Genomic DNA, 114,369 nt, shown 5'->3' with positions numbered 1-114,369 from the left:
ATGGCGACTGGCGCGCATTCGACGGCTATCGTCACACCGTCGAACATTCGATCTACATCCACCAGAATGCGCGCGGCGGCGGCGTTGGCGAGGCGCTCATGCGTGCCCTGATCGAGCGCGCGCGTGCCGCAAACATCCACGTGATGATCGCGAGCATCGAAGCGCAAAATGCGCCGTCGATTCGCTTGCACGAGAAACTCGGTTTTCGCACGGTCGGTGTTTTCAGCGAAGTGGGCACGAAGTTCGGCCGCTGGCTCGATCTCACGTGCATGGAATTGCGCATCGTCTGAGCGCGGCGCGCGCAGTTGCCGGAACGCGTCGGCACTTGTCGGACGCAGCCGGAGAAAAACGATAAAAATCAGCGCACTGCACAAAATAATTTGCCGTGCCCGCCGATATCGGGATGGCGCCGTATTCCAGTGGATATAGCGCCATTTCCGATCAAGCATAAGCAACATCATCCGCGCCGAATATCGCCCGCTCTTGCCCGCCGCACGGTGCGCAATGCGCGCAAAGCCGCGCCAGTTCTCACGCAGCGCGTCATCCGTCACCTTGTCATTCACATAGGCGGCGTGTAGCCTTCAGGTGTCCGGTGTCACTCATGAAGCGTGGTCCTATAAGACTTCACGACGACATCACGGCAGATGAATGTCGCGCACTGCGCACAAGCATCGTGGGTCATGACTTTGCCCCAGGCGTCGTGATCGTAATCGTGCTGTTTTGCGTGCCGTTTTCCGTTTCGTGTTGGTGATACGTCCCCCCAAACAAGAAGGCCGTACCCCCGGCCGACGGACGGAACGCTTATGCCGCGCCTGCCAAGAAAACACTGTCCGCCAGCGGCAATGTCGAGCGATGATGCTCGCTCATCTGCTGCTTCCGATACCCCCCAGACCCCCGATACCTCAAGTCCGTCAGGCTTCGCCCTGTCGCGGCGCGGCTTTCTCAAAGCCTCGGTGATCGCGGGCATTTCGGTCTACATCGCCCCGCTCGGCAGCCGCGCATTTGCCGCGCTGTTCGAAGACAAGAACCTCACCCCGGTCGCGTGGGATGCCGCCACGGGCCAAGCCAAATTCCGTATCGACGGCACGGCCAAAGTCACCGGCGCGAAGATTTTCGCGCGCGACGTGCGTGCCGCCGATATGCCCGGCTGGCCGAAGCAGCAGGCGCATGCGTTCGTGCTGCGCGCGACGCAGGCCGACCGGCCCTATCTCGGCTTCGATCTCGCGCGGCTCGACGACGGGCTGAAGCCCGATCGCGTGGTGACAGCCGATGATCTGGCGCGCGACGGTGTCGCATTCCCAGAGTTTTATGGCGACGACATGCTGTTGCCTGCGGGCAAGACGCCGGCCTATCTCGGCCATGCCGTGGCGATTCTGATCTATCACGACTTCGCGCGTTTTCGCTTCGCCAAGGACAAGCTCAAGTTCCACGACGAAATCATTCGCTACGGCGAAGTGAGCGGCCCGCTGGAACGCGATCCGTGGGGCACCTTCCGCTTCGTGCGCGTGGGCGGAAAGACGGCCTACGACGACGATATCTATTCGAGCCTGAAAGATGCACCGATCTTCCCGAGCATGATGCGCAAGCATCTGCCGGTGTGGCCCGACGGTAACGATCACGGCAAGCTCGACGAGCAGGGCATGGCCTACGCGGGCAAGATCGGCGAGTCGCTGACGCACCCGCCGGGCGACTGGCTTGTGATGTCGCGCGAGTACCGCACGCAGTCGGTCGACACGGCGGCGCTCGAACCCGATAACGCCAACTGCTGGTACGACGCCAGCACGCAGACGCTGCACATGGTCGTGCCGACACAGTCGCCGTCCGAAGTGGCCGAGAATGCGGCCGCGATGGTGGCCAAGGGGCACTTTCCGGTCAAGCGCCTGATCGTCTACCCGTGCTACACGGTCGGCTACGGTTCGAAAGACCACTACAACATGCCGTTCTACGGGCTGGCCGCTGCGATGTACGGCGACGGACTGCCCGTGCGGCTCGCTAACGACCGCTACGAACAGTTTCAAACCTCGCTCAAGCGCCACGCCTTCACGATGCGCTATCGCATCGGTGTCGACAAGACGAGCGGTCTGTTGCAGGCGTTTGCTGCCGACATGGAGTGCAACGGCGGCGGGCGCATGAACTTCTCGCCGTCGGTGGCCATGGTGGGCGCCACGGCAGCGCAGTCGATCTACTACTTCCCGCAGAGCGATCTGGCGAGCGTGGCGATTGCCTCGCGCGCCATCGACGCGGGCTCGGCACGCGGCTACGGCACGTTGCAGTCGATGGCGGCCACCGAAATGATGATCGACGAAATGGCCGCGCAACTGGGGCTGGACGCGATCGATTTCCGCATGAAGAACGCACTTCGTTCGGGCATGAAGAACACGCAGGGCGCGATTCCTGCGGGTGCCGTGCGCGTCGATGAAGTGCTCGCGAAAGCCAAGGCGCATCCGCTCTGGACGCAGCGCGACAAGAAGAAGGCCGAGTACGAAGCGGCGCATCCGGGCCGCCGCTACGGCGTGGGCTTCGCGTGCGTGCAGAAGGACTTCGGCACCGGCGCAGAGACCTCGTTCGCACGGGTGGAGATCGACGATCAGGGCAAGATCAGCCTGCATCACACGGCGGCCGAAATCGGCACGGGGACATCGACGTCTCAGGCCGTGGCCGTCGCGAAGTGGCTCGGCATGCCGGCTACCGACGTGCACATCGCCATCACCGACTGGCCGGAGTTGCCCGTTGTCACGAGTGGTGACCCGTACCTGATGTCGCAGGCCGATCAGGACAAATTGGCGGCGAACCCGCGCTGGTCGCCGGGTTACGCGTCGCCGTCGAGCGCGACGAATTCGGCGTTCTATTTCACGCACAGCACGCGCGAAGCGGCGAGATTGCTGTTTATGCAAGGGCTTTGGCCGGCGGCGCTGTCGATCTGGCGCCGGGGGCTTGGCGGTGGTCAGGCGGCACCGCTCGTGGTGCGTGTGGAAGATGCGCGCTGGGTCGAGGGCAAGCTCTCGGCCGCTGGCATGGAAGCGTTGCCGCTGGCCATGATCGCGAAGACGGCCCACGAAATGGGGCTGGTGACGGGCGCGACCGTTCACGTATTCAACCGCTGGCAGTGGGCAGAAGCCGACTGGGATCTGGGCGACGGCACGACGCAGCGCCTGCCGGTCGACGGCATTGCGTTGCGCTTCGGCAAGGGCGGTGCCAATGCACCGGCTGCGGCTCCGGCGTCCACACCCGCAGCCGCACCGGTGCAAGCGCCGGCGGGCAAGGGCAGTCATCGCAACAGCAGCAATGCGTCGGCGAAATCGGCCGCCGCAGCGCGTGCGGCGAACGCTTCTGCCACGCAGGTCGCAGCGCCCGTGCCGGCCACCGGCTATCGCGTGATCGACCGCAAGCGGGTGTTCTACCCGCCGGTGCAGCGCAACAACGCGGCGGTGACGTATTACAGCGCCGTCGGCACGCTGGTCGAACTCTCGGTGCATGAGGCGACGGGCAAGGTCGAGTTGCTGACGCACCACTCCATCATGGAGTGCGGCAATCAGATTTCGCCGCAGTTGGTGTCCGGTCAGTTGCAGGGAGGTCTCGCCATGGGTATCGGCCACGCGTTGCACGAGTACCTGCCGCTCTATGAAGACGGCCCGGGCAACGGCACGTGGAACTTCAACCGCTATCACCTGCCGCGCGCAACCGATGTTGCCGTGTGGACGCAGACCGGTGAAGTGCTGCCACCGATTTCCGAATCCGATGTGCCCAAGGGCATCGCCGAAGTGGTGATGATTCCCGTGGTGGGCGCGATTGTGAACGGCCTCGCGCATGCGATCGGCCATCGTTTTACTGACTTGCCGGTGACACCGGAGAAGATCCAGGAGGTACTGGCATGACGGACACGACAAACGCCCCTCAAGCGGCGTCGAACGCTGCGGGCAGCGCGGCAGCGGGTGCAGGACAATCGATCGCTGGCACCTCGGCACCGGCTGCGGCAAGTGGCGCTAGCTTGGACAATGGCGGCGCGTCGGCGCAGGCAACACCCGCTACTACCGGCAACGGCAAAGCGCCGTGGGATGTCTTGCCGGTGACGGTAAAGGTCAACGGCGTTTCGCATGGGCCAACCGATGTGCCGGCGGGTCTGATGATGATCGACTACCTGCACGAGACGCTCGGGCTGACCGGCTCGCGTCTGGGCTGCGGACAAGGCATTTGCCACGCCTGCGTGGTGATCGTCGATCATGCCGACGGCAGCAGCGAAACGGTGCGCACCTGCATCACCGGCGCGAACTACTTCGACGGCAAGACGGTGAGAACGGTCGAAGGCCATGCGACCCACGATGCCGACGGCAAAGTGACGCTGGCACCGATTCAGCAAGCGTTTCTCGATCACTTCAGTTTCCAGTGCGGCTACTGCACGCCCGGTTTCGTGAACGCGGCGACGGTGCTCATCGAAAAACTGAAACGCAAACCGGTGGCGCGCGCCGATCTCGAGGCTGCCATTACCGAAGGGCTCAACGATCATATTTGCCGTTGCACCGGGTATGTGCGCTATTACGAGGCCGTGCGCGACGTCGTTCTGAAGACGCCCGGCTGTCTGACCGACGCGAAGTGAGAGGACACGCCATGAACCTGAATCGTGTCACCTCTTCGTCCTTGCCGTCCTCACTGCATCAGTTGAGCCGGCTGAGCCGCTTGGGCGCGAGTGCGGTTTGCGTCGCGGCGGCGCTGCTGCTCGCGGCGTGCAACGACTCGACGTCGCCCAAGCCCCCCGACCCTTCGCAGCCGCCGCAACCCAAGACGTCGATGATGCCGTCGCTCGTCACGAGTGCGATGGCGGCCGATGCGCCGGCGTCCGGTGCTTCGGCGGCTGCCAGTGCTGCGGGAACCGGCAACGCAACGGCCGTCGTCATGACGCCGGGTAACCCGGCGCCGCCGGAACTGGTTGCACGCGGCAAATACCTCGCGCGCGCGGCCGATTGCGCGGCGTGCCACACGAGCGCCGACGGTGCGCCGTTTGCCGGTGGCGTGCCGCTCAAGTCGCCGTTCGGCACGTTCTACGGCACCAACATCACGCCGGACAAGGCCAACGGTATCGGCAACTGGACGGCCGACGATTTCTATCGTGCGCTGCACGATGGCAAAGCGCCTGACAAGGTGCTGTATCCGGCCATGCCGTACACGTCGTACCGGCAGATGACGCGTGCCGACAGCGATGCGATCTACGCCTATCTGATGTCGGTGAAGCCGGTCGCCGTGGCCAATCGGAAGCACGATCTCTCGTTCCCGTACAACATGCGTTTCGGCATGCGTTTCTGGGACTGGATCTTCCTCAAGGACACGTTGCCCGATGCATCGAAGGGCCAGTCTGCCGACTGGTTGCGCGGACGCTACCTTGCCAATGCGCTCGGTCACTGTGCGGAGTGCCATACGCCGCGCGGCACCTTCGGGCAACTCGATGGCGCGAAGCCGCTCGGCGGTGCTGCGCTCGCCCGTATCGCCGCACCGGATCTGACGCCCGAAGCGCTCGCTGCGCGTGGCTGGACGTTGAAGGACTTGCAGACGTTCTTCGGCACGGGTGTTGCGCCGCAAGGCTCGGCCTTTGGCGAGATGTATCCGGTCGTGCACTTGAGCTCGCAGTATCTGACGCCGGATGACTTGCGCTCGTTGAGCACCTACCTGCTGGGCGATGCACCGCCTGCACCGAAGCCGTTACCGGCGAGTCCGGATACCAGCAAGCTCGTCGCGGGCCGCAATATGTACCTCGCGGTATGTGCCGGTTGTCACGCGGCGGACGGCACGGGCAAGCCGCACGTTGCCGTGCCGATGCTGGGCAATTCGACGGTGCGTCAGAAGGATCCGCGCAATCTGATCGTGGCGATTCTCGACGGTATCGAGCCGCAGAAATTCCCGGGGCTCGAAGCCATGCAGGACATGCCCGGTTTCGACAAGCGGCTGACGGATGCGCAAATTTCCGAGCTGACCAACTACCTGCGCGTGGCCTACGGCGCTCAGGCAGGCGACGTGAACTCGGAGATCGTCAAGCAATTGCGGCAGAAGTAATCCGCGACAAGTGCAACGAGGGTCAGGGCTACGGCCGTGACCTTTGATGGGGAAAGCGCACGTTTCGACCGAACGGTTGAACGTGCGCTTTTTTCGTTCTGATCGGGCGCATAATGCGCGCCATGTCCCGTACACAACGTCTTTTCTCTCTGATGCAACTGCTGCGCCGTCACCGTTATCCGGTGGCGGGGGCGTCGCTCGCCGAATCGCTGGGCGTGAGCCTGCGCACCCTTTATCGCGACATTGCGACCTTGCAGGCGCAGGGCGCACACATCGAGGGTGCGCCGGGGCTGGGCTACGTGCTCAAGCCCGGGTTCATGCTGCCACCGCTGATGTTTTCCGAAGAGGAGATCGAAGCCATCGTGCTGGGTTCGCGCTGGGTGGCCAATCGCACGGATGGCGCATTGGCCGATGCGGCGGGCAACGCGCTCGCGAAGATCGCCGCCGTGCTGCCGGCCGATCTGCGCGCGTCGCTCGAAGCTTCGACACTGCTCATCGGGCCGGGCGATCCGCTGCCGCCGATGACCGTCGATCTGACCGTCATTCGCGAGGCGATTCGCACCGAGCGCAAGTTGCATCTGGCGTATCGCGACGAAGCCGGAAAAACGTCGGAGCGCGTGATCTGGCCGTTCGCGCTGGGCTTTTTCGAGCGCGTGCGCATGGTCGTCGCGTGGTGTGAGTTGCGCGACGGCTTCCGGCACTTTCGCGCCGACCGCATCGAGACGATGACCGTGTCGGCGGCGCGTTATCCGCGCGGCCGCCGCTCACTGCTCAAGGCGTGGCGGGAGACGACGGGGCGACGTGAAGAGTGACAGGGAATGACGGTAAGTTGTCTGTCGACTACTGACAAAAACTGACAGCATGTCCTTCTACGATACGTGCAATGACGACGCACACCGAGGCGCCCGGTGCGTGAGAAACGTCAGTTGACACGTGAGTTAGTACGTCAGTAATCCAAATCGACAGGAGCTTGTCATGCTGCATCCGAATATGGTCATTCTGTATGTTGCCAATACCGCAGTGAGCGCTGCGTTTTACGCCGATCTGTTCGACCGTCAACCGGTCGACACGTCGCCGGGTTTCGCGTTGTTCGTGTTTCCGTCGGGATTGAAGCTGGGGTTGTGGGCAAAGCACACGGTGGTACCGACCGTGATTGCGCCGCCGGGGGGCAGCGAAGTGGTGCTGCCGGTGGCGTCCAACGAGCAGGTGGACGCCACTCACGTGGACTGGAGCGCTCGCGGAATCACGATTTTGCAAGCGCCCACCACGATGGATTTCGGCCGCACGTTCGTGGCGTCCGATCCCGACGGTCACCGTCTGCGCGTGTACAAGCTGGCGGATGATCCGAAGTAAGGGGGCTTAGGACGCCGACGCCGTCTTCACCAGCACCGGCGTATCGCGATACTGCGTGGGGAACATCCGCTTGAGGTCTTTCACCTTGGGCAGATCGTTGATCACGATGTACGGATACGTCGGGTGCTCGGTCAGAAAGTCCTGATGGTAGCCCTCGGCCGCATAGAAGCCGGTGTACTTCTCGACCTTCGTCGCAATCGGTTTCGTGAACGCGTGCGAGGCGTCGAGTTGCACGATATAGGCTTCGGCCACGCGGCGCTGCGCGTCATTCATCGGGAACACGGCCGAGCGATATTGCGTGCCGCTATCCGGGCCCTGACGATTGAGTTCGGTCGGGTTGTGGGCGACCGAGAAGTAGATTTGCAGCAGCTTGCCGTATGACACCTTCTGCGGATCGAACGTGACTTCGACCGACTCGGCGTGGCCGGTGCTGCCGCTGCTCACGGTTTCGTAGTCGGCCGTTTTCGCCGTGCCGCCTGCGTAACCGGAGACGGCTTTCGTCACGCCTTGCACGTGCTGGAAGACCCCTTGCACGCCCCAGAAGCAGCCGCCCGCGAAGACCGCAGTTTCGGTGCGTGCGCCGGTGGCCGGCTCGTCCAGTTTGGGGGCCGCGATCGACACGGCCGGCTCGGCACCGCCGAAGGCGTAAGCGCCAACCTGCCATGTGAAGACCCCGGCGGCGACGGCTGCGGCCGCCAGCAGCGACCGGCGCAGGCCCGAGGCCAGTGCGGCAGCGCGCTTGGTAGCAGGCTTGGCGGGCTTGGCGGGCGTGGCAGAGGTAGCCGAGGTGGCCGGTGCAGTGTGTTGCGGATGATGCTTGTTCATCTGAAGACTCCCGATTCGATTAACCGAACGTGAAGGCATAAGCCGACACACCCGGGTCAAGAAACTCGATGCTGAAGGTGCGGTCGCTCACATCGCCGGACTGGCGCACGAGCTGATACAACCGCTGCGAGGTCACGGTGCCGGTGCCGTCTGCGGCGACGTCAGTACCGTGGGCATCACCGGGTGCCTGACCATCGACCGTCACGCGAAAACGCACCGGTTTGCCGTTGGCGTCCGGGCCCAGTACCAGATGCAGGTCGCGGGCATGGAAGCGGTAGACGATGCGGGCACCGGCGTGCGTGGCCGTTGCCTGTTCGGCACCCACCTTCCACGAGCCGCCAAGGCCCCACGCGTTGAGCGACGGTGTCGTCGGCGCGCGGTAGTCGTTTGCCTGATTGCGCAATGCACCGCCCGGCGACGCGAAGTTTTCGGCCCGCTCGTAGCCGACATAAGTCTCGGGCGAGCGCACGTCGCGCATATCGGCCGCCTGTTGAATGCCGTTGGCCTGCACGTCCGAGAGGCTGCTGGCCACCTGCGTGGCGCCGGCTTCGCGCAGCAGTTGCTGGATCACGCGCTCCGACTCGGCATAGTTGCCTTCGCCGAAGTGGTGATAACGCACGCGTCCCTGCGCGTCGATGAAGTAATGCGCGGGCCAGTACTGGTTGTTGAAGCCGCGCCAGATCGCATAGTTGTTATCGATGGCGACCGGATAGTCGACGCCGAGGTCATGAACGGCTTTCTTGACGTTGCCGATATCGCGCTCGAAGGCGAATTCCGGGGCATGCACGCCGATGACGACGAGGCCCTGATCGCGATACTTCTGCGCCCATGCCTTCACGTACGGAAGCGTGCGCAGGCAGTTGATGCAGGAGTATGTCCAGAAGTCGACGAGCACGACCTTGCCACGCAGCGACTCTGCGGTCAGCGGCGGCGAATTGAGCCACTGCACGGCACCGTCGAGCGACGGCAACTGACCTTCGACTGGCAACGGCGCCGGCTCGGTCGCGGCGGTGCGCGTCATGGCGTTGCCCGCGTTGCCAGTGTTGCCAGTGTTGCCAGTGTTATTGGCGCTTTGGCTGCCAGCGCCCGTCTCAGCGGCGGCGGCATCGCCTGCACCGGCACCATTGCCTGCACTATTCCCAGCACCACGGCGGGCACCCAACTGGTCGACCAGCTTCTGTTCGATGCCACCCGTCGAGGCGGTCGAGAGTTGGGCCAGCACGCCGGTATCGAGACCGAGCGCAATCGCGGCAACACCTGCGAGCATGAGGCCGCCGAGCGCGCGGCGAATCCATTCACCGGCACCGAGCGAGCGTTTCATGGCGGCGAACACACGGCCACCCACGAGCAATGCCAAAGCGAGCGACGTGGCGGCACCGGCGGCGTACGCGATCAGCAGCAGCGTCGTGCCGACACTGGCGCCTTGCAGTGCCGCGCCGGTGAGCAGCAGCCCGAGAATCGGACCGGCGCACGGGGCCCACAGCAGGCCGGTGGCAATGCCCAGCAGGAACGATGCCCCCGGACGCGTCCCCGCCGTGGCGGCGTCGCTGGCTTGCCCATCACCTTGGGCCGATTGCGACAGCCGGTCGCCCAGCGAGACGAGCGGATGCGTCAGGCGTTCGGACAACTTCGGGAACAACAATGTGGCACCGAACAGCGCGACCAGCGCGAGGGCGAGCCAGCGGCCGTACTGGTTGGCCTGCACGACCCAACTGCCACCCACGGCGGCGAGCGTGGCGACGAGCGCAAACATCAGCACCATACCGGCGAGCATCGGCAGCACGCTGCGCGAGAACGACTGTCCGGCGCGCGAGAAGACGAACGGCAGCACCGGCAGAATGCATGGACTGACGATGGTCAGGATCCCGCCGAGATAGGCGAGGATGAGCAAGGTCATGAAAGCGCTCCTTTAGCGTGTTTAGCGTGGTCCGGCGGGGCCGGAGGATTAGCGTGTCGTTAGGTTGTTGTCCGCTGGTTGTCCGCGTGTTGCCAGCGGGTTGCCGACTCGTTGCCGGCTTGTTTCCCGTGCGCTATCAAGCGGGCTGCGGGCGGAACGTCATGGCCAGACCGTTCATGCAGTAGCGCAGGCCCGTCGGCTTCGGGCCGTCGTCGAAGACATGCCCCAGATGGCCGCCACAGCGCCGGCAGTGCACTTCCGTGCGGGTCATGCCGAAGCTCGTGTCGGTATGGGTGGCCACGGCGTTGTCGAGCGGCGTCCAAAAGCTCGGCCAGCCGGTATGGCTGTCGAACTTGGTGCGCGACGAGAACACCGGCAGGGCACAACCGGCGCAGAAGAACGTGCCGGTACGGTGTTCGTCGTTGAGCGGGCTCGAATACGGGCGCTCGGTGCCTTCCTGACGCAGAATCTCGTACTGGCCGGGTGTCAGGCGTTTGCGCCATTCGGCGTCGCTGTAAGCCACTTCGAAGTGTTCGGGGGCGCTGGCGCGCCGGGCATCGTCGGCACGGGCCGGGCGCACGAGGCGCGGCACGAGTCCGACGGCCACGGCGGCGGCCGCTGCCGTGGTGCTGAGCAGGAATAGGCGGCGCGACGTCGCTGGGCGAGTCGCAGCAGCAGTGCTGGCAGCGCTGCCAGCGGTAGCGACGGGCTGGGCGGCCTTCTGGGACGGCGTCTGGTCGGACAACTTCATGGCATCCTCCGGTGAGTGGGGCCGATCCGGCGCCGGGGCTGACGTGCCCGGCCCTCGCAAGACCTGGGGGGCGCGGAGGGCCGGGCGCATCAGCGGTACGGCGTTGCAGCGTATTACCTTGGTAGCGCGGGTGCTGGCGCCGGATCGATGACTGAAGGGTAGTGCGTCCGTGATGGCAAAGTCCTCACGTAAGATTAAACAATTCGTGATACCTCAAAGGGCCTGAACTGCGCACAATGAGGTCACCCAGACCCACCTTTCCCGGGAGTTCCCCCTACGATGGATTCGCCGCGCCGTGTCCTGCTCGTCGAAGACGACGTGCATATCGCCGATCTGCTCACGCTGCACCTGCGCGACGAACGCTTTGACGTCGTGCATTGCGCCGATGGCGACGAGGGCTTGCGGCGCCTGTCAGAAGGCGGTTGGGACGCCCTGATTCTCGACCTGATGCTGCCCGGCGTCGATGGCCTCGAAATCTGCCGCCGCGCGCGGGAAATGACCCGCTACACGCCGATCATCATCACCAGTGCCCGGGCAAGCGAAGTGCACCGCATTCTCGGGCTGGAACTGGGGGCGGACGACTATCTGGCCAAGCCGTTTTCGGTGCTGGAACTGGTCGCACGGGTCAAGGCGCTGATGCGGCGGGTCGATGCGCTCGCCCGAAACGCTCGCATGGAAGCGGGCAGTCTGGCGGTGGCGGGCCTGTTCATCGATCCGATCGCCCGCGAGGCGACGCTGGGCGGCAAGCTGCTCGACCTGACGCCGCGCGAATTCGACCTGTTGTACTTCTTCGCCCGCCAGCCGGGCAAAGTGTTCTCGCGCATGGACCTGCTCAATGCCGTCTGGGGCTACCAGCACGAAGGCTACGAGCACACCGTCAATACCCACATCAACCGCCTGCGCGCGAAGATCGAAGCCGATCCCGCGCAGCCGGCCCGCATTCTCACGGTCTGGGGGCGTGGCTACAAATTCGCCAGCGATGCGACGCCCGAAGGCAATCCGACCGACGCAGGGGCCGCATGATGACGCGCAAATGGAATCTCACACTCACGCAGCGGTTGTCGCTGGTTTTCGCGGCGCTGTTGCTGGTGTGCTGCGGCACGTCGGCCTGGTTGCAGGTGCGGGCAAACCGCATGCACGAGGCCGAAGTGATTCAGGGCCTCTCGCGTGGGCTGGCCGAGCACATCGCCGCCAACGCGCAACTGATGGACGCGAACGGCATGAAGCCGGACGCCGTGCGAAACCTGTTCGGGCAACTGATGGTGGTCAACCCGAGTGTCGAGGTGTATCTGCTCGACGAACAGGGGCGTATTACCGGACATGCGGCCCCGGAAGGACATCTGCGGCGCACACAGATCGATCTGGCGCCGGTGCATCGGCTGATCGATGGCGAAGCGCTGCCGATTTATGGTGACGACCCGCGCAACACCGATGTGCGCAAGGTCTTCAGTGCCGCGCCGTTACGGGTGAACGGGCAGGAAGTGGGCTACATCTACGTGGTGCTGTTGGGCGAAGCGCATGACCGCTTTGCGGCGCGAGGCGCGACCAGTGCCGCGCTCAGTACCGCGCTGTGGTCGATCGGACTGGTCGCGGCGTTGTGCCTGATTGCCGGTCTGGCGGCGTTTGCGTGGATTACGCGCCCGCTGCGCCGGCTGACCGATACCGTGCGCGAGTTCGATATCGACGCGGCACCGGCAGCGCTGCCTGCCGTGTCAGCGGATGAACTGGCGTCGCAACAGGCGCGGCCGAACGACGAAATCGTGGTGCTTGAGCGCGCGTTCCGGCAGATGGTGGACCGGCTGGGCGAGCAATGGCGCACGCTGACACGTCAGGATCAGGAGCGTCGCGAACTGATCGCCAATATCTCGCACGATCTGCGCACGCCGCTCTCGTCGCTGCATGGTTATCTGGAAACGTTGTCGCTCAAGGACGCTACGCTGGCACCGGCCGACCGTCGGCGTTATCTGGGCATCGCACTGGATCAGAGCCGCAAGGTGGGGGCACTGGCGCAGTCGCTGTTCGAGCTCGCGCGTCTTGAGCACGGTTTCGTGCAGCCGGAAGCCGAGCCGTTCTCGGTGACCGATCTGATTCAGGATGTGTTCCAGAAATTCGAGTTGAGCGCCGAGTCGCGCGGTGTCGCATTACGGGCGCAACTCGCACCGCAAGTGCCAACCGCGCGCGCCGATCTCGGGTTGATCGAGCGCGTGTTCACCAATCTGCTGGAGAACGCGTTGCGTTACACGCCGTCGGGCGGGGAGATCGTCGTGGCCGTGGCCCCGGCCGGGGCGGATATCGAAGTGCGGGTGAGCGACACGGGGCCGGGCATTCCGGAGAGTGCGCGCGAAGGCCTCTTCGAGCGGCCCTTTACGGTGGGCGGGGCCCGCCGCGAGGGCGGTCTGGGCCTGCGCATCGTGCATCGTATCCTGCAACTGCATGGCCGCCGCATCACGCTGGTGGAAACCAATGTTCAGCCGGGGCAGCCCGGTCATGCAGGGCAGGGCGCGACGTTCCGCTTTACTCTGCCGACGTAAGCGGCACCGGTGCTGCCGACGGGGCGGGTTCTGCGGTGGGCGCAGGTGCCGTCGCGCTTTCTTTGGCGGCACCCGGTGCCGCCGGCTTGTCGGTAGCGACCGGCGTGGCCGGTTCGAAATAGGTCAGTTTGCGCACGAAGACGTTCGCAAACGGGTCGACCTTCTCGCCTGCGCCGGACGGCGAGGTAATCACCACGCGCACGACGTTGCCGCGTTTGTCGTGGCGATAGTGATATTCCGAGACGTGACGCTCACCGGTTGCGGCGTCGGTGCGCGTGACGCGCATGAGTTCGTGACGCGGCGAGTATTCCGAGACTTCGTTATCCCACGCGAGCGGCAGCCACTGGCCGTCGATGAAGGCGGCAGCGCCTGTATCGCGCACGATCCGGCTGCCGTCGGGCTTGCGTTCCACGTTGGCAAACGTGCGATACGAGACGATTTTGGGGGCCGGACGGACCTTGCCGTCGGCGGTGACGATCTGGCGGGCTTCGTTGGGCGCTTCCCATTGCCGGGAGAGCACGAAGCACTCGTCGTCGAACAGACGCGCCTGCAAGCTGCCCTGACGGCGATGATGGGTGCCGTTGGCGCCGACGATGATGCGGCGGGTCCACTCGACGCGCTCGCCTTCCTGACGGACTTGCTCCTTCCACGTGCCGCGTCGTGCGGCGCCGTTCACGATCCATTCGTCCGCACCTTGCCATGCCACTGACGCGCCATCGACGCTCAGCAACCGGCCATCGGCGGCATACGTGTAGCGCCCGCGATCGGTGCTGGTGAGCAGATGCCCCTGCGGATCGAATTCCATCACGAAGCGATTGCCGTTATCGAGCGGGCCGACCTTGCCGGTCGTGCGGTCGTAGCTGGCAATGAAGCGGGTTTCTTCGATACGGCGCACGCCGGCGGGAATGCCGCCGAAGTTGCGCATCAGGTCGTCTTCTTCGCGCAACGACGTCTGAACGCACCACGGCAGTGCAGCGGGCGCGGCGCTGGCGGCGTCGGTCGCGGCGGGTGAAGGCGTTGCAGGGGAGGTGCTGGCGGCGTTTGCCGGCTGGGCGGCGGGTGCCGTCAGGCGCGGCGGGCTGGCGGCGCAACCGGCCAGCAGGAGGACCAGTGCGAGAGAACCCAGGACAGGACGCGCGGAGAACACGGATCGGACAGGTCGGACAGATAAAGCGGACGTCATCACGAAAGGTTGCCGGAGAAATTTTTCCCCGATTGTACCGGCTCCGCGTGACACGTTCCCGGCTTCGCCCGGGCAGGGAGGGGCAAATGGGGAGAAAGCGGGGGAAAGTGATGGGATCAAGCGCGCCCGGCAGAAATTTGTTTTTGCCACCGTTGGGCCTTATGATTGCCCGGACGTTTCGACCTCATAGCGATGTTTTTCGGACGTAAGGGGAGTGGGCATGGGTGACCGGATGAGAAAGCCAGCGCAGTCTCTGGAAGCGACACACGTCGTACAGGCCCGCTCGGCCGTGGCGGGTGGTGGCCATTCCGACTTCGCGGACAACCGGCCCGAGGCCGAGGGGCTGCGCCAGTTGCAGGCCATGGCCGATAACAGCCCGCGCATGGTCGCGCAGCGTCAGGCGCAGGCGCCGATCAACCGCACGGGACTCCCCGATTCACTGAAATCCGGCGTCGAGTCGTTGTCCGGCATGAACATGGATCATGTGCGGGTGCACTATAACTCGTCGGCCCCGGCGCAGCTCAATGCCCACGCTTACGCGCAGGGCAGCGACATTCACCTCGGACCCGGTCAGGAGCAGCACCTGCCGCATGAAGCCTGGCACGTGGTGCAACAGGCACAGAACCGGGTGCGGCCAACAATGCAGTTGAAGGCCGGCGTGCCCGTCAATGACGACGAAGGGCTGGAGCGCGAAGCCGATGAAATGGGCACGAAAGCGCTGGCGTCCGGCAACCCGGCGACAGCCTAGCCGGCCCTCGTCGCCACGCGAACCAGCACCACCGTCGCACCGTTCTCCCGCAGCAACGCCATCGTGCCGCCCAGACGCTGCGCACGCCTGCGCATACTATGCAGGCCGGCGCCTGCGTGTTGGGTATCACTGCCGCCGCCAACGCTACTGCTGCTGCCAACTTCAAACCCCACGCCGTTATCTTCCACCCGCAAGGTGATCGCTTCGCCCTCGTCTCGCAAGTCGATGCGAACCCGGCTCGCGCGGCTGTGCTTGAGCACGTTCGTGAGCGCTTCCTGAAGAATGCGCAGCAACTCCAGCGACTGGGCGGCGCTCAGCTCGCACTGCCCGATGCCTTCGAGCCGCCAATCGCATTCGATCTTCTGACTCTCGAACAGCACGGTGATCCGGTGCCGCAACGGTGCAATCTGTTCGGCCAGCGTCAGCCCGCCGTTCTGATGCGTGGCGGCCGTATCGATGACCATGCGCAACTCGTCGCGCAACTCCTTCAGCAAGCCGAGAAATCGCTCCGGCGGCAGCGTATGCGGTGCGTGTTCGATGGCGGCGATGCTCGATACCAGCGCACCGCCCAGACCGTCATGCAGGTCATGCGCGAGGTTCAACCGTTCAGCCAGACGGGCGTTCGCGACTTCGAGTTCGTGCTGACGATTGAGCGTCAGCGCCAGTTCGTCGCGGGCGTCGTCCACCCGCACGCGCAACTCGTCGTTGAATTGGGCGATGCGACGCGCGTTCTCTGCGAAGCGCCGCGCCAGCACCACCGCCATGCCGATCATCAACACCTGCGACGTCTGCGCGGTGTAGTAGACATTGGACGCGAGCACGCCGAAGAACACCAGAAAGTCGTGCGTGCCGGCGATGACGAACGTCAGCGCACAAAGCGAGACCACACGCTGTTCAAGCTGCCGCTCGCGCCACGTGAGGGCGAAGAGCAGGATGCAACTCGCCAGATACGTCACGCCGGGGACGACCGCCCAGATGGCGCGTGTGCTCGCGATACTCTGGTGCGGCATGACCATTAGCCAGACCGCACCGGCGCCGAATATCGTCCACATGGCCGTTTCGATTCGCGGCATCCTGCGCCCGCAGAAGCGCAGCACGAACATCGTAAAACAGCCGCAATACGCCAGAAAGGCGATCGAGACGAACACTTCCCACGCGTCGTTCGTGACCCAAGGCCAAGGGCGAGTGGCGACCTGATTGACCGCGTAAAGCCACCACGTGAACGACATTGCGCTGAACCAGCCGTAGGCGGTTTCTTCGCGCCGGTATAGCCACAGCGTGAGCACGAAGATGCCGAGCGTGATGGTGATGGCCAGACTGAAGAGTTGCAGGTCGCGCCGCACCCATCGTTCTTTTTCGTAGCGCGCGTGAATCTCGGCCGGCGCACCACGTACGACCGGGCCGAGCCCAGGGCTGTAGGCGGAAAGCCCGGACACGCGCAAGAGCAACGTGTTGACGCCGGGTCGCAGTGCTGGCGCTTCCACCACCCAATAACGCGGGGTATTCCACGCGCGGGTGAGCGGTTCGACCAGCGAGTCTTCGCGAGAGAGGAGGCTGCCGTTCAGATAGACGGCCCCGGCCATGTTCAGATACTCCAGCAGCAAGCCGCGCGCCTGCGCGGGCGACGTCTCCTGCCACGTGAGCCGGTACCAGACCACGCCGTCGTAGTGCGGCCAGCGGGTACTCCAGACATCCGGCAGCGTGACGCTCTCCCAGCCGGTATCGGGTGGCTGCGTAGCATGCCAGTCGGCACCGGCCCGCACGGCTTCGATGCGCTCGAACGTCAGGGGACGAAGATCGATGTCCGCGCCCGGCAACTGCGCATGGGCGGCACCGGCAAGCAGACCGAAGATGGCAAAGAGATGGCGTAGCCGGAATTGGCGAAGTCGCAGGAAGTGCCGGAGCGCAGCAATCAGCGTCAGGGCAGCAAGCCGAACGTGCGGGCTTCGAACACGGCTTGCGTGCGTGAGTTGACCGCCAACTTCTTGTAGATGTTCTTGATGTGGCATGCGACCGTGAGACTTGAGATGGAGAGCAAGGCTGCAATCTCGCGGTTTGTCATGCCTTTGGCGACGAGCCCGAGAATCTCGATTTCTCGCGGGCTCAATGCCGGTGGCGCGTCGGCCGTTTGTGTCTGGCTTTGACCTTGAGCGGCCCCACTGGCCACACCGGCCACACCGGCCGCCGGCAGCGGCACGGCGGCCTGCGATGGCCGGGTGACGCCGACAAGGCTGAGGATGTGTCTGGCCACAAACGGATCGATCGGCGCGCCCCCGCGTAACGCGCTGCGAATCGATAGCGCGATCTCCGTATCGTCGCGCTCCTTGAGCAGATAGCCGGTGGCGCCCGTGCGCAACGCGCCCACGATGATCTGCTCGGTACTCCACGCGGAGATTACCAGAATCGGTAACGCCGGATCTCGGGCGTGAAGCTCGCCAATCAGGTCGATGCCACTGCCGTCGGGCAGGCCCACGTCGATGAGCGTGAGCGCGAACGGTTGATCGGCCAGAATCGCGCGCGCCTGCGCCAGACTGCCGGCCACGTGCACGGCGTCGTCCGTATAGCCGAGGGACGTGAGGATGCTGCGCATCCGCGTCTGGGTGGCGGGATCGTCTTCCACAAGCAACAGCGGGCCGGGCAGAACCGGCTCGGCAACGGCGGGCGTGCTGGCAGACATGGCGGTGTGGGGTAGCGGCAAAAGGGGACTGACTGGTTAGGCAAATTAGCACACCGGCGTAACGGGCGCCCATCCCCGAAACAGGGGAGGCGCCCCCCCGGCTTCCCTTTGCTCCCCTTACTCAATTCGGGGGATAGTGCACAAGGGCTGCGCAGTGCTAAGTTTCTCCGGAAATTACCGCGCCTTTCCAACCGCACCAAAAACGATCAAAAGCGATCAGCAGAGCGGCGCGCATCCTGTCAGTCGGCACATGATTCGGAGTACGGGGGCAAGCGTGCGAGGCAAATCATCTCAGGTGGCGGTACCGCTTCGCTTGAAGGCGCTTTGCAGCGTCGCAGGCGTCATGCTCGCCGGTCCGGCGTTCTCTCAAACCTCGGGGCCGTTGTTTCTCGACTATCGCGGTGCCGCGGGCGGGTGCTGCCATAACCACAACGGCTATGACGGTGCGCCCGGACAAATCGACGTCGAGCGCACGATCACCGGCCTGAACATTCGTTCGACCAACGGCGCCACCGGGGTGGCCGTCGATGTGAGCGGCGGCAACGGCGGCAACGGCGACACCAACGACGACGACAACGGTCGCGATCACTGGGGTGGCAACGGCGGCTTCGGCCGTATCGTCGACTTTGGGCTGGTCAACAGCACGGTCATCAGCAACGGCGCCGGCGTGTCGGTGATCTCGAAGGGCGGCGATGGCGGCCTTTGGGGCAACCGCGGGAACGGCAATGGCAACGGCAGCAACGGCAATTTCGCACGGCTGACGATCGACGGCGGCGCGGTGACAGCCATGGGATACGGCCTGTCGGCGCAGGCGATTGGCGGCAATGGTCAGGCGAGCGCGATTCCGTCGTTTGGCGGGGCGGCGGCCGGCTTGAACGCCGGGGTGGGCGGCAACGCCGGAGACGCCAGCGTGGTGGTGCGCGGCGGGGCCAGCATCACGGCGACGGGCGTTGGCAACAACGGCGGTGCGGCGATTCGCGCTGAGTCGCTGGGCGGACAAGGCGGCCTTGGCGTGGACGATTCGGAGAGCGGTTACGTGCTCTCCGGATGGGGCGGCAACGCGGGCAACGTCACGGTCTCGATCGCAGACGGCACGGTGGCGGCCCACGGCAATGGCGAGGTGGGCGTGCTGGCGCGCTCGATCGGCGGCAGCGGCCCGGCGGGCGTGAGCACAGACGTGAAGGGCTCGAATGGCGGCAACTCGGGGCAGGTGACGGTGACCAATGGCGCCGCCATCACGACCGACGGTGCCAATGCGCCGGGCATTGCCGTGTACAGCCTTGGGGGGCGTGGCGGCGATGGCGGGGGCGGTGTGACGGGGAGCGGCTTCACCGGCGGCGATGGCGGCACGCCGGGCGGGGCCTCGGTGACCAACACCGGCAGCATTACCACGCTGGGCCTGGGCTCGATGGGCATTCGCGTATCCGTGGTTGGCGGCGCGGGCGGCAACGGTGGGGCAGCGGGCCCGTGGTCGGGCCACGGCGGCAACGGCGGCGGGGGCGGCAACACCGGACAATTGGCCGTCACGATCCATAACGACGGCAACATTTCGACCGCAGGCAAAGACGCGCTCGGCATTCTCGCGCACGCCGTGGGCGGGGGCGCAGGCTCGGCCGACGTGAGTCAGGGCCTGATGAATATCGGCGGTGGCGCGGGCGGCAACGGCGGGCTGGGCGGCAATATTCAGGCCGACAGCAATGGCACGATCTTCACCACCGGCGATCAGAGTGCCGGAGCCCTGATTCAGAGCATTGGCGGTGGGGGCGGACACGGTGGCGACGCCGATACGACCGGCATCATCGTGGGCATCGCCACTGGCGGACACGGTGGCGCCGGCGGCGCGGGGGGCACGGCCACGATGGATCTGGGCGGCGCGATCTCGACAGCGGGCGCCGGTTCTGCGGGCCTCATTCTGCAAAGCATCGGCGGCGGCGGCGGCGCTGGCGGGTCTGCCAGTGCGATCACCGTGGGTGTCGGGCTCGGCGTGGCGGTCAGCCATGGCGGCAGCGCCGGTGGCGGTGGTGAAGGGGGCACGTCCCGCCTGACGTTGGAGAACGGCAGCAGCATTACCACGCAAGGCGCGGCCAGCGATGGTGCGGTGGTGCAGAGCATCGGCGGTGGCGGTGGCTACGGCGGTCTGGCCAGCTCGGCAGCCATTACCATCGCCCCCGATCTCGGGCCGGAAATCCCGACGGGCACGTTAAGCCCGCACTACACCGCAGGCGGCAGTGGCGGCGACGGCGGCAACGGCGGTTTCGCTCAAGTCGACAACGCGGGCGGCGTCTGGACGCAAGGCGACAAGAGCATCGGCATTCTGGCGCAGAGCATCGGCGGTGGCGGCGGGGGCGGCGGCAGTGCGGCGGCGGCGTTGCGCACGTCGACGATCGCGGCGGCGGGCAGCCGGCTCAACATCAGCGTGGGCGCGACCATCGGCGGATCGGGTGGGCAAGGCGGTTTCGGTGGCGTGGCAACGGTGACCAACGAGGTCTCCGGCAGCGTCGCCACCGCAGGCGATCACGCGCCGGGCATCGTTGCGCAGAGTGTCGGTGGCGGTGGCGGCAGCGGCGGTATCGTCCAGCAGGAGACTGCGCAGTCGTTCTCGGCAACGCTTGGCGGACCCAGCGCGGCGCTCGGGAGTCTGAAGTCGCTGGTCAAATGGCTGGAGAACGGCAGCCAGCCGCCCTCGATCTCGTTCGGATCGCTGACGGCGGGCGTGGATGTTCGCGTAGGCGGCACCGGGGGGGAGCGGTGGCGACGGCGTGGGTGCCAGCGTCTTCAACAAGGGGCGGGTGACAACGGCCGGCGACGGCGCGGCGGCCATCGTCGCGCAAAGTATCGGCGGCGGGGGCGGTCAGGGCGGGACGGCGGCCTCGACGAGCGTATCGAGCCTGATGTCCAGCATCGACAATCTGCTTGGCGTGGTCGCGGGCAAAGCCAGCGCGTACTTCGATGTCTCGCCGAATGTCGGTACGAACGTCGCGGTCGGCGGTTCCGGCGGCAGCGGCGGCAATGGCGGTCCGGTGAGCATCGCCAACAGTGGCCTGCTGGCGACGAAAGGCTTTTCGTCGCCAGCGATCGTGGCGCAAAGCGTCGGCGGCGGTGGCGGCGCAGGCGTGGCCACCGCGCAGAATCTCGAAGCGTTCGTCGCGAACTGGGCACCCGACAGCGCGCCGGAAATCATCGGCGAAGTGACGCGCATCATCGATCTGCTCGGCTCCAATCTCGCGAGCGCGCAGCACAACGTCAACGTCAGTGTCGGCTCGCAAGGCGGCAGTGCGGGCGTGGCCGGACAGGTGAACGTGGATGCCAGCGACCCCGCCAGCAATATTCAGACAAGCGGCGACAGCTCGCCGGGCATTCTCGCGCAAGGCGTTTCGGGCGGTGGCGGGATGGCGGGCGCCACCAGCTATACGTTCGGGGCGAGCAGCTTCGGCACCGCCGCCGGCGCATCGACACCGGCGCTGTCGCTCTCGCTCGGCGCGGCTTACGCGGGCAATCTGGGCAGCGTCAATACCGCCCCGTATCCCGTGGTGGTCAAGAGTGGCGGCGTGATCGCCACGCAAGGGGCCGATGCAAGCGGCATCGTTGCGCAGAGCATCATGGGCGGTGGCGGGGCGGCATCGGTTGGCCTCGCGGGTAACGCGAGTACGCATCTGGCCGATGGTCAGCAAGCCAGTGCGCCGACCATCACGCTGGGCAGCACGTTGAGCGGTTCGATGTCGCCTGCGTTGATGACCGGCAGCAGCGTCAACGTGCTCAGCGCCGGCAGCATCTACACCAGCGGCACGCTCTCGCACGGCATTCTCGCGCAGTCGGTCTCGGGCGGTGGCGGGGTTGCCGGGCTGACGTCGGGTGCGTCAATGTCGGCGTTGCTCGCGGGGTCTGTCATCGCGCTGGGTGCATCGGAATCCGGCGGCAACAGCCTGCTTGCCAATGCCGGGAGCGTGCTTGTCGATCTGTCGAGCGCCACCGGGAGTGCGAATTCGCCCTCGGTGATTGCAACGCAGGGCGCGCTCTCGTTCGGCGTGCTCGCACAAAGCATTGGCGGTGGCGGCGGCTATGCGGCACTGACGAGCGGTGGCGCACCGTCGACGCTGCCGGTCACGAGTCTGGCGCTCGGCGCGAAGGACCACACCGGGGGTGCCGGGTCGGATGTTGCGGTGACGGTGGGCAATAACGTCGTGGTGCAAACACAGGGACAGAACGCGCATGGCGTCGTCGCACAGAGCGTGGGCGGTGGCGGCGGTATCGCCGGTCTGACGACGGCGCCGGGGCTTGTCACGCTGGCGTCGGTGAACAACACGTTCAGCAACGCGGGGATCAATGACGGCGGCACGGTCGAAGTGACAGTCGCCGGTGGCATCCGCACGCAGGGCGATGGCGCGGCGGGCGTGCTTGCGCAAAGCGTTGGCGGCGGGGGCGGTATCGCGGGCGATGCGGCTGCCGTGACTTATGGTCTGGACATGGTCCGGTTGGCAAACGTGTCCGGTGCTGTGGGCGGGGGCAACACGGTGCGGGTGAGCGCGTCGGGCAGCATCGTGACGTACGGCGTGAACGCCCCCGCCATTCTTGCGATGAGTCTGGGCGGTGGCGCGGTGTTCACCGAGGGTGGCGTGCTGCTGAAGAACCCGCCGAACTGGAGCGGCAATGCCGGTGGCGAGATCGATGTGAGCGTGCAACCCGGCGCGACAGTGGCGGCCATGGGCGCTGGCTCACCCGCCATTGCCGCGATCAGCATGGGCAACGCGGGCGCGACCGGCAACAACGTTATCGAGGGCAAGCCGGTCAGCGTGACGGTGGGCAAGGGTGCGACGGTCATGGCAAATGCGACCTCGGGCATCGGCATTCTGGCGATCAACACCGATGGCGTGACCATCGACAATGCGGGCACCGTCTCGGCGGCCACGGCCATCGAGTCGTTGGGCAAGGCGAGCGTCAACAACAGCGGCATCGTGCAGGGCAACGTGCAACTCACGACCGACAGCACGTTCGTGAATCAGGCCGGTGGTGAATTGCGAGCGGGCCAAAGCGTGACGGTGGGACAACTTCAGAATTTCGGCACGTTCAGCCCCGGCGGTCCGGGCGTCTTTCAGGTGTCGCACGTGTACGGTGCGTTTTCGCAGACAGGCACCGGCGTGTATGCACCCGATCTCGATTTCACGCATCACAACAGCGACTTTCTGGTGGTGTCCGGTGCGCTGACGTTCGGCGGCAGCGTGGTGCCGGTGCTTCACAACCCGGTGAAGAACATCTGGCTCGGGATCGGCCACTTCGATCAGGCGCCGACAGGCGAGACGGCTGTCGCGAAGAGCACGGCCATCGTATTCAACTACCAGATGAAAAACAATGGCGGCGGCTCGCAAGATCCGCTGATCTCCGTCGACGCCAATTTCCGGCCGCCGGGTGTCGCCCTGAACGCCAACCAGACGTCGTTCGCCAACTTTCTGCAAACGCATTGGGACATGGGTGTCGTGGATACCGGGCCGCTGTTCCAGCCGTTTGCGAATGTGGGCGACGCCGCGTCGTACCGCAAGGCGCTGGATGTGCTCTCGGGCGCGGCAACGCTCATGCGCGCCGGTTCGCGCGGACACGAAAATTACGACTTCCTGAATCGGCTGATGAGTTGTCCGCAGTTCGACGGCGTGGGCACGCGGCTGTCCGAGGGCAGTTGTGTGTGGGGGCGCGTGATCGGCACGCGCGCCGATCGCTTCGATACGGCGGATGACGTCGGTTTCCGCAGCCAGCAGGTGACGTATCAGTTCGGTGCGCAAAAGGAGATTGCGCCGGATTGGTTCTTCGGCGGCTCGGCGAGTTATGTGGTGACGCATGCGCGCTCGTCGGATCGCTCGCTCGATGTGTCGAGCGACGGGTTCCGTGGCGGCGTGACGTTGAAGCGGCAGATGGGGCCGTGGCAAATCGCGCTGGCGGTGCTGGGCGGTTACGAGAGCGGTACGCAGAACCGGACGATCGACTATCCGGAGGCTGTCGCACGGGCGACGAGCAAGCCCGATGCGTTCTTCGTCGGGGCACGGTCGCGACTGTCGTATCAGGTGAATTTCGCCGACTGGTATGTGAAGCCGTACGCGGATCTCGATGTCGTGTACGACCGCAGTGGTGCGTACAGCGAAAGCGGTGCGGGGGTGCTCGATCTTGCGGTGCAAAGTCAGGGGCGCACGACGGCCGTGTTGAGTCCCACGGTCGAGGTGGGTGGCCGATTCGACTATCGCGGGGTGACGCTGCGTCCTTACCTGTCGCTCGGGATGAGCTTTGCGTCGAAAGGCGATGTGAGTACCGAAGTGTCGCTGGTGCAGTTTCCGAGCGCGCCGTTCGTGATTTCGTCGTCGCAACCCCGCGCCTACGGCAACTTCGCCGTGGGAGTGGAACTGCTCTCGGGCAAGGGGCTGGAAATGCGTGCCGAATATAGTTTGCGCACCGCGCCTTCGCAGACGGTGCAGAGTGCGGCGTTACGGTTGGCCAAACACTTCTGACGCGTTGCTGATGTGACGTAATGACAAAGGCCTGCCCGCTTGGATCGCGGGGCAGGCCTTTGTTCTGATGCAGATCGCAGTCGTTTCGCAGGTCAGGCGGCGGCTTTGGCGGCCGCCTTGAGGACGTCGCTGGCGGCGGCGATGAACTCGCCGGTGCGCTCGACGCTCGTCTTGCCGTCGAGCCAGTTGGACGTGAAGCAGAACGTCACGGGCGTCTTGCCCACGAGCATCTCGCCCGCGAAGCACAGCGCGTGGAAGTTCTCCCAATCGAGACTGCCGCCCTTGCCATACGCGAGCAGCCCATCGGGAACGGCCATCCACACGGCGTCGGCCATGGCGGAAATACGCTTGAACTCGGTCAGCGAAGACGGCTTCGCGAACAGCTTCTCGCGCAGCACCTGCCGATACCACTTGACCAGATCGGCGGCGGAACTCGTCATCGTTTCGTGATCGTTGATGACGTCGGTGCGCGGCTTCAGTCCGAGGTCTTCGTTGCGTTCCATCTTCTGCATGCCGGCCCAGCCGAGATCGACGCCCGGTGCCGCGCCTGCGAGATACGAGAAGAGCTTGCGCGTTGAATCCGGGATGCGCGCCGTGGGCAGGCCCACGCGCTTGAGCAGTTCGCGAACGCGGTCGGGGCCGACGGCAGCGAGCGAAATGTCGGTGCCCAAGTTGTCGCTATGCGAAATCATCGCTTCGAGCGCGGTGCGGTACTGGGTCTGTCCGGTGAGCCCGATCAGCACCGGGCTGCCCGGCGTGCGCACGGCGTCGTTGACGTCGCAGAGCTGGGACTCGGAGCGCTGGTTGTAGCCCGTTTCCACGTCGAGCAGAAACTGCCCGAGGATGTACGTCTTGACCGCGCTGCCGACGAACAGCATCCGGTCCGGCGCGTAGGCCGATTGCCAGCCACCGGACGGAATGTCGGCGAGGACGAGGCAACCCGTCGTTTGTGGCGCGAGGGCGCCGAAGCGGCGCACGGCGGCGTCGAGATCTGCACGGCCGGCTGCGATGGCGCTGGCGGCTGGGGTGAGCAACGCCGGTGTGGCGAGTGAGGCGGCGGCAAATTGCAGGGCTTGCCGGCGGGTGGGACGAAAATCGGTCATCGCGAGAGGTCTCCGAAGCGTGAGCAGGGGGCGGAACATGAGGCTTGGATGCCGCAGGTTCTTGCCTGTGTTGCTTTGCGGCGAGGCCGGGGCTGACGTTAGCACGCAGTTTTTACGATGACGATCCCCTCTTTTGAGTAGTCGCCTATGCGCGGCCGGGCCAAGCTATGATGGCGACGTGCGCGGGCTGCCCGGGATGGTCAGGATCGTCGGAATCGTGGGGCAGCATCAGTCGTGAGCGCGGACGTGACGAGCAACATCGTATCCCCGTAGTGCCACCGATTGGACGACATGACGGAAGACATGACGAACGACATGACTGGTACCGTGACCGACACCGCACGCCATAACCCCGACAGCCCCGGCAACCGCGGCAACCGAGATATCCCCGGCAACCCCGGCGGCCCCGGCAATCCTGAGGCGCCTGTGCCGGCGCGGCCCCGCTCGGCGACACACGGCGCGGTTGGCGCCGCCGGTTTCGTGGCCTTTCTCCTGTCGCTGATCCTGCTGCGCGCCTACCGCCCCTTCGGGGACGACGTGGTGGCGAGTGCACTGTTCATGGTCGGCATGACCTCGGCGACGGTGCTGCTGGTGGACCTGTTGTGGCAGAAGACGTATCGGCGCGCGTCGACGGGATTGAGTTTCGAGCGCGACGATCCGTCGTGGTCTCGCACGCTCGTCAAATTCACCGGACTGTTGGGCAGCTTAGGGTTCGTCGCGCTGTTGTACTGGCTGTTCCCGGAGTATCACGGCGACTTCTACGATCGCTACTACCGGATGCTGACGCTGATAATGCCGCCCTTGCTGGTGCTGGCGCTGCCGTATCTTTACTTCGTCGATCGCAGGATGCCGCAGCCGTTGGACGGCTATTGGCACGTTGGCCAGCTCGTGACGTTGCAGTGGGCCAACGTGGACCGCCGCATCGTCGGGCAGCATCTGCTTGGCTGGCTGGTGAAGGGGTTCTTTCTGCCGTTGATGTTCGGCTATCTGTGCAACGACCTCGCCCGATTCCTGAGCGCCGATGTCAGTCAGCTCTCAGGCTTCAAACCCTGGTTCGATCTGTTGTACGGCCTGTGCTATTTCGTCGACGTAGGCCTGACGGTGATGGGCTACCTGCTGACGTTGCGGCTTGCCGATACGCATCTGCGCTCGGCCGAGCCGACCATGCTGGGCTGGGCGGTGGCGCTGGCGTGCTACGAGCCGTTCTGGTCGTTGATCGGCCGCCAGTATCTGCACTACGACACCGGGTTCGCATGGGGCGAGTGGCTGTGGGGGTCTCCGCTGCTTTACGGCATCTGGGGCAGCGCGATCCTGCTGCTGACCATGATTTACGTCTGGGCCACCGTGAGCTTTGGCGGGCGCTTCTCCAACCTCACCCATCGCGGCATCATCACCAACGGCCCGTACCGCTGGACCAAGCATCCGGCGTATGTGGCGAAGAATCTGTCGTGGTGGCTGATCTTCATTCCGTTCGTGGCGCGCGGGCCAGTGGATGAGGCGCTGCGCCACTGCCTGCTGCTGCTCGGGGTCAACGGTCTCTACGCGATGCGGGCGTGGACCGAAGAGCGCCATCTGTCTCGCGATCCGGTCTATGTGGCCTACGCGCGCTGGATCGACGCGCATGGGCTGTTTCGGTTTCTGCCGAATTTGTCATGGTTCGGCGGGCGCTGGCGGACCGAACGCGCCAGCTAGGCGGGGGAACCTCGCCGGTCAGGCATCGTCAAAAACGGGACAATCGACCGCTGAAGTGGCGTCGATCCCGTCGACGCCGAGCCTTCGCATCCAAGAATATTCACCTCCGGGAAAACCCCGCGTCTTGAAATCGTAAAACCCCGTCCCTATAATTAGCACTCGTTGGTGTAGAGTGCTAACGTCATGAATTCATCTTATATGCAATATCTTGCATATATCGTTTTGACAATCTCACTGAGAGAAAAGAGGAGCTTGTAATGAACCTTCGTCCCTTGCATGACCGCGTTATTGTCAAGCGCCTGGACAACGAAACGAAGACCGCATCGGGCATCGTGATCCCTGAAGCCGCCGCTGAAAAGCCGGATCAGGGCGAGATCCTGGCGGTTGGCCCGGGCAAGAAAGACGATCAAGGCAAGTCGATCGTGCTCGACGTGAAGGTGGGCGACCGTGTCCTGTTCGGCAAGTACGCCGGCCAGACCGTGAAGGTCGATGGCCAGGAACTCCTGGTCATGCGCGAAGAAGACATCATGGCCGTTCTGGTCAAGTAAGACTGTCCCCCCAGACATCTACGTAAAGAATTCAAGGAGTTATTGCAATGGCAGCTAAAGAAGTCGTTTTCGGCGATTCCGCTCGTGCCAAGATGGTCGAGGGCGTCAACATCCTCGCCAATGCCGTCAAGGTGACCCTGGGCCCGAAGGGCCGTAACGTGGTGCTCGAGCGCAGCTTCGGCGGCCCGACGGTGACCAAGGACGGTGTGTCGGTCGCCAAGGAAATCGAACTGAAGGACAAGCTCCAGAACATGGGCGCGCAAATGGTCAAGGAAGTGGCTTCCAAGACCAGCGACAACGCCGGCGACGGTACCACCACCGCTACGGTGCTGGCTCAGTCGATCGTTCGCGAAGGCATGAAGTACGTTGCCTCGGGCATGAACCCGATGGATCTGAAGCGCGGTATCGACAAGGCTGTCGCCGCTGCGATCGAAGAACTGCGCAAGATCAGCAAGCCGTGCACGACCAACAAGGAAATCGCGCAAGTCGGCTCGATCTCGGCCAACAGCGATTCGTCGATCGGTGACCGTATCGCCGAAGCAATGGACAAGGTTGGCAAGGAAGGCGTGATCACCGTCGAAGACGGCAAGTCGCTGCAAGACGAGCTGGACGTTGTCGAAGGTATGCAATTCGACCGCGGCTACCTCTCGCCGTACTTCATCAACACCCCGGAAAAGCAAGTCGCCATCCTGGACAACCCGTTTGTCCTGCTGTTCGACAAGAAGGTCTCGAACATTCGTGACCTGCTGCCGGTGCTCGAGCAAGTCGCCAAGGCTGGCCGTCCGCTGCTGATCATCGCCGAAGACGTCGAAGGCGAAGCCCTCGCAACGCTGGTGGTCAACAACATCCGTGGCATCCTGAAGACCTGCGCCGTCAAGGCTCCGGGCTTCGGCGACCGCCGCAAGGCCATGCTCGAAGACATCGCCATCCTGACGGGCGGCCAAGTCATCGCTGAAGAAATCGGCCTGACGCTGGAAAAGGCAACGCTCAACGAACTGGGCCAAGCCAAGCGCATCGAAATCGGCAAGGAAAACACCATCATCATCGATGGTGCTGGCGAAGCCGTGAACATCGAAGCACGCGTCAAGCAAATCCGCGCCCAGATCGAAGAAGCCACCAGCGACTACGATCGTGAAAAGCTGCAAGAGCGCGTGGCCAAGCTGGCCGGCGGTGTTGCCGTGATCAAGGTCGGTGCTGCGACCGAAGTCGAAATGAAGGAAAAGAAGGCACGCGTCGAAGATGCGCTGCACGCTACCCGCGCTGCCGTGGAAGAAGGCATCGTCCCGGGCGGCGGTGTTGCACTGCTGCGCGCTCGCGTGGCCGTTGCCGACATCAAGGGCGCCAACGCTGACCAAGACGCCGGTATCAAGATCGTGCTGCGCGCGATGGAAGAGCCGCTGCGTCAGATCGTCGCGAACGGTGGCGAAGAAGCCAGCGTCGTGGTGGCCAACGTGATTGCCGGCAAGGGCAACTACGGCTACAACGCCTCGACGGGTGAGTACGGCGACCTGGTGGAAATGGGCGTTGTCGATCCGACCAAGGTCACGCGCACCGCGCTGCAAAACGCCGCTTCGGTGTCGGGCCTGCTGCTGACGACCGACTGCGCTGTTGCCGAACTGCCGAAGGAAGATGCCCCGATGGGCGGCGGTATGGGCGACATGGGCGGTATGGGCGGCATGGGCATGGGCATGTAAGTCTCGCAAGAGACGGCATGTCCGGGGTGCCTCCATGGTTCGGGGTGCCCCGATTGCCCGGTCGTCGGACTTCAACGGTTGGCATTGATTTACCGTCGAAGTCCGCGCCAAAGAAAAGCGGCAACGAGTTCTCACGAATTCGTTGCCGTTTTTTTATGGGCGCGCGGTTTTGCCCCCGCGTGCGATGCCCTTGCCGAGTGGCACTGTCGCGGCAATCTCATCCTGCATCCACTGCCAGAACGCATGGATGGCGCGCTCGCGCGGATGATGCTCGCGCCAGCTCACGTAGTACTCAAGACTCGGTGGGATGCAGACGTCGCCCACTTGCACCAGTTCGCCCGCCGCAATGGCGTCGCGCACCAGCAGGCTGCGCGTGGTCGCTAGCCCTTGTCCGGCGACGGCGGCGCGTAGCAGCAACCCCGCATCGTCGAAAATTGGCCCGCGCGTGGGCTCGTGTGGCGGCAGACCCGCCGCGACCAGCCAGTCGCGCCAAGACCGGTGCGCAAAACGCAGCATCGGCAGCGTCGGCGTATCGTCGATCGTGAAGTTCGGGAGCCGATCGATCAACTCGGGGCGGCAAACGGCGATGACGTAGTCAGTCAGTAGTTTGCGAGACACGAAGCCGGTTGCCTCCACGCGCTGATGCCAGATGCCGACGTCGACCGAATACGGGTCTGGGGCGGCCACATCTGTGTGGAGCCGGATCATCAGATCGATGCCGGCGTGTTGTGCGCTGAAGCGATCGAGCCTTGGGATCAGCCATTGCGCCGCCAGATCGGTCATCACGCTGACTTCCAGCCGTACGGTGGCAGCCGATGCCCCCGCCGCAGTGCCCGCCCGGGCTTCGGTGAAAGCTTCGTCCAGTTCCGACATGCCGATGCGGATGCGCTCGGCCAGACGCGCCCCGACACTGGTCGGAATCATGCGGGCACCGACCCGCCGGAAGAGGGGCGTGCCGAGTTGCTGCTCGAGCGAGCGCATGTGATGGCTGACAGCACTGTGCGTCAAATTCAATTCGTCGGCCGCCCGCGTAAAACTCCGGTGACGGGCAGCCGCTTCAAGTGCACGCAGCGATTGGAGGGGAGGAAGGTGTCGAAACATGATGTCAAATTCTACTCACAATGCGCGCTCAAAGGTTTCGTTGGCTTGGGATCGACGTTCCCCGGACAATGGATACCCAAGTAAATTACTAAGGTATGGCTTCATGTCGAAAGCACTACGCATCTTTGTGCTGTTCGCCTGCGGGTACTTCGTCTCCTACGTGTACCGCGGTGTGAATATCGGGTTTGCGCCGTTCATGACGCGCGAACTCGGACTCTCCTCGGCCGATCTCGGCTTGCTTACGAGTCTCTACTTTCTGGGCTTCGCCGGTGCACAGTTGCCAGCGGGTGTGCTGCTCGACAAGTTCGGTCCGCGCCGCGTGGCGTCGATCGTATTGTTGCTGGCGGCGGCGGGTGCAGCGCTGTTCGGTCTCGCACAAGGACTGGGCGCGCTGATGGTGGGACGTCTGCTCATCGGTGTGGGCGTGTCGGTGTGTTTGGGCAGCGCGTTCAAAGCGCTGGCGCAATGGTTTCCGGTGGCGCGTCTGCCATTGCTCAACGGGCTCGTGATGGCCGTTGGCGGCTTGGGCGGCGTGGTGGTCGGCACGCCACTCAACTGGCTGCTCGGCATGACCGACTGGCGCGTGGTGTCGTTCGGCTTGGCCGGGCTGACCGTTTTCATGTCGGTGGCGTTGTGGTTTGGCGCACCGGAGAAGTCGGGGGCGCATGCGCAGGGTGGATTGTCGGAGGCGCTGCAAGGCGTGCGCCAAGTGCTCGGCAGCGCCATGTTCTGGAAGGTGACGTCGCTCTCGGGGATCACGCAGGGCGTGTTCTATGCGATGCAGTCGCTTTGGATGGCGCCCTTCATGCGTGACTTCGAAGGCTTGTCGGCAGCGCAAGCGGCGTCGCTCGTGTCGGTGGTCGGTCTCGCGATGATGGCCGGCAGTGTGGTGTTCGGCGCAGCGGCACGTTCGCTCGAGCGTCGCGGGGTCAGCGTGTTTGCGTTCTCCGGCGTCGGGATGGTCATCTTCGTCGCGGTGCAGTTGCTGTTGATGCTGGGCGCGCCGATTCCGCCGGTCTGGCTGTGGACGGCTTACGGCATATTCGGCGGCACGGGCATTCTGTCGTACGCCGTGCTGGCCGAGTATTTCCACGGCACGCTGATCGGACGCGTGAACACGTCGCTCACGCTCGTCATCTTTGTGTTGATCTTCTTGTGTCAGGTGGGCATCGGGGCAGTGCTCGGCGCTTATCCGGCACATAGCCCGAATGCGCATTTCACCGCTTGGGCGGCGCTGATCGTGCTTCAGGTGCTGGGTGCCGTGTGGTACTTCTGGCCGCAGCGCCAGCGTGTGGGGAATGCCGCGGCGGCTTAACGAACGGACTAGTTCAGGCTAGCGCTCGCTTTCCAGCAGCTTGAGCCAGGCGATCAGCCCGGCGTCGATCTGCGCGAGCGCTTCGGCCGATAGGGGAGCGAGCATGCGATGCTCGTTCGCCACGTGCGCGTCGACGGCGCGCTCGATCTGTGCGAACCCGGTGTCGGTCAACTGGACGAGCGTGCTGCGCGCGTCCTCCGGGTTCGGCACCCGCGTGACCCAACCTCGCGTTTCCAGACGTTGCAGGCGATGCGTCATCGTGCCGGACGTCACCATCAACGTGGAAAACAACGCCGTCGGCGCCAGTCGATACGGCGCCCCTGCGCGACGCAACGTCGCCAGCATGTCGAATTCCCAACCACTCATGTCGAACTCGGCGAACGTTGCGTCGAGTTGCTGCTGAACCAGCGCTGCACAGCGCTTCAACCGGCCGATGATCGCCATCGGCGCGACGTCGAGATCGGGGCGCTCGCGATTCCACTGCGCGAGGATCGCGTCGACTGCGTCGCCCGTACTATCTGCGCCCTTGCGCGTTTGTCGGCTCACCATGTGTGACCTCACTTATCTTGACATCAAGACAAAATGATACCAAACTGCAATTTATCTTGAATTGAAGATAAATAATCATGACGACTTCGACGTTGGTTTCGCCCGCGCGATTGAACTGGATCGACGTGTTGCTGACGGCCTTGGCCCCGATGATCTGGGGATCGACCTACATCGTGACGACGCAGCTTTTGCCGCCGGACCGGCCGTTCACGGCGGCACTGATTCGTGTGTTGCCATCAGGGCTGCTGTTGCTGATCTACGCGCGCCGATGGCCGGTAACGCGTGATTGGGGGCGGTTGCTGGTGCTCTCGGCGTTGAACATCGGCGCGTTTCAGGCGTTGTTGTTCGTGGCGGCGTATCGGTTGCCGGGCGGTTTGGCTGCGGTGGTCGGTGCGATTCAGCCGTTGCTGGTGATGGGGCTGGCGTGGGGCGTGGAGCGTCATCGTCCGTTGGCTCCCACGGTGTGGGCGGCGGTGGCGGGTGTAGTCGGTATGGCGATTCTGCTGCTGTCGCCGACGACGGTATTCGAGCCGGTGGGGATTCTGGCGGCGCTTGCCGGGGCCGCGAGCATGGCGACCGGGACTTATCTGACGCGTCGCTGGCGCGTGGACATGCCGGTGCTTGCGCTGACGGGCTGGCAGTTGGTGCTGGGTGGGTTGATGCTGGCGCCGCTGGCGTTGTTCGTCGACGCGCCGCTGCCGTCGCTCACGACGTTACAGACGCTGGGATATCTGTATTTGTCGGTGGCGGGGGCGTTGCTGGCTTACGCGTTGTGGTTTCGCGGGATTGCGCGTCTCGCGCCGGTCGCGGTGTCGTCGCTCGGGTTGTTGAGTCCGCTGACGGCTGTGGTGCTGGGATGGGTGTTGCTGGGGCAGGCGATTACGGGGTTGGCGTTCGTCGGGCTCGCGATGGTGTTCGCAAGCATTCTCGCCGTGCAGTGGACGGCGTCGCGGGGGAAGTGATGTCCCCCCGGACGCTCGCGACAGTCGCCGGTTATGCCGCGACCCAGTCGCCCGACTTGCCGCCGTGCTTCTCCAGCACGCGCACGTCGGTGATGGTCATGCCGCGATCGACCGCTTTGCACATGTCGTAGATCGTCAGCAGGCCGACTTGCACGGCCGTGAGGGCTTCCATTTCAACGCCCGTGCGGCCGATGGTTTCCACTTGCGTGCGGCAATGCACGGCATTCGCGCCGTCGTCGACGAGAAACTCGACCGTCACGCGCGTGAGCGCCAGCGGATGGCAAAGGGGAATCAGATCTGCTGTGCGCTTGGCGCCTTGAATGGCGGCAATGCGCGCAATGCCCAGCACGTCGCCTTTCTTCGCGGTACCCGTGCGAATCAGGGCGAGCGTTTCGGGCTTCATCAGGATGGTGCCGCGTGCTACGGCGATGCGGTGCGTGCTGTCCTTACCGCCGACGTCGACCATATGGGCCTGACCAGCGGTGTCGAAATGGGTGAGTTCTGCCATGGATAGGTGCCAAATGTGATGTGCGGAGCCCGTCGGGAAACACGCCGGGAACGTCCACACTTGGCTGCTATCATAGCAGCAGCCTCGAATGACCTGCGCCATGCCGCGCCCATTTCCATGACGCGTTCATCACATTCGTTCCGCGCTTTGTCACGCATTTCCCGCTGGCGGCGGGCCGTCGCCTGGGCGTTGCTGCCGGTGATGAGCGCGATGACGTTCGCGGCGGCCGTGGTGCCCACACAAGCGGCGGCGCAGTCGCTGCCGACCCTCGGACAAAGTTCGGCTTCCGACTTATCTCCCGCGATGGAACGCAAGCTCGGCGAGCGGGTGATGCGCGAGATTCGCGCCGACCCCGACTATCTCTCCGATCTGCTGCTCTCCGATTACATTAATACGCTTGGCGGCAAGCTGGTCGCGGCCACGCGCAAGGTGGGGCTCGATGCTAGCCAGAGCTTCGAGTTCTTCGTGGTGCGCGACGCCGCCATCAATGCGTTTTCGCTGCCCGGCGGGTTCATCGGCATCAATACCGGCCTGATCGTCACGACACGTACCGAGTCGGAGCTCGCGTCGGTGGTCGGTCACGAGACGGGACACGTCTTGCAGCACCACATCGCGCGAATGCTCGGACAGCAGGCGCAGAACTCGTGGATTGCGCTTGGCGGCATGCTGCTTGGCTTGCTCGCCGGGATTGGCGCGCGCAGCTCCGATCTGGGGATGGGCATCGCCATGGGCGGGCAGGGGTTGGCAGTGGATCGGCAACTGCGTTTCTCGCGCGACGCCGAACGTGAGGCGGATCGTGTCGGCTTTCAGTTGCTGCAAGCGGCGGGCTTCGATACGTATGCGATGCCGACGTTCTTCGAGCGCCTGCAACGTGCGGATGCGATCAACGAAGCGGGCGTGCCCGAGTATGTCCGCACTCACCCGCTGACGACCGAGCGCATTGCCGACATGCTCAACCGTTCGCGCAACGCCGGCTATCGTCAGCCGGAGCAGTCGCCGGAATATGCGTTCGCGCGGGCGCGCTCACTCGTGTTGCAGCAGAAGTCGGCGAGCGATTTCGCGACGATTGCCGAAGCACAACGCACGGCCATTCGCTCGCAGACGGCACCGAGTGTCGCGGGGGCATGGTACGCAGTGGCGTTGGCGGAGTACAAGCAACATCGGTGGGAGCCGGCGCGCGAGGCGCTGGAGAAGTCGCGTGCAGCGTTTGGCGGTACGGGCGTGGGCACGCCGAGTCTGGCGGTGCTGGCGTCTGACATCGCGCGCATGCAGGGCAAACCGGCCGAAGCGCTGCGCATCGCCACGGATGCGCGTGCGGCGTTCCCGCTGTCACAGGCGTCCGACATGGCGTATGCGGATGCGCTGGTGGCCAGTCAACGAATTCCCGAAGCCACCAAATTTCTGAAGGATCAGGTCGAGCGCTATCGCAGTGAGCCGATCTGGTGGCGCGCGCTGGCAGGCGCGTGGGCGGCGGGTGGCAAGCGTGCCAAGCAGCATGAAGCGCTGGCTGAGCAGTACGCGCTACAAGGCCAATGGATGGCCGCCGTCAGCCAGTTGAAACTCGCCCGCGACGCCGGCGACGCCGACTTCTACGAAATGTCGACCATCGACGCACGACTGCACGAATTCCAACGTCGCTATAAAGAAGACAAGGAAGACGAGAAGGACTTCAAGCAGTTCGGGTGAAGGGCGCGCATTGATTGATGGATGCGATTTCGAACAGCGACCCGCGTCTTCGGATATTCCCCATCGAGTAATCAGACAATCGCCATTGCGCGTCGCCGGACATGGGGCCAGCATGCATTGACCTTGTTTGCTGCGCGCCTCGTACGTGAAACCCTTCGTCGCCTACCTCACCCTCGACCTGCTGCTCGCGTGCTACCTCGGCATGTGGAATGCGACGGTACCCGTGCTGTTGCTCACACGCTTTGGCACCGCGAGCGTCGTCGCGTACGAGATCGCGCTGGCCGCGTGTGCGCTTGTTGCGCTGCCGGTGGCAGCGGCGTGGGCTGAGCGTCTGCCGCGTGGCCACGTGATGCGTCTGGCTTGCGTGATGATCGCGGTGTCGGGCATTTCACGGCTCGCCGTCATGAGCGTGACGAGTGGCGTCGTATTCTGGGTCGTCAACGATGCCGTCGCGGTGGTTGCTTTTGCGCTGGCACAACCGCTGCTGAGCGTTTATCCCGCCGAAACCGTTTCGCAAGCTCGCGTGATGGCCGCTTTTCGGCAGCGCCGTGTCGTGGTCAGTCTCGGGCGCATCAGCGGCCCGATGCTCGTGGCCGCTGTATTGACGTTCTGGTCACCGGCACATGCCCTTTGGGGGATCGCAATTCTCGGGTGTGCGACGCCGCTCCTTGTCACTCGGTTGCCGTCGTTGTCCATGCAAGATGACGTTGCACGGGAAACCGTCTCAACGCACGCCCGATTGCGCAACGTATTCTCGGGTTTTGTTCTGAAAGTCCAACTACCCGCGGAGCGATTCTTCACGCTATGCGATACGTTGCTCGGTGTCGCAACGGCCAGCATCGTTCCGATGCTTATCCCTCAATTGACGCGATGGGCATCGCTTCCGGAATCACAAGTTGGCTGGTTGATTGCCGCCTTCGTCATCGGATCCATTGCGGGGGTGGCGATCCTTCACCCGCGCATATCGAGACTGTTGAACCATCGGTTCGGTTATGTCTTGACGTGGCTGGGGCTAGGCGTCTGCCTTGCGGTGACGTGCGCGGCGCGGAGTGCCATTGGACTTGCCGCCGGGTTGGCGCTTGCAGGAGCCGTGGGGCGTGCCTTGCAATGACGGGTGTCGATCGACGCATGATTGCCATGCCACCGTCAGTGCGCATTCGTGTTGCCGGAGCAACCCTGCTCAGCGCGCAATTGGCCAGCATGTTGTCGTTCGCGCTCTATGGCGCCGCGTTCGCCGGCGATCAGGTGAGCGAGTCGCTCTCGTGGCTGTGGTGTTTGTATGCGAGTGTTGTCGCCATTGCGGCCATGGTGGCTTTCGTTATGCGCGAGCCGTGGGCGTTGCTCAAAGAAGAGACCGCAGAAGGCCGCGCGGCGCTGTTCTACACGGACAAATATCCCGAGGTGTTCGCCGAGGGGGCATCGGTATCGCGCGACGCTACCGGGTAACGTTCAGTTGCCTGCGCCGTCGGCCTGCGGATCTCGCTCGAAACCATACGTCTGCGGCAAAGTGCCCGCATGCACGGTGGCGAACGGTAACGATTCGCCGTTCTGCCAATGCAGTCGAACTGCCGCTTCGGCGTCTGCCGTGTCGTCAGCGGTTTGCGCAATTTCGGCGGCCTGCGCCAGATCGGAGACACGCGTCAGCAGATCGATGTCGTGATCATGCAGCAAGGCCAGCGGCGCAACAGGGCGAATGCGATCACCCGCGTCGGCATCGCCATTCCCACCGTTCCCACGCGCAACCGGCGTTTCTCCAACAAACGCCACGTTGCCATCCTCATCGAGCAGACAAGCCTGCGGCACGAACGCATGCCCCAACTGATCGGTCAGCACCGGTGCACCATTACCGTCGTTCGCCGCGGCATCCCACGACAGGCGCACGACGAACGGCGCATACGCCAGCCCGACATACACGCGCTGCGGGCCGTTCTGGAAATACCATCGTCCGGCCTCGTCGCTGTCGTAATTACGCGCGATGAACGCCAGCAATGCCGTGTGGCGAATCGGATCGCCCGCAGTGCCCGCCGCCTGCGCCGCTTCGTCGCGCATGCGCCATTGCCCGCGTCGGTCGAGCGAGAGCCAGCCGTAGCAGTGCGGCACGTTGGGCCACTTGGCCATGGCCTGTCGAACGATCTCATCCATGGGGCGGTCGGGGAAGGAATTGGCGGAAATAATCGACGACGGTACGCGGCATCCACGTCATCCCGCCCGGAAACGGTCCGCTCATGAAGCCGACATGCCCGCCATTGGCCGGTTGCAGCAAATGCACGAAGCGCCCCACGTCGGCCTCGCCGGGCAACGCGCTGGCCGGCTGGAACGGATCGTTGCGTGCGTTGAGCACCAGTGTCGGCACTTCAATGGCCGGCAAGATCGGCTTGCTCGACGCCCGCGTGTAGTAATCGAACGCGCTGTGATAACCATGCAACGGCGCCGTCACCACATGATCGAACTCGCCGAGATCGCGCGCCGACATCATCAGGTCGCGGTCGTACAGTCCCGGGTACTGCTCGAGCTTGGCCAGCGCCTTCTTCTTGAGCGTGCCCAGAAAGTTGCGCGTGTACACCATGTTGAAGCCGTGCGAGAGCGCCAGCCCACCCGCACGAAGATCGAGCGGTGCCGACACGGCACTCGCAGCGGTCACGATTTGTGCCGCGTCGCCTTCGCGCTCGCCGAGCCAGCGCAACAACACGTTGCCGCCCAGCGACACGCCTGCCGCAAACATCGGCCCCGACACATGCGTGCGCAAGCGCCGCAGTATCCAGTCGATCTCGGTACTGTCGCCGGAATGGTAAAAGCGCGGCGCACGGTTCATGCGGCCGCTGCAACTGCGAAAGTGGGGAATGACGCCACGCCAGCCGAGCGCTTCGACTTCGCGCATCAACGTGCGCGCGTAATGGCTGTCGGAGCTGCCTTCCAACCCGTGGAACAACACGACGAGTGGCGTTTCGACAAGACCGGCCGGCGCGGGCGGTGCCTTGTCCGATGCCGGTGGGGCGACCAGCCAGTCGACGTCGACGAAATCGCCGTCGGGCGTGTCCCACGTCTCCCGCCGGAATTCGACCGGCGGGCGTCTGCCCAGCAGCGCCGGGTAAATCGTCTGGCTGTGCCCGTCGGGCAGCCACCGGGGCGACCGGTAATCTGAGGGGAAGAATGTCGCGGGCCGGGCCGTCATGTTGACCTCATGACCTTGTGGCGATCAGTGCAGCCCGTCCGGACGGGCGTGCATCATCAAACTGAATTGCTCGACGGCGTGCTGCGGCAACGGGCTCGAATGGATGTGCGCGAAGCGCCAGTCCCCTTGCTCGTGCACCAGCACGTACGTCGTGTGAATGAGCTGGGCGGTCGTCTGCCCGGCGTCTTCCTTGCCCACGCGCATCGCTTCGGTGGCGGTGTGCACGACCGTGCCGACGGTGTCGTACTCGGTCGTATCGAGCGAATCGATCAGCACCACACTTTGCGAGAACTGCGCGACCAGCCCGCTGCGAATCTGCTCCAGACCGTCCCAGCGCGTGCCGTCGGGGCGGATGTAGCTCACGAAGTCTTCGTTCGCCCACAGCGACATCGCACGATCCGTCTGGCCCCTGCGCAGCGCGTCATAAAAGGCCGTGATGGTTTCACTGGCGGCATCGAACAGGCGGACAAAACGTGGCATGAGGATTTACCGTTGGGTTTAACCGTTAGGACTAACCGGGGGCGAAACTTACCGCTGCGTGAGCAGAATGTTGCGCAGATTGGCGAACACATGCTCCGGCATCAGCTCGTTCAGGCAGCGCGTATGGCCCAGCGGACACTCGCGCGCGAAACACGGGCTGCATTCCAATTGTAGCCACAGGATGTGGGCTTGATCGGACAGCGGCGGGGTGTGGCGCGGATCGGACGATCCGAACAGCGCGATCTGCGGGCGGCGCAGGGCAGCCGTCACGTGCATGAGCCCGGAATCGTTGCTCACCACGGCGTTGGCGCGTGCCAGCAACGCACAGGCTTCCGCCAGCGACGTCTGACCGCACAAGTTGCGCACGAACGGGGCGTCGGCAGCGATCTGCTGGGCCAGCGCACCATCCTTGCCCGAACCGAGCGCGATGATCTGCGCATACGGGAACGAGCGGCGCACCAGTTGCGCCAACTGCGCGAAGTGGCCCGGCGGCCAGCGCTTGGCCGGCCCGAACTCGGCGCCCGGGCAGAACACCACGAGCGGCACACGCAGATCGAGACCGAAGCGCGCAAACACGCGCGCCGACTCGTTCAGGTCGGCTTCGATACGCGGCGTCGGCAGCGTTTCGGGCAGCTTGGCACCGGGCGCAAACGCCAGCGCAGCGTAATGCCGCACCATCGGCGGGCGCTCGTCCTTGCGCGGGTTGGCGTGGCGCACGTTGAGCAGGCCGTAGCGCTGCTCGCCCTTGTAGCCGATGCGCAACGGAATGCGCGCCAGCCACGGAATCAGCGCCGACTTGAAGGAATTCGGCAGCACATAGGCGGCGTCGTAACCCTCGTCGGCGAGCACGCTCGCGAGCTGATAACGCGCGAGCGGCTGCAACTTGCCGTGCGCGAGGTCGGTCGAGACCACGCGCGAAATCTCCGGCATGCGCTCCAGAACCGGGGCGACCCAGCTCGGTGCGATCGCGTCGATGGTCAGACGCGGATGCAGACGCTTGAGCAGGGTAAACAACGGCTGCGCCATCAGCGCGTCCCCAATCCAGTTGGGGGCGATCACCAAGGCTTTATGCATCGTGGCGGAGACTCTAAACGTTAAGCGTAGCGATGAAACTCGCAGGTGACCGGCATGGCGACTGCGCCCGCTCGGTCAGGACTTGCACGACCTGTCAGGCAGCTTAGTGGTGACCCTTGAGTACCACACCGGCCTTCAGGCGATAGCGCGTGCCGCAGTACGGGCAGGCGGCTTCGCCATGGGTCACATCGATGAACACGCGGGGATGGGCGCTCCAGGCTTCCATCTTCGGGTTCGGGCAATGCACCGGCAGATCTTCAGCGCCGACTTCGACGATCGGCATTTGTTTGACTTCGCTCATGGGGTTCAGACCGTGATGGGTGTTCGGGTATTCGGAATTTCGGGGCCGGCACGGCTCGCCATACAAGCCAGCGTGCTCACCAAAAGTCGCTATTGTAAAGCAGCCGACCCCTTTGCGGACGGCTCGCGGCGCGCACCGGCGCGCGTCGCACGGGCGAATGCCGCGGCAACGTGGCGCATATGCGACACCTCAAGCGTTGTACCTGCAAAAACCGGCAGTAACTGCCTCACAGCGTACTAAGCAACTATTTACCGTGACTATAATGGCCTGTCGTCCGCCATAGATGATGAATATATTCAGGAGACAATCCGGCAACGCCAGGCGGGCGAACGGGCGTGCCGGGCGCCGTCGGGACCGCTTTGCCCCGCAATGCCATCCAGTGCGCCGCTTGCCACGGCGCTCGCCCCCAGACCATGCCAACGCTTCGTTTGCCAGCCGCTGAACGTGAAGGGTTCGCGGCCGGTTTTCGCATTATTTCGCCGCTGTTGCCTGCCATCTTCTCGTGGGGCCTCGTGACCGGGGTGGCCATGAGCAAATCAGTGCTCACCGTGCCACAAGCCATCGGCATGAGCCTGATGCTCTACGCCGGCTCGGCGCAGCTCGCCACGCTGCCCCTGTTCGCCGCCGGCATGCCGCTTTGGACGATTCTGCTCACGGTCGCCATCGTCAATCTGCGTTTCGTGATCTTCAGCGCGGCGCTGCAACCCCATTTCTCCTACTTGTCGCTGCCCCGGCGCATTGTGCTGGGCTACGTGAACGGCGATCTGGGCTTCGTGATGTTCATGAACCAGAACTTCGCCAATGGGTACGTGCCGGGCAAGGAGGGCACGTACTTCGGCATCACGATCAGCAACTGGGCGGTGTGGCACGTGTCGTCGATCCTCGGCATCATGCTCGGCGCCCTCGTGCCCGACAGCTGGGGGCTGGGCTTCGCGGGCACGCTGGCGCTCATTCCGATGATGGTGCACACGATTACCACCCGCTCGATGCTGCTGGCGGTGACGCTGGCGTCGGTCATCGGGTTGCTCGCGTTCGATCTGCCCTATCGGCTGAACCTCGTGCTGGGCGTCGTCGGCGCCCTCGCGGCGGGCATGGTGTGCGACGAACTGAGCGCGCGCCACGCGCGCAAGCTGAGCGGGGGGCAGCGCTGATGAGCACGCTCGAAATCTGGTTTGCCTTCGTGGCCATGACCGCCGTGACCGTGCTCACGCGCACCTTCTTCCTGCTCGCCGGTGAGCGGGTCGCGCTGCCGCAGCGCCTGCAACGCGCGCTGCGCTACGCTCCGGCGGCGGCGCTGGCGGTCATCGTGGTGCCTGAGGTGCTGCTGCTCGACCATCAGTTCGCGCTGCACATCGGCAATCACAAGCTGGCCGCTGCGGTGGCGGCCACCGGCTGGTTCGTCTGGCGGCGCAACATGATCGAGATGATCGTCATCGGTATGGCGGTCTACACCCTCGGGCGGTTGTTCCTCTAAGCAAAACCCCGGGGGTACCCAAAATGGTCAATCGGAGGGTGGGATCAGTTAAAATGCATGTTTTTCCCACTATTTATTCCGGATTCTCATGGCTTCCGTCGTACGTCTTTCCGATTTGATCGCTCAGGGCCGCCTCGCCGGCAAACGTGTCTTCATCCGCGCCGATCTGAACGTGCCGCAGGACGATGAGGGCCGTATCACGGAAGACACGCGTATCCGCGCTTCGGTGCCGGCGATCCAGATGGCGCTCGACGCCGGTGCTTCCGTGATGGTCACGTCACATCTGGGCCGTCCCACGGAAGGCGAATTCAAGCCGGCCGACTCGCTGGCCCCGGTGGCACAGCGCCTGTCGGAACTGCTCGGCCGTGACGTGAAGCTCATCGCTAATTGGGTCGACGGCGGTTTTGAAGTCGCGCCGGGCGCGGTCGTGCTGCTGGAGAACTGCCGCGTCAACAAGGGCGAGAAGAAGGACAACGACGAACTGGCCCAGAAGATGGCCAAGCTGTGCGATGTCTACGTGAACGACGCGTTCGGCACGGCGCACCGCGCCGAAGCCACGACGCACGGTATCGCCAAGTACGCCCCGGCCGCCTGCGCCGGCCCGCTGCTGGCCGCCGAACTCGAAGCACTGGGCAAGGCGCTGAACGCGCCGGCCCGCCCGCTGGTGGCGATCGTCGCCGGCTCGAAGGTCTCGACCAAACTCACCATTCTCAAGACGCTGGCCGACAAGGTCGACCAACTGATCGTGGGCGGCGGCATCGCCAACACGTTCATGCTGGCCGCCGGCCTGCCGATCGGCAAGTCGCTCGCCGAGGCCGATCTGATCGAAGAAGCCAAGGCGATCATCGACGCCATGGCCGCACGCGGCGCATCGGTGCCGATCCCGACCGACGTGGTCTGCGCCAAGGAATTCAGCCCGACGGCTGAGGCGACCGTGAAGGCCGCTGCCGATGTGGCCGCCGACGACATGATTCTCGACATCGGCCCGCAAACGGCCGCCAAGCTGGCCGAACAACTGGGCAGCGCGGGCACCATCGTCTGGAACGGTCCGGTCGGCGTGTTCGAATTCGACCAGTTTGGTCATGGCACCGAGACGCTGGCGCGCGCGATTGCCGCCGCCAAGGGCTTCTCGATCGCCGGTGGCGGCGACACGCTGGCCGCCATCGCCAAATACGGCATTGCCGATCAGGTGAGCTATATCTCGACGGGCGGCGGCGCTTTCCTCGAATTCCTGGAAGGCAAGACGCTGCCGGCCGTGGATGTGCTGCAACAACGCGCAGCCCAAGCCAACTAATTGGACTGAAGGAGATCTAAGTGGGGCGGGGCTGGAGGACCAGTTCGTCAGTCCGGAAATGGAGCGTGCACGGCCGTTTTGCACGCTTTATTGCGAACGTTTGAGTTCGAATCGAACGATTTCGTACGGACAATACGAACTTTTTGGTTAACCTCTGGCCGCGTAAATAAAGTACAACCATCGAAGCGCCAGCATTGTCGAACGCGCTGCTACCAAAAGAGGATGAAGAGATGGATGTAATGAACCGCTCCACCAAGATCGTCGCCACCATCGGCCCGGCATCGAGCACGCCGGAAGTGCTCTCGCGCATGATCGCTGCCGGCGTGGACGTCGTGCGGCTGAACTTCTCGCATGGCAAGGCGCAAGACCATATCGAGCGCGCGCAGATGGTGCGCGACGCCGCCAAGGCCGCTGGCCGCGAAGTGGCCATCATGGCCGACCTGCAAGGCCCGAAGATTCGCGTCGGCAAGTTCGAGAACGGCAAGACGACGCTCGAAACCGGCGCCCCGTTCATTCTGGACGCTGATTGCGAAGTCGGTAACGACGAACGCGTGGGTCTGGACTACAAGGAACTGCCCCGCGACGTGCGTCCGGGCGACGTGCTGCTCCTGAACGACGGCCTGATCGTGCTGACCGTCGACCGTGTGTTCGGTAACGAGATCCATACGACCGTGAAGGTCGGCGGCGATCTCTCGAACAACAAGGGGATCAACCGCCAGGGCGGCGGGCTGACGGCACCGGCGCTGACCGCGAAGGACATGGAAGACATCAAGACCGCGATGGCGCTCGGCGCCGACTACGTCGCGGTCTCGTTCCCGAAGAACGCCACCGACATGGAAATGGCGCGCCGTCTGGCCAATGTGGCCGGCGAGCCGTACGGCATCAAGCCGCGCATGATCGCCAAGATCGAGCGCGCGGAAGCCATTCCGGCGCTGGAAGAAATTCTGGCGGCCTCCGACGCCATCATGGTCGCCCGTGGCGATCTGGCCATCGAAGTGGGTAACGCTGCCGTCCCGGCGCTGCAAAAGCGGATGATCCGCCTGGCGCGCGAGATGAACAAAGTGACCATCACGGCCACGCAGATGATGGAATCGATGATCCACAACCCGGTGCCGACGCGCGCCGAGGTCTCGGACGTCGCCAACGCCGTGCTCGACGGCACCGACGCCGTGATGCTGTCGGCCGAGAGCGCTGCGGGCAAGTACCCGGTGGAAACCATCGCGACGATGGCAACCATCTGCGTCGAGGCCGAGCGCTTCGAGACGGTGGAACTCGACCGCGATTGGCTGGACCAAACTTTTACGCGCATCGACCAAACGATTGCCGCCGGCGCTCTGTTTACCGCGTATCATCTTGGCGCGAAAGCGATCGTGGCGCTGACCGAATCGGGCGCGACCGCGCTCTGGCTGTCCCGGCACAAGATCCACGTCCCGATTTTTGCGCTGACGTCGCAGCTCTCGAGCCTGCGCAAAATGTCGCTTTATCGCAACGTTTTCGCGATGGGTGTCGAGTCCACGCATGACCGCGATCAGGCGTTGAAGCAGGCCGAGCAATTGCTGCTCGCGCGCGGTGTGGTCAAGCGCGGCGACACGATCGTGTTGACGGTCGGTGAGCCGATGGGGCAACCCGGTGGTACCAATACGTTGAAAATCGTCCAGGTGGGGCACGCGTGATTGAATGGGCCGCGCGCGTGAGGCGAGGCGCAAAAGCGCATCGTCCCGTGCGAGCCGTCGTCATGAAGGGCACCCCTGGGTCGACGAAAGATTTGCTTAATTTGTGATTCCAAGGAGAACATCATGCCCCTAGTCTCTATGCGACAGCTGCTCGATCATGCCGCCGAAAACGGCTATGGTCTGCCGGCCTTCAACGTCAACAATCTGGAACAGGTGTCCGCAATCATGGCCGCTGCCGACGAAGTCGGCGCGCCCGTGATCATGCAGGCTTCGGCAGGTGCACGTAAGTACGCCGGTGAGGCGTTCCTGCGTCACCTGATTTCCGCCGCTGTGGAAGCCTATCCGCACATTCCGGTGGTGATGCACCAGGATCACGGCCAGTCGCCGGCGGTGTGTATGGCCGCCATCAAGAGCGGCTTCTCGAGCGTGATGATGGACGGTTCGCTCGAAGCCGACGGCAAGTCGGTCGCCAGCTACGAATACAACGTCGAAGTGTCGAAGAAGGTCGTTGAGTTCTCGCACTACATCGGCGTGACGGTGGAAGCCGAGCTGGGCGTGCTGGGTTCGCTCGAGACGATGAAGGGCGACAAGGAAGACGGCCACGGCGCCGACGGCACGATGACGCGCGAGCAACTGCTGACCGATCCGGATCAGGCCGCCGACTTCGTGAACCAGACGCAGTGTGACGCGCTCGCGATCGCCATCGGTACCTCGCACGGTGCCTACAAGTTCAGCCGCAAGCCGACGGGCGACATTCTCGCCATCGACCGCATCAAGGAAATTCACCGCCGCATTCCGAACACCCACCTGGTGATGCACGGTTCGTCGTCGGTGCCGCAAGAGCTGCTCGCCGAGATCCGTGAATTCGGCGGCGACATGAAGGAAACCTACGGCGTGCCGGTCGAAGAAATCGTCGAAGGCATCAAGCACGGCGTGCGCAAGATCAACATCGATACCGACATCCGTCTGGCCATGACCGGCGCGATCCGTCGCTATCTGTTCGAAAACCCGAGCAAGTTCGACCCGCGCGACTACCTGAAGCCGGCGCGCGAAGCCGCCATGCAGGTTTGCAAGGCACGCTATCTGTCGTTCGGTTGCGAAGGTCAGGCCGCCAAGATCAAGACGGTGTCGCTCGACAAGATGGCCGAGAAGTACAAGAGCGGCGCGCTGTCGCAGATCGTGAAGTAAGTCGAGAAGTCAGTATCAGACTTGGGGTCTTCGGACCTCAGGTGGCAGGCCCGGCCTTCGCCAGCACACGCTGGAACAGAAGCCGGGCTTTTTCTTTGGGCATCTGTAACTGGAATTTGCCGCCCAGCTCGGAGCGGATGGTCGCGGTGAGCATCTCCACGCCATCGACGATCAGTGTCATCGGCTCGTTCATGTGCTGACGCGAGAAGTCGCGCATGCGCGTCGTCGCCCCTTCGCGCAGGCTCAGCGTGATCACCACGTCGCCATCGGGCGCGATGCCCTCGACCTGCATCGGGAACTGCAATCCCATCGTTTCGATATCTCGCGCCGCGTAGAGCGCGAAGCGCGGAATGGCGTCGTCGGGCTCCGGCGTGGCGATGGCGATCAGGCGCGGCAGCACGGGGCGGTCGTCGGCGGTCGCTGCCGTTGCCGCTGTTGCCCCCGAGGCGGCATGCGCTGGGGCCGGGCGGTGTACCGGGGCGTGGATATGCGGTGACGCCGACGATGAGGCAGCGGGGGCGGACGACTGGCCGGGCGGCGCGGCGGATGACGTCTGCGCCCCGGCGATTGGGCTGGCGAGTGCCATGACGGCCGCGATCACAACGGTGACGTTCGACGTGGTTGACATGGCAGCCCCTCTCCCGGGTGGACGTTTCCATTGTAGGCGGCACAATCGCCGCGCCAAGCAACGCAAACCCGACCCGTGGCTGGGGTTCCGGTTTCCCGTTCCTCGTTCCTCGTTACTCGTTCCTATTCCCCCGCTCGTATTTCCCACCAAGGCCGCAATTCCGTAGCCGGCTCCCGAATGCCAAAGCCCAGCCCTTGCGGACGTGAAAGTCTCTCGGCCCGGATCACCTGGTCTGATTCCGATCCCGGCAGGCCCGCTTTGGAGTTTTCGATGCCCCGTATTTTCTCGTCCCTCTTCCGCTCCCGCGCCACGGCAGTCGCGGTCGAGCCGCCGCAGCGGCAAGTGGCGGCACAGCCTGACGCACTGTCGAGCGCGCTGACCGGTGTCGCGAAACGCGCCCCGGATCGCGCACCGGATCTTCACTTCGACCGGGTAAAGCCGCCGCGCCTAGACGTGCCGATGATCACACTCGGTCAACTGGACCGATTCCAGCAAGACGCGTTGCTCTCGAATTCGGACAAAACTGCGTGGATCGAGTCATATGGCGTGAATCCGAAAACCCTCATTTGCGTGGATGGGAAATGCACTCGCTACGGATTGCTCGAATTCGGCGAGCACCGATTCATCGTCGGGCCGGCGGCCACGCCCACTGAAGGCGTGGCGTTGACCCGAATGCTCAAGGCGCATCCGGAGATCGGCGCCATCTTTTGTGTCGAGCCGGGGGCGATGCAGAAGGCAGGCGAGACCAATCGGTATCTGCCGCGACCGGCGGCCCGGTATCTCGCGAGGGTGGCGGCTCTGGGCGGGGACACCCCGCAGTCACGGCTTGCCGTACGTTCGGCCGCCGATGTTTCGAAATTCGAGGGAAGTCTCGCGCACGTGAAGTTCATGGAATTCAGCGGGATGGAACATGGCGGCGCCGCCATTTCCGGCGCGACCCTCTGGAAGGCCGGGCAGGGGGTGGCCGATTTCCTTCGCCAGCATCCGGGCAAGATCGCACTCGTGTGTTCCGAGCAAGGCATCTCGCGTCCCTGCGCCGTCATCGCCAGTGCACTGCTGCAACTGCAACAACAACCGGCTGATGGCGAACCACTGACCTTGGACGCTATCGTCGATCAGGTCGAGACACAGCGTGCCCGGCAGAGCGCATACCATATCGGCCGGGCGCACGTGAGTTTCGGGCAAATTGCCGAGTGTGCCGAACTGATCAACACGCTGAGAAGCCCCGACGGCTGGTGCATGGCTGCGAACCGCATTTTGCCCAGAGCGATTGATCGCCTCAGAGACTTCGATGGGCTTCACGTCTCGGTCATCGCACGGTGCGATCCGCCGGAGGGTTATCGCGGCCCCGTCATGCCGCCTGCGACGCTTGGATCGAATGAACTCGCGGTCTTTGTTTCAAACGGCCTGTATTTCCCGACGTACGATCAGCACATGCCCACCGCCATGCGCCCGTCAGATCCGACCGAGCTCCTGTCGGCACTGTATCGATGCCTGCAACGGATGAGTGAGAGTGACGCACGAGGGCGCACACCACCGATCAACCTGAGTGCTGAAGCCCAATGCATCGCGCGTTGGCGACACCAGATGGCCAATTATCTCGAAGCGGACTTCGACCGGACCGTCTCCCTGCTGGCGTCGACCACGTTACCGCCGAAGACCGAGCTGATCTGGCTGCCGGGGCAAACCGATTTCTTCACGGGCTTCCAGCGCACCAGCGAGCATTATCTTGGCCCGCACACCGACCGGATCTCGCTGGAGGATATCGACCCGGCCAGCCCCGACGCCGTGCGCCTGATCACCCGCACCGACGACGCCACGCTCATGTGCGACAACAAGTACTACGCGGCGTCCTCGGTCGAGCAGTGGCATCAACAATGCCAGCGGTCCCGCAAGCCCATGTCGCATCCCACCTCGCGTGCGCCGGTCGTGGCGTTGCTGGTGGGCGAGGGCCATGCGGCGCGAATTGGCGCACTGTTGCACGAGTTGGCGGTGTAAGTCCCGAAGGCCGCCGAGGGGCGCGCAAGGCGCGTATAATTACGCCTTTGCCCTTCTGACATCGGGTCCCGCCGTGACTACCCCCGCCTTGAACGCCCTGTACGAATCCTCCCTCAAGAGCCTGCCGCTGCTCTCCCGCGGCAAAGTGCGCGATAACTATGCCGTCGGCGACGACAAGCTGCTGATCGTGACGACCGACCGCCTCTCGGCGTTCGACGTCATCATGGGCGAGCCGATTCCGGGCAAGGGCCGTGTGCTCAACCAGATGGCCAATTTCTGGTTCGACAAGCTCGCGCACGTCGTGCCGAATCACCTGACCGGCGTCACGCCGGAATCGGTGGTGTCGGCCGACGAAGCCGCCCAAGTGGCCGGCCGCGCCGTCGTGGTCAAGCGCCTGAAGCCGATTCTGGTGGAAGCCGTGGTGCGGGGTTATCTGGCCGGCAGCGGCTGGAAAGACTATCAGGCCACCGGCGCCGTGTGCGGCGTGAAGCTGCCCGCAGGCTTGCAAAACGCACAGCAACTGCCGGAGCCGATCTTCACGCCGGCCGCCAAGGCCGAGCTGGGCGAGCACGACGAGAACATCAGCTTCGACGACATGGTGAGCCGCATCGGCCGCGAGTTGGCCGAGCAGATCCGCGAGATCTCGATTCGCCTGTACAAGGAAGCCGCCGCCTACGCCGCCACGCGCGGCATCATCATCGCCGACACGAAGTTCGAATTCGGTCTCGATGACGACGGCAAGCTGCATCTGATGGACGAGGCCCTGACGGCCGATTCGTCGCGCTTCTGGCCGGCCGATTCGTACGCCGTGGGCAGCAACCCGCCGTCGTTCGACAAGCAGTTCGTGCGCGACTGGCTCGAGACGCAAGTGTGGGGCAAGACCCCGCCCGCGCCGAAGCTGCCGGATGAAGTCGTCGAGAAAACCGCTGCGAAGTACCGCGAGGCGCTTGAGCGCCTGACCGGCCAGCAACTGGCCTGAGCGGGACGAAAACGACAATGACTGCAACGAGCGATAAACAAGCCGTAGCGCCCCGCGTGGGCGTGGTGATGGGGTCCAACTCGGACTGGGAAGTGATGAAGAACGCGGCCGCCATTCTGGCCGAGTTCGGCGTGCCGTACGAAGCGCAAGTGGTCTCGGCGCACCGCATGCCGGACGACATGTTCCGCTATGCCGAAGCCGCTCGCGAGCGCGGGCTGGTGGCGATCATCGCCGGTGCCGGCGGTGCCGCGCACCTGCCCGGCATGATTGCCGCGAAGACGACCGTGCCGGTGCTGGGTGTTCCGGTGCCGAGCAAGTACCTGCGTGGCGAAGACTCGCTGCTCTCGATCGTGCAGATGCCCAAGGGCGTGCCGGTCGCGACCTTCGCGATTGGCGAAGCCGGGGCGGCCAACGCGGCGTTGTTTGCCGTGGCCATGCTCGCTGCCGACGACAAGACGCTGGCCGACAAGCTCGACGCCTTCCGCGCCAAGCAAACCGAAGCGGCGCGCGGCATGACGCTGCCGGCACTGTAAAAAAACAAGCCCGTCCCCGCACGCTTTCTCGCCTCAACGAAGATGAATCCTGCCTCCGCTGCGCCCATCCTCCCCGGTCAATGGCTGGGTATGCTGGGCGGCGGCCAACTCGGCCGCATGTTCTGTTTCGCCGCCCAATCGATGGGTTACAAGGTCTGCGTTCTCGACCCGGACCCGCGCTGCCCGGCGGGTGCCGTGGCCGACCGTCTGATCGTGGCCGATTATCGCGACGAAACCGCACTCGCCGAGCTGGCAGCGTTGTGTCCGGCCGTGTCGACCGAGTTCGAGAACGTGCCGGCGCAGTCGCTCGACTTCCTCGCGCAAAGCACCACGGTGAGCCCGGCGGGCCGCTGCGTTGCGATTGCGCAGGACCGAGTGGCGGAGAAGCGATTCATTGAAAGCTGCGGCGTGCCCGTGGCCCCCCATCTGGTGATCGAGTCGACCGACGCGCTGCACGCCATTGGCGACGCAGCGATCGAGACCGTGCTGCCGGGCATTCTGAAAACCGCCCGCATGGGCTACGACGGCAAGGGGCAGGTGCGCGTCAATACGGCCGCTGAAGCGCGTGCTGCGTATGCCGAAATGGGCGGCGTGGCGTGCGTGCTGGAGAAGCGTCTGGCGCTGGCCTATGAAGTGTCGGTGCTGAGCGCGCGTGGCGCCGACGGCACCGTCGCGACGTATCCGCTCGCGCAGAACGTCCATATCGACGGCATTCTGGCCACCACCACCGTCCCGGCGCCCGATGCGGCCCCGGCGCTCGCCGATGCTGCGCGCGCGGCAGCAGCGGCCATTGCGTCGCAAATGGACTACGTGGGCGTGCTGTGCGTCGAGTTCTTCATCCTCAAGGATGGCTCGCTGATCGCAAATGAGATGGCACCGCGTCCGCACAACAGCGGTCACTACACGATCGACGCATGTGCCGCGAGCCAGTTTGAACAACAGGTGCGCGCCATGGCCGGCCTGCCGCTGGGCGAGACGCGTCAGCATTCGCCCGCCGTGATGCTCAACGTGCTGGGCGACGTGTGGTTCGAAGGCGACGCTAAGGATCAACCCCGCGCACCGGCGTGGGACGACGTCGTGGCACTGCCGTCGGCGCGTCTGCATCTGTACGGCAAGGAAGAAGCGCGCGTGGGCCGCAAGATGGGTCACATCACGTTTGCAGGCGCCACGCTCGACGAGGCGCGCGATGCGTGCGTCACGGCGGCGGCCAGCCTCAATATCGCGCTGGAAGACTGAGCGATGACGTCGTCGCAGGCCTCTCGCATCGTCATGCCGTCTGCGGAAGCGATCACGCAGGCCGCCGGGCAACTGGCAGCCGGCGAACTGGTCGCGTTCCCGACCGAGACCGTCTACGGCCTCGGGGGTGACGCCGAGAACCCGCAGGCCGTCGCGGCCATCTATGCGGCCAAGGGCCGGCCGGCGAATCATCCGGTCATCGTGCATTTCTCGCCCGAGGGCGACCCCGGTTACTGGAGCGACGACGTGACGCCTGCCGCGCGCAAGCTCATGGACGCCTTCTGGCCCGGCCCCCTCACGCTGATCGTCAAACGTGCGCCGCACATTCCGGCGGCCGTGTCAGGCGGTCAGGATTCCGTTGGACTGCGTGTGCCGTCGCATCCCGTTGCGCAGGCGCTGTTGCGCGAGTTCGCCCGTGTGAAAGGCGGTGCCAGCGGGCAGGGTGGCGTGGCGGGGCCGTCGGCCAATCGATTTGGTCAGGTGAGCCCGACCGCTGCACAGCACGTGCGCGACGAGTTCGCCGGTCTGCCGGGCGTGACCGTGCATGTGCTCGACGGCGGCGAAGCGGCCGTGGGTATCGAATCGACCATTGTGGATTTGTCGCGGGGTTTCCCGGCGCTGCTGCGTCCCGGGCATATCACGCCGGAACAGATCGCCGAAGTGCTGGGCGAGATGCCGCGCCTGCCGGGACAGGACACCAATGCGCCGCGTGCGTCGGGCACGCTCAAGGCACATTACGCACCGCGCACGCCGCTCTATCTCTGCGACGCGGCGCAGTTCGCGCCCGCGCTGGCGGTGCATCCGAAAGGCGAGCGCGTGGCCGTGGTGGCCTTCGCCGGCACGCTGGCGGCGCTGCCGTCACTGTCGGGTGCCGGCACATTGGTGGAATTAGGCGACGACGTGGTGAAGTTCACGCTGCCGCCCACGCCCGACGCGCTGGCGACCGATCTCTACGCGCTGCTGCGCCGTCTGGATCGGGCAAACGTCACGCGTATCCTCTTCGAGCGCTTACCGGATACGCCCGCCTGGGCTGCCGTCAACGACCGCCTCGGCCGCGCTGCGGCGGCTTTCGAGCAAGCCTGACGACCATTCGGGCGGCCCGAACAGGGCCATCCACTTGTTACGCCAGCCGGGCAGCGTGATCGCATCGCGCGCCATCGACCCCCACTCGTGAAACGTCAGCGTGATCGGGTTGTGGGTGTGAATCTGATTCACGATGCCGTACTCGCATGGCTCCGCGTCGCTTTCTTCCACATACGAACCGAACAGGCGATCCCAGATCACCAGCACGCCCGCGTAATTGCGGTCGATGTAACGCGGGTTGCGTGCATGATGCGCGCGGTGAATCGAAGGCGTATTCAGCACATACTCCAGCCAGCCGAGTTTCGGAATGGCCTGCGTGTGCACAAAGAACTGAAACGCGAGATTGAGCAGCACCACGCCGACGATCTGAATCGGGGTGAAGCCGATGAGTGCCATCGGCGTCCAGAACAACCACATGCCCGCGACGGGATACATCAGGCTCTGGCGGAACGCCGTCGACAGGTTGAGCCGCTCCGACGAGTGATGCACGACGTGCGCGGCCCACAGCCAGCGAATGCGATGGCTGGCGCGATGGAACACGTAGTAGAGGAAGTCCTGCACAACGAAGAGCAGCAGGAAACCGACCCAGCCCGCCGGCATCGTGTAGATGCGGTGGTGGTCGTAGAGCCACGCGTAGAACGGCACGATGAGCAGCCAGGCGAGCTTGTCGGCGCCTTGATGCATGAGCGCGAGCGTGGCGTTGCTCACGGTGTCTTTCAGGCTGTACATGCCGGGGCGGCGGCGTCGCCAGTACCACGCTTCGATACCGATACACAGCACGAACACGGGCGCGAGCGCCAGCAGAATCAACTCGACGTTCATGACCTCGCGTCTCCTCACGATAGGGTCATCTGACCGGCGTCTTTCCGTCTGAGCGGAAATGACGCCGATGAAGCGTCTATTCTGAGGCCAATGTCACGCCTTGGCGCAGCGGCTAGAGTGAATCCTCGAAAGCCGCTTTTGCACTCGATGAGTGTTCAGGGCGCGTTCAGGGCGCGTTCTCGTACACCCACGAAATCAGCGCATCGTTGAAGGCGCGCGTGTTGTTGGCCTTCGCGTCGTTCACGAGGGAAACCACCACGTAGATGTCGCCGTTGCGCGTGCCGACATAGCCTGCCACGGCGCGAACATCGTCGAGTGTGCCGGTCTTGATGTGCGCATTGCCCGCCACCGGGCTGCCGGTCAGGCGATTGCGCATGGTGCCGTCCACGCCGACCGTCGGCATGGATTCGACCAGCACCTGCGCCGTCGGGCTGTTGATCGCGTGCTGCAAGAGCCCGGTCAATTCGGCGGCACTGATGCGTTCGCGGCGCGACAGGCCGGAGCCGTTTTCCACCACCAGACCCGGCATCGACAGATCGTGCTTGTCGAGCCAGCGATCGAGGGCTGCGCGCGAGCGCGTGACGCTGGCCGGTGTCTTGCCATCAGGCGGCAGGCCCAGTGTCAGGAACAACTGACGCGCCATCACGTTGTTGCTGAACTTGTTCATGTCGTGCACGACTTCGGCGAGCGTCTGGCCACGGTGCGTGACGAGCAGCTTCGCCCCGGGGGGAACCATGCCGGTGCGCACGTTGCCGTTGAACTGACCGCCCGACGCTTGCCACAGTGCCCGGAAACCGCCGAGGAAGAAGCGGTCGCGATCGGGCGCGGCAACGTTCCAGTCCTTGTCTTCGCAGGCGGTCGGGTACGTGCCCGAGAAGCGCGCGACGTACATGCCGTCGGCGCCCTGATTGAGCGTCGGATGAATGCGGGTGAGCCAGTCGCCGCAATTACCGGCATCCGTCGACGACAACTCGTTGGACACTTGCAGATTCGCCAGCGGCGGCAGCACGTTCACGTTGACGGTGCCGTTCGGGTTGCCCGAGAAGCTGAACGAGACGGCCTTGAACGAATACAGCAGCGCGTCGGGTGCGACGTTGTACGGGCGGTCGCCACCGCCATCGATCGCTTCGATCGCGCCGATGTCCGAGCTATAAGCGGAGCGGTCGAGCACGATGTCGCCGTTGATGTTGGTGACACCAGCGTTGTGCAACTCGGCGACGAACTTCTCCATTTCTTCCGGCACGAGCTTCGGATCGCCGGTGCCCTTGAAATACAGATTGCCGTTGAGTGTGCGGCCGTCGAACTGGCCGTCGGTGAACGCCTGCGTGCGCCAGCGATAGTCGGGGCCGAGCGTGTCGAGTGCGGCAATCGTCGTCACGAGTTTCATCGTCGACGCGGGATTGCGCGGCACCTTCGCGTTCATGGAGATGAGCGGTGCAGCAAGACGGCCGCGCGTTTGCAGCGGATTGTCGACCTTCGCCACGATCACGCTCACGTGGCCCGCGGGCACCTTGCTGGCAGCGAGCAAACGGGCAAGCGGCGCGGGCAGCGGCGTGGCGCTCGGGGCGGCGGCCGGCACCTTCGGCATCTTGTGCTTGGCAGGTTTCGCTTGTGCGGGCGCGCTCATCGCGACGGCGACGGCAAACGCGGCACAACCTGCGGCACGCGCGACGGCGACAGCCGCCGAACGTGTGGTTGCATGCGAGGACGTGCCGCAAGGTGCGTGCGCAGACAACGACGTGGTGGAAAGGGAGCGAGCGGACAAAAGCATGTGGCGGGAGCGGCGGAAGACGCGCATGGCGGGCGGTGTTCTCCAGTGTTACGCGCAGCGAAACCGCACGGACACCTTGGCAGGTGCGGGGGCGTGCGGCGGGCTGCGGGCGAAGCGGTCGTGTGTTCGGCGTGCGGTGGCGAGCGTCTGACGCGCACCGCACAATGTCCGCCATTGTAAGTCGGGCATGCAACGAACTGTCGCTACAATGGGTCGAAAATCGACGGAATGTCACTCAGAGGCAACATCGCCGATGGCGCGGGTGACGTCGCAATTGCGCACGGCAACGCGGACTACCGCGTGATGATGTCGCGCCGTTGGGGGCCAAATACATGCGAATTCTATTGGTGGAAGACGACGCGATGATCGCTGCGGCAGTGACGAAAGGCCTGCGGCAGGACGGCTGGACGGTCGATCACGTCGACGATGGTCAGCGCGCGCTCGATGCCCTGTCGCTCGAGACGTACGACGCGCTGCTGCTCGACCTCGGGCTGCCACGTCGCGACGGTATCGACGTGTTACGTACGTTACGAGCACGTGGTCAAACACTGCCGGTCATCATCGCCACCGCACGCGATGCGGTGGCCGATCGCGTCAAAGGACTCGATGCCGGTGCCGACGACTATCTCGTCAAACCGTTCGATCTGGATGAGCTGGCGGCGCGTTTGCGGGCGCTGGTGCGGCGCCAAGCCGGGCGCAGCGAACCGTTGCTGAGACACGGCGGCATCGTGCTTGACCCTGCCACACGGCAAGTGAGTTGCGATGGCACACCGGTGACGCTGTCAGCGCGCGAATATGCGGTGCTCGAAGCGTTGCTCAACCGGCCCGGGGCGGTGCTGTCCAAATCGCAACTCGAAGAGCGCATTTACGGCTGGGGCGAGGAAATTGCGAGCAACACCGTCGAGGTGCATATCCACGGGCTGCGTAAGAAACTCGGTGCCGATGCCATCCGTACCGTACGGGGCGTCGGGTACATGATGCCGTCGCCGGGCGTGCAGGGCACGCAGGCCGCGTCGGGTATATCAGGTGGCGCGGCTGCGCCGGAGGCCGAGTGATGCGCTCGATCCGTCGCCGTCTGCTCGTCGGCCTGCTGCTCACGCTTGTTGCGGCACTGTTGCTCGCGGGCATCGCCATCTTCCGTCAGGCGCGTACCGAAGCCAACGCGCTGTTCGATTTCCAATTGCAGCAAATGGCGTTGTCGCTGCCTGCCGAGCCGTTTTCCAGCGTGCCGGGCGACCATAGCGACGCGGGCGGGCTGGTGATCCAGATCTGGAGCCGAAACGGCGTCGAGCTGTATTACTCGCATCCGCGCACGCCGTTGCCGCCGCGTGCCGAACTAGGGTTCACGACGGTACAGACGCCTGAAGGCGATTGGCGCGTGTATGCGGCGCTCGTGGGCGACAACGTCGTGCAACTGGCACAACCGATGGTAATTCGCGATTCGCTCGCGGTGTCGATGGCGCTGCGTACGCTGTTTCCGCTGGTCATTGCGATGCCGATTCTCGCGCTGCTCGTGTGGATTGTCGTTGGCCGTGGGCTGCAACCGCTGCGACGGGTAACGCGCGCACTCGATGCCCGCGCGCCCGGGGCGCTTTCCGAGTTGCCTGAGGCCGGGCTGCCGGACGAGGTGCGCCCGCTCGTGCGTGCGCTCAATAGCTTGCTCGGAAGACTCGACGAAGCGCTCGTACAGCAGAAGGCCTTCGTCGCCGATGCAGCCCATGAGCTGCGTACGCCACTGGCCGCGTTGCAATTGCAGGTGCAGTTGCTGGAGCGCGCGCACACGGACGAGGCGCGCGCTGAAGCGATGCGCGATCTGCGTGATGGTGTACGTCGCGCGTCGCATCTCGTGGGGCAGTTGTTGACGTTGGCGCGTCAGGAGCCCGACGCCGCACGCGCGGCGAGTGCGTTCACCGAGTTGCCGCTCACGCCGGTGCTGCATGACGTGGTGGCGCATCACGCGGCGCTGGCGGTGGCACGCGGTATCGATCTGGGGCTGGATGCGCCCGACGACATGGCTGCGCGTGCGCGCGTGCATGGCGACGCCAACGCGTTGCAGACGCTGTTCGGCAACCTCGTGGATAACGCGCTGAAATACACACCGCAAGGCGGGCGAATCGACGTGCGGCTTGTGAGCGCCGGCCCGGTGACCGTAGAGGTCGAGGACACCGGCCCGGGCATCGCACCGGCCGAGCGTGAGCGCGTGTTCGATCGATTCTTCCGGGGTGGGGACGGTGAACCGTCAAAGACGGGCGATGCCCGTGCGGAAGGGAGTGGCCTCGGGCTGGCGATCGTGCGCAATATTGCGCAGGCTCACGGCGCGCGAGTCGAGTTGCTGGATGCGCGCGGCGACCATGGTTTGCGCGTTCGTGTGAGTTTCGACGCCGCCGCATCTGGTGTACCGCCATCGCTTTGATGTGTTGAAGACGCGCGACGCAATCTTGCGCCGCGCTGCCTGACCTCACCCACGCGTCACGTTCGTGACCTTGTCGTTTTCAATGGTGAGCGTACGGCGCTCGGGGCGATGATCGCGTGTGAGCGGCATGGCCTTGCCGTCCTGTTCGCCGATGCGCCACGGGCAGCCTTGCAGCAGCGACTTCGCTTCGGTCAGTGACTTGCCGACGATGGCATTGTCCGCCGGGGTTTCCCGGTTGCAGTTGCCTTGGGCCTGCTGTGTACCCTGCATGCCCTGCGCAGCTTGCATCCCTTGTGTGCCTTGCATCCCCTGCGCTTGCGTCGAATCGGCGGGGCCTTGTGTGCCCATGCCGTTGCCTTGCATGCCACTACCGTTCCCCGGGGCGGCCTGCGCGGAGAACGCCAGCGCCATGCCGAGCATGAAGCCTGCGGTGCCGATAGTGCGCGTGGCGCGAGCCAACATCGAATCAGTGGTTTGCATCGTGATGCCTCCTGAATACGTGAGTGCGTGAAGGGTGGAAGGTGAAGCTCATGCGGCGCGAAATCGCACCACCTTGCCACCGTAGCCAGCGGGGCACACCACACGCAAGCCGAACCACGCGAGCCCCGCTATCAAACGCCTGCAAGCGTTACGCATAGCAATCAACATCTTGTCTTCCTGTGCACGATGCGTGACACCCTCATCCGAACGGATGTCGCATCGACGCCCTTTGGATTTCCACCGCGACGATTCTCCGTCGTCACGTTTTCCGGTCTTAAGGTTCTCTTAAGGGAGCCTCTCTACGATCACAGTCATGTCAAACGTGGTCGTCTGGAAGGAGAGACTCATGCGGACTTCGAAGCTCACTCGTACGTTGGTTGCTGGCGCCGTGCTCGTCGCATTGACGGGCGGTTATGTCGCGGGTCGTCAACACTGGCAGGCACCGCTCGCCTCGGACGTGGTTTCCGACGCCAGCGCGGCGTTGCCGGCCGCTGCCTCGGCACCGGGCGTCGTCAATACGTCGAATACCGCACCGCGCATGCTGGTGCCGGACTTCTCGCAACTCGCGGAACAATACGGACCGGCCGTAGTCAACATCAGTGTGACGCACGATGGGAAACCTTCGGCGGGCCGTGGCGCTTCGACAATGCCGATGCCGCCGGGCATGGATCAGAACGATCCGTTGTTCCAGTTCTTCCGCCACTTCTACGGTGCGCCGGGTAACGACGGCGGCGATGGGGGTGACGATGGCGGCAGCAGCGCCGACAGCGGACCGACGCGCAGCCTCGGCTCGGGCTTTATCGTGAGCCCGGACGGCTACATCCTGACCAATGCGCACGTCGTTGACGATGCGAGTCAGGTGACGGTGAAACTGACCGACAAGCGCGAGTACAAGGCGAAGGTGGTGGGCAGCGACAAGGCGAGTGACGTGGCGTTGCTCAAGATTGCCGCGACCGATCTGCCGACGGTAAAGATTGGCGATCCGTCCAAGTCGAAGGCCGGTGAATGGGTGGTGGCCATCGGCTCGCCCTACGGTTTCGACAACACCGTAACGGCGGGCATCGTATCGGCGAAAGCGCGTGCGTTGCCCGACGAGAATTACACGCCGTTCATTCAGACGGATGTGCCGGTCAACCCGGGCAATTCGGGCGGACCGCTGTTCAATCTGAACGGTGAGGTCATCGGTATCAACTCGATGATCTACTCGCGGACCGGTGGCTTCCAGGGGCTGTCGTTCGCGATTCCGATCGACATGGCGATGAAGGTCAAGTCGCAGCTTCAGCAGTACGGCAAGGTGAGTCGTGGGCGCATCGGCGTGACGATTCAGGAAGTGAATCAATCGCTGGCGAAGTCGTTTGGTCTGCCCAAGCCGACCGGGGCACTCGTCTCGTCGATCGACAAGAACGGTCCTGCGGCGAAGTCCGATCTCAAGGCGGGCGACGTGATTCTCGCAGTGAACGGCGCGACCATCAACGACTCGGTGCAACTGCCCGAGAAGATCGCCGATATGCGTCCGGGACGGACCGCGACGTTGACGGTGTGGCGTAACGGCGCGCAGCAAACGGTGTCGGTGAAGGTGGCGGCGCTGAATGAGAAGAAGGACGTGGCAAGTGCCGACGATTCGGCCACGCACGGTCGGTTGGGGCTCGCGGTGCGCGAACTTTCGCCGGACGAAAAGCGTGCGGCGCAGGTGACGAACGGTTTGCTCGTCGCCCGTGCCGGTGGCCCGGCAGAGCAGGCTGGCGTGCAAGCGGGCGACATCATTTTGTCGCTCAACGGGACGCCGGTGACGAGCGCCTCGCAACTGAGCGACAAGCTCAAGAAGGCGGGCAATAATGTCGCGTTGCTTGTGCAGCGCGACGGGCAACAGATTTTCATCCCGGTCGATCTCGGCTAAGGCGAGTCACGCAGTTGAAGACGCGCCGCCGAGGGCGGCACTCGCGGGATGCCACGCACTACCTTGTGTGCCGGCGCGGCTGCGGTGTCATCGCAGAGATACCGCCGCCGTACCGGCACGATCCGGCATCGTGAAGTCATGAAACGGGAGGTCGAACATGTGGCAACAATGGCAACGCTGGTCAGTGGCAGGTGCCACGGCCGCTGTGCTGGCAGGCAGTCTGGGCGGTATCGGGCTGGCGCACGCACAGGGCGGCAATCTGCCGCAGGAGATGCATCAGGGCAACGTGACGTACGTCTCCGGGGGTATCGATAGCGACGAATCCGGCGCGTTCAAGCGCTCGGCAGGCGGTTGGCCGCTATCGATCGAGATGGCGGCGCGCGGCGACGGAGCGAACGAGTATGTGGCCGATGCGCAGGTGCAGATCATGCGCGGCGGCGAGACGGTACTCGATGCGCATTCGCGCGGGCCGTTCATGCTGGTGAAGTTGCCCGCGGGCGACTACACCGTGAAGGCGACTTACAACGGCAAGCCCATGACGCGGGAAGTGAAGGTGCCCGCCAAGGGGCATGCCACGGCAACATTCTTGTGGCCGCACGATTGATGTGCCGATCGATCCGCAGCCACGGATGAGGGAGTAACCCAGGTAGTTGGCAGTACCCGTAGCAACGAGTGAGCGAGTTGCGCCGCCGAAAGGCGGCGCTTTTTTTATGGGTGGTTGTTTAAGGCGCGATCAGAGAAACACTACATCCGATAACGCGATGGTAATCAGATAACGAACCTTGCCCGGTCTCGTTTCTTCGCCGAAGCTGCGAATGTTGATGGACACTTGATACTTGTCGTCAGCCTGCCAGCGTGTCGTCGGTGCATCGTCGTTCTTTTCGATTGCGGCTCTCGTTTCTGGAGAGTCCAAGCGTGGATGGGGGCCGCTATAGTGTTGTACCCGCCATCCGCCTCGTTCGAACTGGTCTTGTAGATCGGTCACGATTGCCATGGCATCGTCGAGTAGCAATGTTCTGACTTGTGGCGAGAGTCTGAGCGACGAGACCTTGCCATGATCGTCATACATTACCGCGAAGAACTTTGCTGGCGGGGTTACAAATCCGAATTGAGCGTCGACGAAACGCAGCGTTGCGGGGCGAGTTACGTGACCGAACCAACCCCTGCCGGGTACTTCGGGAGGGAGTGTGGAGCGTGATCGCTGTCGCGCATGCTCGTACGGCTCCCCAATCGTGAGGGTGACTTCATCAACGGGTCGTGCGATCACGTATATGAACCATGCGGATGCGAGGGCAAGCAGGCCCCACAACGTGTACTTTTTCCATGGGAAACGTCGATGCATTGTGGTCATCTGGCGTGAGTGATCAGGTAAAGCGAGTTTTCGATTAGGACTTTCTGCTTCGGATCCTTGAGTAGGGCGTCGAACTGCGCTGCCAGTCGCAATGTGAATTCCAGACGCTGTCCGACGTTTGAAAGGTCGGCGAAGGGTTTGTCGCTGAACCTCACGACCTTGGCGTCCGTGTTGGGGAGTTCGCATTCAACTGCCAGCGTCAACTGTATTTCCTTGGCCGATCCGGTTGGGAAGCTAGTTACCCACAGGAAGTGGTTTGCGCGCATCAACGATGCAAACATCCAGTCCTCGTAGATTGCGGGTTGCAATATGTTGACCTGCTCATGGCGGGCAAGATAGTCCACCCCCAGCGGAATATTCCCGCTATCGATGGCCGAGAATCCCTTAATCACATCCGGCCAATCCTCACCGAACTGAACCTCACGCTCAATTTCCCACAGCACTGAGCCACGCAATTGCTTGCGTTCAGCGAGGCATTGCTGGAGTCGTTTCAGCCCGTATTCCTTGTAGAACATATGCAGCGGCCAAACATCGAGGAATAGCGCCATATTCCCTTTGGCGAGCATTTCGTACACCGTCGCGGCACCCGCACCTTCCCCCTGATCGGGCATCCGTACGCGCGGCGAGTGAACGGGCGACATTTGCTCCAGCAGCGAGCTACTCCCGCGCCACTTCTGATAGTCGTCTCGTTGCTGATTCGACTTCTCGAACAAGGCTCGGGCATTGAGCAACCCGCACCCAACTTGTTTCGAAGCAAATGCCGCTAGCCCGGCCCATCGAAAGCGCCGGTCACCCAGCCACAACTTGGCGTATTCCGCATTGATGCGGCGATTACGTGCGATCGGATCGGCGACGGCAACGATGGCCTCGGCTCTCTTCTGATAGAAGCGCCACATCTCGACGCATTCGTGTCGGTCGTCGTCGCGCTTTTTGCGCGCAGCAGCGGCGTCATCGAGCCGGTTGGGATAACAAACGGGGCAGCTTTTATCTTCGCAAGGCGTCACGGAGGTTCTTTCGCAGTGTCTTGGTAAGGGGGCGACCGCCAACCATTGCAATGCGGAGAATCAGTGCGAGCAGACGCGTCCTCCACATCGCAAAAGTGACGGTGAATCGAATGTCACGATGGAACGTGTGAGACGCGGTTTTAGATCAGGAATGGGACGAATGCCCCAATTCAGGCGGGAGAATATGAAGAGTCCCATTGAAACCGAGTCCTTTCGGTCTCAATGGGGCACTACGAACCTAACGGATAGCGCAGGGGAGGCGAGTCCTCCACTCAGGTCGACGAAGCTGCCGGTCGCGTGGGGGCAAACAGCCGATCAAGCCGCCGTACGGCATTCCGAGGCGGGTGCTGCGTTGTCCAGATCGTCCGGCGAGCGCACCGCAAACGTCTGCGTCACCGTGATGCCGTTCTTGATGGCGGTCATCTCGGCGAGAATCGCCACGGCAATTTCGGCGGGCGTGCGCGCGCCGAGATGCATGCCGACCGGGCCGTGCAGCCGCTCGATTTCCTCCAGACTCAGATCGAACAACGACAGCCGCTCGCGGCGCCGCGCGTTATTCACGCGTGAGCCGATCGCCCCGATATAGAACGCGGGCGACTTGAGTGCTTCGAGCAACGCCATGTCGTCGAGCTTTGGATCGTGCGTGAGCGTGAGCACGGCACTGTGCGAGTCGAGTTGCAGCCGTACGATCAGGTCGTCGGGCATCTCGCGCGAAAGCTCGGTGCCCGGCACCTGCCATTCGTCCGCATACTCGGTGCGCGGGTCGCAGACGATCACGTGATAGTCGAGCGCGTTGGCCATGCTCGCCACGTATTTCGACAACTGCCCGGCGCCGATGACCACTAGCCGATGGCGCGGGCCGTGCGACGTGATCAGGCGTTCGCCGTCGAATTCGACCGACGGCGTGCGATGGCCCGGTGCAATCTGCACCGCACCGTTGGTCATGTCGAGCTCGCGCACCACGAGGCGGAATTGCGAGATGGCGTCGAGCAAATCGGGAATGCGCGACGATTCACGCACCGGTTCGAGCACCAGTTGCAGCGTGCCGCCGCACGGCAAGCCAAAACGATGGGCCTCTTCAGCCGTCACGCCATAACTCGTGATCTGCGGCCGGTCTTGCGGCCAGTCCCCCGCGCGGATGCGCGCGATGAGATCGTCTTCGACGCAACCGCCGGAGACGGAGCCGACCAGATGGCCGTCTTCACGAATTGCGAGCATCGAGCCCACGGGGCGCGGGGCCGAGCCCCACGTACGCACGACAGTGCCCAGCGTGACGAAAAAGCCCGCGCGGGTCCACTGTACGGCGGACTTCAGCACTTCCAGATCGACACTGTCCATTGCACGGTTCCTTCGCCATTACGCGAGCGGCGGCCCGGATGGGCCACGGCACCGAAGTCGCGGCCACGCGGCAATGCCAGTGCACAACAGGCACTCGCCCGCGAAGCGCGGAGGCCAGTGCCGATGCAGGCAGCCGAGGGACCGGCTGTTGCCGAAGAGATACCGCTCGATGTGATCCGGCGAGTATATCGCGCCCGCGCCCACCTTGCCTTGCGCTGTATTCGAGCGGATATTCGGCAGGAGACTCCCATGACGGGAACTCGTGTCACAATGCTTTGATGTTCGAGACGATTCCGTATTCCATATTCCGTATGGCCTGACGGCAAAGGGGAAAGGGCAATGGAACTTCAGAACCGCCGGCAATTGCCGATGGCGCGAGACGTCGCATGGATCGCGCTGAACGATCCCGGCGTATTGCGCCAGTGCATTCCCGGGTGCGAATCGCTCGATCGCCTCGACGACACCACCTGGTCGATCGTGATGTCTGCGTCGGCGGGGCCGGTCAAAGGGCGCTTCACCGGGCGCATGACGCTCACCGACGTGATCGCGCCGACCTCATACACCCTCCATTTCGACGGCCTGGGCCCGTCAGCCGGCTTCGGACGCGGCACGGCCGCCATCACGCTCCAACCGCAAGGACCGATGAACACCGTACTGACTTACGACGTGCACGCCAAGATCGGCGGCGAACTTGCGCACGTCGATAACGCGCTGGTCGACGACGCGGCGCGCCGCTTTGCCGACGAATTCCTGACCCGTTTCATTGCGGTCGTCGCACCGCACCACGCCGTGGGCGAGCCCGTGGCCGCCGATGGCGAGGTGGCGGCCGCCATGGCGACGGGCGCGGCGACGCGTGAGAGTTCTCCGGCACGCAGCCCGTTGTCGCGCTGGTGGCCGTGGGCCGTGGCCGCCGTCATCCTGATTCTCATTGTGATGTGGGGGAACCATGCCAGCTGAGCGTCGTTCGGGAAAGACCGGCGCGGCCGGTGCGGCTGACGCCCCGCAAGCGGTGGCCAAGACGCCAGCACAGCCCGGCGTGGCCGGTTATGACGTGCGCGTGCGCATTCGCGACGGCGACGCGCCCGTGTTCGGTCCCGGGCGTCTGTCGCTGTTGCGCGCTATCGACGAGACGGGCTCGATTTCGGCCGCAGCCCGTGGCATGGGCATGTCGTACCGGCGCGCATGGTTGCTCGTGGAGGCAATGAATCACGAATTCCGTGAGCCGCTAGTGACGCGCCACATCGGCGGCGTGTCGGGTGGCGGGGCGCAACTCACGCCGTTCGCCCAGAACCTGACGGCGCACTACGACACGCTCATCCGGGAGATCCGCTCGCTGCTGGACGCCCATGTACCGACCTTCGACGCCTATCTGAAGGGCGGCCCGGTACAGGATCCCGACGACGCGTAGCTCCGTAATTCCACGAGTCCTGACCAAATCTCACAAAATGATTATCTTTTCGACAGGACTTTGTGACTGAAAACGCACGACACTGTCTCCATCGACGCCAAAAACAAGCGATGGAGACGTCATGCAAGCCGCCACGAAACCTTCTGCTGCACACGAGCCCGCCGAGCACACCGAGCGGGCTCCCTCGCCACCCCCGGCCCCCGGCGCCTCGCCGGTAGTTCAGCCGGGCTGGTTGCGCGTCACCCATTGGATCAACGTACTGGCTGTGCTCGTGATGATTACGAGCGGCTGGCGCATCTATAACGCCTCCCCGCTGTTCGACTTCCGCTTCGCCAATGGCATCACGCTCGGCGGCTGGCTCGGTGGCGCACTGCGCTGGCACTTCGCGGCAATGTGGCTGCTCGCGGCCAACGGCCTTGTCTATCTGCTGCTGAATCTGGCGAGCGGGCGCATGGCGCGCCGTTTCTTCCCGCTGTCCGTCAAAGGCATCCTGCACGACGCGTTTGCCGCGTTGCGCGGCCGTCTCGCGCATGCCGATCCGCGTCACTACAACTATGTGCAGCGTGCCGCGTACCTGTTCGCCGTGCTCGATCTGGTGTTGCTTATCGCGTCGGGTCTCGCCATCTGGAAGCCCGTGCAGCTCAGCTTGCTGTGCGATCTGTTCGGCGGGTTTCAGGGCGCACGCTGGGTGCACTTTCTAGCGATGTCAGGGTTGGTGGCCTTCATCGTGGTGCACGTGGTCATGGTGGCGCTCGTGCCCCGCACGCTGCGCACGATGATTACCGGGCGCTGAGCGTCCGGCCGTCATCGGAACCCGATCACACGATCTCACGCGAACTTCAGCGATCTCACAAGCGAACACACAGGCTCAGGACGAGACACTGCCATGGCTTTCTTCAAACGTAACGACGACAAGACCTCGCTGATCGTGCGCGACGGCGACGCGATCCTCAAAGAAGCGCGCACGCTGGTGACACGCCGCGTGACGGAGCCGTCGCGCCGTGCGTTTCTTTCCCGCACGTTGTCGCTGGGGGGTGTGGCGCTGCTCTCGGGGTGCTCGCTCGACGACAACGCCGGCGTCGAATCGGCGCTCGACAAGATGTCGCGCTGGAACGATCGGGTGCAGGCGGCGCTGTTCCGCTCCGATGTGCTGGCACCCACTTTTTCGGCGTCGCAGATGACGCGGCCGTTTCCGTTCAACGCGTTCTATTCGATGGACGAGGCTCCGGTGGTCGACGCTGCGGACTATCAACTGGAGCTGTCGGGCCTGATCGCCGACAAGGCGTCATGGAACCTCGACACGCTGCGCACGTTTGCGCAGGCACGTGCCGCCGAGCAGATCACGCGTCATGTGTGCGTGGAAGGGTGGAGTGCGATCGGGCGCTGGGGCGGCGTGACGTTTTCCGACTTTCTCAAACGTATCGGCGCCGACACCACCGCACGCTACGTCGGCTTCAAGTGCGCCGACGACTACTACACGAGCATCGACATGCCGACGGCACTGCATCCGCAGACGCTGCTCGCGCTGACGTACGACGGCCAGACGCTGCCGAGGGAGTACGGCTTTCCGATGAAGTTGCGTATCCCGACGAAGCTTGGCTACAAGAATCCCAAACATATCCGCGCGATTTTCGTCACGAATACGTACCCGGGCGGGTACTGGGAAGACCAGGGCTACAACTGGTTTGGTGGCAGTTGATTTTTCTCACTCAATTCATGGAGCAACGACAATGAAAATGCGATATCTGGCAGTGATGACGATGGGCCTTGCACTCGGCACCGGCGCGGCGTTTGCGCAGGACGCCATGAGCAAGGGCGATGCGATGGGTCAGCAAATGGACAAGAGCGGTTCGATGTCCAAGGACGGCATGTCCAAGGGCGGCGCGATGTCCAAGCACGATGCCATGGGCAAGGGCGACGCGATGAGCAAGGGCGGCGCCATGTCCAAGGGGGATGCGATGGGCAAGGGCGGCGCGATGTCCAAGGGCGATGCCATGGGTAAGGGCGACGCGATGGGCAAGGGCGATGCGATGAGCAAGCCGCAAGGGCAGTGAGAGGCTACCGGGCGTCGCGGTGAAGTTCTGCCGTGACGCCCGGTGTGTTGGCGCTTTCTTGTTGACGCTTTGTCAGCGCGTGAGGGCGACCGACTTGATCAGCAGGTACACCTCGCGCGCCGGCGCGAGTTGCAGTTGATCGGCGGAGAAACGCGTGATGCGCGCATGCATCGGCGTGCCGTCGGGCAGCGTGGTTTGCACTTCCACCGAATCGCCGAGATCGCGTAGCGCGCTGACGCGGGCCGGCAACACGTTCAACACGCTGGTTCGCGTCGGCGGCTCCGTGGCGACGGCCACATCGCGAGCGCGCACCAGAATCCGGCAGACGTCGCCCGCTTCACCGCTCACGCGCGGCACGCGCAGGCGAATCGTGGCGCTGCCATTGACGGCAAGCTCGGTCAGCCCGTACGCGGCGTCGTGCGCGACCACCTTGGTTTCCAGCACCGTCCCCGGCGCTTCGGCGGCGCCGTCGAGCGCATCGCGATGCAGATTGAGCACATCGGCCGGATTGCCCTGCGAGATCGTGCGGCCCTCACGGAACAACACCACCTGATCGGCCAGGCGCATCACTTCGTCAAGCGAGTGCGTGACGTAGAGCACCGGCAACTTCAGTTCGTGCCGGATGCGGTTCAGGTAATCGAGCACTTCCATGCGTCGCGAGTGATCAAGCGAGGCAAGCGGCTCGTCCATGAGCAACAAGCGCGGGCACGACAACAGCGCACGGCCGATACCCACACGTTGTTTTTCGCCGCCCGACAGGGCACCGGGACGACGGCTGAGCAGATGGCCGAGATTGAGCACTTCGACGACGTGGTCGAGCGCAATCGCGCCGGTGCCTGCCGCGCTCACGTCGCGACGTCGCAGCCAACGGCCGAACAGCAGGTTCTGACGCACGGTGAGATGCGGCAGCAGACGTGCGTCCTGAAACACGTAGCCGATGCGGCGCCGCCACGTTGGCAGCGCGATACCGGCGGCGCTGTCGAAGAGCACGTCGTCGCCGACGACGATGCGCCCGGCCTCCGGTTTCAGCAGACCGGAGACGGCATTGACGACCGTGCTCTTGCCACTGCCGGACGGCCCGAACAGCGCCGTGACGCCCATGCCGGCGGCGAATTCGGCGTCGAGCTGGAACGCGCCGAAGCGATGTTGGAGGCGAACTTCAACCGTCATAACCAAGCGCCTTGCGATTACCGAAGCGAATCAGCACTTCAGAGAAAATGAGCGTGGCGACGGCCAGCACGACGGAAATGGCGCACAGGCGCCAGACCATCGCGTCGCCGTCGGGCACCTGCGTTGCCGTGTAGATCGCCAGCGGCAGCGTCTGTGTCTGCCCGGGAATATTCGAGACGAAGGTGATGGTGGCGCCGAACTCACCCAGCGCTCGTGCGAATGCCAGCACGAAGCCGTGCAACGCACCGGTGGCCGTGAGCGGCAGCGTGACCGTCAGGAACGTCAGCCACGGTCCGGCACCGAGCGTTTGCGCCGCTTGTTCGAGTTTGGTGTCTGACGCTTCGAGCGCCTGCCGGATGGCTCGCACGAGTAGCGGAAAACCCATCACCCCGGCTGCGAGCGCGGCACCCGTCCAGCGAAACGCGAACGTGAGGTTGAACCACTCGCGCAGCAGTTTCCCGATGGCACCTTGCGCGCCGAACAACACCAGCAGCGCAAAACCCACGACGACGGGCGGCAGCACGAGCGGCAGGTGGAGGATGGCATCGAGCAGCGCCTTGCCGGGGAAATTCCGGCGCGCGAGCAACCAGGCCGCTGCGTAGGCGAAGGGCAGGCTGCACAACGTGCCCCATAGGCCGACGCGCAAACTGAGTTCGACGATGCCCCATTCTTCCGGGGTAAGACTCATGGACATACGGCGAGCACACCTTGAAAGGATCCGCGTGAATGGGTGCCATGTGCGCCGTGGCAGGCGCACATGGCAAAACCGGGGCTGTCGAGGACAGTCCCGGTCTGGGTTCGCTAATCTTACAGACGCGAATTACGGACGCGTGAAGCCGTAACGCTGGAAGGTCGCGAGGGCGGCCGGCGTCGTGATGAACTTGTAGAACGGATCGGCGGCTGCGCGATCGGCCTGCTTCGTCACGGCGACCGGATAGACGATCGGGGCGTGGCTGTCGGCGGGGAACGTGCCGGCGATACGCACGCGCTTCTCGGCGTTCGCATCCGTCTTGTACACGATGCCGTACGGCGCTTCGCCGCGAGCCACCAGCAACAGCGCGTTACGTACGTTGTCGGCAGCGGCGACCTTGCCTTGCACCTTCGACCAGACGCCCAGCTTTTCGAGCGCGGCCTTGCCGTAGAGGCCTGCGGGCACGTGGGCCGGATCGCCCATGGCGAGCTTGCCGTTGCCCAGCTTGCCGTCGAGGTCGACGCCCGGCTTCAGGTCCACGTCACCCGACGTGGTCGTCGGGGCGATCAGTACGAGTTCGTTACCCAGCAGATTGCGACGCGATGCCGTGTCGATCAGGTCATGCTTTTGCGCGTAGTCCATCCAGTCCTGGTCGGCCGAGATGAAAAGGTCGGCCGGTGCCCCCTTTTCGATCTGGCGGGCGAGCGTGGAGCTGGCGCCGTACACGAGCACCGGCTTCTTGCCGGTTTCCTTGGTGTAGGCGGCGGACAGATCGTCGAGCGCGTCTTTCATGCTGGCCGCGGCGAACACTTGCTGAGCGGCGGCCTGACCGGCGAACAGCAGGCTCGCGCCGATGGCGGCGGTGCCCAGTGCGCGGCGCAGCGTCACGCGCGAATGGGCGGCTTGGGGCTTGTTGGGCGTAGCAGTAACGACAGCTTTCACAGGGTGGTCTCCAGCATGTAGTGGCTTGATGGTCTTGCGAAGTCGTGCGAAATCCGAACGCTGCGCGGGCGATGTCCACGCAATCGCGTTGCAAACGCAGTTGCGAAATTGCAACGGTGGTGCAACGGGGACACTGCGAAATTGCGGCGCAATCGCTGCAAGACAGCAGTGAGCGCGCCATGGCATCGGCGCCATGATGGTGCGTCGCGTTGTGTAGGATTATATATAACGGTGCGACGCTGTACAGGTATACGAAGTATCACGGCGTCCGAATGGATTTCGGCGCGGTAACACCGCATGCGGATCTCGAATATTCGGGACGGCAGATGAAATGCTGCGTCCGCGCGCATCCCGTACTCATCAAAAAAAGCAGGCACCGCGAAGGGTGCCTGCTAATTAATATATGTACTAAATCGGGAGTCGAACGATTCGGGCGATTCGGGCGATTCGGGCGATTCGGGCGATTCGTTACGCCATAGCTGCCGTTTTCGCCGGCGCGCCGGGCCGCAGCATGGCGGGGCTGGTGCGCAGCATGTCAAAGAACCCGTCGACGATGGCGTCGCACTCCAGGCCGAGATCGTAGTCGGGCAGGAACAGCCAGTCCGACATCATGCCGACCACCAGTGCGTGCAGCATGATCGCGGCGCGCCGGGTGTCGAGCCGCGCGGGCAGTTGGCCGCGCTCAATGGCCCGTTCCATATCGCGCATGATGCGCTGCTTGCCGTCGGCGCAAGCTTCGCGCTGACGATCGAGCACCGAGAGCATCTCGTTGGTGTATTCACACTTGTGGAACAGAATGTCGAGCACGCGGCGGCGACGCTCGTTGCGCGCCGTTTCCTTGAGTACCAGCTTGCAGATATCGTGCATGCGCACCATCGGGTCGCCGTGCTCGGGTTCGGCACATTCTTCGTCGATCATGCGCTCCATCGGCAGACGGATACGGTCCGTCATCGCGTTGAAGAGGTCGATCTTGTTCTTGAAGTGCCAGTAAATCGCGCCGCGGGTGAGGCCGGCGGCTTCGGCGATGTCGGCCAGCGATGTGCGCGACACGCCCTTCTGTGCGAACACCGTCTCTGCGGTGTCGAGCAACAGGTTGCGCGTCTCTATCGCTTCCTCTTTGGTTCTGCGGGCCATCGTCGTGTCACGGGAACAGCGGAAATTGTGGAAGGTGATGTAAACCGCGCCGCTTTATGGTGCGACGCAATGCGATTTACATACATTCATGAATGTATCTATAATAGCAGCCGCTTGCTCTATTGCACAGGGACCATTTAAGCTCCTTCGACTACGGGAAACACCTGAAGGGGCCCGAGGGGGCGATCCGACAGAGGGGAGCCGCTCGCGGCTGTTGTCTGTCACCTGGTGTCCCGGAGCCTGTTCGACGATCCACACGAGTGCCAGCACTGGCGGTGAATGCCGCGCTGGGGCACGCGACCGGTAGCGATCCGGGCTCACCCCCGATCATCTGCGCTACCGGTTCGCCGCCGTCCGGTGACCCGTTGCCTGACACTCGCTTGCCCGCCTATGTGCGATGGGATTGCGGACCGGCCTTCGCCGTCGCAATCGTCGCAACGTACTGGTTACTTGTCATTTTGTTTGACCGCATTCCATTTATCGGGGGCGTATATGCACGTCAAGAGAAGTTCACTGGGGATGGTCACTGCCGTGGCACTCGCGGTTTTGACCCTGGCCGCGTGCGGCAAGAAGCCGCAGCAGCCGCAGGGCATGGTGCCGGAAGTCGGCGTCGTGACGCTGCAACCTCAGAACGTAACACTGACGACCGACCTGCCCGGACGCACCTCGCCCTACCGCGTCGCCGACGTGCGTGCGCGCGTCGACGGCATCGTGCTCAAGCGCGACTTCACTGAAGGCGGCGAGGTCAAGGCAGGACAGCGTCTGTACAAGATCGATCCGGCCACCTATCAGGCCGCCTACGAGAACGCCAAGGCGACCCTCGCCAAGGCTGTGGCGAATCAGGCATCCACCAAGCTGCTGGCCGACCGTTACAAGTCGCTGGTGGCCGTCGAAGCCGTGTCGAAGCAGGATTACGACAACGCTGTGGCCGCCGCTCTGCAAGCCGATGCCGACGTTGCTGCCGGCAAGGCTGCCGTCGATACGGCGCGCATCAACCTTGGCTACACCGACGTGCCGGCCCCGATTACGGGCCGCACGGGGCTGTCGCAAGTGACCGAAGGCGCGTACGTGCAGTCGGGCGCGGCCACGCTGATGACCACGGTGCAGCAGATCGATCCGATGTACGTGGACGTGACGCAATCGGCCGCCGATGGCCTGCGTCTGCGTCGCGCACTGGCCGATGGCAAGCTGCAAAGCGCGGGTCCGAACGCTGCCAAGGTGGAACTGACGCTGGAAGACGGCACCAAGTATCCGCTGGACGGCAAGCTGCAATTCTCGGACATCACCGTCGACCAGACGACCGGCTCGGTGACCGTGCGCGCGATCTTCCCGAACCCCAACCGCGAGTTGCTGCCGGGTATGTTCGTGCACGCCAAGCTGGCCGAGGGTGTGAAGGAAGGCGGGTTGCTGGTGCCGCAACAAGGCGTCACGCGTGACCAGAAGGGCCAGCCGACCGCGCTCGTCGTGAACAAGGAAGGCAAGGCCGAACTGCGCCAACTGGTGACCGATCGTGCGATCGGCGACAAGTGGCTGGTGACGTCGGGTCTGTCTGCGGGCGAACAGGTGATCGTTTCGGGTCTGCAAAAGGCGCGTCCGGGCGCACCGGTGAAGGCCGTGCCGGCGCAACTGCCGGGCGCTGCGCCGGCGCCGGCGGGTGCCAGCGCACCGGCTGCTGCCGACCCTGCCACGCAGGCGAGTGCTGCTTCGGCCGCCAAAGCTCAATAACGCGGAGCCTTATTCATGGCAAAGTTTTTTATCGATCGCCCGATTTTTGCGTGGGTGATCGCGATTGTCATCATGCTGGCCGGTGCGCTTTCGATCCTGAAGCTGCCGGTCTCGCAATATCCGCCCATCGCACCGCCTTCGGTGCAGATCACCGCGACCTACCCGGGCGCTTCGGCGCAGACCGTGCAGGATACGGTTACGCAGGTGATCGAGCAGCAGATGAACGGGATCGACAACCTCGAGTACATGTCGTCGACGTCTGACGGCTCGGGTACGGCACAGATCACGCTGACCTTCTCGCAGGGCACGAACCCCGACATCGCACAGGTGCAGGTGCAGAACAAACTGCAACTTGCCACGCCGCTGCTGCCGCAGCAGGTGCAACAGCAAGGTATCAAGGTGGCCAAGGCGACCAAGAACTTCTTGCTGGTGATCGGTGCGTATTCCGACGACGGTCAGATGACCGACATCGACTTGGCGAACTACATCGCAGCCAACGTGCAGGATCCGATCAGCCGTGTGAACGGCGTGGGTCAGGTGCAGCTGTTCGGCTCGCAGTACGCCATGCGTGTCTGGGTCGATCCGCAGAAGCTCAACGGCTACAACCTGACGGTTATCGACGTTTCGAACGCGATTCAGTCGCAGAACGTGCAGATTTCGGCGGGTGAGCTGGGCGGTGCACCGGCAGTCAAGGGGCAGCAGCTTAACGCCACCGTGACGGCCCAAAGCCGTCTGCAAACGCCGGAGCAGTTCCGCAAGATTCTGCTGAAGGTGAACAAGGACGGCTCGCAGGTTCGTCTGGGCGACGTCGCGCGTATCGAACTCGGCGGTGAGTCGTATCAGGTGGTGGCACGCTACAACGGCAAGCCCGCTGCCGGTCTGGCCATTACGCTGGCCACCGGTGCCAACGCGCTGCAAACGGCAACTGCCGTCAAGCAGGCCGTCACCGAGCTGGAGCCGTACTTCCCGCCCAGCATGAAGGTCGACTACCCGTACGACACCACGCCGTTCGTGAAGATCTCGATCGAGGAAGTGATCAAGACCCTCATCGAAGGTATCGTGCTCGTGTTCCTCGTGATGTATCTGTTCCTGCAAAACCTGCGGGCGACGATCATCCCGACGATTGCCGTGCCGGTCGTGTTGCTGGGTACGTTCGGCATCATGGGCGCGGCAGGTTTCTCGATCAACACGCTATCGATGTTCGGGTTGGTGCTCGCCATTGGTCTGCTCGTCGACGATGCCATCGTGGTGGTGGAAAACGTCGAGCGGGTGATGGCCGAAGAGGGGCTGAGTCCGAAGGAAGCGACCAAGAAGGCCATGGACCAGATCATCGGTGCACTGGTCGGCGTGGCGCTGGTGCTCTCGGCCGTGTTCGTGCCGATGGCGTTCTTCGGCGGCTCGACGGGCGCTATTTATCGCCAGTTCTCGCTGACCATCGTGGCGGCCATGGCGTTGTCGGTGCTGGTGGCTATCGTGCTCACGCCGGCCATGTGCGCGACGATTCTCAAGCCGATCAAGAAGGGCGAAGTGCACGAGAAGCGCGGCTTCTTCGGCTGGTTCAACCGCACGTTCGACAAGGGTTCGAAGAAGTATCAGAGCCAGGTCGAGCGCATTCTCAAGCGCAGCGCACCGCTGATGATCGTCTACGTGGTGATCGTGGCGGCGGTGGGTTTCCTGTTCGTGCGCATGCCGACGGCCTTCTTGCCGGATGAAGATCAGGGCTACTTCTTCAACCTGGTGCAGTTGCCGCCGGGCGCGACGCAAGAGCGCACGCTCGAAGTCATGAAGCAGGTCGAGAAGCACTACCTCGAGAAGGAAAAGGACGCCGTGCGTTCGATCTTCACGGTGACCGGCTTCGGCTTCAACGGCCGTGGTCAGAACGTGGGTCTGGCCTTCACGATGCTGCGTCCGTGGGAAGACCGTCAGTCGTCCGACCTCAAGGTGCAGGCGGTGATTGCGCGCTCCTATCAGGCTTTTGCAAGCGTGAAGGACGCCATGATCTTCGCGATCAACCCGCCGTCGGTGCCTGAACTGGGTAACGCGGGCGGTATCGACTTCGAACTGCAAGATCGCGCGGGTCTCGGCCACGATGCGTTGATGGCGGCACGTAACCAGATGCTGGGTGCGGCGGCGAAGAACCCGAACCTCGCGAACATGCGTCCGAACGGTCTCGACGACACGCCACAGTACAAGGTGGACGTCGACGAAGAAAAGGCGTCTGCGCTGGGCCTGTCGATTGCCGACGTGTACAGCACGCTCTCGGCGTCGTGGGGTTCGTCGTACGTCAACGACTTTATCGACCGTGGCCGTGTGAAGAAGGTGTACGTGATGGCAGAGGCAAAGGACCGCATGCTGCCGCAGGACATCAACAAACTCTTCGTACGTAACGCCAGCGGGACGATGGTGCCGTTCTCGGCCTTCGCAACCGGCAAGTGGACTTACGGCTCGCCACGTCTGGAGCGCTACAACGGTGTGCCGGCAGTGGAAATTCAGGGCATGCCTGCGCCGGGCAAGTCGAGCGGTGACGCCATGAAGGCGGTCGAGGAGATTGCCAAGGATCTCCCGCCGGGTATCGGTCTGGAATGGACGGGGCTGTCGTTTGAAGAGCGCATTTCCGGCTCGCAGGCACCGGCGCTGTACGCCATCTCGATCCTGATCGTGTTCTTGTGTCTGGCCGCGTTGTATGAGAGCTGGTCGATTCCGTTCTCGGTGATTCTGGTGGTGCCGCTGGGTGTGTTGGGTGCACTGTTGGCTGCGTCGCTGCGGGGGTTGTCGAACGACGTGTACTTCCAGGTGGGTCTGTTGACGACCGTGGGTCTGTCGGCGAAGAACGCGATTCTGATCGTGGAATTCGCCAAGGATCTGCAAATGCAGGGCCGCACACTGATGGAAGCGACGATGGAAGCCGTGCGACTGCGTCTGCGACCGATTCTGATGACGTCGATGGCGTTCATTCTCGGGGTGCTGCCGCTCGCGATTTCCAACGGTGCCGGCTCGGCTTCGCAGCACGCTATCGGTACCGGCGTGATCGGCGGTATGCTGGCGGCAACGTTCCTCGCGATCTACTACGTGCCTGTCTTCTTCGTGCTGGTGCGCAAGCGCTTCGCTCATGAAAACCTGGACACCGTGGAACATCCGGAAGCCCGTCATGAAGCACCGGACGCGCCCGAAGGCCCCGCCAAGGAAGGAAACTGACCTATGAAGCACAAAGCATTGCCGATTGCCTTGGCGGCAGCGTTCCTGGCAGGCTGTACCCTCGCGCCGCACTATGAGCGGCCCGAGGCACCGGTCTCCACGACGTTCCCCACTGGCCCGGCTTACAAGACGCCTGGTGCGGCCAACCAGAACGGCGCGACCGATCGCAATGCGGTCATCGCGGCCGAGCTGGGCTGGCGCGACTTCTTTACCGATCCGCGTTTGCAGAAGCTGATCGAGATCGCGTTGGAGAACAACCGCGATCTGCGAGTCTCGATGTTGAACGTGGATGCTGCGCGCGCGCAGTATCAGATCCAGCGTGCGGCGTTGCTGCCGAACGTTGGCGTGGCAGGGCAGGGTTCGGTGCAGCGTTCACCGGCTGACCTGTCGTCGTCGGGGCGTGCGGGCATCAGCCGCAGCTATCAGGTCGGTGTGGGCTTCACGTCGTATGAACTCGATCTGTTCGGTCGTATCCAGAGCCTGAAGGATCAGGCGTTGGAGACGTACCTTTCGACCGAAGACAACGCGAAGGCTGCGCAGATCACGCTGGTGTCGGAAGTCGCTTCGGCGTATCTGACGTTGCTGGCCGATCAGGAACTGCTCAAGCTCACGTCCGACACGCTCAAGAGCCAGCAATCGTCGTACGACCTGACCAAGCGCAGTTTTGACGTGGGCACGGCCTCCGGGCTGGATCTGCGTCAGGCGCAGACGCCGGTCGATACGGCGCGTGCGAACTTTGCGCAGTACACGCGTCAGGTCGCACAGGACGAGAACGCGCTGACGCTGCTCATCGGCCAGCCGTTGCCGGCCGATCTGCCGTCAGGGCGTCCGCTCGACGGGCAAGGGCTGTTGGCCGATCTGCCGGCGGGTCTGCCGTCCGATCTGCTGCTGCGCCGCCCGGACATTACGGCTGCCGAGCACACGCTCAAGGGTGCCAACGCCAACATTGGCGCGGCACGTGCGGCGTTCTTCCCGTCGATCTCGCTCACCGCGAGCGCGGGCACGGCGAGCGCGTCGTTGAGCAACTTGTTCAAGGGTGGTCAGGGTGCGTGGGCGTTTGCGCCGACCATCACGTTGCCGATCTTCGCGGGCGGGCAGAACATCGCCAACCTCGAATTGGCCAAGGTGCAAAAGCGTATCGACATCGCGCAGTACGAGAAGTCGATTCAGACGGCGTTCCGCGAAGTCTCGGACGGGCTGGCCGCACGCGGCACGCTCGACGATCAGGTGTCGGCGCAAGAGTCGCTCGTGAAGGCGAGCGACGAGAGCTACAAGCTCTCGGATCTGCGCTACCGCAACGGCGTGGACAGCTACCTGAATGCGCTGGTTTCGCAGCGCTCGCTGTACACGGCGCAGCAGTCGCTGATCGCGACGCGTCTGGCCCGCTGGACCAACCTCGTGACGCTGTACAAGGCGCTCGGCGGCGGTTGGGAAGAGCGTACCGTCCCGGCGAACGCCAACGCCGCATCGGCACCGGCAGCATCGGCGTCGTGATGGTGTCGTGATCGCGTCGTGATCGTGTCGTAATGGCACCGCGAGACGTCTTGCCGATGTAAATTTTCGGCGCGCGATTGTCTCGCCAGCCTGCAAGACTTGTAGTGTGAGACGCCCGGCAACTCGCCGGGCGTTTTTCATTTGCGCGTGCGTGTGGCGTTGACGACGCGCGGTGCACGGGTTGGTTCGCGTGTCGTTCTGACGCGTGCGTGCGCGTAACGTAGTGATACAACGCCAGCGAAATGCTCACAGTTCCCGAGAGGTTTAGACGCAGGGTTCTACGCTGGCCTCTACCTCGCGTGAGGCTTCATCGTTATCCTTGCCCCAGTTGTATTCGCAACACACCGGGCGTCGACGCAAGTGATGGCAATCGACGCGCGGTGCACTTATAAGCTGACCGTTTTTCCAGGGAGAGACACCATGAGCGATCTTCAAGCCCGTTTCGACGAGGCAGTGGCACAGTCCAAGACGCTGCCCGAACGCCCCGACAATCTCACGCTGCTGCGCATTTACGCGCTGTACAAGCAAGGCACGGAAGGCGACGTGTCGGGCGCACGTCCGGGCGCGATGGATTTCGTCGGCCGCGCCAAGTACGACGCGTGGGAAATGCTCAAGGGCAAGACGAAAGACGACGTGCAACAAGCGTACGTCGAGCTGATCGAAACGCTCAAGCAGGGCTGATCGCGAAACGTTGAGGTCGTGAGGCGGCGGTTGTTGCTGCCGTTGTTGACGGTCTCGATGGTTTTCGCGTGAGAAGGAACGGCGACTTTGGTCGCCGTTTTTTTTTTGCCCGGACGGATGTGGATGTGCCTTGATGTGGCCCCTGTGTCCACTGTGGTGCATTGTGTTTGCGGAGTGCGGGCGCGTATGGAGCGGTGGTTTTTGCGGTGGTGTCTGATTGGCGTGAGACGTGTGCGGAGCGACGATGAACGCGTTATTCACCCAACGAGGTAGCGAAGCATGCAACAGGATCGCAGACATCAACAGCGCCGGTCCGACCGGAAGACGCAGCGCGATGCTGCCCGTGGGAAGGGGCGCAGGGTCGTCGTGCTGACGCCGCGCGACGTGTCGAAAAGCGCGCTGCAACGCTTGGCGCATGCGGCACGGGTAAATCACGTCGGGCCTACGGAGCAGCCGGGAAGTCGGCCAGATGCCGGGCGGACGGCGCTGGCAGCACTCCCCGCACCAGCACGACTAACACGACCAGCGCTATCGGCGCTGCCTGTGCCATGTAAGCCCGCGGCTGCCGGGCAGCGAGATGCGTCGTCGCCCGGCAGGCTGGCGGGCCTGCGACGTACCCGCGCCCACCGCGCGCGAATGCGCGGCGCCGCGTTGCTCGAAGTGATGTTCATGGCGTCGGTGCTGCTTGCCGGTGCCGGTGGATTCGCTAACTGGCAGGCAGTCGACGGCATGCCACAGCAAGCTTCGGCGATTGCCGACGGTGTGCAGCAAAGCGGGGAGCTGTCATGAGACTTTTTGTCACTGGTCGGCGTCGGTGCCCCTTCGGCGCGCGGCATGCGAGGGGTTTCACGCTGCTGGAACTCACGCTTGCGATGCCATTAGGTCTGTTGGTGGTGATGGCCGCCATCGCCATCTATCTCGCGGGCCTCAGGCTCTGGCGCGTGCAGGTAGCGCGGCTGGACGTACAGCAACGCGCCGTCTTTGCGCTGACGCAACTCACGCGTGCCGTCCAGATGGCGGGCTATCGCAACTGGGATCCGATGGAAGGCGGTGCGATGCCGCCCCCCACAGGCAAGCGTGATTGGATTTCACTTCGTGCTGCGGACGAATGCGCGAACAGCATTGAGACATGTCCACGCCGGGGCTGGCAGGGGAGCGCACTCATGGAAGTGCAGTACCACGGGGCTGGTGTGAAACCCGGTAACGGTGCGATTCAGAACTGCGGCGGGAAACGCGCGCCAACGACCTTCTACTCAAACGATCGACATATCAACATTTTCTACGTCGCCAAGGGCGAGGATGGCTCGCCGTCGCTGTTCTGCCGATACAACGACCCGGAAAAAATGCCGTCGAAGCTGAAGTCGGGGCAGGTGTTGGTGGCGGGCGTCGAGGCGATGTATGTGCGATTGGGTGTGCGCGGTGGTGGCAGTCGCGTTCTCGGCGGAGAACGGATGTTCTGGATTGATCCGGTGAAAAGTGCACGAGGAAAGCCACCTCTCGTGCCCATTGGCATACGCGATTGGGAAGACGTCGAGGCGGTGGCTTTTTCGCTTGTACTGCGTGGCGCGCCTCGTGCGGGCGCGAAGAAAGGCATCGCACGCGTGGTCGAGGTCTTCGACGCGAAGTCTGGCGGGGGGATGTACAAGCGGCTTCCCGATGCGGGTCAGTTCCACCTGCATGTGTTTACGGCCATCGCGCATCGACGCAACGACGGCGGCTTCGGCAAGGAGGCCGCGTGGTTGGCGTCTTCCTCATGATGTGGCTGGCGGCGCTCATGACGTTGGCGGCGTCGGGCTCACATCATCGCCAGTTGTCGGGTCGCTTCGCGGAGTACACGAATGATCGGGCGCGCGCGTTTGCGGCGGCGGAGGGTGCACTCTCCGAGGCGCGGCACTGGCTGACTCACGACGCAAATGCGGTGGACATTGCCTCGGCACGAGACGATGCCGCTGGCCCATACGGCATCCTTGCGCCCGAGAACCGTATCGATTGGCCGCTGGCTCGCGCGCGACGCTGGCAGACGATGCGCTGGGACAGTCGCGACACGACGAGTGAATCGTCACGCGGACGGTACTTTGTCGAGCGGATCGCTTATGCGCCGGAAGCGCTCGCCATCGCCATCGGCGGTGGTGCCCGAGCGGCTGGGTCAATCGTGCCGACGGAATCCGGGAAGCGGGATACGTTGCCGCGTCGGTACCGGGTCAGTGCGGTGGGGTATGCCGACCTGCCGGGCACGAACGTGTATTTGCAGGCGATCTATGAGGTCAGGCGTGCGTCGGCCCCGGAAGGTGCCGCCAGCGGGGCGGTATCCGTATTCACGTCACGGCGACTGAACTGGCGTGAGGTGACGGTCTGGCAGCGTTCTTCGCCCGAGGTGCGTAATGACCGGAGTGATCGCGGCGGGCGTGGAGGGCGTGGAGAGCAGGGCCGCTGGGGCGGTTGGGGGAGGGGGCGATGATCGAAACCGGTGATCGTCCGAAGCGTTCGCGCGGCATCACCTTGCTGGAGTGCGTGGTGGTGACGGCCGTGTTGGCGATCGCCATGCTGGCAGCCGCGCCGTCGATACAGGCGGTTCGCAATCGGGTGGCGGTCGAGATCACGGCGCGCGCGCTGCTTGCCGCGATCAATACGGCGAAAGCGGAAGCGTTGGGGCGACACCGCCGGGTGACCATCGCCCCTCACGATGGCAAGCAATGGAACAGCGGATGGGTGACGTTCATTGACGATAACCTCAACGATCGCCACGACGCCGGCGAGCGTTACCTGGCCCGCTACGCCCCGTTGCCGAGCGGTGTGGACATCAAGACGACATGGTCGCTCTACCAGCAGCCGGTGGTGGCATTCGAAGAAAACGGATTCATGCGGGTCGAGAAGGGAGGGTGGCTATCGGGAAACATCGAGATCCGCGGCCACGAGCGGTGCATTCGCATCACCTTTAACGCCTACGGGCGGCCGCGCGTGGCGATGGCTTGCGACGTATGAGTTCGACGATGACGTGAAAACACATCGGCCGACGCACGAGGCGTCGGCCGACGGGTTCAAAGCATGGGAGATGAAAGGACGAGCCTGCTAAGGACGCGCGAGCTAAATGAGCGGCGGCGCCCCGCCATCGTTCGCGCCGGGCTTGGTGGTACGCGTCGAAGTCGTACTCCCGGCTGTGTTCGATTGCCCGGTGGTGGCTGTCGTTGAGGAGGCACCATCGGTGGTATCGCCCGGCGTCTTCGATTGCTGCCACATCTTGAAGCCTTGATAAGCCAGCACACCAAGGCCGCCCCACTTGAGGCCACGGCGTACGACGCGCCCGACCGGCGTATGCGACAAACCGGTCAGTGCGATGGACGCGACGGAGCTGACGAGCGGGTAGCGTTCAAGCAGGCCGCCGAGCTTCAGGCCGGAGCCGGCGAGCCCGCCAAGGCCACCGAGGCCGCTGAGCTTCGAGAGGCCGCCGGGCAGCAAATAGCGCATCCAGCGGAAATTGCGCAGGCGTTCGCGCGTGTTGTGCGTTACCTGAATCAACTCGGCGCGTTCGACGGCGATACGAGTGAGTACCAGTTCCTTGCGAATCGCCAGCAGGTCGTGACGCGAGCGCCGCGAGGGGCGCTGGCGCCGGGTGCGATTGGGTTCTAGCGGCACGGGGCGGTCTCCTTCAGTCCGGACGCAGGGCGTCGCGGTCCTTTTCGAACTCGGCCAGCGTGGCCTCGAACGGCATCGGGGCATCGCGCAGGATATTGCGTGCGCGCAGTGCGCACCACAAGGCGAGCAGCAGATACACGATGAAAATGCCGGTCATCGCCTGGAGACGATACGTGTCCCAGAACACCACGATGACCAGGGCGGTCAGCGAGACGAGCGAGAGAACGCCAAAGAGCATCGCGGCAAGGCCAAGGAAGGCCACACCCATCAGGCGCTCTTTTTCCTCGGTGAGTTCGATGCCGATCAGTTCGATGCGCGACTGGACGATCTCGAGCAACGCGCCGGCGATGCGCCGCAGCGAGGGCCGCGGCGGGGTCGTGCGATCATTGTCGGTCATGGGCTGGGCTCGGCGGGCCGCCCGAACCTTTGCGCCATGGCGCTGGGTCAGGCGAGCTCCGCTTCAGACTGAGTGGGCGAATAGCGAGTAGCGGGCAGCTAGTCAGCGGTGCTGTGAACCGTTCGCGCCGGCAACCGCCGACGCAACACTGACTGACAACAGCTTACTTGCGGTTGAGCAACAGGCCGATCACCACGCCGATACCGGCGGCGATGCCCACGGCTTGCCACGGATGATCGTGCACGTAGTCGTCGGTCACGCGGGCCGCTTGCTTGCTCTTTTCCACCACGACGACTTGCACGTCGGAGGCTTTTTCCTTCGCTTGCTTGAGCAGCGCCAATGCCTTGTCGCTCAGCTCGGATGCGCGTTCGCCGGTCGTGTTCGCGGCTTGCTTGAGCAGGTCTTCGGCGTCAGCCAATACGGTTTTGATGTCCGTCATGAACTTCTCCTAGTTGGTATGCACTTGCGACAAAGTCGTCACCCAATTGCCTTGGGAGTCAATGCAAAAAGGGCTAAGGTTGGATATGGGGGTTATCGTAACGCTTTCAACGTGTCGTTGCCAGAAAACAACAGCCGTTGCGGCGCTATATTTCCAATTCTTATTTGCAACCAATTTTTTATTCGTTCTTGCAAAGCTTAGCATCCTTTAGTCTTTACCCCACTCAGTTGAAGGATCTCAAGGAGACCGTAAATGACTTTGCGTTTGGGTGACATCGCTCCCGACTTCGAGCAGGACTCGTCGGTTGGCACTATCAAGTTTCACGAATACCTCGGCAATGGCTGGGGCGTTCTGTTCTCCCACCCGGCCGACTACACGCCGGTGTGCACGACCGAACTGGGTCTGACCGCCAAACTGAAAGGCGAGTTCGAAAAGCGTAACGTCAAGGCCATCGCTTTGTCGGTGGACGATGCCGAGTCGCACAAGGGCTGGATCAGCGATATCAACGAAACGCAGAACACCTCGGTCAACTTCCCGATCCTGGCTGACGCCGACCGCAAGGTTTCGCAGCTGTATGACATGATCCACCCGAACGCCAGCGAAACCGTGACGGTGCGCTCGTTGTTCGTGATCGATCCGAAGAAGAAGGTGCGCCTGATCATCACCTACCCGGCAAGCACGGGCCGCAACTTCGACGAAATCCTGCGCGTCATCGACTCGCTGCAACTGACCGACAACTACTCGGTCGCCACCCCGGGCAACTGGAAAGATGGCGAAGACGTGGTGATCGTGCCGTCGCTCAAGGACGAAGCCGTGCTTAAGGAAAAATTCCCGAAGGGCTACAAGGCCGTGCGTCCGTACCTGCGTCTGACGCCGCAACCGAACAAGTAATCGGCCGTGCGTACCCGGTGGCGAGGCCACCGGCGGACACAAAAAAAGCCAGCTCGAGAGAGCTGGCTTTTTGTTTTGCAGGTGGATCTTCCACCGGCTACTTGCTCGGCCATGCAGTCCGCGTCTTACCCGGTCTGCCACTAGCTTTTCAGTCGGCATGACTGCTTGTCGGGTACGCGCCGTTGCTCGGGGGATTGACGGCCCGCAACACGCGGCCTGAGAACGACGCGTACCCGACAAGTCGGGCAAAGCGCGAACCATACCGCTAGTGCATACGGTTCGCGCTTTTGATCCTGCGAGAGGATCGGCAGACGATCAGAAGAACGCCTGAATACCCGTTTGGGCGCGGCCCAGAATCAGCGCGTGGATGTCGTGCGTGCCTTCGTACGTGTTGACCACTTCGAGGTTCACGAGGTGGCGCGCGATGCCGAATTCGTCCGAGATGCCGTTGCCGCCGAGCATGTCACGCGCGAGACGTGCCACGTCGAGGGCCTTGCCGCACGAGTTGCGCTTCATGATCGAGGTGATCTCGACCGCAGCCGTGCCGTCGTCCTTCATGCGACCCAGACGCAGGCAGCCTTGCAGGCCCAGCGTAATTTCGGTCTGCATGTCGGCGAGCTTCTTCTGAATCAGTTGGTTGGCGGCAAGCGGGCGGCCAAACTGCTGACGATCGAGCACGTATTGACGTGCCGTGTGCCAGCAGTATTCGGCGGCACCCAGCGCGCCCCACGCAATGCCGTAACGTGCCGAGTTCAGGCAGGTGAACGGACCCTTCAGTCCCGAGACACCCGGCATCAGGTTTTCTTCCGGCACGAACACTTGATCCAGCACGATTTCGCCGGTGATCGACGCGCGCAAACCCACCTTGCCGTGGATTGCCGGGGCCGACAGACCCTTCCAGCCCTTTTCCAGAATAAAGCCGCGAATCTTTTCTTCGCCGTTCTCGTCAGCGAGCTTCGCCCACACGACGAAGACATCGGCGATCGGCGAATTGGTGATCCACATCTTGCTGCCGCTCAGCTCGAAGCCGCCAGCGACCTTCTTCGCGCGGGTGATCATGCCGGCCGGGTCCGAGCCGTGGTTCGGTTCGGTCAGGCCGAAACAGCCGATCCACTCGCCGCTGGCCAGCTTCGGCAGGTACTTCTGCTTCTGTGCTTCGCTGCCGAATTCATAGATCGGCACCATCACGAGCGACGACTGCACCGACATCATCGAGCGGTAACCCGAGTCGACACGCTCCACTTCGCGCGCGATCAGACCGTACGCCACGTAGCTCAGGCCCGGGCCGCCATACTCCTCGGGAATCGTCGGGCCGAGCAGGCCGATTTCACCCATTTCGCGGAAGATCGCGGCGTCGGTGCGTTCGTGACGGAATGCCTCGAGCACGCGCGGCATGAGCTTGTCGTTCGAGTACGCCGCAGCGGCGTCACGAATCATGCGCTCGTCGCTGGTGAGCTGTGCGTCGAGCAACAGCGGATCTTCCCAATGAAATTGTGCGTTGCCTGCCATGACCTATCTCCTCCGATGTCCTCGAAAAACAGTCTCGCGACCTGTGTCGATTCAGCGAGTTTGCGGAAATCGACGTCTTGACGAAAGTTCCGCAATGCGGAACAATGTTCTGAAATCGAAGTTAGTTTAACACTAAAGTTTTTTGTCGGGCAACGGCTGGTGCGCGCACCGGCCGTCCTTTATTTCTTGACGCGGAGTGTGCGATGGCTGTGGTCAAAACGTCTTTGTCTGCCTTTGCCGGGGCGCCGGCGCATGGTGTGCCGCCGTCGCATGATGAGCGCAAGTTCGTGACGGCGCTCGCGCGGGGCCTTGAGTTACTGCGGGCATTCGGTCCTGACGACGCATTGCTCGGCAACCGCGACTTTGCGGCGCGCACCGGGTTGCCGAAGGCGACCGTGAGCCGGCTGGCGTACACGCTCACCGAACTGGGCTATCTGCGTTACGACGTCGATCTTGGCAAATACGCACTCGACGCCGGTGTGCTGGCACTCGGCTACGCCTTCCTGAACGGCACGGACATGTTGACGCTTGCACGTCCGCACATGCGCGCGCTGGCGAAGGAAATGGGGTGTTCGATTTCGCTCGGCTGTCGCGAGGGACTCGACATGATGTACCTCGAAACCATCCGCAGCGACGCCGCGCACCTCACGCTGGGGCTGACGGCCGGCTCACGCCTGTCCATGCTGACGAGTTCGATGGGGCGCGTCTACCTCGCGGTGATGACGCCGACCGAGCGCGAGACCATGCTGGCCGACCTGCACGACGCTTACGACGCCAATCCGGCGGCGCTGCGCAATATTGGCTGGGCCGCGCTGGAGGCGAGCGTGGAGAAGGGGCTGGAGTCGTACAAGCGCGAAGGCTGCTGCTACTCGTTTCGCGAGTGGCACGAGGGGGTGAACGCGGTGGCGGTCCCGCTGCGCGACGTGCGGCAGAACCGATGGCTGGCCATCAGTTGCAGCGGCCCGTCGTCATCGATTCCCGACGCGGTGTTCCGCGATGAAATCGGCCCGCGATTGAAACAACTGGCGGCACGCCTGACCGGGCAGGCGTAATCAACAGATCGCCAAATCACCACGGCCCGGATGTTCGACTGAACGATCCGGGCCGTCGATAGAACAATGCCGGCAGCAACGCCACCGGCATCAACAACCTCACTGCCGCATTACAACAACCTCACGGCAAGCTCACAGCAACGTACGCACGTGCCAAAGCTCCGGGAACAGCACCACGTCGAGCATCTTGCGCAGATAAGGGGCACCGTTGGTGCCGCCCGTCCCTTGCTTGAAGCCGATGATGCGCTCCACCGTCGTCACGTGACGGAAGCGCCACTGACGGAACGCATCTTCGAGATCGACCAGTTCCTCGGCCATCTCGTAAAGCTCCCAGTGCTGCGACGGGTTGCGATACACCTCAAGCCAGGCCGCCTCCACGCTCTCGTCATGCGGCGTCGGCAACGTCCAGTCGCGATCGAGCCGCGCCGGGGAAATTGCAAAACCGCGACGCGCCAGCAAACGCACCACCTCGTCGTAGAACGACGGCGCGTTCAGCGCCGCTTCCACTAGCTTGAACAAGTCCGGCCGATGCTCGTGAGGCTTGAGCATCGCCGAGTTCTTGTTGCCCAGCATGAACTCGAGAATGCGGTACTGGTACGACTGGAAGCCCGATGAGCTACCCAGCGACGGACGCATCGACGAATACTCCGATGGCGTCATCGTCGCGAGCACGCTCCACGCCTGCACTAACTGCTCAAGAATGCGCGACACACGAGCGAGCATCTTGAACGCAGGCGGCAGCGCGTCGTTGTGCACCGCCGTGCGCGCAGCCTGCAACTCGTAGAGCGCCAGCTTCATCCACAACTCGCTCGTCTGATGCTGAATGATGAACAGCATCTCGTTGTGATCGGTCGAGCGCGGATGTTGCGCATTGAGAATCGGATCGAGCGACAGATAGTCGCCGTAGCTCATGCTCTTCGAGAAGTCGAGCTTGGCGTCGTGCCATTGCGAGTCGCCCGCCGAGACAGACGACGAAGCAGTCGACGATGCGGTCGATCCAGCAGCCGAGGCCGCAGCAGCACTGCCCGCCGCCGGTGCGTCGGCCGATGCGCCGTGTCCGAACGGGCAACCGCCCTGCGGCGCATCAGGCGCTTGTGACGCCTTGCCCGGGAGGTCATGCACGTTGCTGGCGGGGGTAGAGGTCTTTGTCATGCGTACTGCTCCTGCTTAGGTCACCGTGCCACGGCGATGGAATTCGGGCTTGTCCCACGAACCGGTGGTGAGCACGTCGCGCAGAATCTCGACCGAGTCCCACACATCGGCAAAGCTCGTGTACAGCGGCGTCATGCCGAAGCGCATGATGCGCGGCTCGCGGTAGTCACCGATCACGCCACGGGCGATCAGCGCCTGAATCACGGCAAAACCTTCCGGATGCTCGAAGCTCACCTGCGAACCACGGTCGGCGTGGTTGCGCGGCGTCACCAGCGTGAGCGGGAACTCGGCGCAACGTTCTTCCACCAGCTTGATGAACAGGTCCGTGAGGGCCAGCGACTTGCGGCGCAGTGCTTCCATCGACGTTTGCGCAAAGATGTCCAGACCGCATTGCACGAGCGCGAGCGAGACGATCGGTTGCGTGCCGCAGAGGTAGCGGCCGATACCGTCGTCCGGCGTGTATTCCGGCGTCATGGCAAACGGCGTGCGGTGACCCCACCAGCCCGACAGCGGTTGCCAGAACGTGTCCTGATGACGCTTGTTCACCCACACGAATGCGGGCGAGCCCGGGCCGCCGTTCAGATACTTGTACGTGCAACCCACGGCGTAGTCGGCGTTCGCGCCGTTCAGGTCGACTGGCACCGCGCCGGCCGAATGGCACAGGTCCCACACGGCGAGTGCGCCGGCGGCGTGAATCTCGGCCGTGCGAGCCGCCATGTCGTACATCGCGCCCGTGCGGTAGTTCACGTGCGTGAGCAGTACCACGGCCACGTCATCGCCCAACGCGCCCACCAGTTCGGCCGGCGAGTCGATCAGGCGCAGCGAATAGCCGTCGTCGAGCAGGCGCGTGAGGCCTTGCACGATGTACAGATCGGTCGGGAAGTTGCTGCGCTCGGAGACGACCACCTTGCGTTGCGGTGCGCGCGTACGTTGCGCATCGAGCGCAGCAGCCATCACCTTGAAGAGGTTGCTCGACGTCGTGTCGGTCACCACCACTTCACCCTTGCCGGCACCGACGATCGGTGCCATCGCATCGCCCAGCGTGCGCGGCAGTGCAAACCAGTTGGCATCGTTCCAGCTGCGAATCAGGCCGTTGCCCCATTCACCGGTAATCACTTCTTGCGCGCGCTTGGCCGAGGCGATCGGACGCGCACCCAGTGAGTTGCCATCGAGATAGATCACGCCCTGCGGCAGGTCGAATTGTGCGCGCAGCGGGGCAAGCGGATCGGCCGCGTCGAGGGCCAAACAGTCATTGCGGGAAGACGTCATGGTGTCAGGTATTGAATAAAGACAATGCGTTAAAAATCGAAAAGGTTTGTGAAGTGCAAGGTCATCGTCGCCACTCTCGGCGGGTTCGCCGCGTGACGACGATGTCCTTCGTACGGCCCGCGTCAGTCCTTCATTTCATCCGTTCGAGAAGGACCGCGCGTGGCTCTGTGTGTTTGTCAGCCGTTTCAGGTGAGCGAGCGCAACACGGCGCGCACGGGGCTCGCATCGAGCCGCATGAACTTGAGCGGCAGCGCAATCAATTCGTAATCGGCCGGGGCAATCGCATCGAGCACGAGTCCTTCGAGAATCGCCATGCGATGCGCGCGAATGCGATGGTGTGCATCCATCGTTTTGCTTTCCTGCGGATCGAGCGACGGCGTGTCGATGCCTACGAGCTTTACGCCGTGCGAGGCAAGCAGATCGATCGTCTCGGCAGCGACGGCACAAAACGCGCTGTCCCAACGAGACACCGGTGCTTGTTGGTAAGTCCGCAGCAACACGCGCGGCGGCACGTCGGCCAGATGCGCGGCAACCATGTCCGGCGTGACCACCGGCGAAGCGCCGAGGCAATGGATCACGCGGCAGGGCCCCAGATAGGTTTCCAGCGCCACCTCGCCGATGCACGCACCGTCCTCGTCGTAATGACGCGGGGCATCGGCATGCGCGCCCGTGTGCGGCGACAGGGTGATGCGTCCGACATTGACGGGGCACCCGGGGCCGATCTGCCACACCGCTTCTTCCGAAAACGGCGTGTCGCCCGGCCAGGCCGGTGTGTCGGTCGAGAGCGGGGGGCTGATATCCCACACGCGACGCGTGTCGGTGCGGTGGTTGTGGGGTGCGGTCATGGCCTTGCTCAAATACAAGATTCGATACAGGGCATCTTAGAAGAATTCGCGTTGCAAGTGCTTGCGTATTCGCTGGCTGCGGCGAGCGCATTCGCCGCCGTACAAACGCTTTTATGGATTATTCGACAGAAAATTCGACAATGTGGCGAAGTGGTCGAATTTATAACCAATCGTGCCGTGTCGTTTAGGACAGCGCCGTGTCAGGTCCGGAATGGACCCAAGCAGAGGATCTGGCGTGAGGGGGGGGAGGTGCTGAAGGGCTCGCCGTGGGTGCCGGGCGGCACCGGCCAATGCGATCCAGCACAGACCAAAGTTGCCAACGCGTCAGCGCGCCATTTCGTCGATGAGCCGACGCAGCGTGTCCTTGAGTTGCGACGACTGCTCGGCGCCGAAGCGTGCAAGCACACCGGCTTCATGGTGGCGCGCACTGACCAGCAGCGGCGCAACGCGCTCGCGACCCGCGTCGGTCAGCGAGACGAGCGACTGGCGACGATCGGTCGGGCTGTCGCCGCGCACCACATCGCCGGTCGCCTCCAGCCGGTCGATGACCTTGGTCACCGTCGGCTGCTTGGCGAGCACGATATCGGCAAGTTGATTGATGGTGCGCGCCTGCCCGTCGGAGAGCGTGGCCAACACGCGCCACTCGGATACCCCCAGACCGGCAGCCGCGACTTCGCGATGAAACTCATCGGAGACGAGCGCACTCGCGCGGGCGAGCAGATACGCCAGATAGTCGTCGACAAACGGCACGCCCGCTCCCATCCCCATGACCCCGCGCTTACCCGAGCGACTGCGGCTTGTGGAAGCCGCCGGCGTGGAAGACGAGCGGCATGCGATTGGCCACATCGGCGTGCACACCGCAACGTTCCACTTCGCCCACGAAGATGACGTGATCGCCTTCGTCGTAGCGGCTGCGGTTATGGCACTCGAACCACGCGAGCGCACCGTCGAGCACCGGCGTGCCTGACGCCGAGAGCGTGTACGGCACCCCCGCGAAACGGTCGCCCTTCATCGTGGCAAAGCGCTGGCAGATGTCGAGTTGATCGGCCGCCAGCACATTCACGGCGTAGTGCGAGTTCTCGCGAAACACCGGCATGCTGCCCGCGCGCGTCGCGAGGCTCCACAGAATGAGCGGCGGCGTCAGCGACACCGAATTGAAGGAGCTTGCCGTAATACCGATGAGCGAGCCGTCGTCGGCGCGCGTGGTAATGACCGTGACGCCCGTGGCAAATTGCCCGAGTGCCTGGCGAAAGGCGGCGTTGTCGAAATCTGGCGCCGTGGCGCGTTTGGCGTTCACTGTCCCTGCACTCCCGTCGGGCAAATTTGATCGGGTTGATTTGTATGAATATTCATATACTATGGCACGAACAACAGATCGACAAGACGCGTGACGGCCGACGATGTGCCATGGGGCATGGGCCCCTGGCAGGCGGGAGGTCAGACGCTCAGGAGACGATATGCTGATCGAGCGAATCGAGCATAAGTGGATCGACGTATTTGCCGAGACCTTGCGGCGCTGCGACATACAACCCGGTGATGTGGTGGCGATTGTAGCTGAAACGCAATCCCGGCCTGTCAATGTGGAATTAGCCGAACTCGCCGCTCAGGCGCTCGGCGCGAGGCCTTTCCGACTGGTCGTACCGAGCCCGCGCGTGAGCGCGCCGGTGCCCGTGCGCTCCACCGGCGCCAGCGATGCACTAGGGCAGCTTGCCCCTGTCGTGGCGGCCCTCAAGGGGGCAGCGCTGGTCGTCGACTGCACCGTGGAAGGGCTGCTGCACGCCCCCGAACTGCCCGAGATTCTGGGCGGCGGCGCGCGCGTGCTGATGGTCTCGAACGAACACCCCGAAATTCTGGAACGCTGTGCCACCGACCCGGCATTGGAGCCGAAAGTGCGCGCCTCGATCAAGCGTTTGCGCAGTGCAGCAGAAATGCACGTCACCTCGAAAGCCGGTACCGATTTGCGCATCAGTTTGCGTGACGCGCGCGTCGGCGGTGTCTGGGGCTGGTGCGCGAAACCGGGACAAGTGGCTCACTGGCCGGGCGGTCTCGCACTGGCATTCCCCGCCGCACACAGCGTCAACGGTCAACTCGTGCTGGCACCCGGTGACATCAATCTCACGTTCAAACAGTACTTGCGCGACCGCATCGCGCTCACGGTCGAGGACGATTACGTCGTCGAGATCGAGGGCGATGGCGTCGACGTCGATCTCATGCGCGAGTACTTCGCCGCGTGGGGCGACCGCGACGCCTACGCGGTGTCGCATGTCGGTTTCGGCCTGAACCAACGTGCCCGCTGGGATGCGCTCGCCTGTTACGACAAACGCGACTGCAACGGCACAGAGCAACGCGCTTTCGCCGGTAACTTCCTCTATTCGACTGGGGCGAACGAGGTGGCGGGGCGTCATACCCTGGGTCACTTCGACCTGCCGCTGCGCCGCTGCACCATTGCGCTCGACGGCGACGTCGTCGTACGCGACGGATTACTGCAAGGCGAGTTCGCATGACGGCCGCCAGCACAACGGCGCCCGCCTTCCGATCGGCGGGCGAGGGGCCTCTGACGCTGGTGCTGTTGCACGGCATCGGTGGCAACCGCAACGTCTGGCCGGCGCAATTCGACACCTTTACGCGCGACGGGCATCGCGTCGTCGCCTGGGACATGCCCGGCTACGGCGAGAGCCCGATGCCCGCAACCGCCACGATGGCCGCGCTGGCCGACAGCCTGCGCGCCTTGCTCGATGCTTTGACGACGACAGGCGCTTCGCGCTTCGTGCTCGTCGGGCACAGCATGGGCGGCATGGTGGCGCAGGAACTGATGGCGCGCGGCGAACCGTTCACGCGCGATGTGGCGGCGCTGGTGCTCTGCGGCACATCGCCCGCGTTCGGCAAACCGGATGGCGATTTTCAGCGCGAATTCGTGCGTCAGCGCACCGCGCCGCTCGATGCGGGCAAGACACTGCGCCAGATGGCCGAAGCCATTGTGCCCGGCATGCTGGGTGAGCCCGACGAAGCGACACGCGCAAGCGCCCACGCCATTGCCGTGGACGCCATGGGCGCACTCACGCCCGATGCGTATCGCGCGGCGTTGCAGGCGCTCGTCGGTTTCGAGCAACGTGCGGCGCTCGCGCGTCTCACCGTGCCGGTGCTGCTCATTGCCGGCGAACACGACACGAATGCCCCGCCTAAGGTGATGGCGCGCATGGCGGAAGCGATCGTCAATGCCCCCACCGTTCGTTACGTCTGCCTGCCCTGCGCGGGCCATCTGATGAATCTGACGCATGCGACGCCGTTCGACGTCGAAGTGCGCGCTTTCCTCGCAACACTCTAGGAGACAACCGTGGCCTATCAGCCCCCTTCGATCGTCGGCGAACACTATCCGCTCACCGACAAGCAACGTCGTCTGCTGGCGCTCGCCGAGCAGGTGGGACGCGAGTCACTCGCGCCGCGCGCCGCGCGCTGGGACCGTGAAGCGACGTTCCCGTTCGAGAACTACGACGACATGCGTGCCGCCGGGCTGCTCAAGCTCTGCATTCCCGAAGCGCACGGCGGGCTGGGGGCGGACTTCGCCACGTACATGATGGTGTCGGCCGAACTGGGCCGTCACTGCGGCGCGACTGCGCTCACGTTCAACATGCATACGTGTTCGATGATGTGGACCGGCATTCTGGCCGACGATCTCGACATGACCGAGGAACAGCGCGTCGAACACGCCCGCTACCGCGAGCATCATTTCGCCCGCGTGACGAAAGACGGCGCGGTCTACGCACAGCCGTTCTCCGAAGGCAGCGCGGCCGCCGCAGGCAAGGCCCCGTTCGGCACCACGGCCACCAAGGTCGATGGCGGCTGGATGATCAACGGCCGTAAGATCTTCGCGTCGCTCTCGGGGGCCGCCAACTACTACGGCGTGCTTTGTACCGAAGACAAGCCCGAGCTGTCGATGAAAGACACGATGTATATCGCCGTGCCGGGCGACGCGCCGGGCGTGACGGTCACCGGTGACTGGGACCCGCTGGGCATGCGCGGCACGGTCTCGCGCACGTTGTTGTTCAAAGACGTGTTCGTGGCGGACGAACTGCAACTGATGCCGCGCGGCGTCTACTATCAGGCGGCGAGCCGCTGGCCGCACATGTTCATGACGCTCGCGCCTACTTACATGGGCATCGCGCAGGCGGCCTATGATTTCACCGTGAAATACCTGCGCGGCGAAGCCGAGGGCATGGGCGCACCGATCAAGCGCCGTATGTATCCGACCAAGCAGATCGCGGTGGCGCAGATGCACATCATGCTCGAGCAGACGCGCGCACTTTTCCTGCGTGCGTTGCAGGACGGCCGCGCCGACCCGGGCAAGGAAGCGCGCCTGCGTGCCTACGCTGCGCAATACACGATCATGGAGAACGCCAACGAGATGTGCCGTCTGGCGATTCGCACGTGCGGCGGGCAGTCGATGCTCAAGACGCTGCCACTCGAACGGATGTATCGCGACTCGCGTTGCGGCGCGCTGATGCTGCCGTGGACGGCCGAACTCTGCCTCGATCGCATTGGCCGTGAAGCGCTTTACGAACCGGGCGAACGCGACGATTAAGCCGCACGAATCAGTGGCACGAACAAGTCGCACCAATAAGCGGCACTTTGCAAGCTGAAACACCTCTTGTCACGGAGGACAAGTTGACGCCTTTTGTAGAAGCGCTTGCCCGTCACGCGCGCGCCACGCCCGAGCGGCTGGCGCTGCGTTGCGGTGTGGGACAGCAAGCTGAAGAAACCGACTACGCCGCCCTGTGGCGACGCATCGAGCGCGTGGGCGGGCATCTGCGCGAGACGTGGCGTATCGCCCCGGGGGATCGCATTGCGTGCCTCGGTCTCAACGACGAGTTGCAGATCGCGCTGCTGTTTGCGTGTGCGCGCGCCGGGGCGATCTTTCTGCCGCTGAACTTCCGGCTGGCGGTGCCGGAGCTTGCGGCCATCGTGCGTCATGCAGGCGTGCGTGTGCTGTGGTTCGACGCGGAGCATCGCAATGCAGCGCGCGAGATTCGCGACGCGCTCGAACAAGAGGCCATCACCGATCTGCCGCCCCCGGCGATTGCGCCGATCGAAGGCTTGATTGCCGTGCCTTCGATCAAGCCTGTCGTGTATCCCGACGTCGCGCCCGATGCCCCTGTGTTACTGGCGTACACGTCAGGCACGACCGGCGAGCCGAAAGGCGCGTTGCATACACAGGCGGGCCTGCTCGCCAACGCCGAAGCCAGTTGGTGGGCGCACGACATGCGCGCTGACGATCACGTGCTGTCGACGCTGCCGATGTTTCACGTCGGGGGTCTTTGCATTCAGACGCTGCCGGCGTTGCTGCGCGGGGCAAGTGTCACGTTGCACCCGCGTTTCGATCCGGCGGCATGGCTGGCCGACGTGGCATCGCGTCGACCCACACTCTCGTTGATGGTCCCCGCCACCATGCGCGCGGTGCAACTGCATCCCGCATGGCCGGCGACCGATCTGTCGTCGCTGCGCGGCGTCATGGCCGGCTCGTCCGTGGTGCCGTTATCGGCGATCGACGCGTTTCACACACGCGGCATTCCGCTGGGGCAGGTGTACGGTGCGACGGAGACCGGTCCGGTGTCGATTGCGTTGCGCTTCGGCGAAGCCAAGGCCCATCCGGGGGCGGTGGGCCGTGCGTGTCCCGCCGTGGAGGTGCGACTGGCCGACATTTCGGGCAACGAGGTCGCGCCGGGCGAGGTTGGCGAAATCCTCATCCGCGCCCCGAACGTCATGCGCGAATACTGGCGCGCTCCGCAACACGCCTCATTCGTCGAGGGGTGGTTCCGCTCGGGAGACCTTGCGCGCTTGCGCGAGGACGGCTGCTTCGAAGTGGTCGGGCGCAGCAAGGACATGATCATCTCGGGCGGCGAAAACATCTATCCGGCAGAAATCGAAAATGCGCTGGTCGATTGCCCGGGCGTCCTCGAAGCGGCCGTGGTGGGTATTGCCGACGAACGCTGGGGAGAAGTGCCGGTTGCGGCCATCGTCGCTGCACCGGTGGTGGGTGCAGCGGCAGAAGTGACGCCGCAGGCCGTGCTCGATTACCTCGGCACACGCATCGCACGCTTCAAGTTGCCGCGCCGGGTGGTGATACTCGACACATTGCCGAAAAGCGCGCTTGGGAAAGTGCAAAAACCAATTCTCACCGCGTGGCTATCGAAACCGGAGGATGGGCAAATCCCAACTGCCAGTCGATAATCAGAGGACTTCTTCAAATTACTCTGTAAAACGCCGAACCCCTTGTGAATCGAAGGGGTTCGGCGTTTTAACTTATGTCGCTTACGCAATGCATAAGGGAAAATCCCTATGAGTAAATTCCCATTTTGTTACCATCCCGTGGGAATTCGATTTTTTACTTTGGGAATTTCCTCGCAAGATACGCCCATGTCGTCATCGGCGTTCAACCCCGCCGATTTTTTTGCTTTTTTCTGGTTTTAGGACGATGGACACCACCGAAGCTCACTCGGTCTCCGAACGCGTTTTACAGGTCCTCGTGACCGTAGCGCGTCACGGACGCCCGATCGCGGCACGCGAGATCGCCGCGCAGACGAGCCTGCCGCTCTCCACGGTTTACCGCCACCTCGTACCCCTGAAGAAATGGGGGCTGGTGCAGGAACACGCCCATGAGGCGTTGTATGAACCGGGTCCGGTCGGCGTGCAACTGGCGTGGGGTTTCGACCACAACTCGCATCTTGTCACGCAGGCGCGTGAAGAAATCGACGCCCTTGTGCAGCGCACCGGCGAGACCGTCGGCCTGCTGGTCGCCGCCAACGGTCAGGTGGTCTGCCTCGACATGCACGAGAGCGAGCAATCGCTGCGTTGCTCGTTCGCGAAGGGCCGCGCGCATCCGCTGGTGCACGGCGCCTCGGCCAAGGCCTTGCTCTCCTTCCTGCCGCAAGCGACCCGCGAGACCCTGATCGGCCGTCAGCTGGCTGGCCAGCCGGTCGCGCAGGAGCGTCTGATTGCGCAGGTCGAAGAGATTCGCAAGCAGCGTTATGCGGTGTCCGAGAGCGAAGTGGATTTCGGCGTCTGGGGCGTGTCGGCCCCGGTGTTCGCCGCCAAAGAACGCCTGGAGGGCACCATCACGCTGATGGCGCCGGCCGTGCGCGTGGCTCAGCGCCACGAAGAGCTGATCCGCCTGACCGTGGCGGCAGCCGAGCGTATTTCGAACCGATTGCAATATTTTTAACCGGTTACCCGACCGAGACTACACGAGGAGTACCAGATGAAATTGCGTCACATTCTGTTCACGATGGCGCTGGCCGTCACGTGTTCGAGCAAGGTTTTTGCGGCTGACGACGTGCTGCGTGTCGCCACCGATGCCACCTTCCCGCCGTTCGAATACGTGGAAAACGGTAAGCGTACCGGCTTCGACGTGGAAATGATCGAAGCGCTCGGCAAGGCCATGGGCAAGAAAGTCGAATGGACCGACATCGACTTCAAGGGTCTGATTCCGGCACTGCAATCGAAGCGCGTCGATGTGGCCGCCTCGGCCATCTACATCACCGACGAGCGCCTGAAGGTCGTGAACTTCACGCACCCGTACTACACCGGCGGTCTGGCCATCATGGTCAAGGCTGACAACAACACCATCAAAGAGCCGGCCGATCTGAACGGCAAGAAGGTGTCGGTGCAGGTGGGCACGAAGTCGGTGCAGTTCCTGACGGAAAACTATCCGAAGGTGCAGCGCGTGGAAGTCGAGAAGAACCAGGAAATGTTCAACCTGGTGGAAATCGGCCGTGCTGACGCGGCCGTGACCGGCAAGCCGGCGGCGCTGCTGTACGCCAAGGCACGTCCGGGCGTGAAGGTGCTCGACAAGACGCTGACGATCGAGCGTTATGGTTTTGCCGTGCGCAAGAGCGACACCGAGCTGACCAACGAAATGAACCAGGCGCTGGAAAAGATTCGTGCCGACGGCACCTACGCCGCACTGGTGACCAAGTACTTCGGCACGTCGAAGTAAGTTCGCAAGCCGCAATGACCTGAGTCCGGGCAGATATCTTGCCCGGTCGCAGGTTGGCCGCGGCAAGAAAGTCGCAATAAAGCAGTAGAGCAACTGACGGAGTACGCATGGAACTCGATTTTTCGCCGGTGTGGGCAAACTGGCAGGACCTCGCGCACGGCGCGCTCGTTACCGTCGAGGTAACTGTCTGCGCGCTGGCCTTGGGCTGCGTGTTGGGTTTGCTGGTCGGCATGGGGCGCCTGAATCCGGCGCATCGCATCCGCTACGGCATCTGCACCATCTATGTCACGTTCATTCGTGGCACGCCGCTGCTGGTGCAGCTCTTTATCCTGTTCTTCGGCCTGCCGCAGTTCAACATTCTGCTGCCGGCGTTCCTGTGCGGTGTGCTGGGTCTGGGCATTTATAGCGGTGCCTACGTCTCGGAAATCGTGCGGGGCGCCATCCAGTCGATCGAGCGCGGCCAGATGGAAGCTGCCCGCTCGCTCGGTATGCCCTACGGCATGGCCATGCGCTCGGTGATTCTGCCGCAAGCGATCGTGCGCATGATTCCGCCGCTGGGTAACGAATTCATTGCGTTGATCAAGAACTCGGCACTCGTGTCGTTGCTCACCATTCACGACGTGATGCACGAAGGCCAGAAGATCATCAGCGTGTCGTACCGCTCGCTGGAAGTGTATCTGGCGATTGCGTTTGTTTATCTGATTCTGACCGGTGCCACCACGCTGCTGTTGCAGCGCGCCGAGAAGTCCCTGCGTGCCGGAGGTGCCGTGCAATGAGCAATGTGAAGAAAGACATCGGCGCGCCGATTCTCAAGATCGAAGGGCTGGGCAAGGCCTACGGCAGCCATCAGGTGCTCAAGGGCATCGACTTCGAAGTCGATGCACGTCAGGTGGTTGTGGTCATCGGGCCGAGCGGCTCGGGCAAGAGCACGTTCCTGCGCTGCTGTAACGGGCTGGAGACGGCCGAGCAGGGCACCATCGAGATCGTCGGCAAGAAGCTCGTCGATCACGGCAAGATGATGAGCGAGAACGCGCTCAACGAACTGCGCACCGAAGTGGGCATGGTGTTCCAGTCGTTCAACCTGTTCCCGCATCTGACGGTGCTCGAGAACGTCACGCTGGCGCCGAAGAAGCTGCGCGGCATGAAGGGCGGGGAGGCCGAGAAGCTCGCGCGCGAGTTGCTTGCCAAAGTGGGGCTCGCCGCCAAGGCCGACGTGTTCCCGGGCACGCTCTCGGGCGGTCAGAAGCAGCGTGTGGCCATTGCGCGTGCGCTGGCCATGCAGCCGCAGGTCATGCTCTTCGACGAACCGACGTCGGCACTCGATCCGGAACTCGTGGGTGAAGTGCTGCAAGTGATGAAGGCGCTCGCCAACGACGGCATGACGATGCTGGTCGTGACGCACGAAATGGGGTTCGCTCGCGAAGTGGCCGATGTGGTCGTCGTGATGGATCAGGGCCGCATCATCGAAGCCGGTGCGCCCGAACAGATTTTCACCGCACCGCGTGAAGCGCGTACGCGTGAGTTTCTGCAAGCAGTTATCGCACGGTAAGGGCAAGGCAGGTACACGTATGACAATCGATCGAACGGTGTGGCAAGGCCGTGTGGATACTGGCGAAGCCGGTCACACGCTGCGTCTGCATCAGGTGCTTCGCGACTACGATGCGGCGCAGGCCGCGGGCGGCGCTGTCGTCCTGGGTTTTTGCAGTGACGAAGGCGTGCGCCGCAATCACGGGCGCCAGGGCGCAGTGGCGGGCCCCGACATGCTGCGCCGGGCGTTGGCGAGCCTGCCCGTGCAGGGCACGCCGGCCGTGTTCGACGGCGGCAACATCGTGTGCGCCGACGACCGGCTTGAAGCGGCGCAAGCCGCCCTCGGCCATCGCGTGGCCGAAGTGCTGGCCGCTGGTGCGCGTCCGGTGGTGCTCGGCGGCGGTCATGAAATCGCCTACGGTACGTTCCTCGGGGTCGCCGAACACTTCGGCGACCGCCTTCGCGACGAGCCGATCCTGATCCTCAATTTCGACGCGCATTTCGACTTGCGTGCGCAACCGACGGCCAGCTCGGGCACGCCCTTCTGGCAGATCTCGCAGTTGCTCGCCGGGCGTCAGGCGCCGTTCCATTACGCGTGTCTGGGCGTGAGCCGTTACAGCAATACCGACGCACTGTTCGAACGTGCGAAGGCGCTGGATGTCGACTTCTGGCTCGATACGGAAATGCTGGCGCATCGTCTGCCGGAAATGTGCGAACGGCTGGAGAAGAAGCTCGCCCGCGTGAGCCACGTCTATCTGACCATCGACATGGATGTACTGCCGGGCGAGAAGGCCCCGGGCGTGTCGGCACCGGCGGCGCACGGCGTAGCGTTCGAAGTTGTCGAGACGCTCATCGGCGTGGTCCGCCGCTCGGGCAAACTGCGCGTAGCCGATATTGCCGAGTACAACCCGACGTACGACCGCGATGGATTGACGGCGCGTGTGGGGGCACGTCTGCTGCACCCGTTGATCACGCAATTGGAAGGCTGAGCCGGGGGCTGAATGCGTCGCGGGACGGAAAGCGCGAAGCAAGGCAGGACGGAAAATCGAATGCGCGGTTGAGTGCGGGAGGCGATGGGCGTGAAGGGTTATTTGCGCCAATCGCGGAATTTCTGCGCGACAATAGGGCGGGCGATCGATGGTGATCGCCCGCCCTATTTGTTTGGTGCGTTTTTTGGTGCGCTGCCGCAAAATTCCCCGGATTTCGCGGGTCGCGCGCCGTCCGAAGTCGACAAGCGAGGTCACGATGACAGAGCAGACGAATTCCCCCAACGATGCCCACACCGAAGTCGCCACCTTGGCCGGTGGTTGTTTTTGGTGTCTCGAGGCTTGTTACCAGCAGCTCGACGGCGTGAAGCGCGTCGTCTCAGGGTACGAGGGCGGTCAGGTCGATAACCCGAGTTACGAGCAGGTTTGCGAAGGCGATACCGGCCACGCCGAGGTGGTGCGCCTGACTTACGATCCGGACATCGTCAGCTATGAAGAATTGCTGATCGTGTTCTTCTCGATTCACGATCCGACCACGCTGAACCGGCAGGGCAACGACGTCGGCACGCAATATCGTTCGGCGATCTTCTATCACGACGAGAAGCAGAAACAAGTCGCCGAGCATCTGATTGCCGAGTTGATGGCCGAGATGACCTATCCGGCACCGATCGTCACGCAGGTCGTGGCCGAAGAGACGTTCTGGCCGGCCGAGGCTTATCACCAGAACTACTTCGTCCAGCATCCCGATCAGGGCTACTGCGCGTATGTCGTCGCCCCGAAACTCAAGAAATTCCGCGAGAAGTTCTCGCGTCGATTGAAGGCCGCTTGAGCGTAAGCGCCGGACTCGCACGTGAGACGGATACCGTGCTCACGTGCGGCGTCGCGTTCCGCGCTTACGCATCCGCGGCGCTCAGAGTATGGCGCAGCGCAGACCGGCCCTCGGCATCGTCTGCGCATCTGCCGTTGCCGGTCGTTCGGCATCACGACGTTGTCGGCATGTCGCGAGATGGCGCGTGAAATCGGAAACTTGCATCATCGCCGGCGTGATCTTCGTCTCCCTGTTTTCCCGTGCACCGTGCCCAGCCATCCCCGCGGCCCCGTAATGGAAGTCGATGATGGCCGCGTGAGCGCTCGCGACATCGTGCCGATACTCGTTGGGTGTATCGAGAAACATGAGCTCGCTGGCACCGAAGTCCAGCAGTTCCGCCTCGCTGGGCACCCCCTCACTGACCGAAAAGAAACCGCTCGCCACCGCGTGCGCGCCCACGTCATAGCGTAATGCGTTGATGGTGCCCGGCGCGTAATCAGGTCCGTCGCGCAGTAGCGACAGCAGGCCGATCTGGCCGATGACGCGTTCAAGCGAAGTGGCATCCCCTTGCGGATGCAGCGTGAGAATCGTCGCCAGCATCTCGCGCAATTGCGCGTTGTCCGGCACGCAGGCGTTCGGGCAACCGTCTCGTGGCGTCAACAATTCCGTCAATGCGTTTCGAACGTAGCGGTCGACCGGCACCGGCTTGCACTCGATGACACCGAGCCGGAAACGATCGGTCGCGCCGAGGGAGAGGGACGGCCCCGCAGGCAGTGCCGATAGTGCCGGTGGTGCATTGGTCATTGCGCGCAGATCGGCGGCCACACGGGGCGGTTCAGCCGCACGGAGGCCGAGGCTGGAGGGTTCGCCTGGCAGGGAAAGGGCGGGAGCGAGGGCGTAGGAAGGTGGGCAAAGCGTGGGATTGGCGACAGCAAGACTCGGCATGTAGCGCGATCTCCTGAGAGTTGAAATGGATGAAGACGGGGCTGGGGGCAGGCGGGATTGGGGCTCATCCCACCACGGTTACCGGCATTCCCTCGGCTTCCGCGAACAGAATCAGGCAGTGTTCCCCTACGTCCAGCGCGTGACCGTAGGCGGCGTCGAAGCTTTCGAAAACGAAGGCCTCCCGGGCGTCGGGCACTTGTTGCGTCACGATTTCGAAGCGATGGTGATCGAACCGGATATCGAGATACGTATCGCTCTCGTGAAACCAGACGACGTAGCCGCCGAATGGCAGGGTGGCAGGGGGCTCGCGCACCGTTGCCGTGCCGGGCGCGGCAGTACCGGGTGCCGCCTGCATCGAACGTGCATTGGGCGGCTGCGCATCCAGCCAGCGCTGATAGTCGTCACGAAAGGGCCGATCCGTCATGGGCGTATCTCCTTGGGAATGACAATGGCGCCTGTGAGGCGCCGGGGCGATGGTGCGATAAGTGACGTCCGCCGGTTGTTGCGAACGGGCTTGTCTTTGCCGAATTTGCGTCGAGTCGGGCGCACAACCGGCATCGGGGGAGGCCCCTCCGAAGGCGTGGCGCATACGATCATCGGGACGTGTTGATAGTGCCTTCCCGGGCCGGGCGGTAGTGCAAGGGACTTCCGAAAACGGTCTAGGACAACACCTCGATCCAGCAAATCTGCCCATCTCCAGCCGATTTCCACTGAAAACCCGCGCCGATACTAAACGTTCATATCTTCATTATTTTTCGCATAGAATGACGCTTCCCCTCATGAAGTCTTCAGGTAGTTAGCCGTGCGCCCCCTGCCTTTTCGCGATGCGTTGATGGCCATGATTGGCATCGCGCTCGTCAACATGCTGGTCGCTCTCGACCAGACCGTTGTCAGTACTGCCCTCCCGTCCATCGTCGCCGAACTCAAGGGTTTCGAGTATTACGCCTGGATCGCCAGCATTTATTTGCTTGCGTCCGTCGTGACCGTGCCGGTTTTCGGGCGGCTGGGCGATTATTTCGGCCGTCGCCAGTTCGTCATTGCCTCCGTGGTCACCTTTACGGCGGCCTCGGTGCTGTGCGGCCTGGCACCCAACATGCCGTTCCTGATCTTCGCGCGCGCGTTACAGGGCCTCGGCGGCGGGATGATGGTCGGCACGGCCTTCGCCTCGGTGCCCGATCTCTTTCCCGATGCGCGCTCGCGCGTGCGCTGGCAGGTGGTGATCACCACGGCATATGGCATCGGCACGGCGGCCGGCCCCTCGCTGGGCGGCCTGCTCTCCGAGCACTTCGGCTGGCGCTCGACCTTCTTCATCAACCTGCCGGTCGGCCTCGCCGCGCTGTACTTCGTGTGGCGATATCTGCCCAAATTCCCGTCGGTGCACAAGGGCGATGTCCGCGTCGACTGGCGCGGTGCGCTCTGGATCGCGGTCGTGCTGGGTGGTTTTCAGGTGTTCATCGAGAACGTGCCGGCGCATGGCGCGTCGCTCGTCAACCTGTTGCTCATCGTGGCGGTCGTCGTCGGCTTTTGGGTATTGTTGCGCACCGAGCGTCGCGCCACGCACCCGATCGTGCCGCTCGACATGTTCCGGCACCCGCAACTGGTGGTGCTGTTCACGCTGTCCGTGCTGATCGGCTTCGTGATGTACTCCCTGATCTTCTTCGCCCCGCTGCTGCTGCAAGGCGGCTTTGGCCTGAGTCCGCAAACGGCCGGGCTCATCGCGACGCCGATCGCCGCTTGCATTGCGCTGGGCAGCTTCATCAACACGCCCATCGTGGTACGCCTGTCGCGCCCGACCAACATGCTGATCCTCGGCTTCTGCCTGCTGGCCGTCGCCTCGGCCGGTGTGGGACTGGCGCATCGTGAAACCTCGCACGCCGTGCTCGCCCTGATGATGGCGTTCGCGGGCATCGGCATCGGGTTCATCCTGAACAACATGAACGTGTTCGGGCAGGAGATCGCCGGGCGCGAGCGCTTCGGCATCACCACCGCGCTGCTTCAGTCGACACGCATGGTCGGCGGCATGCTCGGCACGACCATCGTCGGCACGCTCATCAATCATTGGTACGCCAGCGGTGTGGCCGGTGCCGTGTCGGCCTACGACGGCACCCCGGCGTCGCACGCGGTCGCGCGGGCCCTCGATCCGCGCATTCTGATCGACCCGGCGCTGCGCGGCGACTTGCTCACCGACCTGCGCGCCATGGGGATCGACGGCATGCCGCTCGTTGAAACTGCCCGCCAGACGCTGGTTAGCGCCGTGCACGCCGGCGTGCTGCTCACCGGCGTAGCGGCGATCATCGCCGCGCTGCTCGTGCGCCGCATCCGCCAGATTCAGTTCCCGAAGCGGCTCGACCGGTCCGTGGTCGTCGCGCCGGAATAACGCGATAAGACGATAAGGCGTCGACCTCGTTTACAATGCGCGGTGTTTGCCGGTATGCGGCATCACCGAATTTTGTGAACGAGGTTTCCATGATCATCAAGCCACGCGTGCGCGGCTTCATCTGCGTCACCACCCATCCCGTTGGCTGCGAAGCCAACGTCAAGCAACAGATCGAGTACGTGAAGGCCCAGGGCCCGATCGCCAACGGCCCCAAGAAGGTGCTCGTGCTCGGCGCTTCTACCGGTTACGGTCTGGCCGCCCGCATCACCGCCGCGTTCGGTTGCGATGCCGCCACGCTCGGCGTTTTCTTCGAGCGCGCCGGCTCCGAGACGAAGCCGGCAACCCCGGGTTGGTACAACACGGCGGCGTTCGACAAGTTCGCCACCGAGAAGGGGTTGTACGCGAAGAGCATCAACGGCGATGCCTTCTCCAAGGACATCAAGGCCAAGACCATCGAGACGATCAAGAACGATCTCGGTCAGGTCGATCTGGTCGTCTACAGCCTCGCCGCGCCGCGCCGCATCCACCCGGAAACGGGGCAGGTCTTCAATTCCGTGCTCAAGCCCATCGGCAAATCGGTGACGCTGCGCGGTATCGATACCGACAAGGAAGTGGTCAAGGAATCGGTGCTCGAACCCGCGTCGCAGGAAGAGATCGACAACACCGTGGCCGTCATGGGCGGTGAAGACTGGCAAATGTGGATCGACGCGCTGGCCGAAGCCGGTGTGCTCGCCCCGGGCGCCAAGACCACGGCATTCACGTACCTCGGCGAGAAGATCACGCACGACATCTACTGGAATGGCTCGATCGGTGCTGCCAAGCGCGATCTCGACGACAAGGTGCTGAACATCCGTGCCAAGCTCGCCGCCAACGGTGGCGATGCCCGCGTCGCCGTGCTCAAGGCGCTGGTCACGCAGGCCAGCTCGGCGATTCCGATGATGCCGCTGTACCTGTCGTTGCTGTTCAAGGTGATGAAGGAACAGGGCACGCACGAAGGCTGCATCGAGCAGATCTACGGTCTGTACAAGGACAGCCTTTACAACGCCTCGCCGTTGCTCGACGCCGATGGCCGCGTGCGCACCGATCAGAAGGAACTGTCGCCGGAAGTGCAGACGGCCGTGATGGCACTGTGGGACAAGGTGACCAACGACAATCTGTACGAACTGACCGATTTCGCGGGCTACAAGCAGGAATTCCTGCGCTTGTTCGGCTTCGAGATCGATGGTGTGGACTACGACGCCGATGTGAATCCGGACGTGCAGATTCCGCATCTGGTCGCGTAAGTTGACCCGGTAAGCGTCACAACGTTGTCCGACGAGGGCCTGACCCCGGCGAATCGCTTGAATTCGCTGGCGTCAGGCCCTCGGCGTTTCTGAATTCGCGTCGCCGGTGTCCGGCGATGTGGCGTCGAGCGTGCCGGCTCTGTCGGCCTCCGCCGTCGACAGTTCGGCAATTCGCTCGGCCAAGGCCTGACACGATAGCGGCGACGAGCCCTCGGCCTTGTTGTTGACGATCACATAGACGGGGTGACCGGCGAGCGCATAGTGCGTGGCCAGCGCGGCGAGCACGTCGCGTGTCGTCGGGTCGGGATCGACGATCTTGTCGAACGGCGCGTACTTCGCCTTGGCTTGTTCGTAGCGATGCCCGCTATTCAGATTCCAGCGCACCACCAGCGGTCCGGCGCCGGCTTCATCGAGCATCGCCAATGCGGCCGCCTGCCGCTCCACGTGTGGCATACGCGCATGCAGGCCGATGCAATAACGCACGCCCAACTGTCCCAGCGCGCGCATCAGCCGGGGTGTCAGCAACGCGCCGTCGCGAATCTCCAAGGCGTAGCAGGGGCCCGGGGTCGGTATACCCGAAGGATCGTCGGGCAGTGCCGGCAGCGGTGGCAACGCCGCGAAAAACGCTTCAATACGTTGCACCAGCGTGGGAATATCACGCAGAAGTTCCGAGGGCAGCGGCGACATCTGGAATACCAGCACGCCCGCTTTGGAACCGAGCCCGGTCAGACATGGCGTGACAAACTGCTCGGTCGCAATTCGCGCATCGAGAAAGCAAGGGTTCGACGACAGGCCTTCGCCTTTCTCGCCACGCACGACGGCGTCGGTAACCACGCTCGGTGCCTTGATCAGAAATCGGAAGCTGTCGGGCACTTGCTCGGCGTACTTCTGATATTCGACGATCGTCATCGGCTTGTAGAACGACCGGTCGATGCCGACGCAGCGCAGTACCGGATGACTCGCGTACGCAGTGAGTCCCTGACGGGAGAGCTTGGTATCGCTGTAGTCGTCATCCCAGACAATCCCCTTCCAACCCGGAAACGACCACGACGACGTCCCCAGCCGAATGTTGCCGGGGAGGGTGTTGCCCGTGGATTGCAAGGCGGAGGAGACGGTCGCCGCCCCGACACCGCCGCGACGGGGCGTTCCCGCGCGGTGGCCGGTAGATTCGGGGGCGGTTGGGGTGGTTCGGGCAGGACCGACCTGCCCGGCGCGCCCGCCCGGCGCAGGATCGTCAGGCGGTGCCCCAAACAGATCGAACTGACTCATGGATGCCTACGGATGACGCGATGGATGACGAGAGGGTTGGTGCTACGGTCGACGCTATGGACGACGACGGACAACGCGATTAGACCACGTCCGCCACGTTGGCCGTCGTCCCGGCAATCTCGTCCGCCGCTCATCCGCCGATCGGGTTCTCGTACATATAGCGACGTGACCACGGCAGGCCCTTCGCTGGCTGCCCCGCCTTGCGGCACACGATCTGATAAATCGACACATGATCGTGTTCGAACGCATACGCGCAACCCGCGAGATACACGCGCCACACGCGGAAGCGCTCTTCACCCGCCAGCTCGCGCAGGCGCGGGGCATGCGCTTCGAAGCGCTCCGACCAGAGCGTGAGCGTGCGCGCATAGTGACGACGCAGACTCTCGACGTCGCTCGCTTCGAGCCCGCCGCGCTGCATCGACTCCAGCGCAAGGCTGATGTGCGGCAGCTCACCGTTCGGGAACACGTACTTGTCGATGAATTCGCCACCGCCCATGGCGGTTTCGCCACTGTCCGGGTCGGTCGAGGTGATGCCGTGATTCATCGCGACGCCGTCGTCCTTGAGCAGCGATGCCATCTTGGCGAAGTAGTCGGTGAGGTTCTTGCGGCCCACGTGTTCGAACATGCCCACGCTGGTGATGCGATCGAACTGGCCTTCGACGTCGCGGTAATCCTGAATGCGGATTTCGATCTGATCCTGAAGCCCCGCTTTCCTGACCCGCTCGGTCGCCAGATCGTACTGGTTTTGCGAGAGCGTGACGCCCACACATTTCGCGCCGAACTTCTTGGCCGCGCGAATCACCAGCGCTCCCCACCCGCAGCCGATATCGAGCAAGGTCTGCCCGGGCTGCACCTGAATCTTCGTGAGGATGTGATCGATCTTCTTTTCCTGCGCCGTATCCAGGTCTTCGTCGCCCTGTTCGAAGTAGGCACACGAATAGACCATGTTCTTGTCCAGCCAGAGCTGGTAGAAGTCGTTCGATACGTCGTAATGAAACTCGATCGAGCGCTTGTCGGACTGTTTCGTGTGATTGAAGTGGCGTGTGATGCGTCCGAGCGGACCGATCGCCGAAAGGCTGCTGCCGGCGAGCGCGTAGCTCATGTCGATAACGTCGGAGAGCTTGCCTTCGACGTCGATCTCGCCCTTCACATACGCCTCGCCTAGATTGTCGAGGCTGGGGGTCAGCAAGCGCGTCATGGCCGCAGGGCCATTGACGCGCAACGTCACGCTGGGGTTGTCGAACGCACCAAAATCATAGTGCTGCCCGTTCCAGAGCGCGAGGCGGATCGGCAGGTTGGAGGAAGTCTTGACGCCGCTGACCCAGCTTTCGAGTTTTTTCTCCCACAACATGGATGTGCTCCAAGTGTCACCAAAAAAACTTTAAGTCCGTACCGCACGGCGCGGCGACGTCTCCTCGTCAAACGGGCGGGCAGGCGTACCGCGTCGGCCAAGCCGATGCGTGGGTCAGGGTGAAAGGCGCGCCACGCGCCACGACCCATCGGCAAGCCGGAAATACTTGATGCGATCATGCAGGCGCGACACGCGGCCCTGCCAGAATTCGATGCTCTCGGGGTTGAGGCGATAGCCGCCCCAGTGCGGCGGGCGCGGCGGTGCGTCGCCGAACTGGCGCCGGAAATCCGCTTCACGCTCTTCGATGATGCTGCGATCGGCCACTTCGGCGCTCTGCACCGAGGCCCAGGCACCCAGCCGTGAACCGACCGGACGCGAGTGATAGTAGGCGTCGCTTTCTGCTTCGGTCACCTTCTCGACGCGTCCCTCGATGCGCACCTGACGCTCGAGTTCGACCCAGTGGAACAGCAGACAGCCGTACGGCGTCGCGGCCAGTTCCTGCCCCTTGCGAGATTCGTAATTCGTGAAAAACGTGAAGCCGCGTTCGTCGACGCCCTTGATGAGCACAATGCGTGCGTCGGGGCGGCCGTCGGGCGTGACCGTGGCGAGCGTCATCGCATTCGGCTCGGACAGTTGAGCCTTGAGCGCTTGCTCAAACCAGTGTTGGAATTGGTCGATCGGACTGGGCGCTACGTCGCGCTCGGAAAGTGAGCCGAGGGCGTAGTTTTTGCGCAGGTCCGCGAGTGATGGCGTCTGGGTCACGACGATCGTTGTCGGTCAGTTGCGGTTTGGGGTTGCGACACAGTATAGCGAAGAGTCGGCGAATTTGCGCACGTGGCGATTTGTCGCATCGCCGACACGTCATCGCGCCGAATGCCGCGTAGTACGGGCATCCAGCGCCATGTGCTTGATATTTAAGGAGTGAACTATTTTACGGGCTCGCCGGGACCGGCGGCCGAAGCGGATCCCGGCGGGGTGCCGCAAATCCCTGTGGCTGGCATGGGATTTGCGGCCGTTTTGCGACCTCAACCGGGCTTAGGGAGCCTCGCGGTCTGCCCCAAAAGTGGGCGCCGTACCGGGGCGCTGCGTGCTGCGCGAGGGCGTCGCCGATTTGCCACTCGCGCCGGGCACTGGCTTGACCGCCCCGGGGTTGCGGCTCGCCGGGCGTTGCAGGTTGGCGAGCAGCTCACCGCACGGGCTGTCCTTGCCCGGGCCGAGTTCGAGCAGCGGCACGAGCGCGGTGTATGGGGCGAGCACGCCAAGGGCAATGGCACCGCCCGCCCGGGCGACCAGCGTCGGCACGTTCACGCCCACGTCCGGATTCTTGAACGTGCCGTGCACGTACAGGGGCGAGCGCAACGACAGGAGCCCGAAGTGTTTCGGCTCGGGGCGGATCGTCAGGTTGAAGCGCTCGCGCTTGAGATCGACTTGCCCCGTCACGCCGATGCTGGTGTCGTCGGTATCGATCACGAAGGTGCGGGCGTCCATGATGCCGTCACGTACGGCAAAATCGGCCGCGGCACAGCGCATCTCGATCTGCTTGTCGCCAAAGAGCTTGGTGAGCACGATGTTGCCCACGTTCATCCCCAGGTACTGCAATAGCAGTTTGCTGACCGAGCCGCGATCGATCAGCGTCTTGATCTCGCCATTCGACGAGCCGGCCAGCGCGGCCACCGAGTTGCCCGTGGCGGTGAGCGCGGCGTCGCCGTTGACTTCACCGACGCTGGTCTTCATCAAGTCCACCTCGGGCAACAATTCCTTCATCTTCAGATGTCGCAACGAGATCTGCGAATCGACCTTCATCGGCTCGGCTTGCCCGTTGAGCACCAGGTTCGACGTAATGCGCCCGCCTGCCACCCCGAACTCCAGCGGTTTGAGCGAGAGCACGCCGTCGTCCAACACCACATGCGTGACAAGATTGTCGATCGGCAGGCTCTTGTCCTTGATGATCTTGCGGCCAGTGAACTGCACGTCGGCGTCGATGGCTCGCCAGCGGTCTGTCTTGAACGGATCGACGGGCAGCACCTTGTCCGACGGCGGCGCTTTCGGCTTGCCCGAAAGATCGCTGCCGCCCGACGGATTCTGGCCCCCGACGACCGGGCCCAGATCGACCAGCCGCAACTGATTCGAGACGACGGCGCCTTGCAGAATGTTGCGCGGCTCGCGCTGACGGAACACCAGCGTGCCCGACAGATCGCTCTGGCCGACCTTGCCCTGGAAGCGTTCATAACGCCACACGCCGGCCGTATGCAGCAGATGGCCATTGGTTTCGTAAGCGGGGGTTTCCGGCAACAGCACGCCGGTAATCGGATAGAGGTCGGCCATCGTCGGGCCGGCCAGACGCAGGTGCATGTCGAGCGCAGAGAGCGTGGCTGGGTTGGTGAACGTGCCGCGTGCGGCAATCTGTGTGCGGCCGATGCGCACGCTGGCGTCGAGCGGGTAGGGGTCTCCCGAGTCCTCCAACGAGAGAACGTCGCCGCCACGCGCCTTACCGGTCACGGCAGCCTTGCGGAAGGTGCCTTTGAGCGTTACCCCGATACCGTACGGGGCTTGTCCGTCGATGGTGGCGACGTTGGCGGTCAGGTCGAGTTGCTGAGGCACGATATTGGCGCGAATCACGCCGTCTTCGAGAATCAGACGGCCGATACGAAACTTCCACGGCGAGGGCTCGCCGTTGCTTTTTGTGAAGGTCCAGTTGTTCTGGCCGTCGGCCCGTTCTTCGACAAGAATCTTGGGCGCGGAGAGCGTGACTTCGGGCAGGACGATGTGCTTGTCGAGCAGCGGCAGCCATTCGAGCGAGAACGTGAGGCGGCCGAGCGAGATCATGTTCGGCGTCTCGCTCCACGCAACATTGCCTAACACGATATCATTCGCGATCAGGCGAGGCCGCGGCAGCCAGCGCCCCAGTCCCGGGGTCTGTGCGTTCGGGGCGAGCCAGTGCAGTGACAGGTCGCCGCGAATCTCGAACGGCCGGCCGGTCGCGGTGCTCACTTCCCGGTTGATCCAGGGCCGGGCGTAGTTCCAGTCAAACCACGTGATGAACGCCGCGAATGCCAGCACGATGGCGACCAGAGTGATCGCCAGCCATTTCAAGGACGTTATCCATCGCATCATGAACAGTACCCCGTCGATTGTTGTTGCTCCGGTGCCTGCCACGCCATCGGAGGAAGATTTTGACGCGAACCGCCGTTTTGGCGGTATCGCGCGTTTATACGGTGACGACGGTCTCGCGCTCCTGCGGGAGGCCCACGTTGCTGTCATCGGCATCGGCGGCGTTGGCTCGTGGGTGGCCGAGGCCCTGGCGCGCAGCGCCGTGGGCAGGCTCACCCTCATCGATCTCGATAACGTCGCCGAAAGCAATACCAATCGTCAGGTGCATGCGCTTGATGGCAACTACGGCAAGCCGAAAGTCGCCGCGATGGCCGAACGTATTCTGGCCATCAACCCTGCCTGTCAAGTTACGCTTATCGAGGACTTCGTGGAACTGGAGAACCTCGACACGATGCTTGGCGGTGGCTTCGATTGGGTGATCGATGCCATCGACAGTGTGCGGGTGAAGACAGCGCTTATCGCGTGGTGCGTTGCGCACAAGCAGCGTCTTGTCACCGTCGGCGGGGCCGGCGGTCAGATCGATCCGACACGCATTCGCATCGACGATCTCGCTCGCACGATTCAGGATCCGCTGCTTGCAAAAGTGCGTGCGCAATTACGCAAGCAACATGGTTTTGTCCGTGGTCCCAAAGCCAAGTTCAACGTGCCGGCCGTGTACTCCGACGAGCCTTTGCAGTACCCCGAAGCGGTATGTGCGCCGGGCGAAACCCCCGATGCCGCTAACGGGCCCCAGGGGCTCAATTGCGCGGGTTTCGGCTCAAGCATGTGTGTCACAGCGACATTCGGCATGGCGGCTGCCGCGCACGTTCTGAAGCAAATGACGATGCGTGCCCCGAAAGCACGCACCTGACGTGTCTTTGTTTTACCAAGTCACGCGCGCCACGTCTGTAACCAAAAGTTACTAATGGGCGTGAAGTCGACGCGACGGGGGAAGCCGGGCGTGGAATAGAAAACGGCCGGGGGGCTGAACAGACCCCGGCCGTTTTTCATTGGTATGCCGCCATCGCAGGCGATCTCTCGAAATTCGTCACGCGACGAGAGATGACGCAGACGTGAGTGACGCCGATCAGCGAAGTTCGCGGCGCAGCACCTTACCCACCGGCGTTTTCGGCAGTTCCTTGCGGAACTCGATCACGTGCGGCACCTTGTAGTTCGTGAGGTGCTGGCGGCAGAAATCGATCACGATCTGCTCGGTCAGGTCGGACGACTTCTTGACGATGACCGCCTTGACCGCTTCGCCCGTACGCTCGCTGGGCACCCCGACGACTGCGGATTCGAGCACGCCCGGGCACATCGCGAGCACGCCTTCCACTTCGTTCGGATAGACGTTGAAGCCCGACACGATAATCATGTCCTTCTTGCGATCGGTGATACGAACGTAGCCTTGCTCGTCCATCGTGCCGATGTCGCCGGTGCGCAACCAGCCATCGGGCGTGACGGTCTTCGCCGTTTCGTCTTCCCGGTGCCAGTAGCCCTTCATGACTTGCGGGCCGCGCACGCAGATCTCGCCTTCCTGACCGAAGCCGAGGGCTTCGTTGGCGTCGTTGCGGATGCTCACCTCGGTGGACGAAATCGGCAGCCCGATCGAGCCGTTGAACTCGCTGCCGAGCGGGTTGATACACACGGCTGGCGAGGTTTCGGTGAGGCCGTACGCTTCGATGAGCGGATGCCCGGTCACTTGGCGCCAGCGCTCGGCCACGGCGCGTTGCACGGCGGCACCGCCACCGAGGGCGCACTTGAGGGCGCTGAAGTCGAGCTTGTCGAACCCCGGGGTATTGAGCAGGCCGTTGAAGAGCGTATTCACACCGGTCATGAACGTGAACTTCCACTTGCTCAATTCCTTCACGAAGCCCGGCATGTCGCGCGGGTTGGTGATGAGCAGGTTGAGCGCGCCCAGTTGCAGGAACACGAGGCAGTTCGCGGTCAGGCAGAAGATGTGATACAGCGGCAGGGCCGTGACGATGATCTCTTTGCCCTCTTCGAGGCCGGAGCCGATCCAGGCGCGCGCCTGCAACATGTTGGCGATCATGTTGCGGTGCGTGAGCATCGCGCCCTTGGCCACGCCGGTGGTGCCGCCCGTGTATTGCAGGAAGGCGATGTCGTCGTGACCGAGTTGTACCTCGTTCAGCTTGGCGCGCGCGCCTTGGGCGAGCGCGTCACGAAACGACACGGCGTGCGGAATATTCCAGTCGGGCACCATCTTCTTCACATGGCGCACTACGTAGTTCACGATCCAGCGCTTCGGGGCGGGCACCAGGTCACCGATGGCCGTCGTGATGACGTGCTTGACGGGCGTGTCGGGCAGGGCTTTTTGCAGCGTAGCGGCGAAGTTCTCGATGACGACGATGGCGGCGCAGCCGGCGTCCTTGAGTTGGTGTTCGAGCTCACCGGCGGTGTAGAGCGGGTTGACGTTCACGACAACCATGCCGGCGCGCAGGATGCCGAAGACGGCGACCGGATATTGCAGCAGGTTCGGCGACATGATCGCGACGCGCGAGCCGCGCTCCAGCCCGGGCAGGCTTTGCAGATAGGCGGCGAAGTCGCGCGATTTTTTCTCGAGGTCGGCGAACGTCATCGTCACGCCGAGGTTCGAGAAAGACGGGCGATTTGCGAATTTCTGGCAGCTTTGAAGAAACAGGTCGTTCAGCGAACGATACGCGTTGACGTCGATCTCGGCCGGCACGCCGGGCGGATAGCTCTTGAGCCAGACTTTTTCCATGAGCGCCTCCTTGAATATGGTTTTTATCGCATCGTCGCTTCCGGGGGAAGGGGGTTCCCCGTGGCGCCGTGCCTGTTTTGAATGTCGACGCGCGAAATGGTGCGCTGCCCGATGTTCCCTTGGGGAACTGTGCTCGGTGCACGCGGCGCCTTGAGCGCAGAAATCATGCGTCGCAAAAAGCCGTAGGATACCGTGTCGTTTGCGCGCGTAGCAGAGGGAATCCCATGATTTGGCGCGGGTTTGCGTGGAGTAATTGTTCTAGCGGCAAACACTTGCCACGGTGGGCGATTCCGCGCTAATCCCGCATGGAATGCGCGGTGAGGCGGGGAAATCAGAGATATGACAAAAGAATTGCAAAAAACACTTGCGCGGTGAGTTGGTTTCTTACATAATTCTGTTCTCACAGCGCGGCTGTAGCTCAGTTGGATAGAGTACTTGGCTACGAACCAAGGGGTCGTGGGTTCGAATCCTGCCAGCCGC

103 protein-coding genes and 1 tRNA gene (1 of these 104 only partly in view) are annotated in these 114,369 nt (G+C 63.7%); 62 read left to right on the top strand and 42 right to left on the bottom strand.

The window, feature by feature from the left end:
• From CDV44_RS26685 to CDV44_RS26660, 6 genes are all read left to right on the top strand, one after another.
• Positions 1-290 carry the 3' portion of a GNAT family N-acetyltransferase gene (locus tag CDV44_RS26685; RefSeq protein ID WP_087691624.1) on the top strand. It extends 214 nt beyond the left edge of the window, so 290 of the gene's 504 nt are visible here — the last part of the coding sequence; its start codon lies off the left edge, out of view; it ends in the stop codon at positions 288-290.
• Between the two features lie 552 nt (positions 291-842).
• Complete coding sequence (locus CDV44_RS26680) at positions 843-3,875, top strand: xanthine dehydrogenase family protein molybdopterin-binding subunit (protein ID WP_249277743.1); 3,033 nt, start codon at positions 843-845, stop codon at positions 3,873-3,875.
• Positions 3,872-4,594 carry a (2Fe-2S)-binding protein gene (locus tag CDV44_RS26675; RefSeq protein ID WP_170936117.1) on the top strand — a complete coding sequence of 241 codons (723 nt, stop codon included), beginning with the start codon at positions 3,872-3,874 and terminating at the stop codon, positions 4,592-4,594. The genes CDV44_RS26680 and CDV44_RS26675 overlap by 4 nt, the downstream gene beginning before the upstream one ends.
• A 191-nt stretch (positions 4,595-4,785) precedes the next feature.
• Positions 4,786-6,042: a cytochrome c gene (locus tag CDV44_RS26670; protein ID WP_087691655.1), complete on the top strand. Its 1,257-nt coding sequence runs from the start codon at positions 4,786-4,788 to the stop codon at positions 6,040-6,042.
• Between the two features lie 122 nt (positions 6,043-6,164).
• The gene (locus tag CDV44_RS26665; RefSeq protein WP_087691654.1) at positions 6,165-6,854 is read left to right on the top strand and encodes a YafY family protein; all 690 of its coding nucleotides are present in this window, start codon (positions 6,165-6,167) and stop codon (positions 6,852-6,854) included.
• A 163-nt stretch (positions 6,855-7,017) separates the two neighbouring features.
• Positions 7,018-7,395 (top strand): VOC family protein, encoded by a 378-nt coding sequence (locus tag CDV44_RS26660; protein WP_087691623.1) that lies wholly within the window; start codon positions 7,018-7,020, stop codon positions 7,393-7,395.
• A 6-nt stretch (positions 7,396-7,401) separates the two neighbouring features.
• On the opposite strand, the gene msrA (CDV44_RS26655) is transcribed toward CDV44_RS26660, so the two are convergent.
• The 3 genes from msrA (CDV44_RS26655) to msrB all read right to left on the bottom strand — a co-directional run bounded on the left by msrA (CDV44_RS26655) (position 7,402) and on the right by msrB (position 10,868).
• Positions 7,402-8,220, bottom strand: a complete 819-nt coding sequence (msrA, locus tag CDV44_RS26655) for a peptide-methionine (S)-S-oxide reductase MsrA (RefSeq protein WP_087691622.1) — start codon at positions 8,218-8,220, stop codon at positions 7,402-7,404.
• Between the two features lie 19 nt (positions 8,221-8,239).
• Positions 8,240-10,117 (bottom strand): cytochrome c biogenesis protein DipZ, encoded by a 1,878-nt coding sequence (locus CDV44_RS26650; protein ID WP_087691621.1) that lies wholly within the window; start codon positions 10,115-10,117, stop codon positions 8,240-8,242.
• Between the two features lie 136 nt (positions 10,118-10,253).
• The gene (gene msrB, locus CDV44_RS26645; protein WP_170936116.1) at positions 10,254-10,868 is read right to left on the bottom strand and encodes a peptide-methionine (R)-S-oxide reductase MsrB; all 615 of its coding nucleotides are present in this window, start codon (positions 10,866-10,868) and stop codon (positions 10,254-10,256) included.
• Between the two features lie 279 nt (positions 10,869-11,147).
• On the opposite strand from msrB, the gene CDV44_RS26640 reads away from it, so the two are divergent.
• Positions 11,148-11,891 carry a response regulator transcription factor gene (locus CDV44_RS26640; protein ID WP_087691620.1) on the top strand — a complete coding sequence of 248 codons (744 nt, stop codon included), beginning with the start codon at positions 11,148-11,150 and terminating at the stop codon, positions 11,889-11,891.
• The gene (locus tag CDV44_RS26635) at positions 11,891-13,399 is read left to right on the top strand and encodes a HAMP domain-containing sensor histidine kinase (RefSeq protein WP_087691652.1); all 1,509 of its coding nucleotides are present in this window, start codon (positions 11,891-11,893) and stop codon (positions 13,397-13,399) included. The genes CDV44_RS26640 and CDV44_RS26635 overlap by 1 nt, the downstream gene beginning before the upstream one ends.
• On the opposite strand, the gene CDV44_RS26630 is transcribed toward CDV44_RS26635, so the two are convergent.
• Positions 13,383-14,546 carry a hypothetical protein gene (locus CDV44_RS26630; RefSeq protein WP_087691619.1) on the bottom strand — a complete coding sequence of 388 codons (1,164 nt, stop codon included), beginning with the start codon at positions 14,544-14,546 and terminating at the stop codon, positions 13,383-13,385. The two genes, CDV44_RS26635 and CDV44_RS26630, sit on opposite strands and share 17 nt — an antisense overlap.
• Before the next feature lie 268 nt (positions 14,547-14,814).
• On the opposite strand from CDV44_RS26630, the gene CDV44_RS26625 reads away from it, so the two are divergent.
• Complete coding sequence (locus tag CDV44_RS26625; RefSeq protein ID WP_212677155.1) at positions 14,815-15,330, top strand: DUF4157 domain-containing protein; 516 nt, start codon at positions 14,815-14,817, stop codon at positions 15,328-15,330.
• Here the strand turns inward: CDV44_RS26625 and CDV44_RS26620 are convergent.
• Positions 15,327-17,339 (bottom strand): ATP-binding protein, encoded by a 2,013-nt coding sequence (locus CDV44_RS26620; protein WP_087691618.1) that lies wholly within the window; start codon positions 17,337-17,339, stop codon positions 15,327-15,329. The genes CDV44_RS26625 and CDV44_RS26620 overlap by 4 nt on opposite strands.
• Entirely contained in the window at positions 17,249-18,007 is a 759-nt protein-coding gene (locus CDV44_RS26615; RefSeq protein WP_087691617.1) for a response regulator transcription factor, read from the bottom strand. Before CDV44_RS26615 ends, CDV44_RS26620 begins: the two co-directional genes overlap by 91 nt.
• 295 nt (positions 18,008-18,302) lie before the next feature.
• On the opposite strand from CDV44_RS26615, the gene CDV44_RS28680 reads away from it, so the two are divergent.
• Complete coding sequence (locus CDV44_RS28680; protein WP_305790821.1) at positions 18,303-21,647, top strand: hypothetical protein; 3,345 nt, start codon at positions 18,303-18,305, stop codon at positions 21,645-21,647.
• Positions 21,607-24,495: an autotransporter domain-containing protein gene (locus CDV44_RS28780; protein WP_371328821.1), complete on the top strand. Its 2,889-nt coding sequence runs from the start codon at positions 21,607-21,609 to the stop codon at positions 24,493-24,495. The genes CDV44_RS28680 and CDV44_RS28780 overlap by 41 nt, the downstream gene beginning before the upstream one ends.
• 92 nt (positions 24,496-24,587) lie before the next feature.
• Here CDV44_RS28780 and CDV44_RS26595 read toward each other — a convergent pair whose 3' ends face one another.
• Positions 24,588-25,598 carry a serine hydrolase gene (locus CDV44_RS26595; RefSeq protein ID WP_170936115.1) on the bottom strand — a complete coding sequence of 337 codons (1,011 nt, stop codon included), beginning with the start codon at positions 25,596-25,598 and terminating at the stop codon, positions 24,588-24,590.
• A gap of 291 nt (positions 25,599-25,889) precedes the next feature.
• Between CDV44_RS26595 and CDV44_RS26590 the strand changes: the two genes are divergently transcribed.
• From CDV44_RS26590 to groL, 3 genes are all read left to right on the top strand, one after another.
• Positions 25,890-27,290 (top strand): isoprenylcysteine carboxylmethyltransferase family protein, encoded by a 1,401-nt coding sequence (locus CDV44_RS26590; RefSeq protein WP_087691612.1) that lies wholly within the window; start codon positions 25,890-25,892, stop codon positions 27,288-27,290.
• Positions 27,291-27,547: 257 nt separating this feature from the next.
• Entirely contained in the window at positions 27,548-27,838 is a 291-nt protein-coding gene (locus CDV44_RS26585; RefSeq protein ID WP_058377623.1) for a co-chaperone GroES, read from the top strand.
• 47 nt (positions 27,839-27,885) lie between these two features.
• Positions 27,886-29,532 carry a chaperonin GroEL gene (gene groL / locus CDV44_RS26580; protein WP_058377624.1) on the top strand — a complete coding sequence of 549 codons (1,647 nt, stop codon included), beginning with the start codon at positions 27,886-27,888 and terminating at the stop codon, positions 29,530-29,532.
• A gap of 153 nt (positions 29,533-29,685) precedes the next feature.
• Here groL and CDV44_RS26575 read toward each other — a convergent pair whose 3' ends face one another.
• The gene (locus CDV44_RS26575; RefSeq protein ID WP_087691611.1) at positions 29,686-30,633 is read right to left on the bottom strand and encodes a LysR substrate-binding domain-containing protein; all 948 of its coding nucleotides are present in this window, start codon (positions 30,631-30,633) and stop codon (positions 29,686-29,688) included.
• A gap of 103 nt (positions 30,634-30,736) precedes the next feature.
• Between CDV44_RS26575 and CDV44_RS26570 the strand changes: the two genes are divergently transcribed.
• Complete coding sequence (locus tag CDV44_RS26570; protein ID WP_087691610.1) at positions 30,737-31,948, top strand: nitrate/nitrite transporter; 1,212 nt, start codon at positions 30,737-30,739, stop codon at positions 31,946-31,948.
• 18 nt (positions 31,949-31,966) lie between these two features.
• Here CDV44_RS26570 and CDV44_RS26565 read toward each other — a convergent pair whose 3' ends face one another.
• Complete coding sequence (locus tag CDV44_RS26565; protein WP_087691609.1) at positions 31,967-32,497, bottom strand: MarR family winged helix-turn-helix transcriptional regulator; 531 nt, start codon at positions 32,495-32,497, stop codon at positions 31,967-31,969.
• 77 nt (positions 32,498-32,574) lie between these two features.
• On the opposite strand from CDV44_RS26565, the gene CDV44_RS26560 reads away from it, so the two are divergent.
• Positions 32,575-33,459, top strand: a complete 885-nt coding sequence (locus CDV44_RS26560; protein WP_170936114.1) for an EamA family transporter — start codon at positions 32,575-32,577, stop codon at positions 33,457-33,459.
• Positions 33,460-33,490: 31 nt separating this feature from the next.
• Here CDV44_RS26560 and moaC read toward each other — a convergent pair whose 3' ends face one another.
• Entirely contained in the window at positions 33,491-33,967 is a 477-nt protein-coding gene (gene moaC, locus CDV44_RS26555; RefSeq protein ID WP_058377629.1) for a cyclic pyranopterin monophosphate synthase MoaC, read from the bottom strand.
• Between the two features lie 117 nt (positions 33,968-34,084).
• Between moaC and CDV44_RS26550 the strand changes: the two genes are divergently transcribed.
• The 3 genes from CDV44_RS26550 to CDV44_RS26540 all read left to right on the top strand — a co-directional run bounded on the left by CDV44_RS26550 (position 34,085) and on the right by CDV44_RS26540 (position 37,099).
• A complete protein-coding gene (locus CDV44_RS26550) occupies positions 34,085-35,653 on the top strand; it encodes a M48 family metalloprotease (protein WP_087691608.1) in 1,569 nt (522 codons plus the stop codon).
• A gap of 145 nt (positions 35,654-35,798) precedes the next feature.
• Positions 35,799-36,764: an MFS transporter gene (locus CDV44_RS26545; RefSeq protein WP_141118817.1), complete on the top strand. Its 966-nt coding sequence runs from the start codon at positions 35,799-35,801 to the stop codon at positions 36,762-36,764.
• Between the two features lie 17 nt (positions 36,765-36,781).
• Positions 36,782-37,099: a hypothetical protein gene (locus CDV44_RS26540; RefSeq protein ID WP_141118816.1), complete on the top strand. Its 318-nt coding sequence runs from the start codon at positions 36,782-36,784 to the stop codon at positions 37,097-37,099.
• A gap of 3 nt (positions 37,100-37,102) precedes the next feature.
• On the opposite strand, the gene CDV44_RS26535 is transcribed toward CDV44_RS26540, so the two are convergent.
• The 5 genes from CDV44_RS26535 to CDV44_RS26515 form a co-directional block, all read right to left on the bottom strand.
• Positions 37,103-37,795: a DUF2946 family protein gene (locus tag CDV44_RS26535; protein ID WP_087691605.1), complete on the bottom strand. Its 693-nt coding sequence runs from the start codon at positions 37,793-37,795 to the stop codon at positions 37,103-37,105.
• A complete protein-coding gene (locus CDV44_RS26530; RefSeq protein WP_087691604.1) occupies positions 37,788-38,825 on the bottom strand; it encodes a YheT family hydrolase in 1,038 nt (345 codons plus the stop codon). Before CDV44_RS26530 ends, CDV44_RS26535 begins: the two co-directional genes overlap by 8 nt.
• Positions 38,826-38,849: 24 nt before the next feature.
• Positions 38,850-39,305, bottom strand: a complete 456-nt coding sequence (locus CDV44_RS26525; protein ID WP_058377634.1) for a nuclear transport factor 2 family protein — start codon at positions 39,303-39,305, stop codon at positions 38,850-38,852.
• 48 nt (positions 39,306-39,353) lie between these two features.
• Positions 39,354-40,379 carry a lipopolysaccharide heptosyltransferase II gene (waaF, locus tag CDV44_RS26520; protein ID WP_058377635.1) on the bottom strand — a complete coding sequence of 342 codons (1,026 nt, stop codon included), beginning with the start codon at positions 40,377-40,379 and terminating at the stop codon, positions 39,354-39,356.
• Between the two features lie 103 nt (positions 40,380-40,482).
• On the bottom strand, positions 40,483-40,680 hold the full coding sequence (locus CDV44_RS26515) for a zinc-finger domain-containing protein (RefSeq protein WP_058377636.1): 198 nt from the start codon (positions 40,678-40,680) through the stop codon (positions 40,483-40,485).
• 413 nt (positions 40,681-41,093) lie between these two features.
• Between CDV44_RS26515 and CDV44_RS26510 the strand changes: the two genes are divergently transcribed.
• The 5 genes from CDV44_RS26510 (at position 41,094) to fba (ending at position 46,309) form a co-directional block, all read left to right on the top strand.
• Positions 41,094-41,831: an AzlC family ABC transporter permease gene (locus tag CDV44_RS26510; protein WP_058380126.1), complete on the top strand. Its 738-nt coding sequence runs from the start codon at positions 41,094-41,096 to the stop codon at positions 41,829-41,831.
• Entirely contained in the window at positions 41,831-42,154 is a 324-nt protein-coding gene (locus CDV44_RS26505; RefSeq protein ID WP_058377637.1) for an AzlD domain-containing protein, read from the top strand. The genes CDV44_RS26510 and CDV44_RS26505 overlap by 1 nt, the downstream gene beginning before the upstream one ends.
• Before the next feature lie 88 nt (positions 42,155-42,242).
• Complete coding sequence (locus tag CDV44_RS26500; RefSeq protein ID WP_087691603.1) at positions 42,243-43,448, top strand: phosphoglycerate kinase; 1,206 nt, start codon at positions 42,243-42,245, stop codon at positions 43,446-43,448.
• A gap of 239 nt (positions 43,449-43,687) precedes the next feature.
• Positions 43,688-45,121, top strand: a complete 1,434-nt coding sequence (gene pyk, locus CDV44_RS26495) for a pyruvate kinase (RefSeq protein WP_058377639.1) — start codon at positions 43,688-43,690, stop codon at positions 45,119-45,121.
• 123 nt (positions 45,122-45,244) lie between these two features.
• Positions 45,245-46,309 carry a class II fructose-bisphosphate aldolase gene (fba, locus tag CDV44_RS26490; RefSeq protein WP_058377640.1) on the top strand — a complete coding sequence of 355 codons (1,065 nt, stop codon included), beginning with the start codon at positions 45,245-45,247 and terminating at the stop codon, positions 46,307-46,309.
• 37 nt (positions 46,310-46,346) lie between these two features.
• Here the strand turns inward: fba and CDV44_RS26485 are convergent, their stop codons facing one another.
• Positions 46,347-46,937, bottom strand: a complete 591-nt coding sequence (locus CDV44_RS26485) for a hypothetical protein (RefSeq protein WP_087691602.1) — start codon at positions 46,935-46,937, stop codon at positions 46,347-46,349.
• A 75-nt stretch (positions 46,938-47,012) separates the two neighbouring features.
• On the opposite strand from CDV44_RS26485, the gene CDV44_RS26480 reads away from it, so the two are divergent.
• The 5 genes from CDV44_RS26480 to CDV44_RS26460 all read left to right on the top strand — a co-directional run bounded on the left by CDV44_RS26480 (position 47,013) and on the right by CDV44_RS26460 (position 52,766).
• Positions 47,013-48,935 carry a hypothetical protein gene (locus CDV44_RS26480; protein ID WP_141118815.1) on the top strand — a complete coding sequence of 641 codons (1,923 nt, stop codon included), beginning with the start codon at positions 47,013-47,015 and terminating at the stop codon, positions 48,933-48,935.
• An 88-nt stretch (positions 48,936-49,023) separates the two neighbouring features.
• A complete protein-coding gene (locus CDV44_RS26475; protein WP_058377643.1) occupies positions 49,024-49,914 on the top strand; it encodes a phosphoribosylaminoimidazolesuccinocarboxamide synthase in 891 nt (296 codons plus the stop codon).
• A 17-nt stretch (positions 49,915-49,931) separates the two neighbouring features.
• Positions 49,932-50,447 (top strand): 5-(carboxyamino)imidazole ribonucleotide mutase, encoded by a 516-nt coding sequence (gene purE, locus CDV44_RS26470; protein ID WP_087691600.1) that lies wholly within the window; start codon positions 49,932-49,934, stop codon positions 50,445-50,447.
• 42 nt (positions 50,448-50,489) lie between these two features.
• Positions 50,490-51,683: a 5-(carboxyamino)imidazole ribonucleotide synthase gene (locus CDV44_RS26465; RefSeq protein ID WP_087691599.1), complete on the top strand. Its 1,194-nt coding sequence runs from the start codon at positions 50,490-50,492 to the stop codon at positions 51,681-51,683.
• Positions 51,684-51,686: 3 nt separating this feature from the next.
• Positions 51,687-52,766, top strand: coding sequence for an L-threonylcarbamoyladenylate synthase (locus CDV44_RS26460; RefSeq protein ID WP_087691598.1), 1,080 nt, complete (start codon positions 51,687-51,689; stop codon positions 52,764-52,766).
• Here the strand turns inward: CDV44_RS26460 and CDV44_RS26455 are convergent.
• Both CDV44_RS26455 and dacB read right to left on the bottom strand, forming a co-directional pair.
• Positions 52,692-53,588, bottom strand: a complete 897-nt coding sequence (locus CDV44_RS26455; protein ID WP_371328820.1) for a sterol desaturase family protein — start codon at positions 53,586-53,588, stop codon at positions 52,692-52,694. The two genes, CDV44_RS26460 and CDV44_RS26455, sit on opposite strands and share 75 nt — an antisense overlap.
• Positions 53,589-53,754: 166 nt before the next feature.
• Positions 53,755-55,359 carry a D-alanyl-D-alanine carboxypeptidase/D-alanyl-D-alanine-endopeptidase gene (dacB, locus tag CDV44_RS26450; protein ID WP_087691649.1) on the bottom strand — a complete coding sequence of 535 codons (1,605 nt, stop codon included), beginning with the start codon at positions 55,357-55,359 and terminating at the stop codon, positions 53,755-53,757.
• A 332-nt stretch (positions 55,360-55,691) separates the two neighbouring features.
• Here dacB and CDV44_RS26445 point away from each other — a divergent pair, with 332 nt between their 5' ends.
• Positions 55,692-56,414: a response regulator transcription factor gene (locus CDV44_RS26445; protein WP_249277742.1), complete on the top strand. Its 723-nt coding sequence runs from the start codon at positions 55,692-55,694 to the stop codon at positions 56,412-56,414.
• The gene (locus CDV44_RS26440) at positions 56,414-57,772 is read left to right on the top strand and encodes an ATP-binding protein (RefSeq protein WP_087691597.1); all 1,359 of its coding nucleotides are present in this window, start codon (positions 56,414-56,416) and stop codon (positions 57,770-57,772) included. The genes CDV44_RS26445 and CDV44_RS26440 overlap by 1 nt, the downstream gene beginning before the upstream one ends.
• A 45-nt stretch (positions 57,773-57,817) precedes the next feature.
• Here CDV44_RS26440 and CDV44_RS26435 read toward each other — a convergent pair whose 3' ends face one another.
• Complete coding sequence (locus tag CDV44_RS26435) at positions 57,818-58,252, bottom strand: hypothetical protein (RefSeq protein ID WP_087691596.1); 435 nt, start codon at positions 58,250-58,252, stop codon at positions 57,818-57,820.
• A 346-nt stretch (positions 58,253-58,598) separates the two neighbouring features.
• Between CDV44_RS26435 and CDV44_RS26430 the strand changes: the two genes are divergently transcribed.
• On the top strand, positions 58,599-60,149 hold the full coding sequence (locus CDV44_RS26430) for a DegQ family serine endoprotease (protein WP_087691595.1): 1,551 nt from the start codon (positions 58,599-58,601) through the stop codon (positions 60,147-60,149).
• A gap of 157 nt (positions 60,150-60,306) precedes the next feature.
• The gene (locus CDV44_RS26425) at positions 60,307-60,753 is read left to right on the top strand and encodes a hypothetical protein (protein ID WP_058377651.1); all 447 of its coding nucleotides are present in this window, start codon (positions 60,307-60,309) and stop codon (positions 60,751-60,753) included.
• Positions 60,754-60,882: 129 nt separating this feature from the next.
• On the opposite strand, the gene CDV44_RS26420 is transcribed toward CDV44_RS26425, so the two are convergent.
• From CDV44_RS26420 to CDV44_RS26410, 3 genes are all read right to left on the bottom strand, one after another.
• Entirely contained in the window at positions 60,883-61,491 is a 609-nt protein-coding gene (locus CDV44_RS26420) for a flagellar biosynthesis sigma factor (RefSeq protein ID WP_087691648.1), read from the bottom strand.
• A 5-nt stretch (positions 61,492-61,496) separates the two neighbouring features.
• Entirely contained in the window at positions 61,497-62,504 is a 1,008-nt protein-coding gene (locus tag CDV44_RS26415) for a DUF2515 family protein (protein WP_087691594.1), read from the bottom strand.
• 315 nt (positions 62,505-62,819) lie between these two features.
• On the bottom strand, positions 62,820-63,842 hold the full coding sequence (locus CDV44_RS26410) for an XdhC family protein (protein ID WP_087691593.1): 1,023 nt from the start codon (positions 63,840-63,842) through the stop codon (positions 62,820-62,822).
• 339 nt (positions 63,843-64,181) lie between these two features.
• Between CDV44_RS26410 and CDV44_RS26405 the strand changes: the two genes are divergently transcribed.
• From CDV44_RS26405 to CDV44_RS26385, 5 genes are all read left to right on the top strand, one after another.
• Positions 64,182-64,799: a CoxG family protein gene (locus CDV44_RS26405; protein WP_087691592.1), complete on the top strand. Its 618-nt coding sequence runs from the start codon at positions 64,182-64,184 to the stop codon at positions 64,797-64,799.
• Positions 64,789-65,250 carry a winged helix-turn-helix domain-containing protein gene (locus tag CDV44_RS26400; protein WP_087691591.1) on the top strand — a complete coding sequence of 154 codons (462 nt, stop codon included), beginning with the start codon at positions 64,789-64,791 and terminating at the stop codon, positions 65,248-65,250. Before CDV44_RS26405 ends, CDV44_RS26400 begins: the two co-directional genes overlap by 11 nt.
• 121 nt (positions 65,251-65,371) lie before the next feature.
• Positions 65,372-66,043, top strand: a complete 672-nt coding sequence (locus tag CDV44_RS26395) for a cytochrome b/b6 domain-containing protein (protein WP_087691590.1) — start codon at positions 65,372-65,374, stop codon at positions 66,041-66,043.
• 93 nt (positions 66,044-66,136) lie between these two features.
• A complete protein-coding gene (locus tag CDV44_RS26390; protein ID WP_087691589.1) occupies positions 66,137-66,949 on the top strand; it encodes a molybdopterin-dependent oxidoreductase in 813 nt (270 codons plus the stop codon).
• A gap of 31 nt (positions 66,950-66,980) precedes the next feature.
• Complete coding sequence (locus CDV44_RS26385) at positions 66,981-67,304, top strand: hypothetical protein (protein ID WP_087691588.1); 324 nt, start codon at positions 66,981-66,983, stop codon at positions 67,302-67,304.
• A 72-nt stretch (positions 67,305-67,376) separates the two neighbouring features.
• On the opposite strand, the gene modC is transcribed toward CDV44_RS26385, so the two are convergent.
• The 4 genes from modC to CDV44_RS26365 form a co-directional block, all read right to left on the bottom strand.
• Positions 67,377-68,474 (bottom strand): molybdenum ABC transporter ATP-binding protein, encoded by a 1,098-nt coding sequence (gene modC, locus CDV44_RS26380; RefSeq protein WP_087691587.1) that lies wholly within the window; start codon positions 68,472-68,474, stop codon positions 67,377-67,379.
• On the bottom strand, positions 68,464-69,168 hold the full coding sequence (gene modB / locus CDV44_RS26375; protein ID WP_237172081.1) for a molybdate ABC transporter permease subunit: 705 nt from the start codon (positions 69,166-69,168) through the stop codon (positions 68,464-68,466). The genes modC and modB overlap by 11 nt, the downstream gene beginning before the upstream one ends.
• A 126-nt stretch (positions 69,169-69,294) precedes the next feature.
• Positions 69,295-70,107: a molybdate ABC transporter substrate-binding protein gene (gene modA, locus CDV44_RS26370; protein ID WP_249277741.1), complete on the bottom strand. Its 813-nt coding sequence runs from the start codon at positions 70,105-70,107 to the stop codon at positions 69,295-69,297.
• A gap of 468 nt (positions 70,108-70,575) precedes the next feature.
• Positions 70,576-71,241 (bottom strand): TetR family transcriptional regulator, encoded by a 666-nt coding sequence (locus CDV44_RS26365; protein WP_087691586.1) that lies wholly within the window; start codon positions 71,239-71,241, stop codon positions 70,576-70,578.
• Between the two features lie 492 nt (positions 71,242-71,733).
• On the opposite strand from CDV44_RS26365, the gene CDV44_RS26360 reads away from it, so the two are divergent.
• The 8 genes from CDV44_RS26360 to CDV44_RS26330 all read left to right on the top strand — a co-directional run bounded on the left by CDV44_RS26360 (position 71,734) and on the right by CDV44_RS26330 (position 81,318).
• Positions 71,734-72,966 (top strand): efflux RND transporter periplasmic adaptor subunit, encoded by a 1,233-nt coding sequence (locus tag CDV44_RS26360; protein ID WP_087691585.1) that lies wholly within the window; start codon positions 71,734-71,736, stop codon positions 72,964-72,966.
• Positions 72,967-72,981: 15 nt separating this feature from the next.
• Positions 72,982-76,161, top strand: coding sequence for an efflux RND transporter permease subunit (locus CDV44_RS26355; RefSeq protein WP_087691584.1), 3,180 nt, complete (start codon positions 72,982-72,984; stop codon positions 76,159-76,161).
• A 3-nt stretch (positions 76,162-76,164) separates the two neighbouring features.
• A complete protein-coding gene (adeC, locus tag CDV44_RS26350) occupies positions 76,165-77,655 on the top strand; it encodes an AdeC/AdeK/OprM family multidrug efflux complex outer membrane factor (RefSeq protein ID WP_058377661.1) in 1,491 nt (496 codons plus the stop codon).
• 420 nt (positions 77,656-78,075) lie between these two features.
• Positions 78,076-78,336 (top strand): acyl-CoA-binding protein, encoded by a 261-nt coding sequence (locus CDV44_RS26345; protein WP_058377662.1) that lies wholly within the window; start codon positions 78,076-78,078, stop codon positions 78,334-78,336.
• 543 nt (positions 78,337-78,879) lie between these two features.
• Positions 78,880-79,125: a hypothetical protein gene (locus tag CDV44_RS27880; RefSeq protein WP_141118814.1), complete on the top strand. Its 246-nt coding sequence runs from the start codon at positions 78,880-78,882 to the stop codon at positions 79,123-79,125.
• The gene (locus CDV44_RS26340) at positions 79,122-80,093 is read left to right on the top strand and encodes a PilW family protein (RefSeq protein ID WP_087691583.1); all 972 of its coding nucleotides are present in this window, start codon (positions 79,122-79,124) and stop codon (positions 80,091-80,093) included. Before CDV44_RS27880 ends, CDV44_RS26340 begins: the two co-directional genes overlap by 4 nt.
• Entirely contained in the window at positions 80,072-80,794 is a 723-nt protein-coding gene (locus CDV44_RS26335; RefSeq protein ID WP_141118813.1) for a hypothetical protein, read from the top strand. The genes CDV44_RS26340 and CDV44_RS26335 overlap by 22 nt, the downstream gene beginning before the upstream one ends.
• Positions 80,791-81,318: a GspH/FimT family pseudopilin gene (locus CDV44_RS26330; RefSeq protein WP_087691581.1), complete on the top strand. Its 528-nt coding sequence runs from the start codon at positions 80,791-80,793 to the stop codon at positions 81,316-81,318. Before CDV44_RS26335 ends, CDV44_RS26330 begins: the two co-directional genes overlap by 4 nt.
• A gap of 102 nt (positions 81,319-81,420) precedes the next feature.
• Here the strand turns inward: CDV44_RS26330 and CDV44_RS26325 are convergent, their stop codons facing one another.
• From CDV44_RS26325 to CDV44_RS26315, 3 genes are all read right to left on the bottom strand, one after another.
• Positions 81,421-81,969: a DUF3318 domain-containing protein gene (locus CDV44_RS26325; RefSeq protein ID WP_087691580.1), complete on the bottom strand. Its 549-nt coding sequence runs from the start codon at positions 81,967-81,969 to the stop codon at positions 81,421-81,423.
• A 13-nt stretch (positions 81,970-81,982) separates the two neighbouring features.
• On the bottom strand, positions 81,983-82,366 hold the full coding sequence (locus CDV44_RS26320) for a phage holin family protein (protein ID WP_087691579.1): 384 nt from the start codon (positions 82,364-82,366) through the stop codon (positions 81,983-81,985).
• A 163-nt stretch (positions 82,367-82,529) separates the two neighbouring features.
• Positions 82,530-82,805 carry a YqjD family protein gene (locus CDV44_RS26315; protein ID WP_087691578.1) on the bottom strand — a complete coding sequence of 92 codons (276 nt, stop codon included), beginning with the start codon at positions 82,803-82,805 and terminating at the stop codon, positions 82,530-82,532.
• A 252-nt stretch (positions 82,806-83,057) separates the two neighbouring features.
• Here CDV44_RS26315 and CDV44_RS26310 point away from each other — a divergent pair, with 252 nt between their 5' ends.
• Positions 83,058-83,696: a peroxiredoxin gene (locus CDV44_RS26310; protein ID WP_058377668.1), complete on the top strand. Its 639-nt coding sequence runs from the start codon at positions 83,058-83,060 to the stop codon at positions 83,694-83,696.
• A 315-nt stretch (positions 83,697-84,011) separates the two neighbouring features.
• Here CDV44_RS26310 and CDV44_RS26305 read toward each other — a convergent pair whose 3' ends face one another.
• The gene (locus tag CDV44_RS26305; RefSeq protein ID WP_058377669.1) at positions 84,012-85,205 is read right to left on the bottom strand and encodes an acyl-CoA dehydrogenase; all 1,194 of its coding nucleotides are present in this window, start codon (positions 85,203-85,205) and stop codon (positions 84,012-84,014) included.
• A 203-nt stretch (positions 85,206-85,408) separates the two neighbouring features.
• Here CDV44_RS26305 and CDV44_RS26300 point away from each other — a divergent pair, with 203 nt between their 5' ends.
• Positions 85,409-86,257: an IclR family transcriptional regulator gene (locus tag CDV44_RS26300; RefSeq protein WP_249277740.1), complete on the top strand. Its 849-nt coding sequence runs from the start codon at positions 85,409-85,411 to the stop codon at positions 86,255-86,257.
• A 132-nt stretch (positions 86,258-86,389) separates the two neighbouring features.
• Here the strand turns inward: CDV44_RS26300 and kynA are convergent, their stop codons facing one another.
• The 5 genes from kynA to CDV44_RS26275 all read right to left on the bottom strand — a co-directional run bounded on the left by kynA (position 86,390) and on the right by CDV44_RS26275 (position 90,820).
• Entirely contained in the window at positions 86,390-87,409 is a 1,020-nt protein-coding gene (gene kynA / locus CDV44_RS26295) for a tryptophan 2,3-dioxygenase (protein WP_087691577.1), read from the bottom strand.
• Positions 87,410-87,424: 15 nt separating this feature from the next.
• Positions 87,425-88,678, bottom strand: coding sequence for a kynureninase (gene kynU / locus CDV44_RS26290; RefSeq protein ID WP_087691576.1), 1,254 nt, complete (start codon positions 88,676-88,678; stop codon positions 87,425-87,427).
• Positions 88,679-88,863: 185 nt separating this feature from the next.
• Positions 88,864-89,523 carry an arylformamidase gene (kynB, locus tag CDV44_RS26285; RefSeq protein ID WP_087691575.1) on the bottom strand — a complete coding sequence of 220 codons (660 nt, stop codon included), beginning with the start codon at positions 89,521-89,523 and terminating at the stop codon, positions 88,864-88,866.
• Positions 89,524-89,847: 324 nt separating this feature from the next.
• Positions 89,848-90,285: a MarR family winged helix-turn-helix transcriptional regulator gene (locus tag CDV44_RS26280; RefSeq protein ID WP_087691574.1), complete on the bottom strand. Its 438-nt coding sequence runs from the start codon at positions 90,283-90,285 to the stop codon at positions 89,848-89,850.
• A gap of 16 nt (positions 90,286-90,301) precedes the next feature.
• Positions 90,302-90,820, bottom strand: coding sequence for a flavin reductase family protein (locus tag CDV44_RS26275; protein WP_058377675.1), 519 nt, complete (start codon positions 90,818-90,820; stop codon positions 90,302-90,304).
• A gap of 160 nt (positions 90,821-90,980) precedes the next feature.
• On the opposite strand from CDV44_RS26275, the gene CDV44_RS26270 reads away from it, so the two are divergent.
• The 10 genes from CDV44_RS26270 to msrA (CDV44_RS26225) all read left to right on the top strand — a co-directional run bounded on the left by CDV44_RS26270 (position 90,981) and on the right by msrA (CDV44_RS26225) (position 100,855).
• Positions 90,981-92,027: a peptidase M29 gene (locus tag CDV44_RS26270; RefSeq protein ID WP_087691573.1), complete on the top strand. Its 1,047-nt coding sequence runs from the start codon at positions 90,981-90,983 to the stop codon at positions 92,025-92,027.
• Positions 92,024-92,848, top strand: a complete 825-nt coding sequence (locus CDV44_RS26265) for an alpha/beta fold hydrolase (protein WP_087691572.1) — start codon at positions 92,024-92,026, stop codon at positions 92,846-92,848. Before CDV44_RS26270 ends, CDV44_RS26265 begins: the two co-directional genes overlap by 4 nt.
• A gap of 9 nt (positions 92,849-92,857) precedes the next feature.
• Positions 92,858-94,102: an acyl-CoA dehydrogenase family protein gene (locus CDV44_RS26260; RefSeq protein WP_087691571.1), complete on the top strand. Its 1,245-nt coding sequence runs from the start codon at positions 92,858-92,860 to the stop codon at positions 94,100-94,102.
• 83 nt (positions 94,103-94,185) lie between these two features.
• Positions 94,186-95,748: a class I adenylate-forming enzyme family protein gene (locus tag CDV44_RS26255; RefSeq protein WP_087691570.1), complete on the top strand. Its 1,563-nt coding sequence runs from the start codon at positions 94,186-94,188 to the stop codon at positions 95,746-95,748.
• A 244-nt stretch (positions 95,749-95,992) separates the two neighbouring features.
• Complete coding sequence (locus tag CDV44_RS26250; RefSeq protein WP_058377680.1) at positions 95,993-96,739, top strand: IclR family transcriptional regulator; 747 nt, start codon at positions 95,993-95,995, stop codon at positions 96,737-96,739.
• Between the two features lie 36 nt (positions 96,740-96,775).
• Positions 96,776-97,513: a transporter substrate-binding domain-containing protein gene (locus CDV44_RS26245; protein ID WP_058377681.1), complete on the top strand. Its 738-nt coding sequence runs from the start codon at positions 96,776-96,778 to the stop codon at positions 97,511-97,513.
• 107 nt (positions 97,514-97,620) lie between these two features.
• Positions 97,621-98,289: an amino acid ABC transporter permease gene (locus CDV44_RS26240; RefSeq protein ID WP_058377682.1), complete on the top strand. Its 669-nt coding sequence runs from the start codon at positions 97,621-97,623 to the stop codon at positions 98,287-98,289.
• Entirely contained in the window at positions 98,286-99,062 is a 777-nt protein-coding gene (locus CDV44_RS26235; RefSeq protein WP_087691569.1) for an amino acid ABC transporter ATP-binding protein, read from the top strand. Before CDV44_RS26240 ends, CDV44_RS26235 begins: the two co-directional genes overlap by 4 nt.
• 19 nt (positions 99,063-99,081) lie before the next feature.
• On the top strand, positions 99,082-100,029 hold the full coding sequence (gene hutG / locus CDV44_RS26230) for a formimidoylglutamase (RefSeq protein ID WP_087691568.1): 948 nt from the start codon (positions 99,082-99,084) through the stop codon (positions 100,027-100,029).
• 256 nt (positions 100,030-100,285) lie between these two features.
• Entirely contained in the window at positions 100,286-100,855 is a 570-nt protein-coding gene (gene msrA, locus CDV44_RS26225) for a peptide-methionine (S)-S-oxide reductase MsrA (protein ID WP_058380133.1), read from the top strand.
• An 81-nt stretch (positions 100,856-100,936) separates the two neighbouring features.
• Here the strand turns inward: msrA (CDV44_RS26225) and CDV44_RS26220 are convergent, their stop codons facing one another.
• Together CDV44_RS26220 and CDV44_RS26215 are read right to left on the bottom strand one after the other, a co-directional pair.
• Positions 100,937-101,638: a hypothetical protein gene (locus tag CDV44_RS26220; protein ID WP_141118812.1), complete on the bottom strand. Its 702-nt coding sequence runs from the start codon at positions 101,636-101,638 to the stop codon at positions 100,937-100,939.
• A gap of 205 nt (positions 101,639-101,843) precedes the next feature.
• The gene (locus tag CDV44_RS26215) at positions 101,844-102,203 is read right to left on the bottom strand and encodes a hypothetical protein (protein ID WP_087691566.1); all 360 of its coding nucleotides are present in this window, start codon (positions 102,201-102,203) and stop codon (positions 101,844-101,846) included.
• A 414-nt stretch (positions 102,204-102,617) separates the two neighbouring features.
• On the opposite strand from CDV44_RS26215, the gene CDV44_RS26210 reads away from it, so the two are divergent.
• A complete protein-coding gene (locus CDV44_RS26210) occupies positions 102,618-104,156 on the top strand; it encodes an MFS transporter (protein ID WP_087691645.1) in 1,539 nt (512 codons plus the stop codon).
• Between the two features lie 89 nt (positions 104,157-104,245).
• The gene (gene fabV, locus CDV44_RS26205; protein WP_087691565.1) at positions 104,246-105,439 is read left to right on the top strand and encodes an enoyl-ACP reductase FabV; all 1,194 of its coding nucleotides are present in this window, start codon (positions 104,246-104,248) and stop codon (positions 105,437-105,439) included.
• Between the two features lie 72 nt (positions 105,440-105,511).
• On the opposite strand, the gene CDV44_RS26200 is transcribed toward fabV, so the two are convergent.
• The 4 genes from CDV44_RS26200 to CDV44_RS26185 all read right to left on the bottom strand — a co-directional run bounded on the left by CDV44_RS26200 (position 105,512) and on the right by CDV44_RS26185 (position 111,152).
• Positions 105,512-106,708, bottom strand: coding sequence for a DUF72 domain-containing protein (locus CDV44_RS26200; RefSeq protein WP_087691564.1), 1,197 nt, complete (start codon positions 106,706-106,708; stop codon positions 105,512-105,514).
• Positions 106,709-106,838: 130 nt separating this feature from the next.
• Complete coding sequence (locus CDV44_RS26195; protein WP_087691563.1) at positions 106,839-108,059, bottom strand: cyclopropane-fatty-acyl-phospholipid synthase family protein; 1,221 nt, start codon at positions 108,057-108,059, stop codon at positions 106,839-106,841.
• Between the two features lie 114 nt (positions 108,060-108,173).
• The gene (gene pdxH, locus CDV44_RS26190; protein WP_087691562.1) at positions 108,174-108,821 is read right to left on the bottom strand and encodes a pyridoxamine 5'-phosphate oxidase; all 648 of its coding nucleotides are present in this window, start codon (positions 108,819-108,821) and stop codon (positions 108,174-108,176) included.
• A gap of 273 nt (positions 108,822-109,094) precedes the next feature.
• Entirely contained in the window at positions 109,095-111,152 is a 2,058-nt protein-coding gene (locus tag CDV44_RS26185; protein WP_249277738.1) for an AsmA family protein, read from the bottom strand.
• A 19-nt stretch (positions 111,153-111,171) separates the two neighbouring features.
• On the opposite strand from CDV44_RS26185, the gene tcdA reads away from it, so the two are divergent.
• Positions 111,172-112,020: a tRNA cyclic N6-threonylcarbamoyladenosine(37) synthase TcdA gene (gene tcdA, locus CDV44_RS26180; protein ID WP_087691561.1), complete on the top strand. Its 849-nt coding sequence runs from the start codon at positions 111,172-111,174 to the stop codon at positions 112,018-112,020.
• A gap of 216 nt (positions 112,021-112,236) precedes the next feature.
• Here the strand turns inward: tcdA and CDV44_RS26175 are convergent, their stop codons facing one another.
• The gene (locus CDV44_RS26175) at positions 112,237-113,889 is read right to left on the bottom strand and encodes an AMP-binding protein (RefSeq protein WP_087691560.1); all 1,653 of its coding nucleotides are present in this window, start codon (positions 113,887-113,889) and stop codon (positions 112,237-112,239) included.
• Positions 113,890-114,296: 407 nt separating this feature from the next.
• On the opposite strand from CDV44_RS26175, the gene CDV44_RS26170 reads away from it, so the two are divergent.
• Positions 114,297-114,369, top strand: a tRNA-Arg gene (locus CDV44_RS26170).

Origin of the sequence: Pandoraea sp. PE-S2R-1 (genome assembly GCF_002179865.1) — a bacterium.
In the GTDB taxonomy this organism is placed as follows: domain Bacteria; phylum Pseudomonadota; class Gammaproteobacteria; order Burkholderiales; family Burkholderiaceae; genus Pandoraea.
Note: the sequence above shows the minus strand (reverse complement) of the source record. Positions and strands in the feature narration are given on the sequence as shown.

Excerpts from the sequence above, each read along its gene's own strand:
- CDV44_RS26680 (WP_249277743.1), top strand. The coding sequence starts at position 843 with ATGTCGAGCGATGATGCTCGCTCATCTGCTGCTTCCGATACCCCCCAG.
- CDV44_RS26675 (WP_170936117.1), top strand. The coding sequence starts at position 3,872 with ATGACGGACACGACAAACGCCCCTCAAGCGGCGTCGAACGCTGCGGGC.
- CDV44_RS26670 (WP_087691655.1), top strand. The coding sequence starts at position 4,786 with ATGATGCCGTCGCTCGTCACGAGTGCGATGGCGGCCGATGCGCCGGCG.
- CDV44_RS26665 (WP_087691654.1), top strand. The coding sequence starts at position 6,165 with ATGTCCCGTACACAACGTCTTTTCTCTCTGATGCAACTGCTGCGCCGT.
- CDV44_RS26660 (WP_087691623.1), top strand. The coding sequence starts at position 7,018 with ATGCTGCATCCGAATATGGTCATTCTGTATGTTGCCAATACCGCAGTG.
- msrA (WP_087691622.1), bottom strand. The coding sequence starts at position 8,220 with ATGAACAAGCATCATCCGCAACACACTGCACCGGCCACCTCGGCTACC.
- CDV44_RS26650 (WP_087691621.1), bottom strand. The coding sequence starts at position 10,117 with ATGACCTTGCTCATCCTCGCCTATCTCGGCGGGATCCTGACCATCGTC.
- msrB (WP_170936116.1), bottom strand. The coding sequence starts at position 10,868 with ATGAAGTTGTCCGACCAGACGCCGTCCCAGAAGGCCGCCCAGCCCGTC.
- CDV44_RS26640 (WP_087691620.1), top strand. The coding sequence starts at position 11,148 with ATGGATTCGCCGCGCCGTGTCCTGCTCGTCGAAGACGACGTGCATATC.
- CDV44_RS26635 (WP_087691652.1), top strand. The coding sequence starts at position 11,891 with ATGACGCGCAAATGGAATCTCACACTCACGCAGCGGTTGTCGCTGGTT.
- CDV44_RS26625 (WP_212677155.1), top strand. The coding sequence starts at position 14,815 with ATGAGAAAGCCAGCGCAGTCTCTGGAAGCGACACACGTCGTACAGGCC.
- CDV44_RS26620 (WP_087691618.1), bottom strand. The coding sequence starts at position 17,339 with ATGCCACATCAAGAACATCTACAAGAAGTTGGCGGTCAACTCACGCAC.
- CDV44_RS26615 (WP_087691617.1), bottom strand. The coding sequence starts at position 18,007 with ATGTCTGCCAGCACGCCCGCCGTTGCCGAGCCGGTTCTGCCCGGCCCG.
- CDV44_RS28780 (WP_371328821.1), top strand. The coding sequence starts at position 21,607 with ATGGGCGGTGGCGGGGCGGCATCGGTTGGCCTCGCGGGTAACGCGAGT.
- CDV44_RS26595 (WP_170936115.1), bottom strand. The coding sequence starts at position 25,598 with ATGACCGATTTTCGTCCCACCCGCCGGCAAGCCCTGCAATTTGCCGCC.
- CDV44_RS26590 (WP_087691612.1), top strand. The coding sequence starts at position 25,890 with ATGACGGAAGACATGACGAACGACATGACTGGTACCGTGACCGACACC.
- CDV44_RS26585 (WP_058377623.1), top strand. The coding sequence starts at position 27,548 with ATGAACCTTCGTCCCTTGCATGACCGCGTTATTGTCAAGCGCCTGGAC.
- groL (WP_058377624.1), top strand. The coding sequence starts at position 27,886 with ATGGCAGCTAAAGAAGTCGTTTTCGGCGATTCCGCTCGTGCCAAGATG.
- CDV44_RS26575 (WP_087691611.1), bottom strand. The coding sequence starts at position 30,633 with ATGTTTCGACACCTTCCTCCCCTCCAATCGCTGCGTGCACTTGAAGCG.
- CDV44_RS26570 (WP_087691610.1), top strand. The coding sequence starts at position 30,737 with ATGTCGAAAGCACTACGCATCTTTGTGCTGTTCGCCTGCGGGTACTTC.
- CDV44_RS26565 (WP_087691609.1), bottom strand. The coding sequence starts at position 32,497 with ATGGTGAGCCGACAAACGCGCAAGGGCGCAGATAGTACGGGCGACGCA.
- CDV44_RS26560 (WP_170936114.1), top strand. The coding sequence starts at position 32,575 with ATGACGACTTCGACGTTGGTTTCGCCCGCGCGATTGAACTGGATCGAC.
- moaC (WP_058377629.1), bottom strand. The coding sequence starts at position 33,967 with ATGGCAGAACTCACCCATTTCGACACCGCTGGTCAGGCCCATATGGTC.
- CDV44_RS26550 (WP_087691608.1), top strand. The coding sequence starts at position 34,085 with ATGACGCGTTCATCACATTCGTTCCGCGCTTTGTCACGCATTTCCCGC.
- CDV44_RS26540 (WP_141118816.1), top strand. The coding sequence starts at position 36,782 with ATGATTGCCATGCCACCGTCAGTGCGCATTCGTGTTGCCGGAGCAACC.
- CDV44_RS26535 (WP_087691605.1), bottom strand. The coding sequence starts at position 37,795 with ATGGATGAGATCGTTCGACAGGCCATGGCCAAGTGGCCCAACGTGCCG.
- CDV44_RS26530 (WP_087691604.1), bottom strand. The coding sequence starts at position 38,825 with ATGACGGCCCGGCCCGCGACATTCTTCCCCTCAGATTACCGGTCGCCC.
- CDV44_RS26525 (WP_058377634.1), bottom strand. The coding sequence starts at position 39,305 with ATGCCACGTTTTGTCCGCCTGTTCGATGCCGCCAGTGAAACCATCACG.
- waaF (WP_058377635.1), bottom strand. The coding sequence starts at position 40,379 with ATGCATAAAGCCTTGGTGATCGCCCCCAACTGGATTGGGGACGCGCTG.
- CDV44_RS26515 (WP_058377636.1), bottom strand. The coding sequence starts at position 40,680 with ATGAGCGAAGTCAAACAAATGCCGATCGTCGAAGTCGGCGCTGAAGAT.
- CDV44_RS26510 (WP_058380126.1), top strand. The coding sequence starts at position 41,094 with ATGCCAACGCTTCGTTTGCCAGCCGCTGAACGTGAAGGGTTCGCGGCC.
- CDV44_RS26505 (WP_058377637.1), top strand. The coding sequence starts at position 41,831 with ATGAGCACGCTCGAAATCTGGTTTGCCTTCGTGGCCATGACCGCCGTG.
- CDV44_RS26500 (WP_087691603.1), top strand. The coding sequence starts at position 42,243 with ATGGCTTCCGTCGTACGTCTTTCCGATTTGATCGCTCAGGGCCGCCTC.
- pyk (WP_058377639.1), top strand. The coding sequence starts at position 43,688 with ATGAACCGCTCCACCAAGATCGTCGCCACCATCGGCCCGGCATCGAGC.
- fba (WP_058377640.1), top strand. The coding sequence starts at position 45,245 with ATGCCCCTAGTCTCTATGCGACAGCTGCTCGATCATGCCGCCGAAAAC.
- CDV44_RS26485 (WP_087691602.1), bottom strand. The coding sequence starts at position 46,937 with ATGTCAACCACGTCGAACGTCACCGTTGTGATCGCGGCCGTCATGGCA.
- purE (WP_087691600.1), top strand. The coding sequence starts at position 49,932 with ATGACTGCAACGAGCGATAAACAAGCCGTAGCGCCCCGCGTGGGCGTG.
- CDV44_RS26465 (WP_087691599.1), top strand. The coding sequence starts at position 50,490 with ATGAATCCTGCCTCCGCTGCGCCCATCCTCCCCGGTCAATGGCTGGGT.
- CDV44_RS26460 (WP_087691598.1), top strand. The coding sequence starts at position 51,687 with ATGACGTCGTCGCAGGCCTCTCGCATCGTCATGCCGTCTGCGGAAGCG.
- CDV44_RS26455 (WP_371328820.1), bottom strand. The coding sequence starts at position 53,588 with ATGAACGTCGAGTTGATTCTGCTGGCGCTCGCGCCCGTGTTCGTGCTG.
- dacB (WP_087691649.1), bottom strand. The coding sequence starts at position 55,359 with ATGCTTTTGTCCGCTCGCTCCCTTTCCACCACGTCGTTGTCTGCGCAC.
- CDV44_RS26445 (WP_249277742.1), top strand. The coding sequence starts at position 55,692 with ATGCGAATTCTATTGGTGGAAGACGACGCGATGATCGCTGCGGCAGTG.
- CDV44_RS26440 (WP_087691597.1), top strand. The coding sequence starts at position 56,414 with ATGCGCTCGATCCGTCGCCGTCTGCTCGTCGGCCTGCTGCTCACGCTT.
- CDV44_RS26435 (WP_087691596.1), bottom strand. The coding sequence starts at position 58,252 with ATGCAAACCACTGATTCGATGTTGGCTCGCGCCACGCGCACTATCGGC.
- CDV44_RS26430 (WP_087691595.1), top strand. The coding sequence starts at position 58,599 with ATGCGGACTTCGAAGCTCACTCGTACGTTGGTTGCTGGCGCCGTGCTC.
- CDV44_RS26425 (WP_058377651.1), top strand. The coding sequence starts at position 60,307 with ATGTGGCAACAATGGCAACGCTGGTCAGTGGCAGGTGCCACGGCCGCT.
- CDV44_RS26420 (WP_087691648.1), bottom strand. The coding sequence starts at position 61,491 with ATGCATCGACGTTTCCCATGGAAAAAGTACACGTTGTGGGGCCTGCTT.
- CDV44_RS26410 (WP_087691593.1), bottom strand. The coding sequence starts at position 63,842 with ATGGACAGTGTCGATCTGGAAGTGCTGAAGTCCGCCGTACAGTGGACC.
- CDV44_RS26405 (WP_087691592.1), top strand. The coding sequence starts at position 64,182 with ATGGAACTTCAGAACCGCCGGCAATTGCCGATGGCGCGAGACGTCGCA.
- CDV44_RS26400 (WP_087691591.1), top strand. The coding sequence starts at position 64,789 with ATGCCAGCTGAGCGTCGTTCGGGAAAGACCGGCGCGGCCGGTGCGGCT.
- CDV44_RS26395 (WP_087691590.1), top strand. The coding sequence starts at position 65,372 with ATGCAAGCCGCCACGAAACCTTCTGCTGCACACGAGCCCGCCGAGCAC.
- CDV44_RS26390 (WP_087691589.1), top strand. The coding sequence starts at position 66,137 with ATGGCTTTCTTCAAACGTAACGACGACAAGACCTCGCTGATCGTGCGC.
- CDV44_RS26385 (WP_087691588.1), top strand. The coding sequence starts at position 66,981 with ATGAAAATGCGATATCTGGCAGTGATGACGATGGGCCTTGCACTCGGC.
- modC (WP_087691587.1), bottom strand. The coding sequence starts at position 68,474 with ATGACGGTTGAAGTTCGCCTCCAACATCGCTTCGGCGCGTTCCAGCTC.
- modB (WP_237172081.1), bottom strand. The coding sequence starts at position 69,168 with ATGTCCATGAGTCTTACCCCGGAAGAATGGGGCATCGTCGAACTCAGT.
- CDV44_RS26365 (WP_087691586.1), bottom strand. The coding sequence starts at position 71,241 with ATGGCCCGCAGAACCAAAGAGGAAGCGATAGAGACGCGCAACCTGTTG.
- CDV44_RS26360 (WP_087691585.1), top strand. The coding sequence starts at position 71,734 with ATGCACGTCAAGAGAAGTTCACTGGGGATGGTCACTGCCGTGGCACTC.
- CDV44_RS26355 (WP_087691584.1), top strand. The coding sequence starts at position 72,982 with ATGGCAAAGTTTTTTATCGATCGCCCGATTTTTGCGTGGGTGATCGCG.
- adeC (WP_058377661.1), top strand. The coding sequence starts at position 76,165 with ATGAAGCACAAAGCATTGCCGATTGCCTTGGCGGCAGCGTTCCTGGCA.
- CDV44_RS26345 (WP_058377662.1), top strand. The coding sequence starts at position 78,076 with ATGAGCGATCTTCAAGCCCGTTTCGACGAGGCAGTGGCACAGTCCAAG.
- CDV44_RS26340 (WP_087691583.1), top strand. The coding sequence starts at position 79,122 with ATGAGACTTTTTGTCACTGGTCGGCGTCGGTGCCCCTTCGGCGCGCGG.
- CDV44_RS26330 (WP_087691581.1), top strand. The coding sequence starts at position 80,791 with ATGATCGAAACCGGTGATCGTCCGAAGCGTTCGCGCGGCATCACCTTG.
- CDV44_RS26320 (WP_087691579.1), bottom strand. The coding sequence starts at position 82,366 with ATGACCGACAATGATCGCACGACCCCGCCGCGGCCCTCGCTGCGGCGC.
- CDV44_RS26315 (WP_087691578.1), bottom strand. The coding sequence starts at position 82,805 with ATGACGGACATCAAAACCGTATTGGCTGACGCCGAAGACCTGCTCAAG.
- CDV44_RS26310 (WP_058377668.1), top strand. The coding sequence starts at position 83,058 with ATGACTTTGCGTTTGGGTGACATCGCTCCCGACTTCGAGCAGGACTCG.
- CDV44_RS26305 (WP_058377669.1), bottom strand. The coding sequence starts at position 85,205 with ATGGCAGGCAACGCACAATTTCATTGGGAAGATCCGCTGTTGCTCGAC.
- CDV44_RS26300 (WP_249277740.1), top strand. The coding sequence starts at position 85,409 with ATGGCTGTGGTCAAAACGTCTTTGTCTGCCTTTGCCGGGGCGCCGGCG.
- kynA (WP_087691577.1), bottom strand. The coding sequence starts at position 87,409 with ATGACAAAGACCTCTACCCCCGCCAGCAACGTGCATGACCTCCCGGGC.
- kynU (WP_087691576.1), bottom strand. The coding sequence starts at position 88,678 with ATGACGTCTTCCCGCAATGACTGTTTGGCCCTCGACGCGGCCGATCCG.
- kynB (WP_087691575.1), bottom strand. The coding sequence starts at position 89,523 with ATGACCGCACCCCACAACCACCGCACCGACACGCGTCGCGTGTGGGAT.
- CDV44_RS26280 (WP_087691574.1), bottom strand. The coding sequence starts at position 90,285 with ATGGGAGCGGGCGTGCCGTTTGTCGACGACTATCTGGCGTATCTGCTC.
- CDV44_RS26270 (WP_087691573.1), top strand. The coding sequence starts at position 90,981 with ATGCTGATCGAGCGAATCGAGCATAAGTGGATCGACGTATTTGCCGAG.
- CDV44_RS26265 (WP_087691572.1), top strand. The coding sequence starts at position 92,024 with ATGACGGCCGCCAGCACAACGGCGCCCGCCTTCCGATCGGCGGGCGAG.
- CDV44_RS26250 (WP_058377680.1), top strand. The coding sequence starts at position 95,993 with ATGGACACCACCGAAGCTCACTCGGTCTCCGAACGCGTTTTACAGGTC.
- CDV44_RS26245 (WP_058377681.1), top strand. The coding sequence starts at position 96,776 with ATGAAATTGCGTCACATTCTGTTCACGATGGCGCTGGCCGTCACGTGT.
- CDV44_RS26240 (WP_058377682.1), top strand. The coding sequence starts at position 97,621 with ATGGAACTCGATTTTTCGCCGGTGTGGGCAAACTGGCAGGACCTCGCG.
- CDV44_RS26235 (WP_087691569.1), top strand. The coding sequence starts at position 98,286 with ATGAGCAATGTGAAGAAAGACATCGGCGCGCCGATTCTCAAGATCGAA.
- hutG (WP_087691568.1), top strand. The coding sequence starts at position 99,082 with ATGACAATCGATCGAACGGTGTGGCAAGGCCGTGTGGATACTGGCGAA.
- msrA (WP_058380133.1), top strand. The coding sequence starts at position 100,286 with ATGACAGAGCAGACGAATTCCCCCAACGATGCCCACACCGAAGTCGCC.
- CDV44_RS26220 (WP_141118812.1), bottom strand. The coding sequence starts at position 101,638 with ATGACCAATGCACCACCGGCACTATCGGCACTGCCTGCGGGGCCGTCC.
- CDV44_RS26215 (WP_087691566.1), bottom strand. The coding sequence starts at position 102,203 with ATGACGGATCGGCCCTTTCGTGACGACTATCAGCGCTGGCTGGATGCG.
- CDV44_RS26210 (WP_087691645.1), top strand. The coding sequence starts at position 102,618 with ATGATTGGCATCGCGCTCGTCAACATGCTGGTCGCTCTCGACCAGACC.
- fabV (WP_087691565.1), top strand. The coding sequence starts at position 104,246 with ATGATCATCAAGCCACGCGTGCGCGGCTTCATCTGCGTCACCACCCAT.
- CDV44_RS26200 (WP_087691564.1), bottom strand. The coding sequence starts at position 106,708 with ATGAGTCAGTTCGATCTGTTTGGGGCACCGCCTGACGATCCTGCGCCG.
- CDV44_RS26195 (WP_087691563.1), bottom strand. The coding sequence starts at position 108,059 with ATGTTGTGGGAGAAAAAACTCGAAAGCTGGGTCAGCGGCGTCAAGACT.
- tcdA (WP_087691561.1), top strand. The coding sequence starts at position 111,172 with ATGAACAGTACCCCGTCGATTGTTGTTGCTCCGGTGCCTGCCACGCCA.
- CDV44_RS26175 (WP_087691560.1), bottom strand. The coding sequence starts at position 113,889 with ATGGAAAAAGTCTGGCTCAAGAGCTATCCGCCCGGCGTGCCGGCCGAG.